89 protein-coding genes and 2 tRNA genes are annotated in these 96,787 nt (G+C 61.1%); 15 read left to right on the top strand and 76 right to left on the bottom strand.

Annotated elements, in window-relative coordinates:
• Nucleotides 1-128: 128 nt before the first annotated feature.
• From DWV20_RS04845 to pyrR, 27 genes are all read right to left on the bottom strand, one after another.
• Nucleotides 129-2,375, bottom strand: coding sequence for a polyribonucleotide nucleotidyltransferase (locus DWV20_RS04845; protein WP_118256498.1), 2,247 nt, complete (start codon nucleotides 2,373-2,375; stop codon nucleotides 129-131).
• Nucleotides 2,376-2,525: 150 nt separating this feature from the next.
• On the bottom strand, nucleotides 2,526-2,804 hold the full coding sequence (gene rpsO, locus DWV20_RS04850; RefSeq protein ID WP_099431792.1) for a 30S ribosomal protein S15: 279 nt from the start codon (nucleotides 2,802-2,804) through the stop codon (nucleotides 2,526-2,528).
• A 138-nt stretch (nucleotides 2,805-2,942) separates the two neighbouring features.
• Complete coding sequence (gene recO, locus DWV20_RS04855) at nucleotides 2,943-3,692, bottom strand: DNA repair protein RecO (protein WP_118064916.1); 750 nt, start codon at nucleotides 3,690-3,692, stop codon at nucleotides 2,943-2,945.
• Nucleotides 3,693-3,707: 15 nt separating this feature from the next.
• Nucleotides 3,708-4,778 carry a GTPase Era gene (gene era / locus DWV20_RS04860; RefSeq protein ID WP_199581791.1) on the bottom strand — a complete coding sequence of 357 codons (1,071 nt, stop codon included), beginning with the start codon at nucleotides 4,776-4,778 and terminating at the stop codon, nucleotides 3,708-3,710.
• Nucleotides 4,779-4,790: 12 nt separating this feature from the next.
• On the bottom strand, nucleotides 4,791-5,168 hold the full coding sequence (locus DWV20_RS04865; RefSeq protein WP_118256499.1) for a diacylglycerol kinase family protein: 378 nt from the start codon (nucleotides 5,166-5,168) through the stop codon (nucleotides 4,791-4,793).
• 9 nt (nucleotides 5,169-5,177) lie between these two features.
• Nucleotides 5,178-5,687: an rRNA maturation RNase YbeY gene (gene ybeY, locus DWV20_RS04870; protein WP_117564282.1), complete on the bottom strand. Its 510-nt coding sequence runs from the start codon at nucleotides 5,685-5,687 to the stop codon at nucleotides 5,178-5,180.
• Nucleotides 5,684-6,670, bottom strand: coding sequence for a PhoH family protein (locus DWV20_RS04875; protein WP_118256500.1), 987 nt, complete (start codon nucleotides 6,668-6,670; stop codon nucleotides 5,684-5,686). Before DWV20_RS04875 ends, ybeY begins: the two co-directional genes overlap by 4 nt.
• Nucleotides 6,651-7,943: a MiaB/RimO family radical SAM methylthiotransferase gene (locus DWV20_RS04880; protein WP_118256501.1), complete on the bottom strand. Its 1,293-nt coding sequence runs from the start codon at nucleotides 7,941-7,943 to the stop codon at nucleotides 6,651-6,653. The genes DWV20_RS04875 and DWV20_RS04880 overlap by 20 nt, the downstream gene beginning before the upstream one ends.
• A gap of 9 nt (nucleotides 7,944-7,952) precedes the next feature.
• Nucleotides 7,953-9,101, bottom strand: a complete 1,149-nt coding sequence (gene dnaJ, locus DWV20_RS04885) for a molecular chaperone DnaJ (protein ID WP_118256502.1) — start codon at nucleotides 9,099-9,101, stop codon at nucleotides 7,953-7,955.
• An 81-nt stretch (nucleotides 9,102-9,182) separates the two neighbouring features.
• Nucleotides 9,183-10,286, bottom strand: a complete 1,104-nt coding sequence (locus tag DWV20_RS04890; protein ID WP_199408033.1) for a DnaJ domain-containing protein — start codon at nucleotides 10,284-10,286, stop codon at nucleotides 9,183-9,185.
• Nucleotides 10,287-10,344: 58 nt separating this feature from the next.
• A complete protein-coding gene (gene hemW / locus DWV20_RS04895) occupies nucleotides 10,345-11,577 on the bottom strand; it encodes a radical SAM family heme chaperone HemW (protein ID WP_118256503.1) in 1,233 nt (410 codons plus the stop codon).
• Nucleotides 11,578-11,579: 2 nt separating this feature from the next.
• Entirely contained in the window at nucleotides 11,580-12,623 is a 1,044-nt protein-coding gene (gene dusB, locus DWV20_RS04900; protein ID WP_118256504.1) for a tRNA dihydrouridine synthase DusB, read from the bottom strand.
• A gap of 4 nt (nucleotides 12,624-12,627) precedes the next feature.
• Nucleotides 12,628-14,439, bottom strand: coding sequence for a translation elongation factor 4 (gene lepA / locus DWV20_RS04905; RefSeq protein WP_117776228.1), 1,812 nt, complete (start codon nucleotides 14,437-14,439; stop codon nucleotides 12,628-12,630).
• Nucleotides 14,440-14,535: 96 nt separating this feature from the next.
• Nucleotides 14,536-14,802 (bottom strand): 30S ribosomal protein S20, encoded by a 267-nt coding sequence (gene rpsT, locus DWV20_RS04910; RefSeq protein WP_022094714.1) that lies wholly within the window; start codon nucleotides 14,800-14,802, stop codon nucleotides 14,536-14,538.
• Between the two features lie 134 nt (nucleotides 14,803-14,936).
• Nucleotides 14,937-15,899 carry a DNA polymerase III subunit delta gene (gene holA, locus DWV20_RS04915; protein WP_118256505.1) on the bottom strand — a complete coding sequence of 321 codons (963 nt, stop codon included), beginning with the start codon at nucleotides 15,897-15,899 and terminating at the stop codon, nucleotides 14,937-14,939.
• Between the two features lie 78 nt (nucleotides 15,900-15,977).
• On the bottom strand, nucleotides 15,978-18,281 hold the full coding sequence (locus DWV20_RS04920) for a DNA internalization-related competence protein ComEC/Rec2 (RefSeq protein WP_118256506.1): 2,304 nt from the start codon (nucleotides 18,279-18,281) through the stop codon (nucleotides 15,978-15,980).
• Entirely contained in the window at nucleotides 18,278-18,991 is a 714-nt protein-coding gene (locus DWV20_RS04925; RefSeq protein WP_118256507.1) for a helix-hairpin-helix domain-containing protein, read from the bottom strand. The genes DWV20_RS04920 and DWV20_RS04925 overlap by 4 nt, the downstream gene beginning before the upstream one ends.
• Before the next feature lie 213 nt (nucleotides 18,992-19,204).
• Nucleotides 19,205-20,449, bottom strand: coding sequence for a tRNA uracil 4-sulfurtransferase ThiI (gene thiI, locus DWV20_RS04930; RefSeq protein ID WP_118256508.1), 1,245 nt, complete (start codon nucleotides 20,447-20,449; stop codon nucleotides 19,205-19,207).
• Complete coding sequence (locus DWV20_RS04935) at nucleotides 20,450-20,731, bottom strand: DNA-directed RNA polymerase subunit omega (RefSeq protein WP_035138532.1); 282 nt, start codon at nucleotides 20,729-20,731, stop codon at nucleotides 20,450-20,452.
• A gap of 5 nt (nucleotides 20,732-20,736) precedes the next feature.
• On the bottom strand, nucleotides 20,737-21,306 hold the full coding sequence (gene gmk, locus DWV20_RS04940; protein ID WP_099431806.1) for a guanylate kinase: 570 nt from the start codon (nucleotides 21,304-21,306) through the stop codon (nucleotides 20,737-20,739).
• Nucleotides 21,307-21,615 carry an integration host factor, actinobacterial type gene (mihF, locus tag DWV20_RS04945; RefSeq protein ID WP_006236130.1) on the bottom strand — a complete coding sequence of 103 codons (309 nt, stop codon included), beginning with the start codon at nucleotides 21,613-21,615 and terminating at the stop codon, nucleotides 21,307-21,309. It lies immediately after the preceding gene.
• Nucleotides 21,616-21,854: 239 nt separating this feature from the next.
• The gene (gene pyrF, locus DWV20_RS04950) at nucleotides 21,855-22,571 is read right to left on the bottom strand and encodes an orotidine-5'-phosphate decarboxylase (RefSeq protein WP_118256509.1); all 717 of its coding nucleotides are present in this window, start codon (nucleotides 22,569-22,571) and stop codon (nucleotides 21,855-21,857) included.
• A complete protein-coding gene (locus DWV20_RS04955) occupies nucleotides 22,565-23,473 on the bottom strand; it encodes a dihydroorotate dehydrogenase (RefSeq protein WP_006236128.1) in 909 nt (302 codons plus the stop codon). The genes pyrF and DWV20_RS04955 overlap by 7 nt, the downstream gene beginning before the upstream one ends.
• Before the next feature lie 14 nt (nucleotides 23,474-23,487).
• Nucleotides 23,488-24,255: a dihydroorotate dehydrogenase electron transfer subunit gene (locus DWV20_RS04960; protein ID WP_117800177.1), complete on the bottom strand. Its 768-nt coding sequence runs from the start codon at nucleotides 24,253-24,255 to the stop codon at nucleotides 23,488-23,490.
• 116 nt (nucleotides 24,256-24,371) lie between these two features.
• Nucleotides 24,372-25,661, bottom strand: coding sequence for a dihydroorotase (locus tag DWV20_RS04965; protein WP_117637247.1), 1,290 nt, complete (start codon nucleotides 25,659-25,661; stop codon nucleotides 24,372-24,374).
• Nucleotides 25,645-26,589 (bottom strand): aspartate carbamoyltransferase catalytic subunit, encoded by a 945-nt coding sequence (locus DWV20_RS04970; RefSeq protein ID WP_035138537.1) that lies wholly within the window; start codon nucleotides 26,587-26,589, stop codon nucleotides 25,645-25,647. Before DWV20_RS04970 ends, DWV20_RS04965 begins: the two co-directional genes overlap by 17 nt.
• 4 nt (nucleotides 26,590-26,593) lie before the next feature.
• Complete coding sequence (pyrR, locus tag DWV20_RS04975) at nucleotides 26,594-27,178, bottom strand: bifunctional pyr operon transcriptional regulator/uracil phosphoribosyltransferase PyrR (RefSeq protein WP_117800135.1); 585 nt, start codon at nucleotides 27,176-27,178, stop codon at nucleotides 26,594-26,596.
• A 451-nt stretch (nucleotides 27,179-27,629) separates the two neighbouring features.
• Here pyrR and rpmB point away from each other — a divergent pair, with 451 nt between their 5' ends.
• The 3 genes from rpmB to DWV20_RS04990 all read left to right on the top strand — a co-directional run bounded on the left by rpmB (nucleotide 27,630) and on the right by DWV20_RS04990 (nucleotide 31,843).
• A complete protein-coding gene (rpmB, locus tag DWV20_RS04980; protein WP_022094725.1) occupies nucleotides 27,630-27,818 on the top strand; it encodes a 50S ribosomal protein L28 in 189 nt (62 codons plus the stop codon).
• A 523-nt stretch (nucleotides 27,819-28,341) separates the two neighbouring features.
• The gene (gene adhE / locus DWV20_RS04985) at nucleotides 28,342-30,990 is read left to right on the top strand and encodes a bifunctional acetaldehyde-CoA/alcohol dehydrogenase (RefSeq protein WP_055250041.1); all 2,649 of its coding nucleotides are present in this window, start codon (nucleotides 28,342-28,344) and stop codon (nucleotides 30,988-30,990) included.
• A gap of 88 nt (nucleotides 30,991-31,078) precedes the next feature.
• Nucleotides 31,079-31,843 (top strand): aminoglycoside phosphotransferase family protein, encoded by a 765-nt coding sequence (locus DWV20_RS04990; RefSeq protein ID WP_006236119.1) that lies wholly within the window; start codon nucleotides 31,079-31,081, stop codon nucleotides 31,841-31,843.
• 177 nt (nucleotides 31,844-32,020) lie between these two features.
• On the opposite strand, the gene DWV20_RS04995 is transcribed toward DWV20_RS04990, so the two are convergent.
• The 26 genes from DWV20_RS04995 to rpsP form a co-directional block, all read right to left on the bottom strand.
• On the bottom strand, nucleotides 32,021-33,742 hold the full coding sequence (locus tag DWV20_RS04995) for a proline--tRNA ligase (protein WP_233539778.1): 1,722 nt from the start codon (nucleotides 33,740-33,742) through the stop codon (nucleotides 32,021-32,023).
• Complete coding sequence (ispG, locus tag DWV20_RS05000; protein ID WP_117564267.1) at nucleotides 33,743-34,825, bottom strand: flavodoxin-dependent (E)-4-hydroxy-3-methylbut-2-enyl-diphosphate synthase; 1,083 nt, start codon at nucleotides 34,823-34,825, stop codon at nucleotides 33,743-33,745.
• Between the two features lie 13 nt (nucleotides 34,826-34,838).
• On the bottom strand, nucleotides 34,839-36,200 hold the full coding sequence (locus DWV20_RS05005) for an RIP metalloprotease (protein ID WP_118256510.1): 1,362 nt from the start codon (nucleotides 36,198-36,200) through the stop codon (nucleotides 34,839-34,841).
• A gap of 25 nt (nucleotides 36,201-36,225) precedes the next feature.
• A complete protein-coding gene (gene dxr / locus DWV20_RS05010; protein ID WP_118256511.1) occupies nucleotides 36,226-37,413 on the bottom strand; it encodes a 1-deoxy-D-xylulose-5-phosphate reductoisomerase in 1,188 nt (395 codons plus the stop codon).
• On the bottom strand, nucleotides 37,413-38,327 hold the full coding sequence (locus tag DWV20_RS05015) for a phosphatidate cytidylyltransferase (protein ID WP_233502344.1): 915 nt from the start codon (nucleotides 38,325-38,327) through the stop codon (nucleotides 37,413-37,415). Before DWV20_RS05015 ends, dxr begins: the two co-directional genes overlap by 1 nt.
• Nucleotides 38,328-38,329: 2 nt before the next feature.
• Entirely contained in the window at nucleotides 38,330-39,124 is a 795-nt protein-coding gene (locus DWV20_RS05020) for an isoprenyl transferase (RefSeq protein WP_118256512.1), read from the bottom strand.
• A gap of 1 nt (nucleotide 39,125) precedes the next feature.
• Complete coding sequence (frr, locus tag DWV20_RS05025; protein ID WP_006236112.1) at nucleotides 39,126-39,662, bottom strand: ribosome recycling factor; 537 nt, start codon at nucleotides 39,660-39,662, stop codon at nucleotides 39,126-39,128.
• A gap of 2 nt (nucleotides 39,663-39,664) precedes the next feature.
• On the bottom strand, nucleotides 39,665-40,387 hold the full coding sequence (gene pyrH / locus DWV20_RS05030) for a UMP kinase (protein ID WP_118256513.1): 723 nt from the start codon (nucleotides 40,385-40,387) through the stop codon (nucleotides 39,665-39,667).
• Nucleotides 40,388-40,504: 117 nt separating this feature from the next.
• Nucleotides 40,505-41,374: a translation elongation factor Ts gene (gene tsf, locus DWV20_RS05035; protein ID WP_118256514.1), complete on the bottom strand. Its 870-nt coding sequence runs from the start codon at nucleotides 41,372-41,374 to the stop codon at nucleotides 40,505-40,507.
• 45 nt (nucleotides 41,375-41,419) lie between these two features.
• Nucleotides 41,420-42,148 carry a 30S ribosomal protein S2 gene (gene rpsB / locus DWV20_RS05040; protein ID WP_006236109.1) on the bottom strand — a complete coding sequence of 243 codons (729 nt, stop codon included), beginning with the start codon at nucleotides 42,146-42,148 and terminating at the stop codon, nucleotides 41,420-41,422.
• Nucleotides 42,149-42,367: 219 nt separating this feature from the next.
• Entirely contained in the window at nucleotides 42,368-43,288 is a 921-nt protein-coding gene (locus DWV20_RS05045) for a tyrosine recombinase XerC (protein ID WP_118256515.1), read from the bottom strand.
• Nucleotides 43,285-44,622: a methylenetetrahydrofolate--tRNA-(uracil(54)-C(5))-methyltransferase (FADH(2)-oxidizing) TrmFO gene (gene trmFO / locus DWV20_RS05050; protein WP_117766657.1), complete on the bottom strand. Its 1,338-nt coding sequence runs from the start codon at nucleotides 44,620-44,622 to the stop codon at nucleotides 43,285-43,287. The genes DWV20_RS05045 and trmFO overlap by 4 nt, the downstream gene beginning before the upstream one ends.
• Nucleotides 44,623-44,636: 14 nt before the next feature.
• Nucleotides 44,637-45,569, bottom strand: a complete 933-nt coding sequence (locus DWV20_RS05055; RefSeq protein WP_118256539.1) for a DNA-processing protein DprA — start codon at nucleotides 45,567-45,569, stop codon at nucleotides 44,637-44,639.
• Nucleotides 45,569-47,092, bottom strand: coding sequence for a YifB family Mg chelatase-like AAA ATPase (locus DWV20_RS05060; RefSeq protein ID WP_117766659.1), 1,524 nt, complete (start codon nucleotides 47,090-47,092; stop codon nucleotides 45,569-45,571). Before DWV20_RS05060 ends, DWV20_RS05055 begins: the two co-directional genes overlap by 1 nt.
• The gene (locus DWV20_RS05065; protein WP_118256516.1) at nucleotides 47,092-47,577 is read right to left on the bottom strand and encodes a YraN family protein; all 486 of its coding nucleotides are present in this window, start codon (nucleotides 47,575-47,577) and stop codon (nucleotides 47,092-47,094) included. Before DWV20_RS05065 ends, DWV20_RS05060 begins: the two co-directional genes overlap by 1 nt.
• A 189-nt stretch (nucleotides 47,578-47,766) precedes the next feature.
• On the bottom strand, nucleotides 47,767-48,555 hold the full coding sequence (locus DWV20_RS05070; protein ID WP_055250018.1) for a ribonuclease HII: 789 nt from the start codon (nucleotides 48,553-48,555) through the stop codon (nucleotides 47,767-47,769).
• Nucleotides 48,556-48,648: 93 nt separating this feature from the next.
• Nucleotides 48,649-48,990 (bottom strand): 50S ribosomal protein L19, encoded by a 342-nt coding sequence (gene rplS, locus DWV20_RS05075; protein ID WP_006236098.1) that lies wholly within the window; start codon nucleotides 48,988-48,990, stop codon nucleotides 48,649-48,651.
• A gap of 210 nt (nucleotides 48,991-49,200) precedes the next feature.
• Nucleotides 49,201-51,951 carry a pyruvate, phosphate dikinase gene (ppdK, locus tag DWV20_RS05080; protein WP_118256517.1) on the bottom strand — a complete coding sequence of 917 codons (2,751 nt, stop codon included), beginning with the start codon at nucleotides 51,949-51,951 and terminating at the stop codon, nucleotides 49,201-49,203.
• Between the two features lie 326 nt (nucleotides 51,952-52,277).
• A complete protein-coding gene (locus DWV20_RS05085) occupies nucleotides 52,278-53,153 on the bottom strand; it encodes a pyruvate, water dikinase regulatory protein (protein WP_118256518.1) in 876 nt (291 codons plus the stop codon).
• A gap of 34 nt (nucleotides 53,154-53,187) precedes the next feature.
• On the bottom strand, nucleotides 53,188-55,284 hold the full coding sequence (gene glyS / locus DWV20_RS05090) for a glycine--tRNA ligase subunit beta (protein ID WP_118256519.1): 2,097 nt from the start codon (nucleotides 55,282-55,284) through the stop codon (nucleotides 53,188-53,190).
• A 3-nt stretch (nucleotides 55,285-55,287) separates the two neighbouring features.
• Nucleotides 55,288-56,199, bottom strand: coding sequence for a glycine--tRNA ligase subunit alpha (locus DWV20_RS05095; protein WP_006236091.1), 912 nt, complete (start codon nucleotides 56,197-56,199; stop codon nucleotides 55,288-55,290).
• 59 nt (nucleotides 56,200-56,258) lie between these two features.
• A complete protein-coding gene (gene lepB / locus DWV20_RS05100) occupies nucleotides 56,259-56,822 on the bottom strand; it encodes a signal peptidase I (protein ID WP_118256520.1) in 564 nt (187 codons plus the stop codon).
• Nucleotides 56,823-56,824: 2 nt separating this feature from the next.
• Nucleotides 56,825-57,583: a tRNA (guanosine(37)-N1)-methyltransferase TrmD gene (trmD, locus tag DWV20_RS05105; protein WP_055250008.1), complete on the bottom strand. Its 759-nt coding sequence runs from the start codon at nucleotides 57,581-57,583 to the stop codon at nucleotides 56,825-56,827.
• Between the two features lie 10 nt (nucleotides 57,584-57,593).
• Nucleotides 57,594-58,115: a ribosome maturation factor RimM gene (rimM, locus tag DWV20_RS05110; RefSeq protein WP_118256521.1), complete on the bottom strand. Its 522-nt coding sequence runs from the start codon at nucleotides 58,113-58,115 to the stop codon at nucleotides 57,594-57,596.
• 4 nt (nucleotides 58,116-58,119) lie between these two features.
• Nucleotides 58,120-58,365: a KH domain-containing protein gene (locus DWV20_RS05115; protein ID WP_171021534.1), complete on the bottom strand. Its 246-nt coding sequence runs from the start codon at nucleotides 58,363-58,365 to the stop codon at nucleotides 58,120-58,122.
• Nucleotides 58,366-58,407: 42 nt separating this feature from the next.
• Nucleotides 58,408-58,749 carry a 30S ribosomal protein S16 gene (gene rpsP, locus DWV20_RS05120; RefSeq protein ID WP_118256522.1) on the bottom strand — a complete coding sequence of 114 codons (342 nt, stop codon included), beginning with the start codon at nucleotides 58,747-58,749 and terminating at the stop codon, nucleotides 58,408-58,410.
• A gap of 201 nt (nucleotides 58,750-58,950) precedes the next feature.
• Between rpsP and dinB the strand changes: the two genes are divergently transcribed.
• Nucleotides 58,951-60,204: a DNA polymerase IV gene (dinB, locus tag DWV20_RS05125; protein WP_199581792.1), complete on the top strand. Its 1,254-nt coding sequence runs from the start codon at nucleotides 58,951-58,953 to the stop codon at nucleotides 60,202-60,204.
• Nucleotides 60,205-60,303: 99 nt separating this feature from the next.
• Here dinB and rsfS read toward each other — a convergent pair whose 3' ends face one another.
• The 19 genes from rsfS to DWV20_RS05220 form a co-directional block, all read right to left on the bottom strand.
• Nucleotides 60,304-60,759, bottom strand: coding sequence for a ribosome silencing factor (gene rsfS, locus DWV20_RS05130; RefSeq protein ID WP_118256524.1), 456 nt, complete (start codon nucleotides 60,757-60,759; stop codon nucleotides 60,304-60,306).
• Nucleotides 60,760-60,787: 28 nt separating this feature from the next.
• Nucleotides 60,788-61,321 carry a bis(5'-nucleosyl)-tetraphosphatase (symmetrical) YqeK gene (gene yqeK, locus DWV20_RS05135; RefSeq protein ID WP_370448152.1) on the bottom strand — a complete coding sequence of 178 codons (534 nt, stop codon included), beginning with the start codon at nucleotides 61,319-61,321 and terminating at the stop codon, nucleotides 60,788-60,790.
• Nucleotides 61,322-61,407: 86 nt separating this feature from the next.
• Entirely contained in the window at nucleotides 61,408-62,085 is a 678-nt protein-coding gene (gene nadD / locus DWV20_RS05140) for a nicotinate-nucleotide adenylyltransferase (protein WP_118256526.1), read from the bottom strand.
• Nucleotides 62,086-62,088: 3 nt separating this feature from the next.
• Nucleotides 62,089-63,555, bottom strand: a complete 1,467-nt coding sequence (gene obgE, locus DWV20_RS05145; protein WP_199581793.1) for a GTPase ObgE — start codon at nucleotides 63,553-63,555, stop codon at nucleotides 62,089-62,091.
• A gap of 84 nt (nucleotides 63,556-63,639) precedes the next feature.
• Entirely contained in the window at nucleotides 63,640-63,897 is a 258-nt protein-coding gene (gene rpmA / locus DWV20_RS05150) for a 50S ribosomal protein L27 (protein WP_006236075.1), read from the bottom strand.
• 33 nt (nucleotides 63,898-63,930) lie between these two features.
• The gene (rplU, locus tag DWV20_RS05155; protein ID WP_035138585.1) at nucleotides 63,931-64,305 is read right to left on the bottom strand and encodes a 50S ribosomal protein L21; all 375 of its coding nucleotides are present in this window, start codon (nucleotides 64,303-64,305) and stop codon (nucleotides 63,931-63,933) included.
• Nucleotides 64,306-64,372: 67 nt separating this feature from the next.
• A complete protein-coding gene (locus tag DWV20_RS05160; protein ID WP_055249994.1) occupies nucleotides 64,373-65,185 on the bottom strand; it encodes a TIGR03936 family radical SAM-associated protein in 813 nt (270 codons plus the stop codon).
• Complete coding sequence (locus DWV20_RS05165; RefSeq protein WP_118256528.1) at nucleotides 65,182-67,059, bottom strand: TIGR03960 family B12-binding radical SAM protein; 1,878 nt, start codon at nucleotides 67,057-67,059, stop codon at nucleotides 65,182-65,184. Before DWV20_RS05165 ends, DWV20_RS05160 begins: the two co-directional genes overlap by 4 nt.
• A 10-nt stretch (nucleotides 67,060-67,069) precedes the next feature.
• Complete coding sequence (locus DWV20_RS05170; RefSeq protein ID WP_117637228.1) at nucleotides 67,070-67,999, bottom strand: YcjF family protein; 930 nt, start codon at nucleotides 67,997-67,999, stop codon at nucleotides 67,070-67,072.
• 18 nt (nucleotides 68,000-68,017) lie between these two features.
• On the bottom strand, nucleotides 68,018-69,244 hold the full coding sequence (locus DWV20_RS05175; RefSeq protein ID WP_099431830.1) for an FtsW/RodA/SpoVE family cell cycle protein: 1,227 nt from the start codon (nucleotides 69,242-69,244) through the stop codon (nucleotides 68,018-68,020).
• Between the two features lie 9 nt (nucleotides 69,245-69,253).
• Entirely contained in the window at nucleotides 69,254-71,323 is a 2,070-nt protein-coding gene (gene mrdA, locus DWV20_RS05180) for a penicillin-binding protein 2 (RefSeq protein ID WP_117736660.1), read from the bottom strand.
• A gap of 13 nt (nucleotides 71,324-71,336) precedes the next feature.
• The gene (locus DWV20_RS05185) at nucleotides 71,337-71,903 is read right to left on the bottom strand and encodes a hypothetical protein (RefSeq protein WP_117583249.1); all 567 of its coding nucleotides are present in this window, start codon (nucleotides 71,901-71,903) and stop codon (nucleotides 71,337-71,339) included.
• An 11-nt stretch (nucleotides 71,904-71,914) separates the two neighbouring features.
• Nucleotides 71,915-72,856, bottom strand: coding sequence for a rod shape-determining protein MreC (mreC, locus tag DWV20_RS05190; RefSeq protein WP_117564242.1), 942 nt, complete (start codon nucleotides 72,854-72,856; stop codon nucleotides 71,915-71,917).
• A gap of 78 nt (nucleotides 72,857-72,934) precedes the next feature.
• Nucleotides 72,935-73,966, bottom strand: coding sequence for a rod shape-determining protein (locus tag DWV20_RS05195; RefSeq protein WP_006236061.1), 1,032 nt, complete (start codon nucleotides 73,964-73,966; stop codon nucleotides 72,935-72,937).
• A 127-nt stretch (nucleotides 73,967-74,093) separates the two neighbouring features.
• A complete protein-coding gene (locus tag DWV20_RS05200) occupies nucleotides 74,094-75,398 on the bottom strand; it encodes a tetratricopeptide repeat protein (protein WP_233539780.1) in 1,305 nt (434 codons plus the stop codon).
• 11 nt (nucleotides 75,399-75,409) lie between these two features.
• A complete protein-coding gene (locus DWV20_RS05205; RefSeq protein ID WP_055249980.1) occupies nucleotides 75,410-75,952 on the bottom strand; it encodes a peptidylprolyl isomerase in 543 nt (180 codons plus the stop codon).
• Nucleotides 75,953-76,059: 107 nt separating this feature from the next.
• The gene (locus DWV20_RS05210) at nucleotides 76,060-77,202 is read right to left on the bottom strand and encodes a zinc ribbon domain-containing protein (protein WP_158566318.1); all 1,143 of its coding nucleotides are present in this window, start codon (nucleotides 77,200-77,202) and stop codon (nucleotides 76,060-76,062) included.
• Between the two features lie 158 nt (nucleotides 77,203-77,360).
• A complete protein-coding gene (locus DWV20_RS05215; protein ID WP_118256530.1) occupies nucleotides 77,361-80,081 on the bottom strand; it encodes an HAD-IC family P-type ATPase in 2,721 nt (906 codons plus the stop codon).
• 76 nt (nucleotides 80,082-80,157) lie between these two features.
• Nucleotides 80,158-80,234, bottom strand: a tRNA-Arg gene (locus DWV20_RS05220).
• Between the two features lie 204 nt (nucleotides 80,235-80,438).
• Here DWV20_RS05220 and aroF point away from each other — a divergent pair.
• The 8 genes from aroF (at nucleotide 80,439) to aroQ (ending at nucleotide 88,876) form a co-directional block, all read left to right on the top strand.
• The gene (gene aroF / locus DWV20_RS05225) at nucleotides 80,439-81,461 is read left to right on the top strand and encodes a 3-deoxy-7-phosphoheptulonate synthase (RefSeq protein ID WP_117583252.1); all 1,023 of its coding nucleotides are present in this window, start codon (nucleotides 80,439-80,441) and stop codon (nucleotides 81,459-81,461) included.
• Between the two features lie 3 nt (nucleotides 81,462-81,464).
• The gene (locus DWV20_RS05230) at nucleotides 81,465-82,379 is read left to right on the top strand and encodes a prephenate dehydrogenase/arogenate dehydrogenase family protein (protein WP_117564237.1); all 915 of its coding nucleotides are present in this window, start codon (nucleotides 81,465-81,467) and stop codon (nucleotides 82,377-82,379) included.
• A gap of 36 nt (nucleotides 82,380-82,415) precedes the next feature.
• Nucleotides 82,416-83,522, top strand: coding sequence for a 3-dehydroquinate synthase (gene aroB / locus DWV20_RS05235; protein WP_118256531.1), 1,107 nt, complete (start codon nucleotides 82,416-82,418; stop codon nucleotides 83,520-83,522).
• Nucleotides 83,516-84,835 (top strand): 3-phosphoshikimate 1-carboxyvinyltransferase, encoded by a 1,320-nt coding sequence (gene aroA, locus DWV20_RS05240; RefSeq protein WP_118256532.1) that lies wholly within the window; start codon nucleotides 83,516-83,518, stop codon nucleotides 84,833-84,835. The genes aroB and aroA overlap by 7 nt, the downstream gene beginning before the upstream one ends.
• A 1-nt stretch (nucleotide 84,836) precedes the next feature.
• Entirely contained in the window at nucleotides 84,837-85,934 is a 1,098-nt protein-coding gene (gene aroC / locus DWV20_RS05245; protein ID WP_117654844.1) for a chorismate synthase, read from the top strand.
• A 43-nt stretch (nucleotides 85,935-85,977) separates the two neighbouring features.
• On the top strand, nucleotides 85,978-87,123 hold the full coding sequence (pheA, locus tag DWV20_RS05250; RefSeq protein WP_118256533.1) for a prephenate dehydratase: 1,146 nt from the start codon (nucleotides 85,978-85,980) through the stop codon (nucleotides 87,121-87,123).
• A complete protein-coding gene (locus DWV20_RS05255) occupies nucleotides 87,124-88,374 on the top strand; it encodes a shikimate kinase (protein ID WP_118256534.1) in 1,251 nt (416 codons plus the stop codon). It begins immediately after the preceding gene.
• 64 nt (nucleotides 88,375-88,438) lie between these two features.
• Nucleotides 88,439-88,876 carry a type II 3-dehydroquinate dehydratase gene (gene aroQ, locus DWV20_RS05260; RefSeq protein ID WP_022094776.1) on the top strand — a complete coding sequence of 146 codons (438 nt, stop codon included), beginning with the start codon at nucleotides 88,439-88,441 and terminating at the stop codon, nucleotides 88,874-88,876.
• 104 nt (nucleotides 88,877-88,980) lie between these two features.
• Here aroQ and DWV20_RS05265 read toward each other — a convergent pair.
• The 3 genes from DWV20_RS05265 to DWV20_RS05275 all read right to left on the bottom strand — a co-directional run bounded on the left by DWV20_RS05265 (nucleotide 88,981) and on the right by DWV20_RS05275 (nucleotide 90,736).
• Nucleotides 88,981-89,057 (bottom strand) — tRNA-Arg (locus tag DWV20_RS05265).
• 54 nt (nucleotides 89,058-89,111) lie between these two features.
• Nucleotides 89,112-89,879, bottom strand: coding sequence for an ABC transporter ATP-binding protein (locus tag DWV20_RS05270; protein WP_006236046.1), 768 nt, complete (start codon nucleotides 89,877-89,879; stop codon nucleotides 89,112-89,114).
• Between the two features lie 11 nt (nucleotides 89,880-89,890).
• Nucleotides 89,891-90,736, bottom strand: a complete 846-nt coding sequence (locus tag DWV20_RS05275) for an ABC transporter permease (RefSeq protein ID WP_231501564.1) — start codon at nucleotides 90,734-90,736, stop codon at nucleotides 89,891-89,893.
• 160 nt (nucleotides 90,737-90,896) lie between these two features.
• On the opposite strand from DWV20_RS05275, the gene DWV20_RS05280 reads away from it, so the two are divergent.
• From DWV20_RS05280 to DWV20_RS05290, 3 genes are read left to right on the top strand one after another with little or no spacing between them, the layout of a single operon-like run.
• Nucleotides 90,897-91,868 (top strand): glycosyltransferase family 2 protein, encoded by a 972-nt coding sequence (locus DWV20_RS05280; RefSeq protein WP_117759319.1) that lies wholly within the window; start codon nucleotides 90,897-90,899, stop codon nucleotides 91,866-91,868.
• Between the two features lie 6 nt (nucleotides 91,869-91,874).
• Nucleotides 91,875-92,843 carry a glycosyltransferase family 2 protein gene (locus DWV20_RS05285; protein ID WP_117759321.1) on the top strand — a complete coding sequence of 323 codons (969 nt, stop codon included), beginning with the start codon at nucleotides 91,875-91,877 and terminating at the stop codon, nucleotides 92,841-92,843.
• Nucleotides 92,827-95,235 carry a YfhO family protein gene (locus DWV20_RS05290; protein ID WP_118256535.1) on the top strand — a complete coding sequence of 803 codons (2,409 nt, stop codon included), beginning with the start codon at nucleotides 92,827-92,829 and terminating at the stop codon, nucleotides 95,233-95,235. Before DWV20_RS05285 ends, DWV20_RS05290 begins: the two co-directional genes overlap by 17 nt.
• 37 nt (nucleotides 95,236-95,272) lie before the next feature.
• Here DWV20_RS05290 and DWV20_RS05295 read toward each other — a convergent pair whose 3' ends face one another.
• Nucleotides 95,273-96,727: a sugar nucleotide-binding protein gene (locus DWV20_RS05295; RefSeq protein WP_118256536.1), complete on the bottom strand. Its 1,455-nt coding sequence runs from the start codon at nucleotides 96,725-96,727 to the stop codon at nucleotides 95,273-95,275.
• Between the last annotated feature and the right edge of the window lie 60 nt (nucleotides 96,728-96,787).

Consider the following 96,787-nt stretch of genomic DNA (forward strand, 5'->3'; position numbering starts at 1 on the left):
CACTTAATGTGCTTTCCGTCTTGCGCAGGACTGTAGAGCAGGAAACTTCATATGCGGCCCTCCCGGGCGCAAGCAAAAGGGCGACCCCTGTCCGGAGTCGCCCTTGCGGTGCTGGTTATGTACGGCTGTTACTCGGCGTCGTGGTGACGGCGGGGCTTGCGGCCTCCGTTGTCGCCGGGACGGCGCGGACGGTCGCTGCGCTCGGAGCGCTCGCGACGCGGACGCTCACGGCGCTGGAAGTGCTCGCCGTCGCCCTCGGAGGAACCCTCGGCGCGAGCCGGAGCCTCAGGCTTGTCAAGACGATCGAGCGAAATCTTGCCGCGATCGTCGACCTCGATGACGAAGACCTTGACCTCGTCGCCCACGTTGAGGACGTCCTCGACCTTCTCCACACGACCCTTGGCGACGCGGGAGATGTGCAGCAGGCCGTCCTTACCGGGCAGCAGATTCACGAAGGCACCGAATGGCTGGATGGAGACCACACGACCGGTGTACTCCTCGCCCGGCTCGGGAACCTTGATGATGAGCTTGATGCGCTCGACGGCCTGATCGACGGACTCGCCAGTGCCGCCGACAAAGACGGTGCCGTCCTCCTGAATGTCGACCGAAGCGCCGGTCTCGTCCTGGATGCCACGGATGACCTTACCACCAGAACCGATGACGTCGCGAATCTTGTCAGTCGGAACCTGGATGGAGACGATACGCGGAGCGGTGCTGCGTGTGGTGTGGCGCGGCTCGGGGATCACATCGAGCATCTTCTGCAGGATGAAAGCACGACCCTCCTTGGCCTGCTGCAGGGCGCGGGCCAGGATGTCGAAGGTAAGGCCGGTGGCCTTGTTGTCCATCTGCAGGGCGGTGATGCCCTCGGTGGTGCCGGTGACCTTAAAGTCCATGTCGCCCAGGAAGTCCTCGAGACCCTGGATGTCGGACAGGACCACGGTCTTGCCCTCCTCCTGGATCAGGCCCATGGCGATACCGGAGACCGGGCGCTTAATGGGCACGCCGCCGTCCATAAGGGCGAGCGTGGAGCCGCAGGTCGAAGCCATCGAAGAGGAGCCGTTGGACTCCATGACCTCGGAGACGACGCGGATGGCGTAGGGGAACTCGTTCTCGTCGGGGAGCACCGGAAGCAGAGCGCGCTCGGCCAGGTTGCCGTGGCCGATCTCGCGGCGCTTGGGGCTGCCCATGCGGCCGGTCTCGCCGGTGCAGAACGGCGGGAAGTTGTAGTGGTGCATATAGCGCTTGCCCTCGGTGGGCTCGATGGTATCCAGGCGCTGGCCCTCGTTGAGCATACCGAGCGACAGGACGGAAAGCACCTGGGTCTGGCCACGCTGGAACAGACCGGAGCCGTGAACGAGCGGCAGGTAGTTATCCTTCACCATGATGGGGCGAATCTCATCGGCGGCACGGCCGTCGACGCGCTCGCCGGTCTCGACGACCATGGTGCGCATAGCCTTCTTCTCGAGCTTCTTGAGCGCCACGGGGATCTCGCGCTCCCAAGCGGCCTGCTCCTCCTCGGTGAACTCGGCACGGATGGACTCCTTCAGAGCCTCGACCTTACCGATACGGGAGAGCTTGTCGGCATCGCGAAGGGCGGCGGCCATCTCGTCGTAGTGGGCGAAGATGCGCTCCTGGACCTCCTCGACGGGCTGGTCGAGCGGGTACTCCTTCTTGACGATGGCGCCATTGACCTGCTCCCACTCGGCAACGAACTCGTCCTGGGCCTGGCAGAAGGCGGCAAGGGCCTCCTGGCCAAACTTCATGGCGGCGAGCATGTCGTCCTCGGAGATCTCCTCGGCGCCGGCCTCGACCATCGAGATGAAGTCGGCAGAGCCGCCCAGCTCCAGGTCCAGGTCGGAGTTCTCGCGCTCCTCGTAGGTGGGGTTGACGATAAACTCGCCGGTCTCCACGTTACGGCCGATGCGCACGCAGGCAAGCGGGCCCTCGAAGGGCACGCCGCCGAGCGTCATGGCCAGGGAGGCACCCATGACGTTGATGACGTCAAAGGGGTTGACCTGGTCGGCGACGAGCGAGGTAGCGACGATGTGTACCTCGTTGCGGAAGCCGTCCGGGAAGCTCGGGCGAATCGGACGGTCGATCATGCGCGCGGTGAGCGTGGCCTTCTCACTGGGACGGCCCTCACGCTTGAGGTAGCCACCCGGGATGCGGCCGGCGGCGTACATCTTCTCGTTGAAGTCGACGGTCAGCGGGAAGAAGTCGTAGTTCTTGCGCTCCTTGGAGACGACCACGGTGTCGAGCATCGTGGTGTCGCCCTGCTTGACCAGGCAGGCGCCGGTGGCCTGCTTGGCAAGCTCGCCCGACTCAAAGGTGTAGGTCTTGCCGTACAGCTCAAAGGTCTTGGATACGAGTGTCATTGTTCTCCTTTACCCCGCAGGCCCCTTGCCTGCAGGCTCCTCATGTGACGCGGGCCCCCTGCCCCCGCCACGCTTCAGAGCGTGATTGTTCACGCCCTTACACAAAAAGAGCGCCCCGCTGCGCAGGACGCTCCTTGCATGTACAAATCCTTACTGGATGTTGTCGCGGATGCCCAGAGCCTTGATGAGCTCACGATACTCGACGATGTCGTTCTTCTTGATGTAGGAGAGAAGACGACGACGACGGCCGACGAGCATGAGCAGACCACGACGGGTGTGGAAGTCCTTCTGGTGGGACTTCATGTGCTCGGTCAGCTCCTTGATGCGCTCGGTCAGGATGGCGACCTGAACCTTGGGGTTGCCGGTGTCGACCGGGGTGTTACCGAACTGGGCAGTCAGCTCCGCCTTGCGCTCTTTGGAAACAGTCATTGTTTCACCTTTCGTTTCTTGTCGCCCGCGGGCGACGCTATTCGCCTCGGACTGGGAAGCCGCCGGTGGAGCGAGCATCCAAGGTCGAGGTACCAACAGGTCGGTATGTTACCACAAGCAGCCCGCGCCTGCGCATCATCACCGACCCAACATGAATTCCATCGCACGGAGACGTTGATCAGTGTGCGTCGCAGCCCACACGTGCGAAAGCCCCAGCAAAAAGGCAGCGGTATGGGGGTCGACCCTTTCGGCCATAAGCGCATCGAAGGTCATGGACATAAGGGCGCGCAGCCATGCGACCTCACCGGTCGACACCAGCTCGGCACCGGGCACGCTCGACGCGCACGACCCGCACATGAGGCCGCCCGCCTGGGGCGAAAAATACGACAGCATCGGGTCTCCGCACAGCACGCATGCCGAAAAATCGGGTCGGTAGCCAACGTGCGACAGCAATTTAAAGACAAAGGCCGCCACGAGCAGGTCCATATGCGCCGCGTCGAGCCCGCTGCCCACCAGGGCAAGCGCTCGCTGCGTGATGGCAAAGGTGAACGGGTCCTCGGCGTCCTCGAATGAGCACACGCGCGCGACCTCGGCAATCGCGCTTGCGGCGCAGGTCGTCTCGTAATCGGGCGCGGCGCCAACCGGCGCTTCCAAAAGCTCGGCCTGAGAAACAACGTCGAGCGAGCGTCCATGCGCGAGCAACATATCGACGGTACAGAACAGCTCGCAGCGCGCAGCCAGGCGTCCACCGGGTTTGCGCGCGCCCTTTGCCACGGCACGAACCTGCCGACCCCGCTCGTCAAGCATCGTCAGGATCAGGTCCGTCTCTTTGAGCTTGGTCTTATCGAGGACGAGCACCTTCGTGCGATATGTACGAGAACCTGCCATTCGCGCCGCGTGTCCCTAATCCTCGGCGTTATAGCCAAAGCGGCGAATCTGGGCCTCGTCGTCACGCCAGCCGGCCTTGACCTTCACGTCCAGCTCCAAAAAGACCTGGGTGCCAAAGATGCGCTCAAGGTCGCGACGGGCGTCGATGCCGATATGTTTGATCATCTCGCCGCCCTTGCCGATGATGATGCCCTTTTGGCCCTCGCGCTCGACGTAAATGGTGGCGTGCACGCGCAGCACCTTCTTGGTCTGCTCAAGCGCATCGCAAATCACGCCCACGGAGTGCGGGATCTCATCGCGGGTGCGGCGCAAAACCTTCTCGCGCACAAACTCGGCAACGAGCGTCTCATCGGAAGCGTCGGTACCCATGTCCTCGGGGAACCAACGCGGACCCTCGGGCAAAAAGTGCGCAACGGTCTCGATGAAGGCATCGACGTTAAAGTTCTTGACCGACGACGTCACGATCTCGTCGTCATATTCCATGAGCTCGTGGGCGGCCTTAAGCTGCTCCATGACCTGTGCGGGGTCGGCTTCATCGGCCTTGGTGAGCACCAGGACCTTCTTGGAACGGGCATTCTTGACACGCTCGGCAACCCAGGCGTCTCCCCTGCCAATCGGTTTAGTGGCATCAATCAAAAACGCGACAACATCGACATCGTTCAGCTCGAACAACGCACTCTTGTTGAGCTCGGATCCCAGACCGTCCTTGGGCTTATGAATACCCGGGGTATCGACAAAGACCAGCTGGTAGCCGGGACGGTTGACGACGGCGCGCATGCGACGGCGGGTCGTCTGTGCCACCGGCGAGGTGATGGCGACCTTTTTGCCATAGCAGGCATTAAGCAGCGTGGACTTGCCGGCGTTGGGGCGTCCGACCAGGGCCACAAAGCCGCTGCGGAAACCGGGCTCCACGTCACCAAAGCCCGCGAGGCCGTCGCCCTCGTCGCACAGGGCGTCGAGCTCCTCATCGCTCATGCCCTCAAACGGGTCGAACTCCTCGGCCTCGTCAAACGAATCGGCACCTTCAGCCTCGTCCAGGGACTCGTCGTCCAAAATCTCATCGGTAGGCTGCATATTGTCGGACATGGGAATCCCTTTCTAAATAAAGCCGAGCGCGTGGGCAAATACCAGCACGCCCACAATCGCGGCGGTGATGGAAAGAACGTATACAGAGGCGGCGGCGATGTCCTTCGCACGCTTGGCCAGCGGATGAAGCTCCTGGGTCGCCAGGTCGACGATCGCCTCCATAGCGGTATTGCACAGCTCGCCGTGAATCACCAGGCCGCAGCAGATGATAACCGTGGCCCACTCGGCAATGTCGAGGCCGACGATGCAGCCGGCAATGACGGTACACACGCCAGCCGCGAGCATGACCTTGATATTACGCTCGGTCTTGACGGCGGTGACGAAGCCCTCCATGGCGTAAGAAAACGACTTTAAGAAGGACGGATGGTCCTTGTTCGATCCGGGAATCATAAACGGCTCCTAGTCGTGGGCATGATTGGTGATGGGACCGACGTGGACCAGCTTGGGGTCCTCGCCGCGCTCGAGCGCCAGATCGCGCAGGATGGCGTCCTCGCGGGCCTCCATGACCTCGGCCTCGTCGTCCTCGATGTGGTCATAGCCCAGCAGGTGCAGCATTCCGTGTACGAGCATCAGACGGCACTCGTCAGCAGGGCTATTGCCAAAACCGGGGGCCTGACGGGCAATAACCTGCGGGGCCAAGATGATATCGCCGAGCTCGAGCGTCTCGTCGGCGGGAATATCCTCGTCAAAGGCCGAGTCGCATTCAAACGAGAGCACATCGGTGGTGCGGTCGATGCCACGCCACTCGTGGTTGAGCTCGTGCATCTCGTCCTCGTCGACATACGAAAGGGAAATCTCGACTTCACGTTCAACGCCCTCGGCGGCAAGCACAACCTCGCAGATGTGCTCCACCTCCTGCGCGTCGAGCAGCGTATCGAGCTCGGCATCGTTGCTGATCAATACACTCAACGGGACTCCTTTCGGTCGCGCGAGCGCTGCTCGCGCACATCATCATAAGCATCGTATGCCTCGACAATACGCCCCACCAAGGCATGGCGCACCACATCGGCGCGCTCCAGGTGTGCAAACGCCACATCGTCGACACGGCCCAAAATCTTCTCGACATCCGCCAAGCCACCACGACGACCCACCAGGTCGCGCTGGCTGAGGTCGCCGGTAATCACGAACTTGGAGTTGAATCCAAGGCGTGTCAGGAACATCTTCATCTGCTCGGGCGTGGTATTTTGCGCCTCGTCGAGCACCACGAAAGCATCGCTCAGTGTACGACCGCGCATATAGGCAAGCGGGGCGATCTCGATCACGCCGCGCTCCATAAGCTCATCGGTGCGCTCGCGATCCATCATGTCAAAAAGGGCGTCGTAGAGCGGACGCATGTACGGATCGATCTTTTCCTCGAGGGTGCCGGGCAAAAAGCCCAGGTTCTCCCCCGCCTCGACAACCGGACGCGTCAAGATCAGACGGCCCACCTCGTGGCGCTTGAGCGCGGCAACGGCGAGCGCCATGGCCAGATAAGTCTTACCGGTACCGGCTGGACCCAGGCCAAACGTGATGGTATGCGAGCGGATGGCATCCACATAGCGCTTTTGCCCAAGCGTCTTGGGACGAATGACACGACCGCGGTATGAAAGCAGCACGTCATCGCGAAGCGATGTGGCCTCATGCTCGCCGTCGCGCAAGACGGCCAGGCAACGCGAGACGTCGTCAGCAGACAGGGTACGACCGGCCGCCGCCTCGCGAAAAGCATGTTCGAAAAAGCGAGCCACGAGTTCGACCTCGTCCGGGTCACCGCTCACGGCGATGCTATCGCCACGGGCGACCACATGGGCGCGAACCAAGCTCTCGAGTGCACGAAGGACGCCGTCGCCTGCGCCCAAAACGCACGAGGGATCAATTCCCTCGGGAACGGTAAGTCTAATCTTCGAGGCTTCCATGGACCTCCCTGCGCGCATGGACCAAGCCGGAATCATCGACTCCGATGATAGCAACATCGAGCAGGCACGGGGCTGTAAGTCCACAGGTATCGTCAAGACGGGCATGATGGAACGAACCGAGCGTCAGGCTGTCACCATACTCGAGCACGGCACGCTCGACAGTGCCCACGCGACGACGAGCATCGGCAATAGCGAGCTCCTGCGCCGTGTCTCGCATACGACGGCTGCGCTCGGCCATAACCTCGGGCGGCACCTGGTCGGGCATGTCGGCAGCAAGGGTACCGGGACGCTTGCTATAGCGGAACACGTGCATACGCGAGAAACCCACACGGCGGCACAGCGCCAGCGACTCCTCGAACTCCTCGTCCGTCTCACCAGGAAAACCGACGATGACATCGCACGAAAGAGACGCCTGGGGCAAGTTGGCGCGAATCATACGCACCGTGTCCTCAAAGGCCTCCGCACCATAGGGACGACCCATGCGATGCAAGGTCGCCGTACAGCCGGACTGCACGGGCAGGTGCAAAAACGGGGCGATACGCTGCGGATAGCGCGCCATAACCTTAAGCAGGCGCTCAGAGATATCCATGGGCTCGACCGAGGAAATGCGCACATGCGCAATAGTCGTGCGCTCCATGATGGCCTCGAGCAGCTCATCGATTTCGACATGCTCGTCGGTCGCGCTCTTGCCATCGTAGGCACCCAGGTTCACACCGGTCAGCACCACCTCGGGCACGCCGGCCTCCTGGGCCTCGCGAACTTGCTCAAGCACGGACTCGACGGGCACGGAGCGCTCGGGACCGCGCGCCTTCCACACAATGCAATAGGTACAGCGATGGTTGCAGCCGTCCTGGATCTTCACGCCCAGGCGAGAGCGACCGAGCGCATCGACCACCTCGCCATCGCTGCAGGCGGGAACGCTATCGGACTCAACGCCCAGCACCTCGCAGACACGTTCGGCGACATCGATCTTGGACGGCTCGGCGATCACGCGATCCGAAAGCTCCAACAGCTCCTCGGGATGCAAATTGACCACGCAACCGGTCACGAGCACATAGGGCTCATTTGGATGGGCCAGCGCATGACGGACGGCCTTACGGGTCTTGGCCTCAGCCTCGCCCGTAACGGCACAGGTGTTAATGACGATCAAATCGGCATCCTGGGGCTCCACAATAGCAAAGCCCAGGCGCATAAGATCGGCAGTGATACGGTCAGACTCAACCCGGTTGACACGGCAGCCGAGGTTGACGACGGAAATATGGGGTGCGAGCACGCGGGCTCCTTAATCGAGGATATCGTCGAGGGCACTCTTGATACGGTCGGTCACCGACTTCTTACCGGAAGCGACGTCATCGCCCATCTCATCGGCAAAAGCACGGAGCAGCTCGCGTTGCTTATTGGAAAGATTGGTGGGAACGACCACGCGCAGTTGCACGATCAGGCGGCCACGCGAACCGCCACCGCCAATGCGCGGCATGCCGTAATTATTGACGCTCACGGTGTCGCCGTACTGGGCGCCGGCGGGAACCGTCACCTTAACGACCTCGTCGGGCATAATGCCCTCGACCTCGATCTCGCAGCCGAGCGCAGCCTGCGCAATCGAGATATCGCTCACCAGGTACAGGTCGTCACCGTTGCGCTTAAAGCGCTCATGGTCGGCAACGCGCACGTTGACAATCAGGTCGCCAGAAGGCTCGCCGCGAAGGCCGGCCTCGCCAAAGCCGCTCACACGCAGCTGGCGACCGGTCGAAACGCCGGCGGGAATATCGATGTCGATCTTTTCGTGCGAAGGCGTGCGGCCCTGACCGTCGCAGGTCTCGCAGGGATGGTCGATAACCGTGCCCTCGCCATGGCAGTCGGGGCAAGGCGAGGAAGACTGAACCTGGCCCAAAAACGATCGCTGAACCGTCGTGACGTAGCCCGTACCGTGGCAGCGACTGCACTGCTTTTCCTGTGCACCCTCGGCCCTACCGGTACCGTTGCAGTCCTCGCAAGGAGCAAGGCGATCATAGCTGATAGTCTTTTTGCAGCCGAGTGCCGCCTCCTCGAGCGTCACCGAAAGCGAGATGGCCATGTCACGTCCGCGACGACGCTCACGACGGCTGCGGGCGCCACCACCGGCGCCACCGCCAAAGAACGACGAGAACAGGTCGTCCATGCCCATGCCACCAAAGATATCGTTGATGTCGACATAGCCCGAACCACCAGGACCGTCGGCAGTGCCGTAACGGTCGTAGTTAGCACGCTTCTGATCATCGGAAAGAACGGAATAGGCCTCGTTGAGCTCCTTGAACTTGGCCTCGGCCTCGGGGTCGTCCGAAACATCCGGATGTACGGTACGGGCCTTCTTTAAAAACGCACGCTTAATCGTCCGCGCGTCGGCATCCCTGTCGACGCCAAGCACCTCGTAGTAATCCCTTTTTTCCGACACGACCGAATCCTTCCGACTTTCATTATTGTCACAGTGCGTCCTATACCCAAGCTGGGCCGACCGCAAACAAAGGGTTTGATGTTATTGCATTTGATACGGCGAAAGCATGGCCCGTTGCGAGCAACTCGCGAACCAAACCGACACGAGCGCGAACATGAAGCCGTTGGCAAAACCGTTGGCAAACTGCATCGCACCGCGCTTCCACCACAGCAGGCTGCGATGAAGCACACCGTCCGAAAGCACCATGAACAGGCCCATGGTAAACGGAATAAAGCACATCACGGCAAAGGCCGAGAACACTCCCGAGATGGCCGACAGCACCAAAAACGGCGCCACAATGCCCATCAGGTAAAAGCCAGTACGAGCTTTGCCTTCCAAGCGCTCGGCCTCAACATGGGCGCGGCCGACCAGGTCGCCGCCCGCGGCACCGTTAGTGCCAGCATGGCCCATGCCGCTAATGCGGACCTCGTCGCCATCGTGCGTGCCGGCAGGAAACTCAATCGTCTGCTCGGAGGTCACACGGGTTCGCCCGCTGCCACCGCAATCGGGGCAGGGGTCGGCCACGACCTTACCGGAACCGCCGCACTCGGGGCAGACCGACTGGAACGTGCCCGCACCAAACAGGAAGGACAGGTCAACGTCGATGTGGCCGCGGCCACCGCAGCTCGGGCAGGTATGGGCATGCTCAGACGAAACGGAGCCCGAGCCGCCGCAGTTGCTACAGGTATCGAAACGCGTGTAGCGGACGGTCTTGCGGGCACCGCCCTTGGCCTCCTTGGCGTCGAGTTTGATATCGACGACCACGTTGGCGCCGTTCTCGGGATTGTAGGCAGCCTGGCCGCGACGCTGCTGGCCCCAGGCGCCACCAAAGGGAAAGCCCCCCTCAAAGGGATTGCCATAGCCCGTGCTGCCGGCGTAGCCGCCACCATAGGGCGAAGCCGTAGGAGCACCGGCAAAGGGATTGCCAGAACGCATGGCGTCGTAGCGCGCACGTTTTTGCTCATCCGAAAGCACGGCGTAGGCCTCGGAAACCTCTTTAAACTTTTCCTCGGCATCCGGCTCTTTATTGACGTCCGGATGGAGCTTACGGGCCTTTTGCTGGAAGGCCTTTTGAATATCACGCGAGGTGGCGTCCTTGGAGACACCCAGAATCTCGTAGTAATCTTTTTCGTTCATCGTCGCCATGCGCGGCAACCTCCTGCTCACAGCAGCGTATATATTCCGGTAATTCTACCCGAGCGGCCTAAGCTAGATCCCAAAACAGCTCGAACAGAACATTTCCATCGAGCCAGCCCAGATGGGTCGGCGCCAGACGAGCTCGAACATGGCCCGCGACGACATCTGCCGTAGTGAAGGGTCCCTCATGACCCCAGAGCGTCTCGGGCACCCAAGTGGCAAGACCCAATTCGAGCGCGCGATCGCAGGCAGCTGCCAGCTCGCCCGTTGGGATGACGCAAGCTGCACGAGCCAACAGGTCGGACGCAACACCGCGCGTCATGCGACAAGCGAGCATCAAGTCTTCGGCGACAGCCTCACGCTGCGACAGATATTCGGCCTCGAACGCCGTCGCGTCATCGTCACGTTGCACCAGACGCACGCGGTACGCATCGCCCCGAGAAGACACGCCGGGGAACAAGCCTGCAAGACGGTCGAAATCCTCGTCGTCGAGCATGCCCGCGGCAGAACGACCCAGGCCCAGGTAGCCCCGTCCGGTCCAGTAGGCAATGTTATGGGCGCACTCATGGCCATCGAGCGCGTAGCTTGCCACCTCATACGGATGATAGCCGGCCGCACCCAGGCGCTCACGCGCCGCGTCCATGCACGAAGCCTGAAAATCCTCGTCGGGCTCGAGCGACTCGTCACGGCACGCCATGCGATAGAGTGGCGTGCCCTCCTCGAGCGTGAGCGGGTAGACCGACACATGATGAGGCGCCGCCGCCAACACGACATCGAGCGTGCTCCGCCAGCTTGCGGCCGTCTGCCCGGGAAGGCCGCACATCAGGTCGCACGACACATCGAGGCCAGCATCCTTCACCGTCGCGATAGCCGCAAGTGCCCGATTGGCATCGTGAATGCGGCCAATAGCAGCCAGCTCGGTATTGTCGAGGGTTTGCACGCCCAGAGAGATGCGCGTGACACCCGCCTCGGCAAGCGCTGAGGCGAGCTCAGCGGTCAGGGACTCAGGATTGGCTTCGCAAGTAAATTCAACGGGTTTGCACCACATGGAGATACGCCGGGCAAGTTCCACCAGGCGCTCCCCTGCCAGCGATGGCGTGCCGCCGCCAGTATAGACCGTGCGGACCTGCGCAAGCGCCCCGGCGTCGCCAAAGGAATCGAGGCGCGCATACAACTGCTCAAAATAGGAATCAAGCGCGGCATCCAAATCACACGCAGCAAAGCTGCGCGAGTCAAAGTCGCAGTACCGGCACTTTTGAGCGCAAAACGGCACGTGCACGTACAGCGCGGTAACGGCCACCGTTAGGCCTCCAGCGGATGAGCAGGCACCGACTCGCCGGCGGCAAGCGCGGCCTCGCAGGCCACCACGTCGCGCTCGATATCATCGACCAGCGACATGAACTCCTCGTACGTAGAGCAACGCACCACCTGAGCGCGCCAGGCGGCGGCATGGGGCATGCCCTTTAAGTACCAGCTTGCGTACGTGCGAGCACGCGACATGAGCGGCAGAAGCTCGTGCGTCAGCGTTAGGTGCTCGCGCAGAGCCTCCAGGTGCTCGACCGAGGAGCGAGAAGGAACCGGCGTGCCATCGAGTGCAAGGGCTCGGGCATCGCCGAACACCCACGGATTGCCGTAGATGCCGCGCGCGATAAACACCGCGCTGGCACCCGAGTTTCGCAGATGCTCCGCAGCGTCCTCGGCCGAGAACACATCGCCCGAACCAATCACGGGAATCTCGACAGCGTCGGCAACCTCATCGACGACCGACCAGTCGGCCTGGCCCGTGTAGAGCTGCGTGGCGCAACGACCATGCACGGCGACTGCGGCAGCCCCTGCGCCCTCAAGCATCTGGGCAAACGTCGCGGCATTACGGTCCTCGGTATAAAAGCCCTTGCGGATCTTGACGGTCACGGGCACGTGCGCCGCGCCCACCGTGGCCTCGACGATCTTCTCCGCCAGGTCGGGCGTGCGCATGAGCGCCGAACCCTCGCCCTTGGTAACGACCTTGCGGGCGGGGCATGCCATATTGATATCGATGAGCGACAGGCGATCGCCAACGCGCTCCTCGACGGCGGCAACGGCGCTCGCAAACTGATCGGGCTTGGAGCCAAAGAGCTGCACGCAGATCTGTTGCTCCTCGTCGGCCGGTAGCACCAGGCGCCAGGTCTTGTTGCTGGCATAGGCAAGGCCCGCCACGCTCACCATCTCGCTGTAGGCAAGGTTGGCACCGCGGCGGCGACACATGATGCGATAGGCAGGGTCGGTTACGCCCGCCATGGGAGCCATAAGGAACGGCTGCTCGGCATAGGCACCCAGCAGCCGCTTGCTGTAATCAGAAAGCGCCATGGACCTACTCGTCCACCTTGAGGATCGCCATAAAGGCCTCCTGCGGAACCTCGACCGATCCGATGGCTTTCATGCGCTTCTTGCCCTCTTTCTGCTTCTCGAGCAGCTTGCGCTTACGCGAGATATCGCCGCCGTAGCACTTGGCAAGAACGTCCTTGCGACGCGCCTTGACGGTGGAACGGGCGATGATCTTGTTGCCGATAGCACCCTGGATAGGCACCTCGAACAGCTGACGCGGGATGATCTCCTTGAGCTTGTCGCACAGGCCACGGGCCAGGCCATATGCCTTGTCCTTATGGACGATAAACGAAAGCGCGTCCACCTCGTCGCCCGAAAGCAAAATATCGAGCTTCACGAGCTCGGAGGGACGGTACTCGTTGAACTCGTAGTCGAGCGAGGCATAGCCCTTGGTGCGGCTCTTGAGCTGATCGAAGAAATCCAAGATGAGCTCGGCGAGCGGCATATCGAAGCGCATCTCGACCGATTTGCTCGTCAGGTGGATCATGTCGGTTGTGACGCCGCGGTGCTCGATGGCGAGCTGCATGACGGCACCCGTGTACTCAGGCGGGCAGATGATCTTTGCCTTGAGGTAGGGTTCCTCGATACGATCGATGCGTGTGGCCTCGGGAAGGTCCTGCGGACTGCGGACATCGATCATTTCGCCGTCGGTCTTGTAGACGTGATAATCAACCGAGGGACTCGTGGCAATGAGGTCCAGGTTGAACTCGCGCTCCAGGCGTTCCTTGACGACTTCCATGTGCAGCAGGCCCAGGAAGCCCACGCGGAAGCCGAAGCCGAGCGCCACCGAGGTCTCGGGCTCCCACACCAACGACGGGTCGTTGACGTGCAGTTTATCGAGCGCGTCACGCAGGTTCTCGTAGTCCTTGTTGTCGATCGGGAACAGGCCCGTATAGACCATGGGCTTGGCCTCGCGATAACCGGGGAGCGGCTCGGGGCAGGGGTTCGACGCCCACGTAAGGGTATCGCCCACGCGAACGGCCTCGGGATCCTTCAAGCCCGTGACCACATATCCGACCTCGCCGACCGTCAGCGCGTCGACCGGGGTCTCGGCAGGACGCTTGACGCCCACGCCGTCGACCAAAAAGTCGCCCTTGGCTTGCATCATAAGCAGGGTATCGCCCTTTTTGATGGAACCATCGAAGACGCGCACCGTAGCCACCACACCGCGATACTCGTCAAAGTACGAATCCAAAATGAGCGCTTTGAGCGGAGCGTTTGCATCGCCCTTAGGCGGCGAAATCAAAAAGACAATGGACTCCAGCAGATCGTGAATGCCCTCGCCGGTCTTGCCCGAGACGCACACGGCATCATCGGCAGGGATCGCCAGGTCATCCTCGATCTCGGTCTTAACCTCATCGGGATGGGCCGAGGGCAGGTCGATCTTGTTGATGGCCGGCACAATGTCCAGATTGGCGTTCATGGCGAGCGTCGCGTTGGAAACGGTCTGCGCCTCGACGCCCTGCGTGGCGTCGACAACGAGTACCGCGCCCTCACAGGCTGCCAGCGAGCGCGAGACCTCATAGGTAAAGTCCACGTGGCCCGGCGTATCGATCAGATTGAACTGATACGTCTCACCATCGTCGGCGTCATAGGAAACGCGGACGGCATTGGACTTGATCGTAATGCCGCGCTCGCGCTCGATATCCATGGTGTCGAGCAGCTGCGACTCCATGTCGCGTTCGTCGACGGTATGGGTGAGCTCGAGGATGCGGTCACTGATCGTGGACTTGCCATGGTCGATGTGCGCAACGATCGAGAAGTTGCGGATGTGGGAAATGTCAATTGAAGTATTCATGCGGACTATCTTACCCGAGCGGTACAAAAAATGGAGCCTGTTCCATAAAACAGGCTCCATTTATGCGCGTAATCTGTGTGGTGTGAAATTTACAACTTAGGCGTTGATGCTGTTCACGAGCTTGGCAAGACCGGACTTGCGGTTGGAAGCCTGGTTCTTGTGGATAACATGCTTGGCGGCAGCCATGTCGAGACGCTTGGTGACGGTCTTGAGGGCAGCCTGGGCCTTCTCGGCGTCGCCCTCGGCGACGGCGGACTGGACGTGCTTGGTCAGCGTCTTGAGCTCGGACTTGACAGCCTTGTTACGCATGCGAGCTGCCTCATTGGTGCGGATACGCTTCTTCTGAGACTTGATGTTTGCCACTTCTGGAGTTCCTTTCGAGTTCCTTGCAAAAAAATGTATGACACCTCTGAGACACGGTGAGGTCATGCAAGCGCCTACTATAGCACGCTCCTCCTCAAAGGGATAGAACGAATTTGTCAAATAGGCAGGTATCATCACGATTTTCTCAAGATGTTCGTAATCCAGAGCAAAAGCGCCGTCTGAGAATCGGCCGAACCCTTGAGCGCGAGCTCCACATCAACGGCACCCTCGAGCGCTGCGACCAGCTCTGCCATCGAATAGCGGCGTGCCCAGGTCAGGTGATTTTTGACCTGCCAGGACTGGAGCTTGAGCGTTGCGGCCAGCTCGCGACCCTGCCCACGCGCGTCGAGCGCCTTGGCGACGATCAGCTCACGGATGCGACCGCACAGCAATGTGTAAGTCCACACGTAGCTCTTGGAGGGCAGGAGCTTAAAGAGCTCGAGCGAACGCCGCATATCGCGAGCCGAGACGGCGTTGAGGAAGTCCCAGGGTTGGACCTCGGCCGTACGTACAATCCAGCGCTCAACATCGGCAAGTTCAATCTGGGGCGCCTCGACCATCTGGGCAAGCTTAGCCAAGTCGTTATCGAGCATGCGCGTGTTTTCGCCCGAACGCGAGACGAGCTCCTCGGCGGCCGCCGTCGAAATCGACTTACCGCGCTGCGTCGCCATCTGCTGAACACGGCGCGGCAGTTCCCAGCGCTTGGTACCCGAGCAATCGACGATAGCCTTCTTGTCGATCTTGGCGATTGCCTTATACAGGCGCGTATTCTTGGCAAGTGAGTCGGCGATGATGAGGCAGACCGTTGTTGGGCTGGGACTCGCCAGATACTCGACGAGCGGCTCCGAGACCGCCTTGGCGAGCTTTGAGCAGCCATCGAGGATTACCAGACGAAACTCGCTGCCCATCGGAAAGGTGTTAAGCGATCCGATAATGGACTTGATATCGGGGTCCTTGGTCATGTCTCGCTCGTCGAGGTTGAACTCGACCATACCCGACTTTTCCAGACGCGCTTTCATACGCGAGACGGCGTGGTCGCGCTTAACGCCGTCGGTACCGACGATCAGATATGCCGGCAGCAAACCGGTTTCGGACATTGCGCTCCCCTCCCGCAGGCCTTCGTATTCGTTCCGTGCCATTCTAGCCCAGGGGCCCACCACACGCCAACGACGTCGTCACGGTCGCTGGCATCGCATCGCAAAGCCATTCGCAGTCGGTGTGACGGTAATGTCGCCGTGTTCGATGGTACACGCGAACACACCACCCGCTTCCTTAACGGCATCGATGCAGGCATCGGACGGATGGCCGTATCGATTCCCCTCGCCCGCGCTCGCGAGGGAAAGCTCGGGCTTCAGGACGCCCAGCAACTCTCCATCGACTGAAACCTTGGAGCCGTGATGCCCAAGTTTAAGGACATCGATATCCCCCACCTCCTGCACGAATTCCCGTTCTTGATCGAGTTCGGCATCACCGGTGAGGAGCATGCGCAGGCCCTTGCCTTCCTGAACATAAGAGAGCAGCAGGACAAGCGAGTCCTCATTTCCCTCGCCATCCACGGACTCGAATGGCCACATCACGCGAGCGCAAAATGAGCCGATATCGACCGTATCCCCACGGCGCACCTGCCGATACTCCACGCCAGGTCGGTTCAATACCTCGGCAGGAGCATCCTCCAGCGCATCCGCCGCCACGGCAATCGTTCCGACCGAAAACTGTTCGAGCACGGCAGGCAAACCACCCCAGTGGTCCTCATCCCAATGCGTCACAAAAACGGCATCGATATGGTGCACGTAATTGCGAACCAACGCCGCAACCACACGCTCGTCGAGCCCGCAGTCGACAAGTGCAACTGCGCCGCCTTGGCGGATAAGAATCGCATCGGCCTGGCCCACATCGAGCACCGTCACCGAAGGCGGAGCGAATCGATCCCAATAGACGTACGGAATCGCAGCCAAGAGCATCAGGCAAGCAAGCCCCACCGCCATAGGACGTGCACGGGGACGCGGCCACCAGACCAGCAGAACCGCCAGAAAACACGGCACTAGGTAAATCCACATGCTATCGGGCGGCACGCTCACGGATGCACCCGGCATGGCGGCAAACAGCTGCTCGAAGAACAGCGCGCAACGGGCGGCAATCATGGGCACAACGAGCGCCCAAGTCCGCAACGGTCCCACGAGCGAAAAGGGAGCCAGCACGATCGACACAGCGAGCAGTACGCTCACCACCGGACCGATGACCGCATTTGCCAACGGAGCAATGAGCGAGAATGTACCGAAGGCAGGAATGGTGATGGGAAGTGTCGCCAGTTGCGAGCATAGCGTGACGGAAAGCATGCTGGCAAAGCCCGATGGCACGCCCAGCTCACCCAAAGCGTAGGTCGCATAGGGGCAAAAGCACAGAATGGCTAAGACGCTGGCACATGATAGCTGAAAGCCCATCTCGAACAGCACCGTCGGCCGCAGTAGCACAAAGATGGACATGGTTACGAAGAGTGCCGAAAGGCCGTGCCGACGACGCCCCGCGTCGTTTACGACAAGCGTCACGAACACCATGCAGCACGCGCGCGCGGCCGAGGGAGACGCGCCCGTAAATGCAGCGTAGCCCACAAGCGTTATCGCCAATATCGCCCGCTGAAGACCACGTGAGCACCGAGTCTTTTGCAATACGCCCTCGATTACAAACCCCACGATAGCCAAATGGCTGCCCGAGACGGCGATAAGATGTGCCGTTCCCGTCACAGAAAACCAGTCGCCCGCCGGCTGGGCGCGCAGCTCGGCCGAACGACCGCAGACGACACCGGCTATGAGCGCACGCGCCGGGTCGGTCGCAGGCGCGATGGACGCAAGCAGCCCATTTCGCAGCCGAAGCAGCGGCCCCGGAGAACCCTCATCGACCGACACAATCCGAACGGCTTTAACCTTACGCACCTCGCCTCGGAGCACGCGCGATCGTCCATATGCCTCGTTCTCAAAACGCGAAACGCGACCGATAACACGCACGTGCGCCCCGACCTTGAGCTCACGATCACACGATAGGCGAACCGTTGCCAAGTTCTTACCGTCCGCGCGTGCCTCGCAGGTATAGGAATACACGTCGTCGTTTATGGATGGATCACCCTGCACGACAAACTCGAGGCCGCTTGCCGCTCGACCGTCGAGCGCCTTCGAGGCGCTGAGCACACCCACAGCCCACCACGCCGAGACGACCGCTCCCGCCACGAGACCGGCGGACGCGGCATACAGCCACCGCTTCAAAGGGGCAAGCCGCGCACAAGAGTGAGCCAGCACAACGAAAACCGCTGCCGCAACGGGAATGGCCCATAGCGGCCCGACCGCCGTCGCCCGCTCCCTCAGCAGCGCATCAGCGGCTATGCTGAGCACCAAGGCGCAGCTCACGCACATGCCGGCACACAGGGCCATCGTCCACGGAATCAGGGGTCGCGGAGGCATCACGTGCTCGCGCTCGGTCGCGCTCATACGCAGATGCAATCTTTGATTTTGGCAAGCTTCTTCTCGCCGATTCCCGACACACGCATCAGATCGTCAACCGAGGCGAAAGCACCGTTCTTTGTCCGCTCATCGATAATCGACTGGGCCATGGAGGGGCCGATGCCCGAAAGCGTCTGCAGCTCTGCCGAGCTTGCCGTATTAATGTTTACTAGGCCTGTTGCGCCACCGACGCCTGATGATGCGGAAGTCCCACCATCAACACCGGCTTCCGCAATGGACACCTGCTGCTCCCCTACCGTTGGAACGTGAATTTTTTGTCCATCAGTGACCTTGGATGCACGATTAAGCCCCGTAACGTCTGCTTCGGGCGCCAGCCCGCCGGCGGCATCAATCGCCTGAGCCACCCGCGCCCCGTCTTTGAGGCGATATACACCGGGTGACACCACGGCGCCATCAACATCGACATAGACCTCTGCCGCGGCAGACGCCTTAGGCGAAGAGCCTTCAGATGTCTTTCCACTCGAAGCATCGCCGGATCCCGGCTCCACTAACGTGCCCGAACCATCAGTGCGCTCAAACGACACACCGCCGGCACCGCCGCCAAGGTTCGCCATTGCCAGTCCACTCGCCATCGCAATGACGACCAGTATCGCCATCACCACTGTCTTATGACCGAGCAGTTTGCCCGCCCAACGGTCCATCTTTTTGACTCGTTCGTGTTGTTCGCGCTGCGCCATAGCAAAACCTCCCAACACCATCGTGTCAGGAAAGGAGCTCCGCAACAGCCACGCCCGAAAACCGGTTTTCGAGGTCAAACCAAAAGCTGACCAAAACCTTGCACAAATCTGTCCATTTATTCAGGCACACGTCAGCAAATGAACACTTAGCCGCAAAATGCCCAGATGGCAAAAGACCGACGATGCAGGCGCATCGTCGGTCTATGCACAAATTTACTCGTAATCTTGGTAAATCTCACGCGGAGCAAGCTCCGAATGTTTGCGTTTTAAGGTCTTAGGGGCCTTATATGTGTTGCTCTCGAAGTCGATGTACTCTGTCTGCTTGAGCAGGCGCTCAATCATCTCCTCATGATCAAACAGTTCCCAGGCCTCATGCACGGCATCGAGTTTAGCGTGCGTCTCGGGACGACGCGGCATAAACAGCGTGCAGCAGTCGGGAGCGGCCTCAGTCGAGATATCGAAGGTACCGATCTCCTCGGCGCGCACGATGATCTCCTGCTTGTCCGAACCGATGAGAGGACGGAACACGGGAATCTTCACGGCTTCGTTGACGGCCATGATGTTCTCAAGCGTTTGGGAGGCAACCTGCCCAAGCGATTCGCCCGTAACGATGGCCCTGGCACCCTCGATGTGTGCAATGCGCTCAGCAACCGAATACATAATGCGGCGATACATGATCACGCGCAGGTTGCTGGGACAGGTGACCGAAATCTCACGCTGGCAGTCGCCAAACGGCACCACGTACAGGCGGCCGATCTGGACACCCGGCTCAAGCGCACGGATGATGTCCTGCACCAGGTATTCACTCGTGTCGGGCGTCTGCGGACGACCGGAGAAATGCACCGGCACGCACACCGCGCCGCGACGCGCGAGCATCCAGGTCGCCACCGGAGAATCGATACCCGACGACAGCAGCGTCACGACCTTGCCGGCAGAACCCACCGGAAGGCCGCCAACGCCGCGCTGGGAGCGCGCATACACGTAGACACTACCCTGAACCACCAGAACGTGCACCATCGCGTCGGGGTCGTGCATCTGGACCTTTTTATCGGGAAACGCCTCACACAGCACCTCGCCAACCTGTCGATTGATATCGATCGAGGTGAGCTCATAGTCAGTATTGGAGCGCTTGGCGTGCACCTTAAACGAATCGAAGGAACCAAACTCGCGCAGCGCCTTCACAGCGGCGGCGCAGTACTCCTGCGGGTCGCGGTTGGTGTGATACGCCAAAGACACACGGGCAACGCCGGGGACGGTGCGGATGACACGCGCCGCCTCGTCGGCCTGATGCTCGTTAAAGGTCACGAGGATATAACCGGAAATTCGAGACACGGCGTTCACGGAAAAGGCGGCCAAGGCCGCCTTGATGTTATCCATGAGGATATGCTCAAAATGTGCGCGGTTCTTGCCCTTCAGCCCAACCTCGTGATAGTGGACTAGGCAGACGCGAGCCGCCATTTAGGCTTCAGCAACCTTGTGGCCGAGCGCCTTCTCGTAACGGGCCTCGTCGTAAGAGATGTCGCCGTCGACAATCTCGTCCATAGCCATCGAGATGGTATCGGCACCGGAAAGCCCGATGGTGATGTCATCAACATCCTGGACGGCAAGCACGCGGTTGTGCTGGCCACGCAGCATGCTATTGATGTCGCAGGCGCGCTTGGAGGCAAGCGAAGCGAGCAGGAAGCGGTTGTGATCGGTCTTCTCCAGAAGATCGTCAATGCAAGGCTTTACAACGGACACGGACCTCAGATCCTTTCATGCATATCGAGAACGCGAACGAGCTCATCGGTCGCGCGGTCGAGATCGTCATTCACCACGACGTCGTCGTAGCGGTCGGCAAGGGCAAGCTCATCGGCAGCGTTTGCCATACGCAGCTCAATCGTCTCGGGCGTCTCGGTACCGCGACCGACTAGACGCTCGCGGAGCACCTCAAGCGAAGGCGGCTTGATAAAGATCAGCACGGCCTCGGGGAAACGCTCCTTCACCTGCAGGGCGCCCTGGACATCGATCTCCAAAATCAGAGACGAGCCCGAGGCGAGCTTGGATGTGACCTCGCTCACCAACGTGCCGTAGCAGTTACCGTGGACCTCGGCCCACTCAACAAACTCACCGTTTGCCACGCGGCGGTCGAACTCCTCGCGCGTCAGAAAAAAGTAGTTGACGCCGTCGACCTCACCTTTGCGTGGTGCTCGCGTGGTAGCCGAAACCGTCAGACCCAGGTTCGAGCGGCGCTCGCGCACACGAGTGACGAGCGTACCCTTGCCTGCGCCTGACGGTCCAGAAATCACAAAGAGCTTGGAATCCTGAGCGCTCACTTATTTGGTCAGCTGCTCGAGGAGCTGCTCGCGCTGACGGACACCGAGGCCCTGGACGCGACGAGTAGCGGAGATACCGAGCTCCTCCATGATCTTGGCGGCCTTGGCCTTGCCATAACCGGGGAGAGACTCGATGAGGGTGGAAACCTTCATGCGGGAAGCGATGGGGTCATCGGAGTTGAGCACGGACTCGAGGGACTTCTCGCCCTTCTTGATCTGCTCGCGAAGCTCAGCGCGGGCGTGACGTGCGGCAGCAGCCTTCTCAAGAGCCTGCTTGCGCTGCTCGTCGGTAAGCTGAGGGAGTGCCATTCGTACCTCCAAATAGTTGGGTTATATCTGATTCAATAATTGGCATTTTAGCACGTAGAACGTACAAAATGCCTAATCGCGGCTCCATAGGTTAGACGATACCCGCAAAAAGTGCAATATACTGCGCCCAAAGTTAAGCCCCTGACCTGCGATTCCACACAAAGGATGGGAAAGTTTACGCAGGCACAGGGGCTATTTTGTGCTAATGAGACCCAAAAGTGGTGACTTAGGGGAATCTTTTACGCAACGTTTTCGACCAGCTCGGCGACGATGGCGTCAAAGGCGGCAACCGGATCGTCGGCACCGGTGATGGGACGGCCCACCACAATGTGGCTTGCGCCACGCTCGATAGCCTGGGAAGGCGTCGCCACGCGGGACTGGTCACCAAGGGCGGCACCCACCGGACGCACACCCGGAGTCACGATCAGGGCATCAGGACCCAGCAGCTCACGCATGTCGTGAGCCTCCATCGGTGAGCACACGATGCCATCGATGCCGTTGGTCTGGGCAAGCTTTGCCAGACGGGCGGCTTCCTCGGCAACGGGAGACTCGACGCCGATCTCGCTCAAGGCATCCTGATTCATGCTCGTGAGCACGGTGATGGCGACGAGCTTGGCGCGGTCCTCACGCGCCTCCTCGGCACCCTCGCGGCAGGCAGCGAGCATAGCACCCGAGCCCAGGCCGTGGACCGAAAGCAGGTCGGCACCGGCAAGCGAGGCCGAGCGGGCAGCGCCGCGCACCTGATGCGGAATGTCATGGAACTTAAGGTCGAGGAAGACCTTAAAGCCAAGGTCCTTAAAGGTCTTGACGATCTGGGGACCCTCAGCGTAATAGAGCGTCATGCCGACCTTGAGCCAGGCGGCATGGCCCGAAAGCTCGTGGGCGAGCTCGAGCGCGCGCTCACGGTCGCAGTCGAGGGCGACGATAACACGGTCGCGGGCATCATTCTCTAGCATTCGAAAGCACCCACCAGCTCGTTGATGTCCTTTACGCCCTGGGACTCGGCCCAGGCCTCGAGCTCATGCGCGATCTTAAGCGAAGCGCACGGATCGACGAAGTTGGCCATGCCGACCGACACGCAGGTGGCGCCGGCCAGGATAAACTCAGCCGCATCCTCGCCAGTCATGACACCGCCGACACCGTTGATGGGGATATCGACGGCCTGGGCAACCTCCCAGACCATGCGCACGGCGATGTGGTGGCACAGCGGGCCCGAAAGGCCGCCCTTGGGCTTGGCCACGCGGGACTTGCGGGTATGGACGTCGATGGCCATGCCCTGGATGGAGTTGATGACCGAAAGGCCGTCGGCGCCGGCAGCCTCGAGGGCCTTGGCGATCTCGGCGACGTTGACCGGCGCCATCTTCACGAACAGCGGCTTATCGGTCACCTTGCGGCAAGCAGCCATAACGGAAGAGGCGCCCTCGGGCGTGGAGCCCATGGCGGCACCGCCGGCGGCGATATTAGGGCAGCTCACGTTGATCTCGTAGCCGGCAGCCCAGGGGCACAGCTCGACATACATCTCGAGTGCGCGGACAAACTCGTCAACGGAGTGCCCGGCAACCTGGCAAATGACCTGGCAACCGTCCTTGGACAGCTGCTCGAGCCACGGGCCGGACTCACGGGCAAAGGCGGCGACACCGGGGTTCTGCAGTCCCACGGAGTTGATCATACCGCCAGGAATCTCGGCCATGCGAGGCGCAGGGTTGCCCGGCCAGGGCTCGGCGGCACAGCCCTTGGTGGTAATGGCGCCCAGCTGGGAAACATCGAAGAAATTCTGGAACTGCCAACCGTAGCCGAAGGTACCGGCTGCGGTGTTGATGGGGTTCTGCATCTTGACGCCGCCGAAATCGACGGCCATGTTCACGGTACCCACTAGAAGACCACCACCTTGGAAGCATCGAACACGGGGCCGCACATGCAGGCGCCCTTCATACCGTCGACCGTCTCGACATTGCAGGTGTTGCAGGCGCCAAAGCCGCAGCTCATCATGCGCTCGAGCGACACCTCGCAGTACGCACCGGCCTCAGCGGCAGCGGCGGCGACTTTCTTCATCATGACGGCGGGGCCGCAGCTGGCCACGTAGTCGTAGCCGCCCTCGCCAAGCAGTTCTGCGGCAGGATCGGTGCAAAAACCGTGCGTGCCGAGCGAACCGTCGTCGGTGCACACGTTAACCGTGGCGCCCAGCGCGCGGAACTCATCGACACCCACGACTTTGGAAGCGGTGCCAAAGCCCAGGCACACGTCCACATCAACACCCTGCTCGGCAAGCATGCCGGCAAGACACAGCACAGGCGGAACGCCGATGCCACCGGCGACGAGCAGTGCCTTCCTGGTGCCCTCGGGTACCATCCAGCCACGGCCACCGGGGCCCAACAGGTTAGAGGTGGAGCCAGGGCCCATCTGGGACAAACGGCGGGTATCGTCGCCCACGACGGCGTACCACAGCTCGACGGTGCCAGCCTCGGCGTCGGCGCGGTAGAAACTCAAGGGCACACGAAGCAGAGAAGACGCATCGCCGGGGACGGCGATGTTCACAAACTGACCGGGCTTGAGCGCACTTGCAAGCTTGGGGGCCGAGATGACGAGCGAGAAGATGCCGTCGGCGATCTCCCGGTTCGAGACGACCTCGAAGTCGTGCATGCGTGCAGTGGAAGGTGTGGGCATAGACGCTCCAATCCCCCATGCGGTTGCATGGTCTAAACGAACAGAAAGCGCGGCACCGCAAGGGCGCCGCGCACAAAAGCGATAAGGCTATGCTAGCAGATGCAGCCGTCGGCGAGCGTCTGCTTGCCACCGACAAATACATCGGTGGCACGACCGGTGAGCGTGCGGCCGGCAAAACCGGAGTTCTCGGCGCGCGACTCGTAACCGTCCTCGCCAACCGTCCAGGTTGCGGAGGGGTCGAACACGGTCAGGTCGGCGACAGAGCCCGCCTTGACCTGAACCTGATCGAGGCCCAGAATCTCACGCGGCTTGATGGCCATGAGCTCGACCATGCGGCTCACGCTCATCTTGCCCGTGTTGACCAGCTCAGTGAGCACGAGCGACAGCGAAGTCTCGAGGCCAATCATTCCAAAGGGCGCGAGCTCGAACTCGCGGGCCTTCTCCCACGGGGTGTGGGGAGCGTGGTCGGTAACGATAGCGTCGACGGTACCGTCGATGACACCCTGACGGATGGCCTCGGCATCCTCGTCGGTGCGCAGCGGCGGATTGACCTTGAGCGAGGTGTTGTAGGTCTCGTCCAGGTCGTTCTCGGTCAGGAACATGTGGTGCGGGGTAGCCTCGCAGGTCACCTGGACACCGGCAGCCTTACCGGCACGCACGAGCTCCAGGCCATGAGCGGTGGAGATGTGCTGGATGTGCAGCTTGGCACCGGTCAGCTTGGCAATCTCGATGTCGCGGGCGATCTGGAGCTCCTCGCCGGCAGCCGGCCAGCCCTCGAGGGCCAGACGGGTCGAGACCTTGCCCTCGTTGATCTGGCCGTGGCCGACCAGGTCCTCGTCCTGGCAGTGGCTCATAAAGACCTTGCCGAACATCTTGCCGTAGTCCATGCAGCGACGGAGCATGCCCGCGCCCTGCACGCCACGACCGTCGTCGGTGAAGGCGACGGCGCCGTGGGCGACCATATCGCCCATCTCGGACATAGCCTCGCCCTTAAGACCGCGGGTCATGGCGCCCGACGGATAGACGCGGCAGTGACCGACCTCGGCAGCGCGGGACTTGACGAACTCCACGACGGTGCCGTTATCGGTGACGGGATCGGTGTTGGGCATGGCGCACACGCCGGTGAAGCCGCCCTTGGCAGCAGCGCGAGTGCCACTCTCGATGTCCTCTTTGACCTCGTAGCCAGGCTCGCGCAGATGCACGTGCATATCCACCAGGCCGGGGACGAGATACTTGCCGGAAAGGTCGCGGACCTCGGCTCCCTCGACGGCGAGATTCTCGCCGACCTCGGCGATCTTATCGCCGTCAATCAGGACGTCAACGACACCGTCAAGCTCGACGGACGGGTCGACGACGTGGGCATTCTTAAGAAGCAAGGCCATTATCGGCACCTCCAAGCAGCAGATACAGGATAGCCATACGCACGCAGATACCGGCGTAGACCTGCTCCAGGATGACGGAGCGTTGCGGGTGGTCGGCCATATAGGAGTCGAACTCGACGCCGCGGTTGATGGGGCCCGGGTGACAGATGATCGCGTCGGGCTTCATGAGCTTCTCGCGGTCCTTGGTCAGGCCGAAGAGCTTGTGGTACTCACGAATGGTCGGGAACGGGGCACCCTCGAGGCGCTCCTGCTGCACGCGCAGCATGTAGACGACGTCCAGCTCGGGCAGGACGGAATCGAGGTCGCTCGTCACGTGGTCGCAGCCCAGGACCTCGGGCGCCGGCGGCAGCAGCGTGCCGGGGGCGACGGCGTAGGTCTCGCAGCCCATGATCTTAAGGGCGGGGATCAGCGAGCCGCAGACACGGGAGTGCGCGATATCGCCGACGACGGCGACCTTCAGACCGTGGAAGTCGCCCTTGTGCTCCCAGATGGTGTACAGGTCGAGCAGGGCCTGCGTGGGGTGGTTGTGCTTGCCGTCGCCGGCGCAGATGACGCTCGCGGGCGAGTTCTGCGTGACGATGTAGGGCGCGCCGGCGTGCTTGTCGCGCACGACGATGCAGTCGATCTTATAGGCGTTGAGGGTCTCGACGGTATCGACGAGGCTCTCGCCCTTGACCGTGGAGGTCGAAGAGCCGCCAAAGTTGAGGCTGTCGGCCGAAAGACGCTTCTCGGCGAGCTCGAAGGAGCTGCGCGTGCGCGTCGAGGGCTCGTTAAACATGTTGACGATGGTCTTGCCCTTGAGCGTGGGGACCTTCTTGATCGCACGCTCGTTGACCTCGGAGAACGCCTTGGCGGTCTCGAGGATGAGCTTGATGTCCTCTTCGGAGTACTCGGTAATGTCGATCAGGTGCTTATGGTTGAACGCCACGGTACTACTCACCTCCCAGCGGCGCGGAGCCCACGTGGGAACCCGGCGCGACGTCGTTAATCTCGACGGCGGTGTGGCCGTCGACTTCCTTCATATATAGGTGCACGTTCTCCTCATGCGACGAGGGAACGTTCTTGCCGACAAAGTCCGGCGAGATGGGGAGCTCACGGTGGCCACGGTCAACGAGAACTGCCAGCTCAACACGGCTCGGACGGCCCAGGTCCATAACGGCGTCCAGAGCGGCGCGGATGGTACGGCCCGTATACAGGATGTCGTCCACCAGCACGACGCGCTTGCCGTCGACGCTGAAGGGAATGTTGGTAGCGTGGATCGCGGGAGCGAAATTGGTCGCATAGTCATCGCGGTAGAAGCTGATATCGAGGCTGCCGAGCGGAACGTCGACGCCCTCGATCTCCTTGATCTCCTCGGCGAGCTTCTTTGCCAGAAGGTCGCCGCGCGTGACGATGCCGACCAGAGCGAGGTCTTCACAGCCCTCGTTGCGCTCGAGAATCTCGTGCGCGATGCGGGTCATCGCTCGATTGACGGCGGTCTCGTCCATGATGACCGCCTTGGGGGAAGTCGTGCCCATCGATCTCCTTCCTCACATGTCTTGACTGCTGACACAGTCAAAAAAATAGATGCCCGACCGCTCAAAGCGGACCAGACACCCACAGGAAGGGCTGCTCTTTGGCAGCTATGTAATTCCATGTGGGTATCTCGTACCCCTTTAATGGTCAAGGGATAGTGTAGCCAACCTTGAGCTTAATTGCGAGCATAAATACAGAGCAATCCGTAAACGGAGCCCTACGCTCAATAAACCTATATATATTTGTGGGACGAGCTTGAAAACCTTGTTGCGAGCTGGCATAATCCCCCCTGCTGCACGCAAATCGGATCTACGTCCAGGGCCGTAGCGTGGGCACTATCGCCAAAAGAGGAATATCTCTGTGTAGATTGCGCACAGGGAGTGACTTCTGTGCTATAGTTCAGGCTTGTTTGTTAACGCGACATGTTCGTTTGTCGCCCAAGGAGGGTCAGTTATGTCCAAAGTTTGCGAAGTTTGCGGTAAGCACCCCGTTGCCGGTCGCTCCATCAGCCACTCTCACCGCGTCACCAACCGTAAGTTCCGCCCCAACATCCAGCGCGTCTACGTCGTCGTCGATGGTCACCGTCGCAAGATGAACGTTTGCTCCACCTGCCTCAAGTCCGGCAAGGTTGCGCGCTCCTAAATAAGGTCTTAACAACCAGTACCTCGGACTCTCCGGGTCAAAGACCTCGCGTTCATATAGAACTTACCAAAGGCGTCCTCCCCCACGGAGGGCGCCTTTTTGCACTCATTGGGGACAGACTTACATGAGTGTTTGCAGATGTCAAAGGAATCATAGCCCAGCTGATATGCCTTGAAGCTTGACCAGCGGTACGCATCGAGCGAGTCGAGCGCGCCTTTCACAGGATTGAGATGGATATAATCGAGCAACTGGACCGCCTGCGTGTCCGACTCGACCGCGACCCGCGAATAGCGATTGTCAAACAGGTGCCCCGTTCTCCCCGTTTTCCCATTGAAATACTCATATAAGTCTGTCCCCAATGAGTGGGGCGATGCGGCAAACGGAAAGTTAAAAGTTATAGTTGAAACGTTTCAGTTTATTGAAGCGTTTTAGTGTGCCTTTTACGGGAATCTTACCGTTTACCGAATTATTTCTTGCTATCATGCAAGACGTAGGGTAAATCTCCGATCGCAAGGAGACACAAATGGTGAAAAAGTCACCGGAAAACACTACTCCCGCAATTGTGGACAACGTAGAGGCGCTTGAGGCTAAGCTCGCTCAGATGCGAGAGGCCCAGGCGCTTTTTGCTACGTACACGCAGGAGCAGGTCGACAAGATCTTCTATGAGGCCGCCATGGCCGCCAACAAGGCTCGTATCCCGTTGGCGAAGATGGCCATCGAGGAGACCGGCCGCGGCGTTCTTGAGGACAAGGTCATCAAGAACCACTACGCCGCAGAGTACATCTACAACGCTTACAAGAACACCAAGACCTGTGGTGTCCTGGAGCGCGACGAGGCCTACGGCATCACCAAGATCGCCGAGCCCATCGGCATCGTGGGCGCCGTCATCCCGACGACCAACCCCACCTCCACTGCGATCTTCAAGACGCTGATCAGCCTGAAGACCCGCAACGCCATCATCATCTCCCCGCACCCGGCTGCCGCCAAGTGCACCATCGCCGCCGCTAAGCTCGTGCTTGACGCCGCCGTCAAGGCCGGTGCCCCCGAGGGCATCATCGGCTGGGTCGATGTCCCCTCCATCGAGCTGACCAACATGGTCATGCGCGACGTCGACATCATCCTCGCCACCGGTGGCCCGGGCATGGTCAAGGCCGCCTACTCCTCGGGCAAGCCCGCCCTGGGCGTTGGCGCCGGTAACACCCCGGTCGTCATCGACGACACCGCCGACGTGCTGCTCGCCGTCAACTCCATCATCCACTCCAAGACCTTCGACAACGGCATGATCTGCGCTTCCGAGCAGTCCGTGACCGTCATCGACACCATCTATGACCAGGTTAAGGCCGAGTTCCAGAAGCGCGGCTGCTACTTCGTCAAGCAGGGTGCCGAGATGGAGGCTCTGCGTGCCGCCATGTTCAAGAACGGCGCTCTCGACCACCGCATCCCCGGCATGGCTGCCGCCAAGATCGCCGAGCTCGCAGGCATCGAGGTTCCCGCCAAGACCAAGATCCTGATCGCCGAGGTCACCTCCACCGACCCCGCCAAGGAGGAGTTCTCCCACGAGAAGCTCTCCCCGGTCCTGGCCATGTACCACGCCAAGGACTTCCAGGAGGCAGTCGACAAGGCCGAGCACCTGGTGCTCGCCGGTGGCCCGGGCCACACCGCCTCTCTGTACGTGCACCCCGCCCAGGCCGAGAAGATCAGCCTGTTCGAGCACGTCATGAAGGCCTGCCGTATCGTCATCAACACCCCGTCCTCGCACGGCGGCATCGGTGACCTGTACAACTTTGGCATGAAGCCGTCTCTGACCCTGGGCTGCGGCTCCTGGGGCGGCAACTCCGTCTCCGAGAACGTTGGGGTGAAGCACTTGATCAACGTTAAGACTGTGGCCGAGCGCCGTGAGAACATGCTGTGGTTCCGCGCTCCCGAGAAGGTCTACTTCAAGAAGGGTTCCACGCCCGTCGCCCTCGACGAGCTCGGTACCGTCATGGGCAAGAAGCGCGCCTTCATCGTCACCGACCAGTTCCTCTTCAAGAATGGCAACACCCGCGCCATCGAGGCCAAGCTCGACGAGATGGGCATCGCCCACGACTGCTTCTACGACGTCGAGCCCGATCCGTCGCTGCAGTGCGCACGTCGCGGCGCCAAGCAGATGGCTCTCTTTGAGCCTGACGTGATCATCGCCGTCGGCGGTGGCTCCGCTATGGACGCCGGCAAGATCATGTGGATGATGTACGAGCACCCCGAGTGCAAGTTTGAGGACATGGCCATGGACTTCATGGACATCCGCAAGCGTATCTTCACTTTCCCCGAGATGGGCAAGAAGGCCTACTTCGTCGCCGTCCCGACCTCTTCGGGTACCGGCTCCGAGTGCACGCCGTTCGCCATCATCACCGACAAGGAGACCGGCATCAAGTGGCCGCTCGCCGACTACGCGCTGCTCCCCAACATGGCTATCGTCGACGCCGACAACTGCATGACCGCCCCGCGCGGCCTGACCGCTGCCTCCGGCATCGACGTCATGACCCACGCCATCGAGTCCTATGTCTCCATCATGGCTTCCGACTACACCAAGGGCCTCTCCGAGCGCGCTGCTAAGCTCGTCTTCGAGAACCTGCCCTCCAGCTTCACGAACGGCGCCAAGGACCCGCATGCCCGCGAGGAGATGCACAACGCCTCCTGCATGGCCGGTATGGCCTTCGCCAACGCCTTCCTGGGCCTCAACCACTCCATGGCTCACAAGCTCGGCGCCTTCCATCACCTGCCCCACGGCCTCGCCAACGCTGTCATCCTGACTCGCGTCATGCGCTACAACGCCGCCGAGGCTCCCGTCAAGATGGGTACCTTCTCCCAGTATCCTTACCCCAACGCGCTGCACAACTACGCCGAGATGGCCAAGTACTGCGGCATCGAGGGCAAGGACGACAAGGAGGTCTTCGAGAACTTCATCACGAAGCTCGAGGAGCTCAAGGACTTCATCGGCGTCAAGAAGACCATCGCCGACTACGGTGTTGACGAGCAGTACTTCCTCGACACCCTCGACGAGATGACCGAGCAGGCATTCAACGACCAGTGCACCGGCGCCAACCCGCGCTACCCGCTCATGAGCGAGATCAAGGAGCTCTACCTGGACGCCTACTACGGCCGAGAGCCTCAGGACTACGCCGTCTGCTAGTTTTAGCACGGTTTTTAACGGCGGGGGTGCACGGGTGTTTCACACACCCCCGCCGTCGCTTCTATCGCATCGTTGAAAGGATGCAACCATGCTGCTACCCGATTCCAAGACCGAGCTCGTCCGCCGTGGCAACAAGGTCGTTTACGACCTGGGCGACAAGATCGTCAAGGTCTTTAACGAGACCAAGCCCGTCTCCGACGTGTTCAACGAGGCTTTGAATCTTGCCCGCATCAATGAGTGCGGCATCCGCAGCCCCAAGGCTCTCGAGGTTTCCCAGCTCGAGAACGCCAACGGCTGGGCGCTCGTGACCGAGAAGGTTCCGGGCACCACCCTTGCCGAGAAGATGACTGCCGAGCCTCAGCGCTTTGGTGAGTATCTCGAGATGTTCGTCGACCTCCAGATCGAGATCCACGGCTACACCTCCCCGCTGCTCAACCGTCAGCGCGACAAGTTCGCCCGCATGATCGACAGCCTTGATCAGCTCAATGCCACCACGCGCTACAACCTTCAGGAGCGTCTGGACGGCATGACCAAGGAGTTCAAGGTCTGCCACGGCGACTTCAACCCCTCCAACGTCATCGTCGGCGACGACGGCCAGCTCTATGTGTGCGACTGGGCACACGCCACCCAGGGCTCCCCTGCTGCCGACGTTGCCACCACCTACCTGCTCTTCGCCCTCAACAGCAAGGACCAGGCTGAGGCCTACCTGGAGCTCTACTGCGACCGCGCCGACATGCCCATGCAGGTCGTGCGTCAGTGGACGAGCATCGTCGCCGCTTCCGAGCTCGCTCGTAAGCGCAACGTGAACGATGAGTTCCTGAAGAACTGGATCGACGTCGTCGATTATCAGTAATATCTGAGCGATTTATTTCGCATCGGAGGCACAAGAAAACCCCGCAACTCATATGGGCTGTGGGGTTTTTCTTTCAGATATCGAGGATGCCACAAGATAAAAGGACGGCCCCACATCTCCCCGATCTGGAGAAATGCGGGGCCGTCCCGTATATCGAACTACAAGCGAAATCGTCGATTAACGGCGGGCCGCCTTAACAAGCTCAGCAACCTTGGCGACGACCTCGTCGATCGCCACGTCCTCACGCTCGCCCGTGGCACGGTCCTTGAGCTCCACAGTACCATTCTTGAGGCCACGCTTACCCAGAACGACCTGATACGGGAAGCCCATGAGGTCGTTATCGGCAAACTTAAAGCCGGGACGCTCGTCACGGTCATCGACGACAACCTCGATACCCTCGGCGCACAGGCCCTCGACGATTTGGTCGCAGACGGTAGCGCACTCCTCCTTCTTGGGGTCGAGCGGAATCACTGCAACCTCATACGGGGCAACGGAGACCGGCCAGACGATACCGTGCTCGTCGTTGTGCTGCTCCACGACGGCAGCGAGCGAGCGGGACACGCCCACGCCGTAGCAACCCATGATAAGCGGCTTCTCCTTGCCGTCCTCATCCATAAAGGTGGCACCCATGGCCTCGGAGTACTTGGTGCCCAGCTGGAAGACCTGAGAGACCTCGATGCCGCGGGCAGCAGAGAGCGGCTTGCCGCAGTGCGGGCAGGGATCGCCGGCAACGACGGTAACCAGGTCGGCCCACTCATCGACGGTAAAGTCGCGCTCGGGGCAGGCACCGGTAAAGTGATAATCAACCTCGTTGGCACCGCAGGCCCACTGCTTGGACTCACGCAGGCTCTCATCGCAAACCAGACGGATGCCTTCGGGCAGGTTGACCGGACCGATAAAGCCCTTGTGCAGACCGTTCGCCTGAAGCTCCTCGTCGGTCATCATACGATAGCCCTTGCCAAAGACATGCTCGGCCTTGCAGTCATTGAGCTCGTGGTCGCCCGGGACAATGGCCACGACCGGCTTGCCCTCGGCGTCGATCAACGCCAGCGACTTGCGCGTACCGTTCTCGGGGAAACCGAAAAACTTGGCGACGGCCTCGATGGTGCCCATACCCGGAGTCTCGACCTTGGTAAGCGTGCCGTCGCCGGGCCCCTCGGTCACAACGACCTTGGTGCTTGCAGCCTCGTCATCGGCAGCAAAGCCACAATCGTCGCAGTAGACGAGCGAGGCCTCACCGGCGTCGGCCAGAGCCATGTACTCGACGGAGGTGTCGCCGCCGATCTCGCCGGAGTCGGCGACAACGGGCAGAGCCTTGATGTAGCAGCGCTCGCAGATGTTGGCGTAGGCCTGCTTCATCTTGTCGTACTCCTCCTGCAGGCTCTCCTGCGTGGCAGAGAAGCTATAGGCGTCCTTCATGATGAACTCGCGGCCGCGCATCAGGCCAAAGCGGGGACGGAACTCATCGCGGAACTTATCCTGAATGTGGTACAGGTTGACGGGCAGCTGCTTATAGGAGCGCAGCTCGTTGCGCACCAGGGCCGTGACGGTCTCCTCGTGCGTGGGGCCCAGCACAAACTCGCGACCATGACGGTCGTCAAAGCGCACGAGCTCCTTGCCATAGGCATCGATGCGGCCGGACTCACGCCACAGCTCGGCGTCGACCATAATGGGCATCATAAGCTCCTGGGCACCGGCGGCATCCATTTCGTCGCGCACGATGTTCTCGATCTTGCGGATCGAGCGCCATGCGAGCGGCAGGTAGGAATACAGACCGGCGGCCTCCTTACGGATCATGCCGGCACGGAGCAGCAGGCGGTGGCTGGCGAGCTCAGCGTCAGCCGGATCCTCTTTAAGCGTCGGCGCATAGAGCTTAGACATATACATTGCTCGGGTCATTTATTTCTCCTCAATAAGTTTGTCGACCTCGGCCATAAGCGCGTCGACAATTTGATCCTCAGCTACTTTACCAATGATCTGGCCATGCGAAAAGAGCAGGCCCTGACCACGTCCGCAGGCAACACCCAGGTCGGCGTCAGATGCCTCTCCGGGGCCGTTGACCGCACATCCCATCACGGCGATCGAAAGCGGCGCGGAATAGTTCTTAAGCCGCTCGGTGACCTCCTCGGCGATGGGAATCAGGTTAACCTGGCAGCGGGCGCACGTGGGGCACGAGACAATCTCGGGACCACGGCGACGCAGGCCCAGCGACTGTAGAATTCCCCAGGCGACCGGCGGCTCCTCAACCGGATCGGCCGTGAGCGACACACGCATGGTGTCACCGATGCCTTCGGAAAGCAAGATACCCAAGCCTACAGAGCTCTTGATGGTGCCCTGAAGCTTGGTCCCCGCCTCCGTCACGCCCAGGTGGAGCGGAACATGCGGTATCTCGCGCGACAGGGCGCGATAGGTATCAAGTGTCGTCTGTACGCTATGGGCCTTGGCGGATAGCACGATGTTGGTAAACCCACGGTCCTCAAAGTGCCGCACAAAGCGTTCGCTCGACATCACGAGCTTTTCGGGCTGCGTGAGGTCGTCGCGCTCGGCAATATCTTGCTCAAGCGAGCCCGCGTTCACGCCAATGCGAATCGCGCAGCCCGCGGCACCCGCGGCATCGATGACGGCATCGACCTTAGCCCAATCGCCGATATTGCCGGGGTTGATGCGCAGCTTAGAGGCACCAGCCTCGACAGCGCCAATGGCAAGCTTATGGTTAAAATGGATATCGGCGACGATTGGCACCGGAGACTCGGCACAAATCGTGCGAAAGCCCTCGAGCGCAGCCTCGGTAGGCACGCTCACGCGCACGATATCGCAGCCAGCCTGCGCCAACGCGCACACTTGCGCAAGCGTTGCCTGGGCATCAGCAGTATCGGTGCAGGTCATAGACTGAACCACGACCGGAGCGCCACCACCGATCTGCACGCCGCCCACATGCACGGGGCGCGTCAACTCGCGAGGCAAAGGATGGGATAAAGACAATCCAAACACTCCCCTACAGAATAAATCGAAGGATGTCGGAACGAAGCATATAGACAAACAGCAATGCGAAGAGCGCGACGCCCACATAGCTCACGATCGTCTGGACCTTGAGCGGCAGCTCGCGGCCAGCAATCTTTTGAATGATCTCAATAAGCAGCTTGCCGCCATCGAGTGGTGGGATGGGCAGCAGGTTCATAAAGCCAAGCGAGAACGAAATGAGCGCGGCAAACGACAAGAACGTGACGGGACCGGCAGCAGCTGCCTGCGAGGACATGACGCTAATACCCACGATCGAAGAGGACTGATCGAGGATCTCCATCGTATGCTGCGGCTGGAGCAGGCGCATCACGCCCTCCGCTGTCTGCGCAACATACGAGAAGGAGAGGCGCGCCGAGGTGATGGGGTCCAAACGGACCACCTGCGTAGAGGCATAAACGCCCAGACGTTCGTCCTCTTTGAGTGCGACCGAGGTCGAACACTGCTTGCCATCGCGCTCATACTCAATAGCAATATCGTCCTTACCGGCAGCCTTGCCGATGGCATCGTAGACATCCATCCAAGTGGAACATGAGACACCGTCAACCGAAAGGATCGCGTCACCGCCCTCGATACCCGCCTTGGCGGCAATAGACCCCTCGTCAACCTGACCGATCACGTTGGTATCCATCGGCACGGTGACACCCGCAATGGAATAGATACTCATAAGGAGCAAAAAGCCTGTCAAGATATTGACAATAATGCCCGCGAGCAGCATAAAGACGCGCTTGAGAAAGCCCTGGCCAAGATAGGTGTGCGAACGCTCTTGTGCAAGGAACTCGGCCTCGCCGCACGGCAGCTCCCACACATCGCCCTCGGCAGTTGAATGTTCGCGATCGAAACGGCGGCCGTCAAAGGTGGTGTAACCCGCCGCGTCTCGCGGCAGCGTCTGATACTTGGTGGGATAGTAGCTCGGCGAGGGCTTCTCCCCTTCCTCATACCAGGGTGCGATGGAGCCCCAGCCCAGCAACAGGGCACAAGCCTCGAGCACATCCTCCTCGGAAAGCTCGAGCTCGACAGCAAGGTCGGCCACGGTCACGCGACCATGACGATAGATAGCCGCGAGCACGCGATCGGCGCACGAGACATCGGTCGGATCCATACCGCAGATGGCAGCGTAGCCACCCAGCAGCAGCGGGGTCACGCCAAACTTGGTTCCAATGCGACGCGACGTGTAATGGATGTCAAAGCGGCACGGCAGACCCAAAAAGAACTCGGTCACACGGACGCCGCAGGCACGCGCCGCCAAAAAATGGCCGCCCTCGTGCAAAAACACGAGGACGGAAAGCATCAGCAGGCCCCAAAAGACCGATGAGAGAACGCTCAGAACAGTATCCATAAAACGAAAAAGCAATCCTTATGGGTTAGGAACGGGTTGCGGCGAGCACCTGCGCAGCCTTTTCACGCGCCCACGCATCGATGTCGCAAAGCTGCTCAAACGAATCGACCACCTGCATATCGTGGGCGTCCATGCAGGATTCCACAATGCGATCGATATCGGTAAAGCTGCAGCCATCGTGCAGGAAGGCATCGACGGCTACCTCGTTGGCGGCATTGAGCACGCACGGCATGGTGCCACCCGTCTTGCCGGCACGCTCGGCCAGTGCCAGACAGCGGAAGGTATCCATGTCGGCAGCATCAAACGTGAGCTGCCCCAGCTCGCGGAAATCGATACGAGGCGCCGGAGTATCCCAACGCTCGGGATACGAGAACGCGAACTGGATGGGAATACGCATGTCGGATGCACCGAGATGCGCCATCACGGAGCCGTCGGCGAACTCGACCATAGAGTGAATCTTGGACTGACGCTGCACGACCACGTTAATGAAATCGAGGTCGCAGTTAAACAGATGCATGGCCTCAATGCGCTCCAGGCCCTTGTTCATGAGGGTGGCGGAGTCAATGGTGATCTTGGCACCCATGGCCCACGTGGGATGCGCGAGGGCATCGGCACGCGTCACGCGATCGAGCTCGTCGCGCGTGCGGCCAAAGAACGGACCGCCCGAGCAGGTGAGCCAAATGCAGTGGGCCTCGCGCGGGTTCTCCCCCAGATAGCACTGGTAGATGGCGGAATGCTCAGAGTCGACCGGAATAAGCTGGCCCGGTTGTGCCAACGGCATAAGCAAGTCGCCACCGACGACGAGGGACTCCTTGTTGGCAAGGGCAAGGCGCTTATTCGAGGTCAAGGCCGCATGGCTCGCCTCGAGACCGGCTGCGCCCACAATAGCGACAAGCACGCAGTCGACATCGTCGCGACGCGCGAGCTCGCAAACCGCCTGCGCGCCAACGCCGAGCTGTGTGCCCTCGGGCAACTCCTGCAGCACGGCGTCATCGCCATGAGCGACATCGGCAACGGCAACCGCCGGAACCGAGAACTCGCGGGCGGCGGCAACGAGCTCCGAGGTGCTGGAATTAACGGACAGCGCCGTCACCTGCAGGCGATCGGCATGCTGGCGGCACACATCGAGCGCCTGGGTGCCGATAGAGCCCGTACAACCCAGGATGGCAACGCGAAGGTGTCCATCGGGGCCATACGTCGTCTGGAAGGACATTACAGCACGCCTCCAATCATCAGCAACAGCTGTGCGGTGATGCAACCGAAGATAAGCGAATCGCTACGATCGAGCATTCCGCCGTGGCCCGGGATAAGGTTGCCGGAATCCTTGACGCCCACACCGCGCTTGATGCGCGACTCGATAAGGTCGCCGATAACGCCCAGAATGGACACGACCACGCCGCACAGCAGCGCATAGGGCAGGCTGAGCTTGTAGAAGTGCGTCGCCCACAGGATGAGCCAAATCAAAACCGAGCCCAAGATGCCGCCGGCAAACCCCTCCCAGCTCTTTTTGGGGGAGATCTTGGGAACCATCTTGTGCTTGCCGATACGGCTGCCCACGATGTAGGCAAACGAATCGGAGACCCAAAGGGACGCGCAAACGCCCACTGAAAGCAGGGCGCCGGCAAAACCGGGCACGGCATCGCGCAGCAGCACGATAGCCGACAGCATAAAGCCAGTGTAGATGGGACCCATGAGCGTCACGGCCACATCAGAGATGCGGGTACGCGGCGACCAGACATACCAAATGCCCACAGCGAGCATCAAGGCAAAAAGCAGGGCATTCAGCAACATCGAATCGCCCAACGCCGACAGCGGAAAGAGTACGGCGGCAGCGATACCCATGCGCTCGTTAGCCATCTTGCCATCGAGCCTTGTCATACGGAAAAACTCATAGCAGCACAGACCGCTCATGACAGAAACAAAGATGGCCGTGGGCACGATACCCAAAACCAGGCACAGGATAAAGACAACGGCGTAGACGATACCGGCGGCGGCACGGGTAATAAAGCCCGCCAGCCACGAACCGGTGCCGCTCTTCGCTGCAGGCGCTCCCGCAGTGGCAGCCTTGCGCGCAGGCGCCGCGGAAACTGGCGTCTTGGGAGCAGATGCCTTGGGACGATCGGACACGATTAAGCCTCCTCGGTCTTGCTCAGTCCACCAAACCTACGGTCACGGCCCTGATAGGCCAAAATGGCGTCGACAAGGCCCCAACGATCAAAGTCGGGCCAATAGGTATCGGTGACGTAGAATTCGGAATAAGCCACCTGCCACAGCAGATAGTTCGAAAGGCGCAGCTCACCAGAGGTGCGAATCACAAGTTCGGGATCGGGAAGACCGGCGGTATAGAGGTGGGAAGCCACCATGTCGTCATCAATTGCGGCAGGATCGATCTTACCGACGGCAGCGTCGAGTGCAATCTGACGGACAGCGCGGGTAATCTCGGCACGCGCGCCGTAGTTGACGGCAAGCGCCAGCGTCATACCGGTGTGATCGGCGCACTCGGCAAGGCCGCGCTCAAAAACGTCGCGGGTCTTCTTGGGCAGCGCGGAAATGTCACCCAAAAAGACAACGCGCACGTTTTCGCGCTTAAGCAGCGGCAGCTCATCGATAAACGTCTTGGCAAACAGATGCATCAAGACGTTGACCTCATGCTGCGGGCGGTTCCAGTTTTCGGTAGAAAACGCATAGGCAGAAAGCACGTCGACGCCTAGACGCACGCACGCGGTAATGATCTCGCGAAGGGAGACGATACCCGCCTTGTGGCCCTCAGTGCGTGCAAGACCGCGCGACGTGGCCCAACGACCGTTGCCGTCCATGATGCACGAGATATGGTGCGGAATGTTATTGAGGTCAAGGTCGGAAAAACCGACGCCCGCAGGGGCGTCGGCAAAGTACTCGACCAGTTTATGCTCGTCGTATTGCACCTTAGATCTCCATGACCTCGGCTTCTTTTTCCTTCAGAAGCTCCTCGACCTTGGCGACATACTCATCGGTGTGCTTCTGGACCTTGGCCTGCTCGCGACGGACATCGTCCTCGGTGAGCTCCTCATCGCGCTCGAGCTTGTTGTTGAAGTCGCGACGGATGTTACGGATAGACACCTTGGCCTGCTCGGCGTACTCGCGGCACTCCTTGACGAGCTCGCGACGGCGCTCCTCGGTGGGAGCCGGGAACGGCAGACGAACGACGGTGCCATCGGAGTTGGGGGTAATACCCAGATCGGAAGCGCCGATGGCCTTGACGATAGCGTTGATGAGTGCCTTGTCCCACGGCTCGATGAGCAGCATGTGGGCCTCGGGGGTCTTTACGGCGGCAACCTGCGTGACCGGCGTGGGAACACCGTAATAATCGACGGTGATGTCGGACAGAATGTTGGCGTTGGCGCGGCCGGTACGAACCTTGGAGAAGTTATGCTTGAGGGACTCGAGCGACTTGTCCATGTGGGCGGTGATGTTCTCTGCCATGCTTAATCCTCCTGATAGACGAGCGTGCCGACGGGCTCACCCGAAAGCGCGCGCTTGACGGTGTCCTCGCCATCGATGTTGAGGACCAAAATAGGCATGCGGTTATCCTGGCACAGTGCCGTAGCAGTGGAATCCATAACCTGCAGACCGCGGACGAGCACCTCATGATAGGTAATCTTGTCAAAGCGGACGGCATCGGCGCACTTGACGGGATCCTTATCGTAGATACCGTCAACCTTGGTGGCCTTAATCAGAATCTCGGCACCGATCTCGCAGGCACGAAGGGCCGCGGCGGTGTCAGTCGTAAAGTACGGATTACCCGAACCGGCGGCAAAAATGACGACGCTGCCCTTGGAAAGGTGATTGATGGCGCGACGGCGAATATAGGGCTCGCAGATCTCGTTCATCTGGATAGCACTCATCACGCGGCAGGGGACATCGTTGTGCTCAAAGGCATCCTGCAGGGCGAGCGCATTCATAACGGTCGCGAGCATACCCATGTAGTCGGCCTGAGCGCGCTCCATGCCACCGGCAGCGCCGGCCATGCCGCGGAAAATGTTGCCGCCGCCGACAACAACGCCGACCTCATGACCAACGGCGAGCAGCTCCTTGACCTGCTTGGCAAGATGGTCGGTAATCTTGGGGTCGATGCCATACTGGCCATCGCCCATAAGCGCTTCGCCGGAAAGCTTCAGAAGCACGCGTTTATATCGGATGTCGGACAAAGCGATCCTCCTTTAATTAGACTCTCAATATGATAGCAAAGGCTCTGAAAAGAGCCATGAAAAAGCAGGCTGCGAGTAAAACCCACAGCCTGCTCATTACCAGCTACAAGAGCTTATTTACTCGCCACGGACCAGACGGTCGAACGCAACGACGGTAATGGTGTCGCCCAGCTCCTTGGAGACCTGCTCGGCGTACTTCTTGATGGTGAGGGAGCTGTCCTTGATGAACTCCTGCTCGGTGAGCACGGACTGCTTGTAGAACTTCTCCAGACGGCCAACAGCCATCTTCTCCTGGATAGCCTCGGGCTTGCCGGACTCGGCAGCCTGAGCCATATAGATCTCCTTCTCGTGCTCGACGGTCTCGGCCGGAACCTGATCGCGGGTAGCGCAAATCGGGGCAACGGCGGCAACCTGAAGGGCAACGTCGTGAGCGAAGGTCTTGAAGGAGTCGGCCTGAGCGGTCTCGGCCTTCTCGAAAGCGAACTCGACGAGGACGCCGATCTTACCACCCATGTGGATGTAAGAAGCGAGAGCGCCGTTCTCGGCCTTGCGGGCAGCGAAACGAGCGATCTTCATGTTCTCGCCCATGATGTGAATCATCTCGGTGAGCTCGGAGGAAACGGTCTCCTCGCCCATCGGCTTCTCGAGCAGAGCGTCGACGTCAGCCGGCTCGGTGGTGGCGACAACCTCAGCGACCTTGGAAGCAAAGCCGGTGAACTTGGCGTTGGAGCCGACGAAGTCGGTCTCGCAGGAGAGCTCGAGCAGAGCGCCGGACTTGCCGTCCTCGGAGACGAACGCGGCGACAGCGCCCTCGTTGGTCTCACGGCCAGCCTTCTTGGCAGCCTTGGCGAGGCCGTTCTTGCGCAGAACGTCGACAGCGGCGTCCATGTCGCCGTCAGCCTCGACGAGAGCCTTCTTGCACTCCATCATCGGGGAGTCGGTCATCTCGCGGAGCTGCTTGACCATAGCGGCGGTAATCTGGGCCATTGTGGTTCCTTTCAAAGAGATGAAAAAGAATTAACTAAGACTGATTTACTCGGCCTTGGGCTCAGCGGCCATCTCGGCCTCGGAGACCTGCTCCTTGCCGGAGCCAGCGAGGCAGGCGTCGGCCATGAGCTCGCACATAAGGGTGACAGCGGAGATAGCGTCATCGTTGCAGGGGATGCCGTACTCGACCTCGTCGGGATCGGAGTTGGTGTCGATCAGAGCGACGACGGGGATGTTCAGGCGCTGGGCCTCCTTGATGGCGTTCTCCTCGCGCTTGGTGTCGATGACGAAGAGAGCCTGGGGCAGACCCTTCATGTCGCGGGCGCCACCGAGGTTGGTCTGGAGCTTGGTGAGCTCCTTGCCGAGCACAGCCTGCTCCTTCTTGGGCAGAACAGCCATGCGGCCGTCCTCGACCATGGCCTCGAGCTCCTCCATGCGGTTGATGCGGGAGCGGATGGTGACGAAGTTGGTCAGCATGCCGCCGAGCCAACGCTGGTTGATGTAAGGCATATTAGCGCGCTCAGCGGCGTTCTTGACGGCCTCCTGAGCCTGCTTCTTGGTGCCGACGAACAGCACATTGCCGCCCTTGGCGACGTTCTTGACGAAGGTGTAAGCCTGGTCGGCGTCAAGGATGGTCTGCTTGAGGTCGAGGATGTAGATGCCGTTGCGCTCACCGAAGATGAACGGCTTCATCTTGGGGTTCCAGCGACGGGTCTGGTGACCGAAGTGGCAGCCGGCCTCGAGCAGGGTGCGGATATTAATCTTGGTAGCCATGTTAAACCTCCTGTGGTTTGCCTCCGCGCGGGGTCATCCTCCAAAACCAACCCGGACATGTGCTACCAAAGCCCGGGCACCACGGTATGAAGTAGCCGCGCGTGCGTGATAAAAACCTGTTGCCGTGAAGCAACCCGATGAATGATAGCAGGAATGCATCTTCCTGCCAACCCGCAATCAAAACCACACACCTGAGTGCGGCGCGGGACGTCCCAGCCACTATTCGCCTCGGGGATGGGCTTGAGCCACGGCACGTTTGAGCCGATCGGGCGTGAGGTGCGTGTAGATCTGCGTCGTGGACAGGCTCGCATGACCCAGCAGCTCTTGAACCGAGCGCAGGTCCGCACCGCCCTCGAGCAAGTCGGTCGCAAAGGTATGGCGCATCGCATGCGGGGCGATGTCGGCCGGAATGCCGGCGAGTGTCGCCAGAGTATGGAACCGCCGCCTGAGCATGGCGGCACTCATGCGATTACCGCGCGCCGATATAAGCAGCGGATGCGGCCCGGTAGTGGGGTCACGGCGCTTTGCCTGAGCGAACAACTCCGGCCGCCCCTCCTCAATATAGAGACGCGTCGCCTCGAGCGCGCGACGATACAGAGGGACGATACGTTCTTTGCTCCCCTTGCCCCACAGGCGCAGCGTGCGTTCGGACCACACAATGGACTCCACATTGAGTGCTGCGAGCTCAGAGATACGGGCGCCCGAGGCATAGAGCAGCTCGAGCATCGCCGCATCGCGCAGTCCCGCGGGTGTTGAGGTATCAGGCGTCTTGAGCAGCGCCTCCACCTGTTGGGTCGTCAGCACACCGGGTAGATCGCGCGGGAGCTTGGGCGAGGAAATTGCCGAGACCACATCGCCCTCCACGACCCCCTCGGCAGCCATCCACCGATAGAGCGAGCGAACGGCAGACAGGTGTGCCGCAAGCGTTCGGGGAGCCACCTGCTCACGCGAAAGCTCGGCAAGATAGCGACGAATGGTGCGCACGTCGGCGGCGAAAGCATCTATATCCTCGCGCTCGCACCAGGCAGCAAAGCGCTCCAGCCTCGAGCCATAGGCCGTCACCGTGTTGGGAGAAAGTCCCTCGACACGTGAGATATAGGCGATAAACGAGTCGACGGTGTCGTACAGGTCAAAGGCTATGACCGGTCGCCTCCAAACAGATCGGGGCGAGTGGCCAGATAGGCATCAAGGGCCTCGAGCGCACGGTCCGCATAGGCCTGGTAGCGGTCGCGCTTGCTGCGGCGCTTACCATCCTCGAGTGGCGGCACCAGGCCAAAGTTGACATGCATAGGCTGATAGCCCACGGTGGCAGGATCGGTCGCATAACCCACGAGCGCACCCAGGGCGCCCACACGCGGCAACTCGACGCCCGCGGCACCGATTGCCTCGGCATAGGTGTTGAGCGCCGCGAGCAGACCGGTCGCCACGGCTTCCATGTACCCCTCGGTGCCGGTGATCTGACCGGCCAGGCGCACGCCGGTACCGGGCACGGCAAAGGTGCCATCGAGCACGTGCGGGGCGTCGACAAAGGTATTGCGGTGCATGACACCGTAGCGGAAGAACTCAGCGTTCTCCAGGCCCGGCACCATATGGAAGACGCGCTTCTGCTCGCCAAAGGTCAAGTTGGTCTGGAAGCCCACCAGGTTATAGGCGGTCTTCTCCTTATTCTCGGCACGCAGCTGAATCGCCGCCCAGGGACGACGACCGGTTCGCGGATCGGTGAGGCCGACAGGCTTCATGGCGCCAAAGCGAATGGCGTCCTTGCCGGTGCGCGCAACTTCCTCGGCAGGCTGACAGGCCTGGAACAGATCGCCGCCCTCAAAGTCCTTGAGCACCACGCGGTCGGCCGTGGTAAGCGCCTCGATAAAGGCCTCGTACTCCTCCTTATTGAGCGGAGCGTTGAGATAGTCGCCGCTCCCCTGCTCCTCGTAGCGCGACTGCGAGAACAGCACGTCCATATCGAGCGTGGAGGCATCGACGATCGGCGCCGCGGCATCGAAGAACGCAAGGGCGTCGCCACCGACGAGCTTCATGACCTCTTCGCTCAGCGCCGGCGAGCACAAGGGGCCGGCGGCAATGACCACGTGACCTTCGGGAATCTGCGTGACCTCGCCGTGAATGATCTCGATATTGGGACGGGCGGCAACCTCGGCCTCGACAAACTCGGAAAACTTGACGCGGTCGACCGCCAAGGCGCCACCGGCGGGAACAGCCGCGCGATGGGCGCAATCGAGCAGGACTGAACCCATGCGCTCAAGCTCGGCCTTCAGCAATCCAGCCGCGGAATCCGGACGGGTCGACTTAAACGAATTGGAACAGACGAGCTCTGCCAGGTGATCGGTATGGTGGGCCGGGGAGCTAACCTGGGGGCGCATCTCGCACAGCCTTACGGCGAACCCGCGATCTGCCAGCTGAATCGCGCACTCCGAACCCGCCAGACCGCCACCGATAACCGTCACCTGATCAAACAGCATCTGCAAACACCTTTCTAATTGACATGTTTTCCATTGTGACCGAAGGGTGTCTGAGCGTGAAGGGCAAACTTGGAGGGCGCATACCTTCCATCCATCATGCGCTCGATAAGACCCTCGAGCTCAAGCGAACCCAGGAGTTTGAGTACGCCGACGGCATCGAGCGAGACGAGCGCCGCGATGTCGTCGACCTTGAGCGGAGAGGCGATGAGCGCATGCATCACGGTCTGCTGTGTTGGATCCAGGTCGGCAATGCCGGGAGCATCGGGGCGCGAGTAGCGCAGGGTGCCGTAGATGCGTGAAATAGCCATCTCGATAGATTCCTCGTCGATGATGCAGCAGGCACCGTTCGCAATGAGGTAATTCGTGCCACGCGACTCGGGCGATAGGATCGACCCTGGCACGGCAAGAAGTTCTCGCCCCAAATCCATAGCAGCCTCGGCTGTAGAAAACGTCCCGGAAGGCATACCCGCCTCGGATACAAAGAGGGCTTGCGACAGGGCCGCGATTACGCGATTGCGGCGCGGAAAGGCAAACTTGCGCGGACCCATGCCCCACGGAGAGATCGACACGACCGCGCCACCCGTATCGAGCGTGCGCGTAATAAGCCCCGCGCTCGAACGCGGGTAGACCACGTCGGCGCCCGTCCCCAGCACCACGACGTGTTTGCCGCCGGCATTGACCGCAGCCCAACCCGAGGCCTGGTCACAACCGACCGCGCCGCCCGAAACTACCGTCACGCCCGCCTCGACCGCAACCTTTGCCGCAAGCTCTGCCACGGCAAGACCATACGGAGAGGCCTTGCGCGCGCCGATGATGGAGAGCGCGGGCGTCGAAAGCACCTCGGGGTTGCCGCGCACATAGAGTGTCTGGGGTACATCAGAAAGCTCCAAAACGGTCTCGGGATACAACGCGTCACCTGGATGCAGCTCGAAGGTCCCCTCGGCCATCATTGGTCCCTCCTTCCCTGGTACATCGCCGCCTCGAGCACGTGGTCCTGCGTCACTTGCTCGCTCTCGGCGACGTCGGCGATGGTACGCGCGATACGCACCAGGCGCACGATGCCGCGGCCCGTGAGATGCGTGCGCTTCGACAGGCCGAGCACACACTTCTCCGCCGCATCATCGAGCTCAAAGGTCGAAACGACGCCGTCAATGGACCGTGTCTCGTCATCCTCGGCCTCGGCATCAGCATCGTCCATACGGGATTCGCGCCAAGCGCGAAAAGCGCGACCGCGCACAACGTAGTCACGTAACTCAGCTGACGACATACCCTCCGCGCCCTCGATAATCACCTGAGGGTCGGGACGGGTCACATCGATCATCATGTCGATACGGTCGGCCAAAGGACCGCGCAGTTTAGACCGATAGCGCTCGACCATCGCCGCCGAGCAGCGACACGGTACCTCACGATCGCCCAAAAAGCCGCAGGGGCAGGGATTGCTCGCAGCCAGCAGCTGAAAGCGCGACGGGAAGGTAAAAGCCCCGTCGACGCGTACGATCCTGACGTAGCCGCGTTCGATGGGCTGACGCAGCGTCTGCAGCACACCCGTGGGAAACTCAGCAAGCTCGTCCAAAAAGAGCACGCCGCCATGAGCAAGGCTGATCTCACCCGGGTGCACCGGGCGCCCACCGCCGATAAGACCTGCGGTCGAAATACTGTGATGGGGACTGCGGAAGGGCCGGTGCCCTGCCAACAAGCCATCAATGTTCTCACCCAAAACCGAATGGATGCACAGCGCCTCCTGTTGATCCTCAACGGAAAGCTCGGGCAGGATGCCGGTCATACGACGCGCGAGCATCGTCTTGCCCGATCCCGGGGACCCGATCATGAGCAAGCCGAGTTCTCCTGCCGCCGCAAGCGCCATGCCGCGCTTGGCGACCTCCTGCCCCAGTACGTCGGCATAGTCGAGCTCGGGCTCAAAGGTCGCCTCGAGCACTTCAGAATCCAAGTAGTGCCGCGCGGCATCGCCCATGCCATGGGCAAGCTGAGACAAATGATCGATGAATCCACAATCCACGCCCGCAAGCGGCACATGCTGATCGGACCTGCCGGCGATAAAGGACAGCCCCATATCACGCGCCAATAGCTGAAACGCCACCTCGCCCTTGACAGGAAGCACCGTACCGTCCAAGCCAAGCTCACCAGCGATAAGACAACGATCGAGGTTGTCGCGGGGAATCTGACCATCGGCCGCCAATACCGCGATGGCGATGGGCAGATCAAAGCCGCTACCGGTCTTGCGAATATCGCCAGGCGCCAGATTGACCGTAATGCCCGAGCGCGGGATTTCAAACCCGGCGGAGCGCATCGCGCAGCGAATACGACCGCGTGACTCCATCACCTCCATACTCGGAATGCCGAGCATCTGAATGCCCGGAACGCCGCCGGCAAGCGAGACCTCGACCGTGACGTGAATCGCCTCGACGCCACGGATGCATGCCGCGTGAACGGCAAACGTCTCGAACGCCATCACGACACCTGCCAATCGAACGCGTTGTACTGATGCTCGATCTCGGCGATATGCCCGCCGCGAATGGTGACACCCACGGCATCGAAGCGAATCGCCTTGAGCGGATAATGTTCCATGAGATAGCAACTTGCGATGCGGCGATAGCGGCGTTGCTTTTGGGCGTCCACAGCCTCCTCGGGAAAGACCCGCGTGCTGCAATCCAGCGCAACGCGTCTGGTCTTGACCTCGGCCATCACCACGACATCGTCGAGCTCATCGAGCAGCACCAGATCGGCCTCGCCCTCGGAGCAACGATAACCCTGCTCCAGCAAGGTGTAGCCGCGCTCGTTAAAGTAGTCGATGGTGATCAGCTCGCCCAGCATGCCCATCTCGCGGGGACTGAGCCCCTTGATAAACTCAGGCGTCATCGCCCCGCAGTCGAGCTCGCCGTTTTCCCAACGCTCCTTGAGCTGCTGCGTCTTGCTCTTTTTGCTTGCGGCACTCATGGGGTCTCCTTTCCCGCACGCTGCATTGCCCCGATGATGAGGGCACCTTTCGTGCGGGTAAGTACCGGAAGCAAACCAAAAGCTGACCAAATGCCGTCAAAAAACGGGCCGTACGCAGCAATGGTGTTGCATACGGCCCGTTACCAGCAAGTTTATAAAACCCCAGAGGTCCCTGTCTCCACAATTGACCTAGAAAAGGCGCTCAGTCTGCAGAAAGTTTCCGCAAAAGCTCACGCGGTGCAGTGGACAAAGTCCATGTTTGCGAATGGCCTCGATATGCTCGGGGCTTGCATAGCCCTTCGACTCGGCCAGATGGTACTCGGGATACTCGGCGTCGTACTCGACCATCATCTCGTCACGCGTGACCTTGGCCATGATGGACGCCGCGGCGATGCAGGCGATTTTGGCATCGCCCTTCACCACATCGCGCTCGTTAGGAACGGCGCCCAAGGGGTTACCATCCATGAGGACGCAGTCGGGCTCAAGTCCCGTATCGGCCACGGCGCCCGCAACGGCAGTACGGATAGCACGGGCCATGCCCATTTCATCGATATCCTTCGGCGCGATATGGCAAAAACCGATCGCCGTCGCCACCTCGGCAATCTTCACTGAGAGCAACTCGCGGCGCGCGGGCGTGAGCTTTTTGGAATCGTTGATACCCCAGACGCGCGGCTCCATAGGAAGACAGACGGCGCATACCGTCAAAGGGCCGGCCACCGATCCGCGACCCACCTCGTCGACACCAACGACCACCCCATCGCCACCAAGCTCATGCATAAGCTCGTACATGTCATTGACGCGCTCGCGCTCGGCAAGCTCTTTGGCATGGCGTTTGAGGGCGCGTTCACAAGCCTTGATCACCTGCTGGCGTGGGTCCTCGCGATAATGCTCCACGAGGGCGGGAATCTCCTCAAACGTAGCGCTCGCCAACTCACCGGCAACCTGCGATGCCGAAACCGAGCTCGTCATGTTGGCCATACCAGGCCCTCCTTGCATGCAAATCAGATAAAAAGAAGGGCCACCCGAAGGTGACCCTTGTGTCCAAACGAGTGGACAGACGCTGCGATCTTCTTAGCGCTTCTCGGGGATGCGAGCAGCCTTGCCCACCTTGTCGCGGAGGTAGTACAGCTTGGCGCGACGGACGCGACCATGACGAACGACCTCGAGCTTGGCGATCTTGGGGCTGTGAAGCGGGAAGGTACGCTCAACACCGACACCGAAGGACATCTTGCGGACGGTGAAGGTCTCGCGGGCACCGGCGCCGGCCATGCGGATGACGTCGCCCTGGAAGACCTGGATGCGCTCGCGGTCGCCTTCCTTAATGCGGTAGTGAACCTTGACGTTGTCGGCGACGCGAACCTGAGGAATGTCCTCGCGGATCTGCTGACGCTCAATTGCGCGGATGTAATCCATGTGCAATTCCTTACTCTTCTAGAGGTGCCGTACCACCTTGGCCGGCACGTAGTTGAACAAACGTATTCGAGTATACACGCGCGGGTTTCTGCTGCAAGAACAATTTTTTACGCAGACAAAAAGACAAAACCCGCACATGATAACCGCCCGCCTCACGAATGAGACGGGCGGTATGAAGGGGCGCTACGCTAGGCGTCGATGCGCAGGGGGCTAGGCGTTGCGCTTGGCCTCGAGCTTGGCCTGAGCGGCAGCCAGGCGCGCGAGGGGCACGCGATAGGGCGAGCAGGACACGTAGTCCACGTCGGCCACGTTAAACAGGCCCTTGATGGACTTGGGGTCGCCGCCGTGCTCGCCGCACACGCCAAAGTGCATGTCGGGATTGGTGGCGCGGCCCTTCTCGACGGCCAAGCGCACGAGCTCCAGCACTGCCGCGTCGATGGTCTCGAAGGGGTTGTCTTTCAGGATCTTTTTATGCATGTACAGCGGGATGAACTTGGCCTCGGCGTCATCGCGCGAGAAGCCAAAGGTCGTCTGGGTGAGGTCGTTGGTGCCAAAGCAGAAGAAGTCGGCATGATGGGCGATCTCGTCAGCGACCATGCAGGCACGCGGCAGCTCGAGCATCGTGCCCACGGGAATATTGAGCTCGACGCCTTCCTCGGCGGAAACCTCGGCGATCACGCGCTCGATAACCTCGCGGGTCTGGACATGCTCGGCCGTGATGGAAACGAGCGGAACCATGATCTCGGGGCGCGGGTCGACACCCTCCTTGATAAGGCGGGCAGCGGCCGTGGCGACGGCGCGAACCTGCATGAGCGGCAGATCGCCAAAGACGACGGACAGGCGCACGCCGCGCAAGCCCAGCATGGGGTTGGACTCGACCATGCCATCAATGCGACGCAGGCGGGCGCGCAGGGCAGTGAGCTCCTCCTCGGGAGCGCCGGCGGCCTCCTTCTTGGTGATGGCGACCTCGAGCTCGCGAGGATTATCCAGGAACTCATGAAGCGGCGGATCGAGCAGGCGGACGACCACATCGCGACCGGACATGGTCTTGAACATCGCCAGGAAGTCCTCGGTCTGAACCTTGAGCAAGTCGGCCAGGGCCTGCTGCTTCACGGCCTCATCGTCAGACAGGATAAAGCTCTGGATGATGTTCTTGCGATCGCCCAGGAACATGTGCTCGGTGCGGCACAGACCGATGGCCTCGGCGCCAAACTCGAGCGCGAGCTCGGCATCCTCGGGGTTGTCGGCGTTGACGCGCACGTGGTTGGCGTGACCGTCGGTCTCGTCCAAACGGATCTCATCGGCCCAAGACAGGATGGTGTCCAGGTCGCCGGTGAGCTCTGCAGAGACCAGGTCGACCGCGCCGTCGACGACGATGCCCAGGGTACCGTCGATGGAGATGACATCACCCTCGCGCAGCACGCGGTCGCTGCCCTCGATGTGCACGACCTTCTCGGCGGCGTCGATATGGAAGCGCTCGACACCGCAGACGCAGGGCGTACCCATGCCGCGGGCGATAACGGCGGCATGGCTCGTCTTGCCGCCATGGCTGGTCAGGATGCCCTCGGCGGCGACCATGCCCTTCAGGTCATCGGGGTTGGTCTCCCAGCGGACCAGAATGACCTTGTGGCCCTCGTTGGCGCGCGCGACGGCGTCATCACTCGAGAACACGACCTCGCCCACGGCGGCACCAGGGCTGGCGTTAAGGCCGCTGGCCAGGGCCTCGTACTTCTTGGTGGCGTCGAACTGCGGGTGCAGGAGCTGGTCGAGCTGCGCGGGATCGATGCGGCTCACAGCCTCCTCGCGGGTGATCAGGCCCTCCTCGACCATTTCGATAGCAATGCGCAGGGCGGCAGTGGCGGTGCGCTTGCCCACGCGGGTCTGGAGCATCCAGAGCTTGCCCTGCTCGATGGTGAACTCGATATCGCACATATCACGGTAATGATCCTCGAGCGTCAGGAACACGCGCTCGAGCTCCTCGCCTGCGGACTCGAGGCCCGAGGTGGTCTTGAGGTCGGCGATGGGCTCGGTGTTTCGGATGCCGGCGACGACGTCCTCGCCCTGGGCATTCACCAAAAAGTCGCCATAGAACTCCTTGGTTCCGTCGGCCGGGTTGCGCGTAAAGGCGACGCCGGTCGCCGAGGTCTCGCCCTTGTTGCCAAAGGCCATGGCCTGGACGTTGACGGCGGTGCCGAGCTCATCGGAAATGCCATGCTGCTTGCGGTAGATGCAGGCGCGCTCGTTCATCCAGCTGCCAAAGACGGCCTGGATGGCAAGGCGCAGCTGAAGCTCCGGGTCGTGCGGGAAGACGGGCTTGCCGTCAGCGACCTCGAGCTCGGGATACAGGGCAGCCTCGACGTTCTCGGAGAAGATGCCCTTGAAGGTCTCGACGAGTTCCTGCAGGTCCTCGGCCGAAAGCTCGGAATCGACGCGAACGCCGGCGACCAGGCGGGCCTGGGTCAGGGCATTCTCGAACAAGTCGGCATCGACACCCATGACGACGTTGGAGAACATCTGGATAAAGCGACGATAGCTGTCCCAGGCAAAGCGCGGGTTTTGCGTCTGGGCGATAAGGCCCTGAACGGAGTCGTCGTTGAGGCCCAGGTTGAGAACCGTGTCCATCATGCCGGGCATGGAGAACGGAGCGCCCGAGCGAACCGACACGAGCAGCGGATCGGAGGCGTCGCCGAGCTTCTTGCCGCAACGGGCCTCGAGGTCCGCCTCGGCGGCAACGATCTCATCGAGTGCGCCTTCGGGCCAGACGTTGCCGGCACCGGAGTACTCGACACAGGTCTGGCAGGTAATGGTAAAGCCACCGGGAACCGGCAGACCGATGCGGCTCATCTCGGCAAGGTTTGCGCCTTTGCCGCCAAGCACGAAGTTCATGGATTTGTCGCCCTCAGTGACACAGGTGCCCTGGGCGTCGGTTCCAAAACGGTAAACCCTCTTGCAATCGCTCACGATACTTCCCCTTCCATGCGCTTACGCGCACGACCGTGGTAACGAATCGACCCGCCGGATGCGGGCCGTGAGGGAACTATACGGCGGGTTTTGGACAGGCTTGAGCAGAGGGTGCGCGGTTTGGTAAACGTGCTAAAACCGGCGGTAAACGGTAGGTAAAGGTGGTTACCTTATGAAGATACCACTACAAGGAAAGTGCAGGTCGGATGCGATGTTTTTGCTAAATCGCTTTACCATTTATCAGCATTATTTCCAAGTATTCTCTTTGGTTAGCTAAAAGAGCCCCGTCCCAAATTAGCTACCCAAACAACCTTGTCCCAAGTGAGCTACTTTTGTTGAGCGCGGCGGACGGCACGGCGGGCTCTTGCCTCTTGAATCTCTTCAAGGTGAGCAATGATCTCGGCAGCGCTTTCCTCGATGGCTTTGCCGTCGGTACGCACAACAAAGCAGCCTAAGCGCTTCATGAGAGCACGAGCTTCCTCAAGCTCGCCGCGCACGCTCTCGGGCTCGGCATAGGAGCCTGCGACGGCGCGGGCGTAGTCGTCGCCCAAGCGGCTATCGCGAATCTCGGAAATCACATCGACGGTCGAAATCAAGCCGAACAGGCGCATCGGGTCAACCTCGTAAATCGACTTGGGCGGCTCCATGCCATGCGCCAGTGGGACATTGGCGACCTTGTAGCCCTGATAGGCTAAATACATCGACAGCGGCGTCTTGGATGTACGCGACACACCCAGCAGCACGATATCGGCACCCGACAGATCGTCGCAACCACGACCGTCATCGTGCTCAACGAAATACTCCATGGCCTCGATACGATGGAAATAGCGGTCATCGGTCTTGTGAATCACGCCCGCAACGCACTTGGGCGGCACACCGATGAGCGACGACAGCACGGCAAGCGTCGGGCCGATCAGGTCGACCGAACGGATATGCAGCATACCCAGGTAATCGAGCACGCGGGCGCGAAGCGCCGGATCGACAATGGTATGGAACACGGCGACATCGCGATGGTCGGCATCGACGCGCGGCCCCACAAATGACTTGACCTGCTCCACCGAGGTCACCTTGGGCAGGCGCAAGAGACGAAAAGCCCCTTCATCAAATTGCCCGGACGCCGCAAGCACCACCTCACAAGCGGTATCGCCGAGCGAATCGGAGATAACGATAACGGTGGGACGAGCGGTGACCGGGCAATCCATGCGGGGCTCCTTTTGCGCTTATGCGCAGGCTGGCTTACTTTTTGCGGGCAAGCTCACCGATGTTGGCGATGCCGGAGAAAACGGCCTCGAAGCGGTTGAGCAGCTTAAGGCGATTATCGCGAAGCTGCTCGTCCTTGTCCATGACCATGACCTCGTCGAAGAAGCGGTCGATGGGGGCACGCAGGGCGGCGAGGGCAGCAAATGCGGCCGGGTAGTCCTCGGCAGCAAGGGCGGCATCGACAGCGGTCTGAGCAGCCTCGGAGGCGTCGGCGAGCGCGAGTTCGGCCTCGCCCATCAGGGCGCGGTCGTACTCCGCACCCAGCTCGGGCTTCGAGATATGCGCGGCACGGGCATAGGCGGTAGCCAGGTTGTCGAACGTCTCAGCGTCGTTTTTGCGGGCCTCGTCGAGGGCGGCGCAGCGGGCGAAGAAGACGGACGGGGCGATAATGTGCACCGCGGAGACAGCGGCAACGGTATCGGCCGGGATCTTTTCGTCGCGGGCCATGCTCACCAGGCGGCCATGGAAGAAGTCACGAACCTGCTGGGCGACCTCGGCGGCGTCGAACTCAATGCCCTGCTCACTGTAGAGTTCGAGGGCAAAGTCGATGAGCGACGTGGGGTCGATCGGCAGACGGTCGCGCAGGATGTTGATAATGCCGATAGCGGCACGACGCAGCGCGTAGGGGTCGGAGGAGCCGGTCGGGGGCTCGCCGATGGCAAAGATACCGGCGATGGTATCGAGCTTGTCGGCGCAGGCCACGATGCAGCCAGCGGTGCCCTCGGGCAGCTCGTCACCGGCAAAACGGGGACGATAGTGATCGCGAATAGCATGGGCGACCTCGTCGTTCTCCCCCATCGCGGTCGCGTAATAACCGCCCATCACGCCCTGCTGGCTCGTGAACTCGACGACGGCGTTGGACACCAGGTCTGCCTTGCACAGGTGTGCGGCGCGAGCAGCGTCGGCGGCAAGATGGGCGCCCAGGTGAGCCTCGCGGGCGATAGCGAGCGCGAGCTGCTCGATGCGCTCGGACTTGGCGAGCACGCTACCGAGCTTCTCCTGGAAGGCAACCTTGGACAGACGCTCACGGAACTCGTCGAGGGAGATCTTCAGGTCCTCCTCGTAGAAGAACTTAGCGTCGTCCAGACGGGCGCGCACGACGCGCTCGTTACCGTCGATCACGCGCTCGGCGTTCTCGGGCTTGCTGTTGGAGACGACCACGAACTCACGCGTCAGCTTGCCCTCCCCGTCATAGATCGGGAAGTAGCGCTGGTTGGTGAGCATGGACTCGCAGATAATCTCGTGCGGGACCTTGAGGAACTCCTCGTCGAAAGTACCGACGAGCACCGTCGGCCACTCGCAGAGGTTAATGACCTCCTCAAAGACCTTCTTGGGCGTATCGACATGGCAGCCGGGGCGAGCGGCCTCGACCTCGGAGATACCGGCAAGGATGGCCTCGCGACGGCGCTCGGCAGAAAGCACGCCGGCGTCCTCGAGTACCTGCTCGTAGGCGGCGGGGCTGGCGACAACGTGGTCACCGGGGCCGAGCACGCGATGGCCGCGCGTGGTGTTGCCGCTCGTCACGTCGGCAAACGACACGGGCACAACATCCTCGCCCAGAAGGCAGCAAATCCAGCGGACCGGACGCACGAACGTCGCGTGCTCGTGGCCCCAGCGCTGGGAGCGGTAGTTGGGCCACTGCAGGCCGGCAATGGTCTTCTCGCACAGGGCCGTCAGGATCGGGGTTGCCGGTGCGGAGGGAATGTTCTTCTCGGCAAAGACATACTCGCGACCATCGGTATCCTCACGACGGACCAGGTCCTCGGCAGCCACACCGCACTTGCGGGCGAAGCCCTGGGCGGCCTTGGTGGCGTTACCGTCAGCGTCGAAGGCGATGTTTGCCGCGGGGCCACGCTTGACCTCGTGAACCTCATCGGTCGCGGTGGCAACGTCGGCAACGAGCGCAGCCAGGCGACGCGGGCTCGAGATCACGCGGACCTCGCCGTGGGCCAGACCGGCCTCGTCGAGACCCTTGGCGATCATGGTACCAAGCTGCTTGACGGCATTGTTCAGCGGTGCAGAGGGCATTTCCTCCGTACCGATCTCAAACAGGAAATCCTTAGCGTCTGCCATGGCTTACGCCACCTCGCCTTCCTGGTCGGCATTCTCGTTGACTCCGGCGACCTCGGCCATGTAGGCCTCGCAGCACGCCTTGGCGACGGCGCGGACGCGCAGGATGTAGTTGGCACGCTCGACCGCGGACAGGGCGCCGCGGGCATCGAGCAGGTTGAAGGCGTGGCTGCACTTCATGACACAGTCGTACGCCGGCAACGGCAGCTTGCGCTCCAGGCAGGAATGGCACTCGGCCTCGTAGTCGTCAAACTTCTGACGCATCATCTCGACGTTGGCGACCTCAAAGTTATAGGCACTGAACTCGCGCTCGTTCTCGAGGAACACGTCGCCGTAGGTCATGGGCGTGCCGTCGGGCAGATAGCTCCACACCAGATCGTAGACCGAGTTGACGCCCTGAGCGTACATGGCGATACGCTCCAGGCCATAGGTGATCTCGACGGGCACGGGGTCGACCTCGATACCGCCCACCTGCTGGAAGTACGTGAACTGCGTGACCTCCATGCCGTTGAGCCAGACCTCCCAGCCAAGGCCCCAGGCGCCCAGGGTCGGGCTCTCCCAGTCGTCCTCGACAAAACGGACGTCATGGTCGTTGGGGTCCAGGCCAATGGCAGCAAGAGACCCCAGGTAAAGCTCCTGAGCATTAACCGGAGAGGGCTTAATGAGCACCTGGAACTGATAGTAGTGCTGCATGCGGTTAGGGTTCTCGCCGTAGCGGCCGTCGGCGGGACGGCGGCAGGGCTGCGCATAGCAGGTGCGCCATTCGGCGGGACCGAGCGAGCGCAGCGTGGTCGCGGTATGGAAGGTACCGGCACCGACCTCGGAGTCATACGGCTGCATAATGACGCAGCCCTGCTCGCCCCAGTACTGCTGGAGGCGCAGGATGATGTCTTGGAAGGAAAGCGATGAAGCGTTCATGCCTCTAATATCCCCTCGTCGAAACGATTACACGGTTAGGTACTGTACTATAGCGGTTTTTAGTCGATAGCGCCGATGCGGTTGAGCGGCCAGTAGCGCACAAGCGCCACAGCGATCAAATCAGAGCGATCGACGGGACCAAAGTAGCGCGAGTCGGCAGAGTTTTCGCGGTTGTCGCCCATCACCCACACGCACCCGTCGGGAACGGTGTAGGGATAACTCACCTGGGCGCCAGGCGCTTGGACCGAAAGCGGCCAGCTCATGCCCGTCGTATAGTCCTCATCGAGCGCTTGGCCGTCAACGACCACCTTGCCGTCCTGCAGGTCGACCGTCTGGCCGGCCGTGGCAATAACACGCTTGACAAGAACATCATGCTCGGAAGTGACATCGGGGTTGTGGAACACCACGATATCACCCTGTTTGACGGGCTGACCGAGCTCGAGGCTCACCTTTTGTGCCAGGATCTGGTCGCCAATCTCGATCGTGTCCTCCATGGAGCCGGTGGGTACCACAAAGGGCTCGACCACAAAGGTGCGGATCAGGAAGGTGGCCACGAGCGCGATCGCGATGACCGCGACCCACTCAAAAGCGCCCCTCAACGCGGAATGCTGCGATGGAGCCATTCTCACTCCTCGCTCTGCGAATACGAAGCGTCCAGAATCTCCTGCGCGTATGCGCGCTCCTGGGGCGTAAGCCGTGCCGTCTCGATCAGGTCGGGACGCCAGCGGCAGGTGCGCTCGATGGCATTCTTACGGCGCCAGGCGTCAACCTTGGCATGGTCACCGCTCACGAGCACCGGCGGCACGCCCTCGCCGTTGAATTCAGCAGGGCGAGTGTACTGCGCATACTCGAGCAGGCCTCCGTCCTCGGCGGTCGAGAACGACTCGTCGACGTTGCTCATCTCGTCACCAAGGGCGCCGGGAATCAGGCGTACGACGGCATCGGCAACGACCATAGCGGGAAGCTCGCCGCCCGTGAGCACGTAATCGCCGATCGACAGGCGCTCATCGGCATACGCATACGCACGCTCGTCGACGCCCTCGTAGCGGCTGCACACAAACAGCAGGCGCTCGCTTTTGAGCAGGCGCTCGGCCACATGCTGCGTAAAGGGCTCGCCACAGGGCGTAAAGAACACCACGGTGGGCTTGGGACCCTCGGAGCTAATAGCCTCGATGGCCTCGGCAATAGGCTCGACCTTCATGAGCATGCCCTGCCCGCCGCCGTACGGCTCGTCATCGACGGTACGATGGCGGTCGTGCGTCCAGTCGCGCAGGTTATACGCCTTAAAATCAAAAAGGCCGGCCTTGCGGGCGCGGCCCAAAATCGATGTGGACATGACGGGCTCAAACATCTCGGGAAAGACCGAAAGGGTCTCAATCAGCATGTTGTCCTCCCTACTTGTCCATATCGATCAGGCCGTCCATAACGTGGACGGAAATTGTTCCTGTGTCGGGAAGATCGAGCACAACCTGCTCGATCACGGGAATCAGCACCTCGCCGTACCGATCACCCTCGACAACCCAAACATCGTTAGCGGGCGTCGACATGATCTCGACGATCGTGCCGAGCGAACCGAAGCGCTCGTCGACCACCTCGCGACCCATCAGGTCGGTATAGGCGGCGTCGAGCGAATCGAGCTCAAAGTCGTCACGATTTGCCAGCACATAGCATCCCGTGATGCCCTCGGCGGCCGTCAAGTCGTCAATGCCCTCAAACGAGACCAGATCGCCATCGCCCGTATCGGTGACGGACACGACCGTGCAAAAGCGGTCGCGCTTGAGCGCCGGCGGCGTCAGGGCGACGCGCATACCCGGCGTCAATACAGAAGGAAGCCCCCGCAGCGGCTGCGCGAGGACCTCCCCCTTCCTTCCGTGCGGCTTGACCACACGGGCGATGTTTTTGTACTGGGACCTCAAGGTCCTAGCCCAGAACCTCTACCTCGACAGCAGTGTCGAGGCGAGCGGCCAGCGCACGGGCGAGCGTGCGAATGGCCTTGATGGTACGGCCACGACGGCCGATGACCTTAGCGACGTCATCCTCGGCGACAGAAACCTCAATCGTAGAGGCGTCGTCACCATCGATGACCTCAAGGCTCACGGAATCCGGGTCGTCGACGATCTGAACAACGAGATATTCGACGAGATCGGCGATGCGATCTGAGAGCATTGCCTCACCCTCGAGCTGTGCAGCGTCAACCTCAGGCACGATTTACTCCTCGGCGCCCTCAGCGGCCTCAGCGGCAGCCTTAGCGGCCTCGGCCTCTTTGGCGAGCTGCTTCTTGGACTTCTTGACGGCGGTCTCGGTCTTCTCGCCCTCGTTGGCGGCCTTGACCAGAGCGGCGACAGCGTCGGTGAGCTGAGCACCCTTGGACTGCCAGTCGGCGATCTTCTCGAGGTCGAGGTTGATGGTCTTGGGGGCGGTCATCGGGTTGTAGCGGCCAACCTCCTCGATGATACGACCGTCACGCGGGGCGCGGGAATCGGCGACGACGACACGGTAGTACGGACGCTTCTTAGCGCCGTGACGAGCAAGGCGAATCTTGACTGCCAAAGGAAACTCCTCCAACCAAGCAGCTTTAGGCTGCAACTACAAACAAACAGTTGAACATAATACGCCATCGACGCGGGCAGGTGAAGTCCGTGAGACCAACTTCTTCGGTGTAGTCGAGGGCAAATCCATATCTTAGACAAGAATTCGGGATTTGCAAGCACATACACGCACCCCACATGAGCTGCGCGGTATACTCATGACATGGAAAGACGCGAACATACATACGGTTATGAGGATGCCATGGGCGTCACGCCGCCTCCCTGGACGGGTCCGGCGGTGGGCCTCATGGACCTCGATGCGTTTTTTGCGAGCGTGGAGATGCTCGATCATCCCGAATGGCGCGGAAAGCCGCTCATCGTGGGCGGAGACGCCGATTCGCGTGGCGTCGTGTCCACATGTTCGTATGAGGCACGTCGCTTTGGCGTGCACTCTGCCATGGCCTCGGCCGAGGCGCGGCGCTTGTGCCCGCAAGCCATTTGGACGCACGGGCACTTTGATCGCTACCGCGAGGTGAGCGCGCAGGTCATGGCGATTCTTGCCGAGGAGACGCCGCGCGTTGAGCGCGTATCCATCGACGAAGCCTTTATCGATATCACGCCGGGTCGCTTTGCGCCCGAAGACCCGCTACTGGTTGCGCGGCGTATAAGCGACCGCGTGGCAGCGCTGGGAGTGACCTGTTCCATTGGCGTGGGCTGCAACAAGACGGTCGCAAAGATCGCAAGCGAGCGTGACAAGCCGTTTGGATTGACGATTGTGCGCCCCGGAACCGAGCAGCGCTTTTTGGCCGCGCTGCCGGTATCTGCCATGAGCGGCATCGGGCGCTCGGCCGAGGAGCGACTGCGCCGTATGCGCATCTACACGCTCGGCGAGCTGTCACGCGCGCCGGAATCCACGCTAGCTGCAATTTTTGGCGTCAACGGCGAACGCATGCGCCAGCGTGCGCTGGGACTCGAAATCTCCGAAGTCACGAGTCTCGATGAAGAGCGTGAGGTCAAGTCGGTCAGCAATGAACGCACCTTTGCGAAAGATTTGACTGAGCGCGGGGACATCGAAGCGGCGATTGCGCTGCTGGGCGAGTCAGTGGGACGCCGCCTGCGCCGTCAGGGACTGACGGGCGGCACGGTAACGCTCAAGCTTAAGTATTCGTATGGAAGCGGTCGCTCGGCACAGCGCCGGCTGCCTCATCCGACCGACGATGAGAACATCTTTGTGGCGGTTGCGCTCGAACTGCTCGACAACATCTGGCAGGAAGGCATGCATGTTCGCTTAGCAGGCATCGGCATGAGCGACTTTGACCATCAGGGCGGCATCCAGACCGACCTGTTCTGCGAAGTCGACGACCGCGGAGCCCAATCCAGCGACCGCCGCGAGCTCTCCGTCGCGATCGACGCCGTCCGAGACAAGTTCGGCGACACCGCCCTATCCTTCGGCCGCCAATCCCGCTTCAACGATTAACCGCCTTTGGGCAAAAAGAAAGCCGGGCAGGTACGGAAAACCGCAACTGCCCGGCGAAATGCACGAGGCTAGCTAAAAAGCCCCGTATCAAATGTGCTGTTAGAGGAGGTTGAGGGGGAGCTGGGGGGCGTCACCCCAGAGCTTTTCTAGGCGGTAGAAGTCGCGGGCTTCGGGAGTGAAGACGTGGACGACGACCGAACCGTAGTCCATGAGCATCCAGGTCATCTGCTCGCGGCCCTCGATGGAGAACGGATGCTCGCCGCAAGCCTCGGCGACCTTCTCCTCGATCTCGTCGACGATAGAATCGACCTGGCGGTTGTTGGTACCGGTGGCAAGCACAAAGTAGTCGCACACGTCGGAAAGCTCGGTCAGGTTGAGCACCTGCACGTCCTCGCCCTTCTTGTCGTAGGCGGCCTGCGCGGCGGCGCGGGCGACATCCTCAGCGGCGACACCGCTCGCAGACAGCGAGGCGGCGGTGCGGTCGGACGTGGCAACGAAACTCTTGTGCTCCACACCTTCAAGAATCTGCTCGTCAGTCATGGTCTCGTCGGCCATGGAATACCTCTTTCTAGACACACCCGAGCTAGCGCAGCTGGGCGTAATGGTTGTAAATCGTAATAGCCGTGGGATAAAGATAGCGCCCGGACTGGATCACATAGACCAGACCCTGCGCAAAACAGGAGAAGAACAACTCGTCAAGCGTCGACTCCCCCACCATCTTGCGCAGCGCATGGGCATAGTCGCCGTGGCGGTTGGGCTCAATGGCATCGGCCACAAAGACCACCATATCGAGCGGCGTCATGTCGCAGGCGCCTACGGTGTGACGGTCGATAGCCTGGAAAACGGCCGGCGATAACTCGGGAAATAGCTGCGGAAGCTCATAGGCGGCAACCGGGCCATGCAGCAGCGGCGTCGCGGCGGAAGGAGAGCCGGCAACCTTGATGCCATAGTGAAGCGCGCGGGCCACGAGCTCGTCATCGGAAAGCACCTTGTCCCAGTCGTGAATTAAGCCGGCGGCAGCGGCATCAAAGCGGTCAACGCCGTAGACCTCGGCCAGATGAAGTGCGGTCTCGGCAACACCCAACGAATGCACATAGCGCTTGCGCTTATCTTTCATGCGAACATCGAGCAGCTCTTGAATGCGCTTGAGCAGCGCGCGCTCATCGCCCTCAAACTGATCCTCTACCGGCAACGTAGCCCCCATCACTCAAAATCTTCTTGACCCAGATCGACATACAAACTGCGCTTGCGAATGTAGCCGAGCACAGACTCGCTCGTAAGATAGCGCACGCTCATGCCGCGGGCAACTCGCTTACGAATGTTCGTCGAGCTGATCGCCAGCGCCGGAATCTGAATATAGCGCACATCGAACGGCAGCCCCGACTCTTTGATTCGGGCACGAGCCGTATCGATATCAAAACCCGGTCGCGTCGCCGCAATAAAGGTAGCAAGCTCAGCGATTCGCTCGGCATCATGCCAGGTCACAATATCGATAATCGCGTCGGCGCCCGTAATAAAGTAGAGCTTTACCTGCGGCGGGTAAAAGTCGCGAAGGGCATGAAGCGTATCGGCCGTATAGGTTACGCCCGGACGGTCAATCTCGAACCGGCTCGCCAAAAAGGCCGGGTTCGCGGCGGTGGCGAGGACAGTCATGGCATAACGGTCCTCGGCAGGCGTCACCGGCTTGTCAAGCTTAAAGGCGGGAGAGCCCGCCGGCATAAAGAGCACAGCGTCCAAGTCGAGCGACTCGCGTGCCTGCTCGGCAGTCACCAGGTGCCCGTAATGAATCGGGTCGAAGGTGCCGCCCATAATGCCAAGCCGAAACTCTTTGCCCACTTTTATGGGCAGCTCGGGCAAACCGATTCCACCGCGCAGCGACATGGCCTACTCGCCCTCCGAGGTCACGGCATCGTCCGCGGCATCCGCCGCATCGACAACCTCGACGCCCTCATCCGCAGCATCGGCCACGTCAATGGCCTCAACGGCAACGTCCTCGCCAGCGTCTTCGAGCTCCTCGTACTCCGAGAAGTCCTCAGCGCCCTCAAAGTCAAAGGCACGCTGGCAAATGCGGACCTCGTCGCCCGCACGGCAACCGGCCTTCTCGAGCGCGTCGTCAACACCCATACGCGCAAACTTATGCTGCAGGTAAATGACGGCTTCCTCGTTTTCCCAGTCGGTCTGGATGACCATGCGCTCGATGGCACGACCAACCACACGGAAGGCACCGGGCTCCTCCTGGACAATGCGGAACCGCTTCTCGCGCTGCAGACGGCGGCGCTCCCACTCCTCGTCGCGAAGATCGACCGGCTCATCGGAAACCGCCAGCTCGGCGCGAAGCTTAGCCACCTGCTCGCCCACGGCAAGCATCAGCGTATTGAGACCGGCGCCCGTCACAGCAGATACGGCAAAGAACATATGTCCATCGTCGAGCGCAGCGCGCTTGAGGTCGGCAATCTTGTCGGCCGTACCCGGCGCATCGCACTTGTTGGCGACGACGATCTGCGGACGCTCCGAAAGCTCGGCGCCATACTGCTCGAGCTCGCGATTGATGATGTGGTAATCCTCGACCGGATCGCGATCCTCAAAACCACCCGTCATGTCGACGACGTGCATGATCAGGGCCGTACGCTCGATGTGGCGTAAGAACTGGTGACCCAGGCCCTTACCCTCGCTCGCGCCTTCGATAAGACCGGGGACGTCGGCAACGACGTAAGAATATTCGCCGGCACGCACCATACCCAGATTGGGCACGAGCGTGGTAAACGGGTAGTCAGCAATCTTGGGGCGGGCGGCACTCATACGCGCGATAAGCGAGGACTTGCCCACCGAGGGAAAGCCCACGAGTGCGGCATCGGCCATAAGCTTCATCTCGAGCTCAATCCAGTGCTCCTCGGCCGGTTCGCCCAGCTGAGCGAACGCGGGCGCGCGGCGCACCGACGTCACAAAGTGCGTGTTGCCCAGGCCGCCGGCGCCACCGGGCGCCACGACAACGCGCTCGCCGTCGTGCACAAGATCGGCAATCTCGAACATCGGGGTCTGCGTCTCGGGATCGAGCTCGCGTACCACGGTGCCCATGGGAACCTTCAGGATCAGGTCCTCGCCGCTCTTGCCATTGCGACGAGCGCCCTGGCCGTGCGTGCCGCGCTCGGCGCGGAAGTGATGCTTAAAGCGGTAATCGATCAGCGAAGACAGCTGAGCATCGGCCTGGATGACGACATTGCCGCCACGACCGCCGTCGCCGCCATCGGGGCCGCCCTTGGGGACAAATGCCTCGCGCCTAAACGACATGCATCCGGCTCCGCCGTCGCCGCCGCACACGTTAATGCGGCTGATATCGGTGAACTGTGACAACAGAATCGCCTCCTACAAAAAGAGGGAGACCCTTGAATCCTAAAACTCAAGTGCCTCCCACATATGTGCTCTATGAAGGGTGAATTACGCGTTCGCGAGCGGGCGTACGCTGACCCTGTGCTTGATACCCTTGTGGAACTCAACGGTACCGTCGACCAGCGCGAACAGCGTGTCGTCCTTGCCACGGCCAACGTTCTCACCCGGGTGGATGTGAGTGCCGTGCTGACGGACGAGAATCGTGCCCGTGGTTACCGTCTGGCCGGCATAGCGCTTCGTGCCAAGGCGCTGACCGCGGGAGTCACGGCCATTACGGGAGGAACCGAGTCCTTTTTTGTGTGCCATTGTGTATACCTACTCTTTCGTTACGAGTGTAATCTACTCGGCGACGGGAGCCTCGGCAACAGCCTCGGCCTCTGCCTTGACAGCCTTCTTGGCGCGGGACGTAGCCTGGACCTTCACGATCTTCAGCTTGGTGAGCTGCTGACGGTGACCCTTCAGACGACGATAGCGCTTACGCTTGTGGAACTTGAAGACCAGCTGCTTCTCGCCCTTGAACTGCTCAACGATCTGAGCGGTAACCTTGGCCTTGGCCAGCTTGTCGGGATCGGTGACGATCTTCTTACCATCGTTGAGGAAGATGACCGGCAGGGTGACCTTGTCGCCCTCATTGCCCTCGATCTTCTCGACGGTGATGACATCGTCGGTGGCGACCTTGTACTGCTTGCCGCCCGTGTTAACGATTGCGTACATGTTTACTTGCCCTTCATGCATCAGTTAGTGCAACAGCCGAATATAGTAGCAGGCGAAAATACCCCCGTCAACGAGTATGTGGAGCAAATCCACAAGTTCGCACAGGTATGGGGCTGACGAGTCGGCCCTCGTCGTCCTCGCATGCTTGATTCTGACGCTCGACATCGTAGGAGCAGATGGTCACGAGGTCTTGCATACCGGTGGAAACAATAGGTGCATCCACGCCCGGGGTCAAGCCCTGCAACAAAACATCAGCTGCAGAAAGCAAAATTTCCGGACGCATGGAGCCCTCGTTATCGGCATGGGTGTCGAGCATGAGCACCAAATGGTCCGGGCGCTCCCCCGCCGTGAGCTCATAGCCCACGAGCGTGTGATCCAAATCCAAGCGCTTGCTTTTTTTGCCGCGCGCGTAGTCGATGCCATGGTCCGCGCGCAGCGTGTCGATCGCACGACGCACCTCGTCGGTGCTTACGGGCGCCTCGGGATCCAAGTGCAGGTCGATGCGATACGACAGACGCGTGAGTTGCGCCGTCAACGCCGGCGTGCGCACGTCGATATACGCCGCCTCGATGGGCGCCAGATCGGCCGGAGACGCCGCAGCCAGGCGCCCAAACGCCTCGTCGAGCGCCACGAACTCGGTCATAAACAGGTCATACCACTCGCAGATCGACGACGTACCCACCGGTAGCGCCGAAGAGAAGCCCACTCGCATGTGCGGAGAGAAGCCCTGCGTGACGGCATAGGGAAGTCCCGCACGGCGCACGATGCGCTCAATGGTATGGATTACTTCGAGATGGCCCAGGTACTTAAGGCGATCGCGCTTGCCATAGCGAACACGAAGCCTAAAGAGCGTGGGGTTGTCGGTCAGGCGCTCACTCATGCGCGATCACCCATCAATACATTCTTGGCGTGGAGCGTGGGGCAGATTCCGCAGCCGGTGCACGACGTGCGGGTGCAGTCGGGAGTCGTGACGCCCTCGAGCGAGCGACGGTACTCGCGCTCGAGGAAGCCGCGCGTGCAGCCGGGGCTCACGTGCTCCCACGGCAGGCGCCAGTCCAACTCGTAGGGCAGGTGCACGAGCTCATTGAGGTCGATGCCGTTTTTGGCAGCAGCCTCCTTCCAGTTATCGAGCGAGAAATGCTCTACCCAGGCGTCAAAGCGAGAGCCAGCGCGCCAAGCATCGATGATGACGGGCGTCATGTCACGACCGGCGCGGGAGAGCGCGGCCTCGATGAGCGAGGTCTCGGCATCGTGGTAATGCACGCGGACGGCACGGTTGCGAACGCTCGTGATAAGCAGCTTCTGGCGACGCTTGACGTCGTCGTAGTCGAGCTGCGGGCACCACTGGAACGGCGTGGCAGCCTTGGGAATAAAGACCGAGACCGAGATCGACACCGAGATCGAGCCGCGACGAGCCTTGGGCACCACGGAACGACCGAGCTCCAGCACGTGATCGGCCAGATTGGCGATGGCCACGATGTCCTCGTCGCGCTCGCCGGGAAGGCCCATCATAAAGTAGAGCTTCATGCGGTTCCAGCCGGCCTCGAAGGCCGCCGTGGCCGCACGGTCCAGGTCCTCCTCGGTCACGTTCTTGTTAATGATGTCGCGCATGCGCTGGCTGCCGGCCTCGGGTGCGAACGTCAGGCCGCCCTTCTTTTCGCCGGCGACCGACTCGGCCATATCCACGCCAAACGAATCCAGGCGCTGCGACGGAATAGACACGCGAATACCCGTATCCTCCAGGCGACGGTTGAGCCTGCCGAGCACGTCGCGAATGCAGGAGTGGTCGGTCGTGGAGAGCGAGGTCAGCGACACCTCGTCATAGCCGGTCTTTTCCAGACCCTGAATCACCGACGAGACGATCTGGTCGGCCGAGCGCTCGCGCACCGGGCGATACGTCATGCCGGCCTGGCAAAAACGACAGCCGCGAGCGCAGCCACGCAGGATCTCGATAGACAGGCGGTCGTGGACCAGCTGCGCATAGGGTACACACGACTGCGACAGCGGATTCGTGGCGCCGAAATCCTCGACGACGCGCTTGTAGACCACGACCGGAGCATCCTTGCCCTCACGCGGCACGGTGTAGCCATGCGGCGAGCAGGGCTCATCGTGACGAACCTCATAGAGCGACGGCACGTAGTTGCCGGCAATGGATGCAAGCTGCTCAACAATCTGCGCGCGCGGGACTCCTTCGTCGCGCAGGCGGCGATGCAGCTGGCAGGTCTCGAGCAGCGATTCCTCGCCCTCGCCGATGAGGATGGCATCGAAGAAGGCCGCGTACGGCTCGGGGTTGTACACCGAGGGGCCGCCGGCGATGATGATGGGGTCGTCTTCACCTCGGTCGGCCGCTAACAGCGGAATGCCAGCGAGGTCGAGTGCCTCAAGGAAGTTCGTCACCGCCATCTCGTGCGGCACATGCAGGCCGACGATATCAAACGAAGCGACCGGCGCTGCACCCTCGAGCGAGAGCAGCGGAATGCCTGCCTCGCGCATAGCGTCACCCATATCGGGCCACGGCACATAGCCACGCTCGCAGGAGATGCCCTCGGCCTGGTTAAGGATGTTGTAGAGGATGGCGATACCCTGGTTGGGCAGACCAACCTCGTACACATCCGGGTAGATCAGGCAGCAACGGTAGTCGGCATCGGCCTTGGAAAGCGTGCCCCACTCGTGATCGATATAGCGACTCGGCTTTTCGACCTTGGCGAGCAACGGCTCAATTAAATGAAAACAATCTTGGTACGGAACGCGCAACGGAAAACCCCTAAGCAGCGAGATCTGATGCGTCCTGATAGGACGCCATAGGACGGGTAGCGCCCGCGACCGTGGTCACCAGATCGCGAACGCGGGAGAACGTGGCAGTAACCACCTCGTTGGCACGGCTGTAGTCGACATCGCGTTCGTAGAGCGAAACGAGCGCACGGCCCATGCCATAGGTGCCCGCGGCAGCAGTGAGCGCCTTGACGGCAAACCCAATATGCGGCGTCTGCTTGACGAGCGCGCGGGTGACCGCGCGGATCACAAGACCGCCGACAAGCACGCCCGCGACCTCGTAGCCGCGCTCAGGCTTAATGCCGCGTCCAAAGACGGCAGCGAGCTCAAAGAGCATGCCCACCTGCGCCAGCGCCATAACGGGATAATCGGCGCCCGGCAAAAACACCAGCGCACCGGTCGCCATATTAGTGAGCGCGCACGAGGTGATGATACGATTGGCCGCCGCGATGCGCATGAAGGCAAAGTTCGCCGCAAAAGCCGTTTCCTTTTCGGTGCGATCGAGAATCCAGCGGGCAAGCGTCTCGAGCAGATACGTCTTATCGGTTGCCGCCACCACGCCGAGCATGGGCGTGGACTCCTCGATAAACGGCACCTCCACAGCTGACTCGGCAAGCACGCACACGGGTGCGCCGGCGATCACGAGCTCCTGCACGGCACTCTCCAAGCGGTCGGAACCGCACGAGAGCACCAGTACCACATCGGTATCGGTCTTTGGAGCAATTCGCTCCTCCCCCAGACGCTCGACGCGCACAATGCCCGAGGTCGTCTGCGGCACAAAGGCGTCACGCACCGTCTCGGCCAGAAAGCGCGAGGCGGACGAATCCAAATAGACCGAGACGCGCACCGGCGTATCGGAATCCTTCTTAACGGACGCGCCCATCTTAAAAGCGCGGGTCAGCTTATCTACGGGAATTTTCATAGCAAACCCCTCCAGCGGTTACGCGGCGCCCGAACGATGCCGCCATATGGATTGTACGATACCCACCGTCAGCAGCTGAATCATCATCGAAGACGAACCGAAGCTAATAAACGGTAGCGGAATACCGGTAATCGGCATCATGCCAATGCACATGCCGATGTTTTCGAAGGTCTGGAACGCCCACATGCCAACGATGCCCACACACGATAGGCGCAAGAACAGCGACTCACACTTAAAGGCGACGCGAATCGTCGAAAAGATCAGCAGCACGTAGAGGCATAGGAGCAAAAAGGAACCGCAAAAGCCAAAGGTCTCGGACAGGAAGGCGAAGACGAAGTCAGTGTGGAACTCGGGCAGAAAGCCGCCGGCCGACTGCGTCGCATGGCCCAAACCCTTACCAAAGAAGCCACCCGAGCCAACGGCGATAAGCGACTGCTGCAGGTTGTAGGCATCGTCCGAATCGGCATTATCGGGGTCGATAAAGACCGTCAGGCGGTTCATCTGATACTGCTTGATGAGCACATCGTGGCCGAGCAACGAATCAAAGACCGAATCGAGCGCCAGGACGAGGGCTACCAGGCCCACGAGCAGGGCCAGGGTCGACAGCACCCATTCGCGGCGCGCACCGCTCATGCAGATGACGATGGCGCCCGAGACCAGCACGACCAGGCCCGAGCCCAGGTCGCCCATGGCGACGACGGCCAAAAACGGGATGGACAGCATGCCGCAGAGCTTGACGTAGTCGCGAACGGTATCGATGCGGCCGTTATACTGCGAGCCAAGCGTGGCAATAAAGAAGATGGTGATGAGCTTGGCAAGCTCGACCGGCTGGAATGTCAAGCCGATACCGGGAATCTTGATCCAGCCCGTCATGCCCAGACCGCCCGTATAGGACAGACCCGGAATCTTGGGCGAGAAGATCACGATCAGGTCGATGACGAGCAACGCCGTCGAGAAATTGGAAATACCGCGCAGGTCGGTACGCCAGACCAGCACCGCCAGCAACGCCCCGATACCAATTCCCAGCAGATGGCGTGAGAACGAAGCATCGGCCTTAAACTGCGAAGCCGACCAGATAATGATGGCACCGTAGGCGACGAGCGCCACTGTGGCCACGAGCACACCGATATGCACCTTTTGGCGAAACGTGCCGCGCGAGGCCGAAAGTTGCTTGTTGACACGGTCCAGGCTGCTGCGAGAGCCGGTCTTGGTTGAACGGAACAGATCCGCCGGAGAAAAATCCATCGCAACCTCCTATCGAACCGAAGAATCGCCCGAGGCCGAAGAGGTATCGGGCTCGTCATAAATCACGCCGAGCACATCGCGCACGACATGCATCGCGGTATCTGAGCCACCGCCGCCCTGCTCCAGGACAGTAGCGATGACATACTTGGGATCATCGGCCGGCGCATAGGCGCAAAACCACGCGTATTCGTCCTCGCCGCTTTTCTCGCCCGTGCCCGACTTGCCGTACACCTGCGGCGTCAGGGTGCCAAAGTGAGCCGCCAAGGACGTCGATGCCGTGTAAATCACGTCGTGCATGCCGTTGCGAACAAGAGCCAAATCCGAATCGCTGTTGATCTTGGCCTCCAGGCGCTTCTTCTTGCCCTTGCCGTTGTACTTATAGGCATCGCCGTCGCCATCGCGCGACACGGCAGACAAAAACACGTGAGGCACGTACTGTTTGCCGCCGTTGGCAAGGCCCATGTAGGCGCATGCCATCTGCAGAGGCGTCACCAAAATGTCGCCCTGGCCGATGGCGATGTTGGTCATATCGCCGGCATTCCACTTGCGGTCTTCGGCAGAGGCGTCGGTAAAGTACGACTCTTTCCACTCGGCATCGGGAATACGGCCCGCGCCCTCACTCGGCAGATCGATACCGCAGGTCTTGCCTAGGCCCCAGCGACGAAAGACCTCCTGCAGCCCCTCGGAATGTTGCTCGTCATAAAAGAACGCCTTGCCCATGTCGTAGAAGACGGGGTCGCACGAGTTGGCGATACCCGACTGCAGCGTCATGGTGCCGTGGCCAGACGTCAACCAGCAGCGCTTGCCCCAAGCCTTGCCCAAGCCCGTCCAATAGCCCGTGCAGTTGGTTGTCTGTGTTGAAGTGTAGGTTCCAAACTCAAGACCGGCCAGTGCCGAGAGCGGCTTGATGGTCGAGGCCGACATGTACTGTCCGCTAATGGCGCGGTTGAGCAGCGGGTGCGAACCCTTGTCATCATTGAGCTCGGTCCACACGTCATTTGAGACGCCGCCGATAAAGACGGACGGATCGAACTTGGGCTCGCTCGCCATGCCCAGGATCTCGCCATTGTTGGGATCGAGACACACCACAGCGCCGTTGCCGGCATTGCTGTAGCCAGTGGTCTTGGCAAGCTCGATGGCGCTCGCCAGCGCCGTCTCACAGGCCTGTTGGATCTTAAGATCGAGCGTGAGCTTAATGTCGGAGCCGGCCTTGGCGGGCACGGCGCCGGCCTGACCGGTCACATTGCCCGAGGCATCGACCTTGACGGTCTGCTCGCCACGAATACCCTGCAGCAGGTTTTCGTAGTAGCTCTCAACACCCGCCTGGCCCACGATATCGCCCGACTGGTACGTAATCCGGCCAGCAGAAGCATCATCATCACCAGAGGTTTTCTTATTCTGGGCCTCGAGCTGCTCGGAGGTAATGGTGCCGGTATAGCCCAAGATATGGCATGCCGTCTCGCCATATGGATACTGGCGCTCGGTACGCTCGGCAATCTTGACGCCCGGGAACTCGCCGGCGTGCTCCTGAATATAGGCAACCGTGGAGCGACGGACGTCCGTCGCGATGGTATGCAGGCTCTGAGCGCCCTCGGAATTGTCCTGAATATTGCGCAGCACCGCCACGTAGGGCATACCGAGCACGTTGGCAAGATGGCGAACCAGAACCTCATCCTCGGCAAGGTCGCGGTAGGCCACGACAGCAAGTGAGGGACGGTTCTGGACAAGCGCCACGCCATTGCGGTCGAGGATGCGGCCGCGCACAGCGGGTGTGGTAACGGTGCGCGTCTGATTGCTATTAGCCTGCTTTTCGTAATAGTCCGACGAGACCATCTGCATGCCCCACAGCTTGACGGCAAGCGCCGCGAACATCGCGCCCACACCCGTGGTGAGGATGGAGAAGCGGCCCTTAAAGGCGGTCGCCGCGGTATTGCCCTCGCCCTCGGTGGCGCGCGGGGCCGTCCCATGCTGCGTATCGTAGGTAAAACGAGAATCGCCGCGACGCATAATGACCAGTGCGACCACGATGGCCACAACCAGCACGATACCGGCGATAATAACCGTCATCTGGGAAGACATCTACGAGCCTCCCCTATTTGAGCTTACGGGTCTTGGGCTTAAAGCGCATGCCCGTCTGGCGTCCGCCACGTGCGGAGAATCCATAACCGGACTGCGGCACGACGCCGGACATCAAAAACGGAATGGCAACCAGACCCGTCAGGATCGAAGACGGCAGCGCATGGCCGAAGATCGCCACGACAAAGCTCGTCTCCAAACCCATAAACAGCAAGATGATGCTGTAGATCACATTAATGACGAACGCGAAGGCGCCCACCGTGATGCCGCGCGCACTCGGGGCACCGCCCGTCTGACCGGCAGCGCTATGCACCAGGGCAAAAGAACCCACGGTCAGCAGGAGCGACATAACGCCCACCGGCACGGCAGCGGAAAGGTCATAGAACAAGCCGCTGCAAAAACCGCACACGACGGCACGGGTCGGGTCGCCCGAGAACACGCTTAGGCACACCAGGATAATCATAAAGTTGACGCGACCGCCCGCAATGGAGATCTGCGGTGCCAGGCCTGCCTGCAGCAGCACGCACACAATGGCGGCGATTACAAACGTGCGGGAGCTCATCCCCTGCTCGTGTAGATCCATGGACATGCCCCCTATTCGCTCGAGCCGGAATCGGTCGTCTCGGACGTGTCGGAACTGTCATCCGGGCTCTCGTCCTTCGTCTTGGTCGCAGCATCGCGCGACGTTCCCTGCGGCGTGCTGTTGGCCGTGTTCACGTCCTCATCCGAGGCCGACTGTTCGTCGGTCAGCGAGGTAATGACCAGCACTTCCTCGTTGTTCTCGGCCGTCGTCTGGGCGCGCACCACAATGGTGTAGTACACGTCGTTAGCCGATTTCTCAACAGACGAGACGGTGCCGAGCGGTAGACCCTTGGGGAACACACCGCCAATGCCCGAGGTCACGATGATGTCGCCAACCTTAACGTCGGAATCGACGCTCACGTACTCAAGACGCAGCGTGCCGTCAGCCTGACCCTGCAGCATGCCCTGGGCGCGCGTGTCCTGCACCATAGCGGACACGCCCGAGTTCTCATCGCCAATCAGGCGCACGGTGGACGTCTTGGCCGAGACCTCAATAATCTGGCCTATGACACCGGCAGAACTCGTCACAGGCATGTTGATGGTAAGACCGTCGGCAGAACCCTTATCGATGGTGACGGTCGAGGTCCAGGCATCGCCCGAAGCGCCGACGATACGAGCTGCGGTTGATTTGAGGTTGTAGGTCGACTGCAGGCCGACCAGCCCCTCCAGTCGCTCGGCGGTCTTTTGAGCCTCGGAGAGCTCGGCAACCTTAGAGGTCAGTTCCTCGTTTTGCTTCTTAAGCTCGTCAAGCGTGTCCTGCGACGCCGTAAGGTTAGAGAACACGTTACCGATCGCATTGAAGGGAGCCGCCACAGCCGAGCCCACAAAGCGCACCGGCGAGGTAATCGTCGTCACGCCCGAGCGCACGGCATGAATCGGTCCTGCCTCGCCCTCGCGGATGTAAAACGTGAGCAGCAACACCGAAATCAGGCTGAAAACAATCAACGGGCGCATACCCGTTGATTGTCGCTTGGTATTCAGATTTGTGGAGAAACCCGAAGATCGTGCCAAATGGAATCCACCTTTTGGAAATTAAGCATTGGTCTGGACGAAGCCGCCATCAAACGCATTGGCCTCGAGCACGCGGGCACAGCCGTTAACGACGTTATCGAGCGCCGTGGGGCTAACGTTGACCGAAACACCGGTCTCATCGCGCAGGCGCACGTCGAGACCGCGCAGCAGCGCGCCGCCACCGGTCAGCAAAATGCCGTAGTACATAAGGTCCGAGGCAAGATCGGGAGGCGTAGCGTCGAGTGCGTCCTTGACGGCCTTGGCCATCTCGTCGAGCGGCTTGTTGAGCGCGCGACGAATCTCCTCGCTCTCGATGCGCACGGTCTTGGGCAGACCGGTGATCACGTCGCGGCCGTTGACCTCAACGTCGAGCTCGTCCTTGAGCGGCACGGCGGAACCGACCTTGATCTTGATGTCCTCTGCCGTACGCTCGCCGATGGCCAGGTTGTAGGCATCACGAACGTGCGTGAGGATGGCCTGATCGAACTCGTCGCCGGCAATACGAATGGACTGCGAGACGACGATGCCGCCCATAGCGATAACGGCGACCTCGGTGGTACCGCCGCCGATGTCGATGACCATGGAGCCGGTGGGTTCCTCGACGGGCAGGTCGGCGCCGATAGCGGCTGCCATAGGCTCTTCGATCAGATAGGCCTGGCGGGCACCGGCCTGGATCGTGGCCTCAAAGACAGCGCGCTTCTCAACCGACGTGACACCGGAGGGAACGCAGACGACAACACGCGGACGCGGAGTCCACGGATAGCGCTTCTCGGACGCCTTATCGATAAAGTAGCGAAGCATGGCCTCGGTAACATCGAAGTCGGCGATGACGCCGTCCTTCAGGGGACGAACGGCCACGATGTTGCCGGGCGTACGGCCGAGCATGCGCTTTGCCTCGATACCGACCGCCAAGATGCGCTCGTCGTTCTTGTCGATGGCGACAACAGAGGGCTCGCGAATGACGATGCCCTTGCCGCGCACGGAGACAAGCGTATTTGCGGTGCCGAGGTCGATGGCAAGATCGCCCGCATAGCTACCGAAGAACATATCCATCAAAGAAAACAACGCAACTCCTGATGTGTTGGATGATTGCTGGAAAACTACTAGCTCATCATACTAGCGCAAGCCCGGCACCTCACTTGCGGTGAAGCGCCGGGCAAAGCTAAATCCCATAAGGTCACTACTGGTTGTCAGCAGCCGAGAAATCCATATCGAGCGAAGAAACGGCCCAGCCGATATGGTTGTCGGAGCGCACGAATTTGACGGTGTACTCCTGCTCGCCGCCCTTGGACAGCGATGCCTTCACCTTGGCGGTCGTCTCGGTCATGGACTGATCCATGCCCTCGACGGACACGGTGGCACCCTGCGGAATCGAGGAGATGATCATCGACTTAGCGTCCTCGGACAGGCTCGAGGCCAGGCAAGACTCGGCCTTTGCGGCGTCACCGTCGCCGGCAGCCTGGAACAGATCGGTAACGACAGACTCCTGAGACGGGAAGCCAAAGCCGCGCGTGTAGGCAAAGCCCAGACCGCCGGCAGCGATCACGATGAGCAGAAGCAGCACGATGAAGACTTTGAGACCCGTATGGCGATGGCGACGACGGACCTTGGCCTGCTTACGATCCTGACGGTCCTGCTGGACCATCTCGGACTCGGACAGCGTAAAGAAGCCGGTGTCCGAGGGATCAGGCATAAACTGACCGGTCGCGCCCGTAGGATCGAGCGGATCGACGGCAGGAGCGTCCATCGCGGGCGCCGGAGCCGTGGCCATAGCCGTCTGGGCAGACAGCGCGGCAAGCGAATCCTGCACGCGGGCAAGCTCATCGGCCTGCTCGGAGGTGAGCTGGTAGATGCCATCGGCAGTAGCGGCATTAAAGGCGTCGAGTGCGTCGGAGGGACGGCCGGCGGCAGAAAGCGCCTGACCCATGCCGGCGTTGAGCGCACGCGTGTCGTCGCGGGGGCCGGCAAAGTCGATAGCCGTGCGGTAAGTCTCCACGGCATCCGCCGGACGGCCGAGCTTAATGAAGCAACGACCGAGCTCGCCGAGTGCGGCGGCAGGAGCCGGATTGGCGCCGTCGATGGCAGCCTGACGGAAGGCGGTTCCCGCGTTGGCATAGTCGCCCGACTGGAACAGCGCATTGCCCAGGCCCAGATAGGCCTTGAACGGCGTGGCATAGGAAGCATCCTGCGTAGCGGCAGAGAAAGCCTGAGCGGCCGTCGTGTAGTCGCCCACGGCGGCGAGCGCCTTGCCGCGGTTGGTGAGCAGCGCGCCGCGCTTGCCGTAGGTACCGTCGTTGAGGGCGGCGGCATAGGCCTCGGCGGCCTCGGCATACATGCCCAGGTGCATCAAGGCGTTGCCACGAAGGTGATCGGCCTCGCCCATAATCTCATCGGGAGTCTTTGCCGCCCCAAGCATCTGGGCTGCAGCGGAAAAATCACCCGCGCGGTAAGCGGCGCGGCCCTGTTGGATCAGCTGGCTATTCAAGGAAGTCCCCTTTACTCGTGAACGATCTCGACATGGACGATCTCGTCGCCGGCACGCAGCTGCGAAATCACATCGAGACCCTCGACCGTGGTACCAAAGACGGTGTAACCGGAATCGAGGTTATGCTGGGCACCCAGGCAGAAGTAGAACTGCGAACCCGCGGAATCGGGGTCCATGGAGCGTGCCATGGCAAGGGCGCCATCGACATGGCTGTTGCGCGGATTGGTGGCAAACTCGCCCTTGATGCAGTAGCCGGGGCCACCGGTACCGGGCATACCGTCGGGGCCTTCAAGACCGGCAGCGACGTCGGCGCCGGACATGTCGCGGGTATTGGGGTCGCCGCCCTGGATAACAAAACCGGGCACATAGCGATGGAACTTAAGGCCATCATAGAAGCCCATCGTGGAAAGCTCGCAGAAGTTCGCGACATGAATGGGAGCGCCCTCGCCGTCAAACTTGACCTTGATGGTACCCTTCGACGTCTCGATTACGGCGCACTCGTCGCCGACAAGCTGATACTCGGGCGTGTAGAGCTCTTTCTTAAAACCAAACATGTGGTTCCTTCCTCGTGCGTTTAAAGCATATTTGTACGAATTGTAGCAATAAGCACGGGTTTACATCAATTGCGCACGTAGGTTATGCCGACTATGGCGAACTAATTTTAGGAACGCTGCTGCGGCTTCCAGGAACCCACATTGGCATCGTACTGGTTCAGCGCGCTGTTGCCGCCCTGCGCGATGGGCGCCAGGATCTCGCTTTGGTGGGAACTCATCGACTCGCCATCGGGAATGGCCAGCGAGATATCCCAGCTCTGGCAGATCACGTCGACGCGCTCATACATCCACTCGGCAAGCTGCTTTAAGTGGGCGATGTCGTCCGCATAGACCGTATCGTCCTGTACTTTCAGGTTGTTGAGCTCATCTTGCGTCTTTTTGATCTGGTCGCGCAGGGCGTAGGCACTCTGCGACAGCTCCTGACGGGTGGACAGCGGCGTTCGGAGATAACCGTTGTTAAAGGAATCGATGACCTCGCCGATCTGGTCCTCGTCAGCGTAGGACACGATGGTCTGATACAGACCGTCGAGCCTGGTATAGAGTTGATCATCGGTGAGCACGGTTTCTTCCTGGACCACCTCGGCAGAATCGTCCTGCTTGGTATCGTCCTCAGTGGCCTCGCCCTTTTGGCGCGTGGGGAAGGTCGTCTGCGCGGCCTGGCCAAACTGGTCGTAGAAGCCAGGCATGACACCCATGGGATCGGTCGTCACGAACCAATAGGCACCGCCGCACACGACGGCAAGGACCGCGATGACGATAAGCGGCTTGGGAATATGACGCTTGTGCTTGTGATAGGCATCCTCGTCGGGGTGCACTTTGCGCTTGGGTTTTTGAGCATCGTCATGCAGGGAAACGGGCGTGGGAATATCGACCTTGGGGATACCGAAATCCTTATCGAAAGCCGGCAGCACGCAGGTCTCATTGGGGTCGGCGGCGTCCGAAAGCACCGCAGCGGCAGAGGCCGGCGCATGCGGCACCTCGGTATCGATCTGCTCTTGCGTTAGGCGCGGAAAGCCCGCCGTGCGGCCCGCTGCCAGGTCGGATGCGGCCGCGTCCTCGGAGAGGATACCCGGAGCGGGGCGTCCGCATTTGGGGCACGTACGATCATGCGGAGAAAGACGGGCACCGCAGCCCTCACAGAACACGAACTCGGTGTGCTCCGGACCATCGCCCGGACCCACATAGGCGTTGCAGTAGGGGCAGAACGAGGCGCCGTCCTCGATAGTCTTAAGGCAATGCGGGCAGATCACGGCATCCTCTTTTCGAAGAAATTCAAACAATCGAGGTTAGAGCATAACATCGCCACGGCTCCACTGGAGCAAGGCACCAATTCAACATCGCAGGACAGTCTTTTGGGGGATGATCTTTTAATCCCCGTCCCAGAAGAATCATCCCTGAAGGCCGCGGACTACTTCTTTTTCTTGGGCATCGAGACTTTGATGCCTTGGGCGGACTTGGTTACGCGAGAGCGCTTGGCTCCGCTACCCTTCTTTTTCTTGGGCTGGGCCTGGGCCACGCCCTCGAGTGCGCGGGCCTCGGCCTCGCGAGCGGTGCGATCTTCGCGGCGCTGCGCCATGTCGGCGGCGACGCGCTTGGCAAAACGCTCGGCCGTCGAACCCGTCGAGCTCACCTTGCCGCCACCGCGACCCAGGTGGACGCGCACACCGCGGCCAAAACCAGTTGCGGCATGACGACGACGCGGCTTGAGCGAATCCATCATCGTGGCGAGCTTAAAGAACACCGAGCAGGTAAAGACCACGATGACAGCCAAGATTACCATCTGGCCCATCGACAGGTTGGCAATAGACAGCAGCTCCGGAAATCCGATAACGCCCACCAGGATGCCGGCGACTACAAACACAAAGAGCACCACACGTAAGGGCGTGAGAGGCTGCGAGATGCGCCAGATCAGGCTGACGCTCGCCGCGCACGACGTAAGCAGACACATCGTAGACAGCGTGAGCTGGCTAAAGCCAAACACGCGCGCCACAAAGATATCGAGCGCCGCAGCCAAAATGACCGCAATCGACGCCGGCAGTGCCCGCTTGAGCACGTTCGTCAAAAACGACCCCTTCACGCGAGCATTGTTGGGCTCCAGGCCCAACACAAAGCCCGGCGCGCCAATACAGAAGAAGTTAATGAGCGTCATCTGGATGGGCTCGAAGGGGTACGGCGGCAGCGCGATGCACAGCGCCGCCAGGCCCATCGAGAACAGCGTCTTGGTCAGGAACAGCGAGGCCGACCGCTGCAGGTTGTTGATGGAGCGACGGCCCTCGGCCACCACGGCGGGCATCGAGGCAAAGTCGTTGTCGACGAGTACGATCTCGGCCACGTTACGCGCGGCATCGGAGCCAGCCGCCATGGCGACGGAGCAGTCGGCCTCCTTGAGCGCCAGCACGTCGTTGACGCCGTCGCCCGTCATGGCCACGGTGTGCTGGCGGCGCTTGAGCGCCTGCACGAGCTCGCGCTTCTGCTGCGGGGTCACACGACCAAAGACATGGTAGCGGTCCACTGCGGCATCGAGCTTTGCCGGCGTATCGAGCGTCGTGGCGTCCACATAAGCGTCCGCCCCCGGCACGCCCACCACGCGCGCGATCGACGACACCGTACGCGGGTCGTCACCACTGATCACGTTGAGGGTCACGCCCTGCTCGTTAAAGTAGCCGATGGTCTCGGCCGCCGAGGTACGAATCTCGTCGCGGATGGTCACAAAGCCCACGGGCTCGGCCTCGCCCACCATATCGCCATCGGGCGTAAAGCCGTCCACGCGCGCCACCACGAGCACGCGGCAGGTATCGGCAAGCTCGGCGACACGGTTCTCGACCTGCGAAAACACACGCTCCGAAAGCACAAACTGCGCCGCACCCATCACATAGGAGCCCTGCGCAAAAGAAGCGCCGCTCCATTTTTTAGACGACGAGAACGGAATGACCGACAGCGGCTCAGACACCTCGACCGGGCGATCAGCGTAATAGTTGAGCAGCGCCTGGCAGGTCTCGTTGGCATCGGCCGAAGTCGCACGCGCCACGTTAGCCAGCGCAAAATCGAGCACTGTGGTATCGACGGGAACAGCCGCCTCCTCCGAGTCCACGCCAAAGCCAACACCCTCAACAGGCAGCGGGTAGGTGCCCTCGACCTCCATGCGGCCCGACGTGATGGTGCCCGTCTTGTCCAGGCACAGCACGTCGACGCGCGCGAGCGTCTCGATGCAGTAGAGCTGCTGCGCCAGCACCTTGCGGCGGGCCAGACGCACCGTGGCGATGGCGAGCACCGACGAGGTCAGCAGCACCAGGCCTTGCGGGATCATGCCCAACAGGGCGCCCACCGTGGACAGCAGCGCCGACGAAGGCACATGACCAGCCAACAGCTCGGAGAAGCACCACGAAAGCGCGCTATCGCCCGGGGTTCCCGCGGCATCCCACAGCTCACTCACACTCGAGGCAAACAACGCCAAACCGAGCGGGATCATGATGATGCTCGCAAAGCGCACGATGGCATTAAGCGCGTTCATGATCTCGGAATTGACCTTTTTGACGTACTTGGCCTCGTTATTAATTTTGGCCACGTAGTTGTCGGCGCCGACATGGATCACGCGGGCGCGCAGCAGGCCCGAGTCGATAAAGCTGCCGCTCATGAGCTCGGAACCGGGCTGTTTCTTAATAAGGTCGCTCTCGCCCGTCAGCAGGCTCTCGTTCACGAGTGCCTCGCCCGAAACCACCACGGCGTCAGCGGGAATCTGATCGCCGCGCCCCAGGCGGATGATGTCATCGAGCACGATCTGGTCCAAGTCGAGCTCCACCTCGGAGCCGTCGCGCACCGCGATGGCCTTCTTGGAGGTCAGCAGCGTAAGCTTATCGACCATCTTCTTGGAACGCATGGACTGAATGACGCCAATGGCGGTATTGAGGAACACCACGAACAGGAACGTCAGATTCTTAAACGAACCGGTCAAAATGACCAGGAACGCCAAGATCACGTTGATCAAATTGAACAGCGTGCAGAGGTTCTCGATGATGAGCTCTTTGACCGACTTGGTCTTGAGCTCCATGTTGCGGTTGATCTTACCGGCGGCGATGCGCTCCTCGACCTCGGCGGTCGAGAGTCCGCGCTCGATATCCGTTGCTGCCATACCACGTCCCATCACGTCGCGTCGGTATAAGAAAAACCGCCCGGACCATGCGAGGTTCGGACGGTCTTACGTTCGATGGTGCCCCATGTTGGATTCGAACCAACGGCCTTCTGCTCCGGAGGCAGACGCTCTAATCCCCTGAGCTAATAGGGCCAACGTTTGGCATTATACCCAAGTGCACCACGGGCTATCAAAATAAAAGAAAAAGCTTTGCAATTCCGAGGAAGACGCGGTGCAACGGCCCACTTTAGAAGGCAAAAGCAAGTCAGATAGTATAAACTCTCATGCACCATATATACACGGCTCGCAATGCGGGCCGTTTTTGCAAGGACTATCCATCGAGGTGAGAGGCACACCATGATTGCAATTTTAAAGCAGAGCGCCAGCGACGAGGCCGTCAGCCACATCGTCAGCTGGATCGAGAAAAAGGGACTCAAGACCGACGTCTCGCGCGGCGAGAACGAGACCATCATCGGCCTGGTGGGCGACACGACCAAGATCGACCCGTTCCTGCTCGAGTCCATGGACGTCGTCGAGCGTGTGCAGCGCGTCTCCGAGCCGTTCAAGCGCGCCAACCGCAAGTTCCACCCCGAGGACTCCGTCATCGACTGCGGCTACGGCGTACATGTAGGCGGCGACCAGTTCCAGGTCATCGCCGGCCCGTGCTCCGTCGAGGGCGAGAACCTCATCCGCATCGCCCGCCGCGTGAAGGCCGCCGGCGCCACGATGCTGCGCGGCGGCGCCTACAAGCCCCGCACGTCCCCGTACGCCTACCAGGGCATGGGCCCCGCCGGCCTGGACCTGCTGTGCGAGGCATCCGCCGAGCTCGGCATGCCGATCGTCACCGAGATCATGGACCCGCGCGACGTGCAGGTCTTCCTGGACAAGAAGATCGACGTCATGCAGATTGGCGCCCGCAACGCCCAGAACTTCCCTCTGCTCAAAGAGGTCGGCAAGACCAAGACCCCGGTCCTGCTCAAGCGCGGCATGTCCGGCACGATCGATGAGCTGCTCATGGCCGCCGAGTACATCATGAGCGAGGGCAACGACAACGTCATCCTGTGCGAGCGCGGCATCCGCACCTTCGAGACCCGCACTCGCAACACATTCGACCTCAACGCCGTGCCGGTGCTGCACCACCTGTCGCACCTGCCCGTCGTCGCCGACCCCAGCCACGCCACCGGCTACACCCGCTACGTTGAGCCCATGGCGCTTGCCGCGACCGCCTGCGGCGCCAACGGCCTGGAGATCGAGGTCCACGACGAGCCGAGCCGCGCCTGGTCCGACGGCGCTCAGGCCCTCACCCCCGACCAGTTCGACGACACCATGCGCCGCATCCGCGCCATCCGCGAGGTCGTCTGCCAAGAGACCATGGAGTAGCCCATGGGTACAGTGAGAAACGCGCGCGTTAACCAGGGCGGCCCCAAGTGCGCCGGCATCGTCGGCCTGGGCCTCATCGGCGGCAGCTTTGCCCGCGGCTATGCGCAGGCGGGCGTCCGCGTGCTGGCCTGGGACCCCGATGACGATGTCATGACGGCCGCCAGCATGGGCACTGTCGCCGGAGAGCTTAACGACAAGACGCTCGGCGAATGCGACATCATCGTCCTTGCCTGCTATCCCGAGGCATGCATCGAGTGGCTCGAGGCGCACGCCCAGGCGCTCGCCGACGCCACCGACACCGAGGCCATCATGGGCCCCGTGGTGATCGACACGGTGGGCGTCAAGGGCATCGTGTGCGAGCGCGCCTTTGAGCTTGCCCGCGAGCACGGCTTTTACTTTGTGGGCGCGCACCCCATGGCGGGCACGCAGTACTCGGGCTATGCGCACTCCCGCGCCGACCTGTTCCAGGGCGCCCCGCTCGTGCTCGTACCGCCCGCGGTGGACGATGCGCTCAAACTGGAGCTTTTGGGCCAGGTGCGCGAGATGGTACGCCCCTTGGGCTTTGGCAAGTTCAGCGTGACCAGCGCCGCCGAGCACGACCGCGTCATCGCCTTTACGAGCCAGCTCGCGCACGTCGTCTCCAACGCCTATGTTAAGAGCCCGACCGCTCAGGTCCACCACGGCTTTTCGGCCGGCAGCTACCGCGACCTCACCCGCGTGGCGCACCTCAATCCGCAAATGTGGTCCGAGCTCATGATCGACGACGCCGACGCGCTCGCCTTCGAGATCGACCATCTGATCGAATCGCTTGGCGCCTACAGCCGCGCGCTCAAGGACCGCGACCAGCGCTATCTGGAGAATCTCCTTGCCGAGGGCGACCGCATTAAGCGCGCACTCGACGACGAGGCCTCCCACTAGACAACCCATCACGCCAGGTCGAAAGGACCGAAGCTTATGGCGATTACCATCGATATCGACACTGCACGCCCCTACCAGGTGCATGTTGGCACGTTTTTGCTGGAGCAGGCGGGGCCGCTCGTGCGCGCCACCGCCGGCGGCACCAAGGCCGTCATCGTGACGGACACCAACGTGGGCCCGCTCTACCAGATGCCCGTTAAGCAGAGCCTGGAGGCGTCAGGCTACGAGGTGAGCATCTGCACCTTCGAGGCCGGCGAGGCCCATAAGCGCGCTGAGACCTACGTTGCCATTTTGGAGTTTGTGGCCGAGCACGAGCTTTCGCGCTCCGACGTGATCGTGGCACTCGGCGGCGGCGTCGTGGGCGACGTGGCGGGCTTTGTGGCCGCCACCTACATGCGCGGCTGCAAGTTTGTGCAGATCCCCACGAGCCTGCTCGCCATGGTGGATTCGTCGGTGGGCGGCAAGACCGCCATAGACCTGGCTGCCGGCAAGAACCTGGCCGGCGCCTTTTGGCAGCCGAGCGTGGTTATTGCCGACGTGGGGTGCCTGGCCACCCTCACGCCCGAGCAGTTCGCCGACGGCTGCGGCGAGGTCGTCAAGCACGCCGTGATCGCCGACCCGGAGCTTTTCGCCGAGCTGGAGAAGACCCCGCTCACGCTGGAGCTGCTCAACCGCGATGTGGCCCGCGTAGCGCTCATCATCGCCCGCAATATCGACATCAAGCGCGCCGTGGTCGTCGCCGACGAGCGCGAAACCAACCAGCGTAAGCTCCTCAACTTTGGACACAGCGCCGGACACGCCGTCGAGGCCTGCGAGCACTTTGAGCTGGGACACGGCAACTGCGTGTCGATCGGCATGGGCATCATCACGCGCGCCGCGGCCCTGCACGGCGCTTGCGATGCTGCACTGCCCGGTCGTATTGAGGAGCTCTGCGCCCGCCATGGCCTCAAGACCCGCTGCGACCTAGATGCCGATACCGTCTTTGCCGAGGCGCTCCACGACAAGAAGCGCGCGGGCGACACCATCGACCTGGTGATTCCGCACGGCATTGGCCGCTGCAGCATCGACCGCACACCGCTTTCCACTTTCCACGAACTCATTGCCGAGGGCCTCGGCCAGAAGGGAGACGCATCCGCATGCTAGCCCGCATCACCCCGTCCCCGCTCAAGGGCACCGTTCCCGCCATCGCGTCCAAGTCGATGGCGCATCGCCTGATCATCTGCGCTGCGCTTGCCAACGGCGAGACACACGTCACCTGCAATACCACCTGCGCCGACATCGAGGCCACGGTGCGTTGCCTTACGGCCCTGGGTGCTCGCATCGAGACCGTCGAGGACGGCTTCCAGGTCCACCCCACCATGAAGAGTGTTGAGTTTGGCCTGCTCAAGGCCCTTGCCGGCGGCACGCTTGACTGCGGTGAAAGCGGCTCCACGCTCCGCTTTATGCTGCCTGTCGCCTGCGCGCTGGGTGCAGAAGCAACTTTTGTGGGTCAGGGGCGCTTGGGCGCCCGCCCGCTCTCCCCGCTCTCGGACGAGATCATCGCCGCCGGCTGCGACCTACAGGGTCTGGGCGGTTTTCCGCTCAAGACGAGCGGCCGCATGCGCCCGGGCACCTTTGTGCTTCCGGGCAACGTGAGCTCGCAGTATATCTCCGGCCTTCTGCTGGCAGCCCCGCTGCTGGCCCAGCCCTCCTGCGTGCAGGTAACCGGCCTCATTGAGAGCCGTCCCTACATCAACCTGACGATCCAGGCCATGAAGGCCTTTGGCGTCGAGGTCAACGTCGAGCGTATTCCGGCCAAGGACGGCCAGCCCGAGGTCACGAACTTCCGCGTGAGCAGCGGCTCGTACCGCACGCCCGGCAGCGTAGCCGTCGAGGGCGACTGGTCCAACGCTGCCTTTTGGCTGTGCGCCGGTGCCATCGGCACCGACCCAATCACCGTCGAGGGCGTGTCGCTAAGCTCCGCACAGGGCGACCGTAACGTGCTTGCCGCGCTTTCGCGCTTTGGCGCCCGCATCGTGCGCTCCACCAACGCCGCCACCGTGCAGTCCGACAAGCTCGCCGGCTTTGAGATGAGTGCCCACGACATTCCGGACCTGGTGCCCGTCATCTCGGCCGTGGCCTCACTGGCACAGGGCCGCACCTTTATCCGCGATTGCGCCCGTCTGCGCATCAAGGAATCCGACCGCCTGGTCACCACCACCCGCGAGCTCACCGCGCTGGGCGCGCAGGTGCGCATTGCCGGCGATGACCTCATCATCAAGGGTGTCGATGCCTTCACCGGCGGCGAAGTCGATTCGCACAACGACCATCGCATCGCCATGATGGCCGCGATCGCCGCGAGCCGCGCCACCGGCGAGGTCGTGATCCACGGCGCCGAGGCCGTCAACAAGTCCTATCCCGATTTCTTCGACCACTACCGCCTGCTGGGCGGCAAGGTCACACTCGAGGAGGAATAGCATGTCCTCGACCTTTGGCAACGTCTTGCACTTAAGCATCTTCGGCCAGTCGCACTCCCCCGCCATCGGCTGCTCCCTCGATGGCATTCCGGCGGGCATCGCTGTTGACCAGGGGCGGCTGCAGGCCTTCCTTGACCGTCGTGCCCCCGGTCGCGACGAGACCGCGACCAAACGCCGCGAGGCCGACGCCGCCCACATCATCGCCGGTGTGGTCGATGGACATACCACCGGCGCGCCCATCGCCGCGATTATCGAGAACACCAACACGCGCTCCAAGGATTACTCCGAGCTGCGCCGCAAGCCCCGCCCCGGACATGCGGACTTCCCTGCGCGCGTGAAGTATCACAACATGCACGATGTCGCCGGTGGCGGGCACTTCTCCGGCCGCCTAACGGCACCCCTGTGCATCGCCGGCGGCATTGCGCTGCAGGCACTCGAGGCCCGCGGCATTAAAGTAATGGCGCACGTCGCGCAGATCGGCGGTATCTCCGACCTGCCGATGGACGATATGGTCTATCGCGAGGCCGACCGCAAAGCGATCCAAACGAACGATCTTCCTTGCATTGACGCCGCCGCAGCCGGCCGCATGCGCGAGGAGATCCTAGCCGCACGCGACGAACTCGACAGCATCGGCGGCATCGTGGAGTGCGGCATTTATGGGCTTCCCGCGGGCATCGGCGACCCCATGTTCGACGGCATCGAGAACCGCATCGCGCAGATCGCGTTTGGCATTCCCGCCGTAAAGGGCGTGGAGTTTGGCATGGGCTTTGCCGTGGCCGCCATGCGCGGCAGCGAGAACAATGATCCGTATCGCATCGATGCCGAGACCGGCGAGATCGAGGTCGAGTCCAACAACGCCGGCGGCATCCTGGGCGGTATTTCGACCGGCGCGCCCGTCATGTGGCGCATGGCCGTAAAGCCGACGCCCTCCATTGGCCGCGAGCAGCAGACGGTGGACATGGACGCTATGGAAAATGCCGAGCTCTCGGTCCACGGCCGCCACGATCCCTGCATCGTCCCCCGAGCTGTCCCCGTAGCCGAGGCAGCCGCCGCCCTTGCCATCTGGGACGCCCTCCTCGAAGACGCCGCCCAGCGCTAACTACCCACCCCTCAACATCCCCCGACACGTGAAAGGGGTCTCCATGGACCTTGCTGACATCCGCCAGGCCATCGATGCCATCGACACCACGCTCCTCAACAGCTTTGTCGAGCGCATGGACATTGCCACCGAGGTCGCCAAGTCAAAAATCGAGATGGGCAAGGCCGTCTTCGACCCCGCCCGTGAGCGCTCCAAGCTCAACAACCTCGCCAGCCGCGCGCCCGAGCGCTACGAGGCGCAGACCATCACCCTGTTCCGTCTCCTCATGAGCATGAGCAAGGCCGAGCAGCAGCGCTATATCAACGAGCTCAAGGGCATCACGGTCTCGCAAAGGGCACACGCCACGGCCGAGGCCTTCGATACGCCCTTCCCCCAGACGGCCACCGTCGCCTGCCAGGGTGTTGAGGGCGCTTACAGTCAAATCGCCGCGTGCAAACTCTTCGACGTGCCCGACATCGCGTTCTTCGAGACCTTCGAGGGCGTCATGCGCGCCGTGCGCGACGGCTTCTGCGAGTTTGGCGTGCTGCCCATCGAGAACTCCACCGCCGGCTCGGTTAACGCCGTCTACGACCTGCTCGCCCAGTTCGACTTCCATATCGTGCGCTCACTGCGCCTCAAAATCGACCACAACTTGCTCGTCAAGCCCGGCGCCAAGCTTGCGGACGTGCACGAGGTCTACAGCCACGGCCAGGCCATTGCCCAATGCGCCGGCTTTATCGAGGCGCACGACCTGCACGCCACCAAGTACCCCAACACGGCCATGTCGGCCGAGATGGTCGCCAGCTCCGAACGCACCGATGTTGCCGCGATCGCATCGCGCAGCTGCGCCGCACTCTACGGCCTGGAGGTACTGGAGCCCAACATCCAGGACTCGGACAACAACTACACGCGCTTTGTCGTCATCAGCCGCGAGCCACGCGTCTACCCCGGCGCCAACCGCACCTCGCTCATGATTACCACGGCCAACGAGCCGGGCGCACTCTATCGCGTACTCGAGCGCTTCTACGCGCTCAATATCAACCTCATCAAGCTCGAGAGCCGCCCCATCCCCGGGCACGACTTTGAGTTTATGTTCTACTTTGACCTGGACTGCCCCTTTGGCAGCAAGACCCTCGATGACCTGCTCGATTCCATCGACGACGTGTGCGAGAGCTTCACCTACTTTGGCAGTTACACGGAGGTGCTCTAGATGACCGATGTCGCCGCAACCCGCCCCTACGGAGTGCTGGGCCTCGTGCTGGGCCACAGCTACACCCCGACCATCTACAAGGAGCTCGCGGGGCTCGAGTACGTACGATTTGAGCGCGAGCCCGAGGACCTCCAGGCTTTTATGACGGGTGACGAATGGGAGGGCACCAACGTGACCATCCCCTACAAGCGCGCCGTCATGGAATACCTGGACGAGCTGAGTCCACTCGCCGAGCGTATGGGAAACGTCAACACCATCACGCGCCTGCCCGACGGCCGCCTGCGCGGCGACAACACCGACTACTTTGGCTTCCAATGCCTGGTCGAGGAGCTGGGCGTCGAGGTTGCCGGCAAGAAGGCCCTCGTGCTCGGTGCCACCGGTGGCGCCGGCACCACTGCCAGCATGGTGCTCGGCGACCTGGGCGCCATCGTCGTGCCGGTCGGCCGCACGAGCGAAGTCAACTACGACAACATCGCGCAGCAGTCCGACGCCGCACTGCTCGTCAACTGCACGCCCGCCGGCATGTTCCCCCACTGTCCCGATGCCCCCTGCACGCTCGAGGGGCTCGATGCGCTCGAGGGCGTCATCGACATTGTCTACAACCCTGCACGCACGGGCCTGATGCTCGAGGCCGAGCGCCGCGGCATCCCCTGCATCGGCGGCCTGCTCATGCTCGTGGCCCAGGCGGCGCAAGCCGTTGAGCGCTACACCGGCCAGGTCACTCCGCGTGAGCGCATTCTGGACGTAACGGAGCGCCTGTCACGCCGCGAACAGAACATCGCGCTGATCGGTATGCCGGGCTCGGGCAAGACCCGCGTGGGCGAGCAGATTGCCCTGCTCACGGGGCGAGAGCACATCGACCTGGACCGCGCCCTCGAGGAGCGCCTGGGCATGCCCTGCGCCGACTTTATCGTCGAGCGCGGCGAGGCGGCCTTCCGCGAGCAGGAGACGGCGGCGCTGACCGGCATCTCCAAGCGCAGCGGCCTGGTGCTTTCCACGGGCGGCGGCGTGGTCACGCGCGACGAGAACTACCCGCTACTGCACCAGAACAGCCAGATCGTGATGCTCAACCGTAAGCTCGACGAACTCGCCCACAAGGGTCGCCCCATCACCGCCCGCGATGGCATCGACAAGCTGGCCGAGCAGCGCATGCCGCGCTACCGCGCCTGGGCCGACTACCTCATCGACTCGCGCGATTGCGCCGCCAACACCGCCCAAGCCCTCCTCGACACCCTCCCACCCGCTCTCTAGCCAAAACCACCACAAAGGGGACAGGCACCTATGTGGCGGTTTCTCGACTGCAAAGGAAGCAAACATGAAAGCACTCGTCATCAACGGCCCCAACCTCAACATGCTCGGCATTCGCGAGCCGGGTATCTACGGCAGCGACAACTACGACCGCCTGGTCCAGATCTGCCAGGAGGCGGGCGCCGCGCAGGGCTTTGACGAGGTCGAGGTCTTCCAGTCCAACCACGAGGGCAGCATCGTCGACAAGATCCAGGAGGCCTACGGCAAGGTCGACGGCATCGTCATCAACCCGGCGGCATACACGCATACGAGCGTGGCGATCCTCGACGCCCTCAAGGCCGTCGCCATCCCTGCCGTCGAGGTACACATCAGCGCCGTAGAGACACGCGAGGACTTCCGCCAGGTGAGCTATGCACGCCTGGCCTGCTTCGCCACCATCACCGGCGAAGGCCTGCAGGGCTACGCACATGCGCTAGAGCTGTTGAAAGAGCATCTGGAAAAGTAAAATGCCAACCCCAACAAACAGCAGCGGCTTGCTCGCGCTCGGCTTCAGCAGCATACAAGATGAAAAAAGCCCAGACCACCAAGCGGTCCGGGCTTAATAAACGATGGTGCTCCATGGCGGATTCGAACCGTCGACCTTGGGATTAGAAGTCCCCTGCTCTATCCAACTGAGCTAATGGAGCAAATAACCGCACGCCCAAGCAAGCGCAAGCCTGTCAGGCGCAGATAATTATAACCTAGTTGAACTGCTCGCGGTACGCCTTGCAGACCTCATCGACCGGGCCATCCATGCGAAGGTCACCCTTCTCAATCCAAACGGCACGCTGGCAGATGCGCTCAACCTGCTCCATGGAGTGCGAAACGAACAGAACCGTCACGTCGCCGCTCTGGATAAAGTGCTGGATGCGGGCCTCGCACTTCTGCTGGAAGAACACATCACCGACGGACAGCGTCTCGTCAACGATCAGAATATCGGGCTCGGTAATCGTCGCGATTGCAAAGGCAATACGCGCAACCATGCCCGAGGAGAAGTTCTTAAGCGGCATGTCGACAAAGTTCTGAAGCTCAGCGAACTCGATAATGCCGTCAAAGTTGGCGTCGATGAACTCCTTGGTATAGCCGAGCAGGGCGCCGTTCAGATAGATGTTCTCGCGGGCGGTCAGCTCGGGATCAAAGCCGGCACCAAGCTCAATCAGCGGCGCGATGTTACCGTGCACCTTAACGCTGCCCTCGCTTGGCTCAAGCACGCCAGCGATAATCTTGAGCATCGTAGACTTGCCGGAGCCATTGGTGCCAACCAGACCCACGACCTCGCCACGATGAATATCAAACGAAATATGCTTAAGCGCCCTAAACTCCTCAAAGAACAACTCGTGCTTGGCGAGCTTGATGAAGTACTCCTTGAGGTTGGTCAGCGACTCAGACGCCATGTTAAAGATCATGGTGACGTCGTCGACCTCGACAGCCAGAGGCTGCTCGCTGTAATCAACAACAGATTCAGTCATCACAGCACTCCTTAGATGTAGAGGATGAACTTGCGCTCGGACTTATGGAACACGGTATAGCCAATAACAAGCGCAAGGACCGCCCAAGCAGCGCACATACCAAACGTCATAAGCGAGGGCGTAGTTTGGAACAGAAAGATATCGCGCATAAACTGCAGGTAGTTGTACATGGGGTTCGCATACATCAAGATACGCACGAGATGCGGCATTTGCGCAATATAGTCAGTCGTCCAGAAGATGGGCGTAATATAAGTCCACGCCGTAATGACTACGCTCCACAGATGCATAACGTCGCGGAAAAAGACCGTAAGGGCAGAGAGCATCATGCCCAGGCCCATGCAGAAGCACATAAGCAGCAGCAGGCAAACCGGCAGCAGAATCAGGTGCCAAGAAGGCATAACGCGGAACCACAGCATGACGATGGCGACGGCGACCAGCGAGAAGGCAAAGTTCACCAGCGAGAAAAGCACTTTCTGCACCGGGAAGACCCAGCGGTGCACCTTAACCTTCTTGAGCAGAGGGGCAGCACCCACGATCGACGTTAGGGCCTGGTTCGTGGACTCGGACATGACGGCAAAGGTAACGTTACCCACGATCAAGTACAGCGGGTACATCTCGGGCGTCATTGATCCATTGCGGCCCTGGCCAAAAATCGTCGAGAACACGATGGCCATGACGATCATCATCAGCAGCGGGTTGAGAACCGACCATGCGACGCCCAGAACGCTACGGCGATACTTGATCTTAAAATCCTTGGTAACCAGCTGACGAAGGATAAACGCGTCCTTCTCAAATTCGTTCTTAGCAAACGTCGCAGGCAGACTGCGAGTTTCTTGTTGCTTTGTCTGATCCGACACGGATGCAACTCCTTTACTCGTAATCGTTGACAAACGAACAGTATAGACCCGACGGCCATGCAAACGATTCGCGCAACAAAACTGGAGAACTAACCCACATCTTAGGATGCCAAGCCCAAACGGCTATACTTTCAAGGATTGAAAGTATAAGGAGCATTGAGTGAATTCTGAATCCATCGCCGTCATCATCCCTTGCTACAACGAAGCCCTCACGATCGGCAAAGTCATCGACGACTTTCACCGCGAGCTTCCGCAAGCGACGGTCTATGTCTATGACAACAACTCGTCGGACGATACTTCACGCATCGCCACCGAGCACGGCGCCACGGTCCGCTTTGAGCCCCGTCAGGGAAAGGGCAACGTGTGCCGCCAGATGTTTCGCGATATCGACGCCGATTGCTACCTGATGGTCGACGGCGACGACACCTATCCCGCCGAGGCTGCCAAAGCCCTCTGCGAGCCCATCCTTAACGGCACGGCCGACATGACCGTAGGCGACCGCCTTTCCAACGGCACCTACGCCGAGGAGAACAAGCGTGCCTTCCACGGCTTTGGCAACAATCTGGTCCGCGCCATGATCAAGTGGATCTATGGCTACAGCTTCGATGACGTCATGACCGGCTACCGCGCCATGAGCCGCCCGTTCGTCAAAACCTTCCCCGTGCTTTCCGAGGGCTTCCAGATCGAAACCGAGCTCTCGATCCACGCCGTCGACCACCGCTGGCGCATCAAAGATGTGCCCATCGAGTACCGCGACCGTCCGGAAGGCTCCGAGTCCAAGCTCAATACCGTGAGCGACGGCATTAAAGTCGTCGCGATGATCGGCACGCTGTTCAAGGACTACCGCCCGCTGAAGTTCTTCAGCCTCGTCGCGCTTCTGTTTGCGGTGATCGGCCTCGCCCTGGGCATGCCCATCGTTGTCGAGTATTTCCAGACCGGCCTCGTTCCGCGCTTCCCCACCGCCATGCTCGCCGCGTCGTTTATGTTCCTGTGCGGCCTGAGCCTTGCAACCGGATTCATCCTGGATTCTGTAGCAAAGGTCGAAAAAAAGCAGTGGGAGGTCAACGTATATAGCAAGTACGCCTACGACGACCAGCCCGGCCACCCTACTTCCAAGCCAAGCGAGAGGTAAACCACCATGCCGCTCATCTCCATCGTCGTACCGAGTTACAACGAGCAGGAATCACTTCCGATCTTTCTCAAAGAGCTCGATGGCGTCGTTCGCATCATGACCCGGCAAGACCCCGGCATCTCCTTTGAAGCCGTCCTCATCGACGATGGCTCGGCAGACAAAACGCTCGCCGTCATGAAGGCGGAAGCCGCGGCGGCGCATCCATACGCCATCCGCTGGCACTCTTTCTCGCGCAACTTTGGCAAGGAGGCGGCACTACTCGCCGGACTCCAGCACGCAAAAGGCGACTATGTCGCCACCATGGATGCCGACATGCAGGACCCGCCCTCGCTCCTGCCGCAGATGTACGAGATCTTGCAGACCGAAGACTACGACAACGTCGCAACGCGCAGGACCACCCGCAAAGGCGAACCTCCCATCAGGTCGTTCTGTGCCCGTATGTTCTACAAGATCATCAACCGCATTTCCAAGGCCGACATCGTCGACGGAGCACGCGATTTTAGGCTCATGAAGCGGCCTATGGTCAACGCCATCATCTCCATGGGCGAATACAACCGATTCTCCAAGGGCATTTACGGCTGGGTCGGCTTCAAGACCAAATGGCTCCCCTACGTAAACGTCAACCGCGTGGCCGGCGAGACCAAATGGAGCTTTTGGTCGCTGCTCCTTTATTCCATCGACGGTATCGTCGCGTTTTCCACGGCACCGCTCTCCCTCGCCGCCCTCACGGGTATCGTCTTCTGCCTCATCGCTATTCTGGGATTCGTCGTCATCCTAGTAAAGACGCTTGTCTGGGGCGACCCCGTCGGCGGATGGCCGTCGCTCGCCTGCCTCATAACGCTGTTTGGCGGCATGCAGCTTCTGTGCCTGGGAATCATAGGTGAATACTTGGCAAAAGCCTACTTGGAAACCAAGCGACGTCCCATCTATATCATTCGAGAATCCAACGAGGAATCTGATGACACGGCCCAATAACAGCACGCTCAAGAATGTGGCGTTCTACGCCGCCTGCTTCGCATTTTCCGTCGCACTCTTTGTCGCACTTGCAGTGGCAGGGCATGTCTACCCCTTTGGCGACAACTCGTTTCTCACCAACGATCTCAAATACCAATACATCGACTTCTTTGCTTGGTTCCGGCGCGTCCTTTTAGGCGAGGCAAGCCTTCGCTATTCCTTCTCGCAAGGACTCGGCATGAACACATGGGGGCTCTATAGCTACTACCTCGCCAGCCCCTTCAACCTGCTCTGCGCGCTGTTTCCCGCAGACAAGCTAACGCTCTTCGTGTTTGTTATCTCCGCGCTCAAACTGGGCTGCATCCACATCAGCAGCGCTTGGTATGTGCAAAAGCGCTTTGACCTACCCAAGCCCGCAGCATTCCTGCTTTCCCTCTCGTTCACGTTTTGCAGCTGGACCATCAGCAACCTACGCAACCCGCTCTGGATCGATTGCCTCATCCTGCTGCCCATCTGCGCCTACGGATGCTACGAGCTCATCCGCAAGCAGCGCATGATCCGCCTCGTCATCGCAACGGCGCTCAATGTCATGTTCTGCTGGTATACGGCCTACATCAGCATCCTGTTCCTCTGCATCTTCGTATTGGTCGAATTTGTCGATTATGTTGCAGAAGAAGGTTTTAGCTGGAAGCTCATGCTCGATCGGGCCCTGCGATTCGCCGGGGCTATCGCGCTCGGACTGCTTCTGTCCGCCTGGACCTTTTTGCCGACCATCCTTGCCATGTCCAAGGGCGGTCCCGTTCTAGCACTCGGCCCCCTACTTAAAACCAGCCTCAAGTCGCTCATCAGGGGCTTTCTTCCCTGCATGTGGGTAAGCAACGAAAGCACACCGCAGTTCTATTGCGGCATCGTCATGATGCTGCTTGCGGTGAGCCTGCTGGTTAACCGCACGGTTTCGATCAAGACGCGCATCGCAACACTCGTCGTCACGATAATCCTGGTCGCAAGCTCCGTTTTGAGCCCGCTCGAGTACATCTGGTGCGGCATGCGCGTTCCCAACGGCTTCTACTCGCGCACGGCTTTTTTGCTGAGCTTCTTTGCGCTGTGGGCCGCAGGACACGCGCTGCATGCGCTCAAAAACCAGCCTAAATTGCGTCAAGCCTATCGCCCCGTCGTCATCATGCCCCTCCTGGCACTAACCGCCATTGAGTTGTTTGCCAACGCCCATGTTATGTGGAACCAGCTGTACACAGGCTATTCCGAAAAAGCCAACAGCGCCTATGTCGCCACCGCAACCGACACTATCACGACCATTCAAGACCAGACTTCGGCGTCGTTCTATCGCATTGACCGCACGACCACACGCGTCGACAGCGCCGCCCTCAACGAAGGCCTGGCGCTTGGGTACAACCAGTTGTCTTCGTATTCGTCTGCCAACAACCCGCAGGCCATCGCACTGCTCAACTCCCTTGGATACAGCAGCGTCGGCGAATTCTCGACCCGTTATGCCGAGCCCATTCTTGCCGTTGATGCCCTGTTGGGAGTCAAGTACGCCATCGCCGAGCACGCGCCTTCGGGATACGCGGCAATGACTGAAATAGCCGATACAGCAAGTGCGGTGTACGAGAACCCCTATGCGCTCAGCGTTGGTGTCATGACATCCAATGACATTCAAAACTGCACGTTGAAGGGCGAGAACCCCTTCGAAAAGCAAAACGACCTCTACAGCAAAATCCTGGGCCGCGAGGTAATGCTCTATACCAAAATCGAGGCCAAAAACACGGAGGATGACGAGAACTTAAGGCAGTGGAACGCCACCGTGCCGTCGGGTTCCATCGGGTATCTCTACATCAACAAAGATGCGACCGCCGGCAGTTATTGGCCCGTCACCCTTACCATCGACCAGCGAACGATCGGAAACGAGGCCTGGAGATTCGACAATAATATCCGCCAGATTGCGGATGCATCGGACTCCCCGAGCCAGCATACGGTGTCAATCGGAGTCGCAGAGGGCTATACAGACATGCCCCAAGACAATGAGCCGGTCTTTTACGCCCTCAATCTGGACGTTTTCGAGCAGATTATTAACGAGCTTAAGATGAGCGAATTTGTTCCGACGGTTTTTGAGGACGGAAGGATCGAAGGCGAGTATACCGCCAAGGATGACGGCAACCTGCTGCTGAGCGTTCCGTACGATGAGGGCTGGAACGTAACGGTAAACGGAGCCGCCGCAGAACTAACGCCCGCCGCCGATAAGGGCTTGTCATCCCTGAACATGCAGAAAGGCGCGAATAAGATCGTGATGACCTACAAGACTCCGGGCGCCCTTGCGGGGCTTGCAGTGAGTCTGGCGACCGCCGCCGCCCTTGTTGCAGCGGGGCTATTCACCAGGCATAAGAAAAGCCGCCGTTAACAAGCGGCGGCTTTTACGCTCGAAAAGTTAATAGTGGCTAGAGCGTCTTGAGGTACTCCCTCAGCTCTTCTTCCCAGTCGGGCATGTGGAAGCCGGCGGCCTCAAGCTTGGACAGGTCGAGCGCGGAGTGGACCGGGCGCGGGGCGATGGGGCCCTCGGCCTTGGCGTAGTAGTCGGCGGTCGGTACCGGCACGACCTTCTCCCCGTTGCCGTTGGCTGCCTCGAAGACGGCGCGGGCGATGTCCGCCCAGGACTTGACCGCGCCGGAGCCGGTGCAGTTATAGGTCCCGTAGGGGGCGTGCGCCCCCAGCACGTGGAAGATGGCCTCCGCCATGTCGCGCGTGAAGGTCAGGCGTCCCAACTGGTCGTCAACGACCGTGACATGCGTGAGCTTATCCTCGGGGTCGGCCACGCGGTCGGACAGCGCCTTCATGGTCTTGACGAAGTTGTGTCCCTCGCCGATGACCCAGGAGCTGCGCATGATGTAGTGGCGCGGGCAGCCGGCCACGGCGATGTCGCCGGCGGCCTTGGTCTGGCCGTAGACGGACAGCGGGCTGAGGGGCTCCTCCTCCGTGTGGACCTCGGCCGTGCCGTCGAAGACGTAGTCGGAGGACACGTGGACGAGCGTGATGCCGTGCCCGGCGCAGGTGCGGGCGAGAAGGGCGGGGCCGGTCGCGTTGGCCTTCCAGGCGACAACGCGGCCCTCGGGGGTCTCCGCCTTATCCACGGCCGTGTAGGCGCCGCAGTTGATGACGGTGCCGTAGAGCGACCAGTCGTACTGCGAATAGGCCTCCGGGTCGGACATGTCGAAGGTGTCGATGTCGCAGAAGTCGAAGTCCTTGGCGACGCCGCGCTCCTCGGCGAGCTTGCGGACCGCGCGGCCCAGCTGGCCGTTGCAGCCGGTGACGAGGGTCCTCTTGGGCGCCATGGGGACGACGTCCTTGAGCATCGGGTGGTTGAGGTCGGCCTCGGAGACGGTGGCCTGGTCCAGCGGGATCGGCCACTCGATGGCGAGCTCGGGGTCGGCGAGGTTCACGAAGGTGTAGGTCCTCTTGAGCTCCAGCGACCAGTGGGCGTCCACCAGGTAGGTGTAGGCGGTGCCGTCCTCGAGCGCCTGGAAGGAGTTGCCCACGCCGCGCGGGACGTAGATGGCCTTCGACGGGTCCAGGGTGCAGGTGAACACCTTGCCGAATGTCTCGCTGCCCTCGCGCAGGTCGACCCATGCGCCGAAGACCGAGCCGCGGGCCACGGAGATGAACTTGTCCCAGGGCTCCGCGTGGATGCCGCGGGTGACGCCGCGGCTGTCGTTGTAGGAGATGTTGTTCTGGACGACCTTGAGATCGGGGATGCCGAGCGCGCACATCTTGGCGCGCTGCCAGTTCTCCTTGAACCAGCCGCGCGAGTCGCCGTGGACGGCCAGGTCGACGACCTTGAGGCCCTCGATGCCGGTCTCCGCGACCTTCAGGTCCTTCTCGAATTCGATGTCAGCCATGTGGTTAATTCCAATCGTGTTGCGGGCGCCCCTCGCGGTGCCGCAGGATCATCCCCATGC

Source organism: Collinsella sp. AF02-46-1 (assembly GCF_003465825.1).
GTDB lineage: Bacteria > Actinomycetota > Coriobacteriia > Coriobacteriales > Coriobacteriaceae > Collinsella.

What these genes read in the sequence shown, in the direction of transcription:
- DWV20_RS04845 (WP_118256498.1), bottom strand. Translation starts at nt 2,375, where the DNA reads ATGACACTCGTATCCAAGACCTTTGAGCTGTACGGCAAGACCTACACC.
- rpsO (WP_099431792.1), bottom strand. Translation starts at nt 2,804, where the DNA reads ATGACTGTTTCCAAAGAGCGCAAGGCGGAGCTGACTGCCCAGTTCGGT.
- recO (WP_118064916.1), bottom strand. Translation starts at nt 3,692, where the DNA reads ATGGCAGGTTCTCGTACATATCGCACGAAGGTGCTCGTCCTCGATAAG.
- era (WP_199581791.1), bottom strand. Translation starts at nt 4,778, where the DNA reads ATGTCCGACAATATGCAGCCTACCGATGAGATTTTGGACGACGAGTCC.
- DWV20_RS04865 (WP_118256499.1), bottom strand. Translation starts at nt 5,168, where the DNA reads ATGATTCCCGGATCGAACAAGGACCATCCGTCCTTCTTAAAGTCGTTT.
- DWV20_RS04875 (WP_118256500.1), bottom strand. Translation starts at nt 6,670, where the DNA reads ATGGAAGCCTCGAAGATTAGACTTACCGTTCCCGAGGGAATTGATCCC.
- DWV20_RS04890 (WP_199408033.1), bottom strand. Translation starts at nt 10,286, where the DNA reads ATGGCGACGATGAACGAAAAAGATTACTACGAGATTCTGGGTGTCTCC.
- dusB (WP_118256504.1), bottom strand. Translation starts at nt 12,623, where the DNA reads ATGGCGCTTTCTGATTACAGCAAGCGGCTGCTGGGTGCCTATGCCGAG.
- lepA (WP_117776228.1), bottom strand. Translation starts at nt 14,439, where the DNA reads ATGAATACTTCAATTGACATTTCCCACATCCGCAACTTCTCGATCGTT.
- holA (WP_118256505.1), bottom strand. Translation starts at nt 15,899, where the DNA reads ATGTCCGAAACCGGTTTGCTGCCGGCATATCTGATCGTCGGTACCGAC.
- DWV20_RS04920 (WP_118256506.1), bottom strand. Translation starts at nt 18,281, where the DNA reads ATGAGCGCGACCGAGCGCGAGCACGTGATGCCTCCGCGACCCCTGATT.
- DWV20_RS04925 (WP_118256507.1), bottom strand. Translation starts at nt 18,991, where the DNA reads ATGGCGCAGCGCGAACAACACGAACGAGTCAAAAAGATGGACCGTTGG.
- thiI (WP_118256508.1), bottom strand. Translation starts at nt 20,449, where the DNA reads ATGGCGGCTCGCGTCTGCCTAGTCCACTATCACGAGGTTGGGCTGAAG.
- mihF (WP_006236130.1), bottom strand. Translation starts at nt 21,615, where the DNA reads ATGGCACTCCCTCAGCTTACCGACGAGCAGCGCAAGCAGGCTCTTGAG.
- pyrF (WP_118256509.1), bottom strand. Translation starts at nt 22,571, where the DNA reads ATGCTAGAGAATGATGCCCGCGACCGTGTTATCGTCGCCCTCGACTGC.
- DWV20_RS04955 (WP_006236128.1), bottom strand. Translation starts at nt 23,473, where the DNA reads ATGGCCGTCGATTTCGGCGGCGTCAAGATGCAGAACCCCATCAACACC.
- DWV20_RS04960 (WP_117800177.1), bottom strand. Translation starts at nt 24,255, where the DNA reads ATGCACGACTTCGAGGTCGTCTCGAACCGGGAGATCGCCGACGGCATC.
- DWV20_RS04965 (WP_117637247.1), bottom strand. Translation starts at nt 25,661, where the DNA reads ATGGCCTTGCTTCTTAAGAATGCCCACGTCGTCGACCCGTCCGTCGAG.
- pyrR (WP_117800135.1), bottom strand. Translation starts at nt 27,178, where the DNA reads ATGGGCACGACTTCCCCCAAGGCGGTCATCATGGACGAGACCGCCGTC.
- rpmB (WP_022094725.1), top strand. Translation starts at nt 27,630, where the DNA reads ATGTCCAAAGTTTGCGAAGTTTGCGGTAAGCACCCCGTTGCCGGTCGC.
- adhE (WP_055250041.1), top strand. Translation starts at nt 28,342, where the DNA reads ATGGTGAAAAAGTCACCGGAAAACACTACTCCCGCAATTGTGGACAAC.
- DWV20_RS04990 (WP_006236119.1), top strand. Translation starts at nt 31,079, where the DNA reads ATGCTGCTACCCGATTCCAAGACCGAGCTCGTCCGCCGTGGCAACAAG.
- DWV20_RS04995 (WP_233539778.1), bottom strand. Translation starts at nt 33,742, where the DNA reads ATGACCCGAGCAATGTATATGTCTAAGCTCTATGCGCCGACGCTTAAA.
- DWV20_RS05005 (WP_118256510.1), bottom strand. Translation starts at nt 36,200, where the DNA reads ATGGATACTGTTCTGAGCGTTCTCTCATCGGTCTTTTGGGGCCTGCTG.
- dxr (WP_118256511.1), bottom strand. Translation starts at nt 37,413, where the DNA reads ATGTCCTTCCAGACGACGTATGGCCCCGATGGACACCTTCGCGTTGCC.
- frr (WP_006236112.1), bottom strand. Translation starts at nt 39,662, where the DNA reads ATGGCAGAGAACATCACCGCCCACATGGACAAGTCGCTCGAGTCCCTC.
- tsf (WP_118256514.1), bottom strand. Translation starts at nt 41,374, where the DNA reads ATGGCCCAGATTACCGCCGCTATGGTCAAGCAGCTCCGCGAGATGACC.
- rpsB (WP_006236109.1), bottom strand. Translation starts at nt 42,148, where the DNA reads ATGGCTACCAAGATTAATATCCGCACCCTGCTCGAGGCCGGCTGCCAC.
- trmFO (WP_117766657.1), bottom strand. Translation starts at nt 44,622, where the DNA reads ATGCTGTTTGATCAGGTGACGGTTATCGGTGGCGGTCTGGCGGGTTCG.
- DWV20_RS05055 (WP_118256539.1), bottom strand. Translation starts at nt 45,569, where the DNA reads ATGGCCGAGGGGACCTTCGAGCTGCATCCAGGTGACGCGTTGTATCCC.
- DWV20_RS05060 (WP_117766659.1), bottom strand. Translation starts at nt 47,092, where the DNA reads ATGGCGTTCGAGACGTTTGCCGTTCACGCGGCATGCATCCGTGGCGTC.
- DWV20_RS05065 (WP_118256516.1), bottom strand. Translation starts at nt 47,577, where the DNA reads ATGAGTGCCGCAAGCAAAAAGAGCAAGACGCAGCAGCTCAAGGAGCGT.
- DWV20_RS05070 (WP_055250018.1), bottom strand. Translation starts at nt 48,555, where the DNA reads ATGGCCAACATGACGAGCTCGGTTTCGGCATCGCAGGTTGCCGGTGAG.
- rplS (WP_006236098.1), bottom strand. Translation starts at nt 48,990, where the DNA reads ATGGATTACATCCGCGCAATTGAGCGTCAGCAGATCCGCGAGGACATT.
- DWV20_RS05085 (WP_118256518.1), bottom strand. Translation starts at nt 53,153, where the DNA reads ATGGATTGCCCGGTCACCGCTCGTCCCACCGTTATCGTTATCTCCGAT.
- glyS (WP_118256519.1), bottom strand. Translation starts at nt 55,284, where the DNA reads ATGGCAGACGCTAAGGATTTCCTGTTTGAGATCGGTACGGAGGAAATG.
- DWV20_RS05095 (WP_006236091.1), bottom strand. Translation starts at nt 56,199, where the DNA reads ATGAACGCTTCATCGCTTTCCTTCCAAGACATCATCCTGCGCCTCCAG.
- lepB (WP_118256520.1), bottom strand. Translation starts at nt 56,822, where the DNA reads ATGGCTCCATCGCAGCATTCCGCGTTGAGGGGCGCTTTTGAGTGGGTC.
- trmD (WP_055250008.1), bottom strand. Translation starts at nt 57,583, where the DNA reads ATGCTGATTGAGACCCTTTCGGTCTTTCCCGAGATGTTTGAGCCCGTC.
- DWV20_RS05115 (WP_171021534.1), bottom strand. Translation starts at nt 58,365, where the DNA reads ATGCTCTCAGATCGCATCGCCGATCTCGTCGAATATCTCGTTGTTCAG.
- dinB (WP_199581792.1), top strand. Translation starts at nt 58,951, where the DNA reads ATGGAAAGACGCGAACATACATACGGTTATGAGGATGCCATGGGCGTC.
- rsfS (WP_118256524.1), bottom strand. Translation starts at nt 60,759, where the DNA reads ATGGCCGACGAGACCATGACTGACGAGCAGATTCTTGAAGGTGTGGAG.
- yqeK (WP_370448152.1), bottom strand. Translation starts at nt 61,321, where the DNA reads ATGAAAGATAAGCGCAAGCGCTATGTGCATTCGTTGGGTGTTGCCGAG.
- nadD (WP_118256526.1), bottom strand. Translation starts at nt 62,085, where the DNA reads ATGTCGCTGCGCGGTGGAATCGGTTTGCCCGAGCTGCCCATAAAAGTG.
- rpmA (WP_006236075.1), bottom strand. Translation starts at nt 63,897, where the DNA reads ATGGCACACAAAAAAGGACTCGGTTCCTCCCGTAATGGCCGTGACTCC.
- rplU (WP_035138585.1), bottom strand. Translation starts at nt 64,305, where the DNA reads ATGTACGCAATCGTTAACACGGGCGGCAAGCAGTACAAGGTCGCCACC.
- DWV20_RS05160 (WP_055249994.1), bottom strand. Translation starts at nt 65,185, where the DNA reads ATGAGTGAGCGCCTGACCGACAACCCCACGCTCTTTAGGCTTCGTGTT.
- DWV20_RS05170 (WP_117637228.1), bottom strand. Translation starts at nt 67,999, where the DNA reads ATGAAAATTCCCGTAGATAAGCTGACCCGCGCTTTTAAGATGGGCGCG.
- DWV20_RS05175 (WP_099431830.1), bottom strand. Translation starts at nt 69,244, where the DNA reads ATGGATTTTTCTCCGGCGGATCTGTTCCGTTCAACCAAGACCGGCTCT.
- mrdA (WP_117736660.1), bottom strand. Translation starts at nt 71,323, where the DNA reads ATGTCTTCCCAGATGACGGTTATTATCGCCGGTATCGTGCTGGTTGTG.
- DWV20_RS05185 (WP_117583249.1), bottom strand. Translation starts at nt 71,903, where the DNA reads ATGGATCTACACGAGCAGGGGATGAGCTCCCGCACGTTTGTAATCGCC.
- mreC (WP_117564242.1), bottom strand. Translation starts at nt 72,856, where the DNA reads ATGCGCCCGTTGATTGTTTTCAGCCTGATTTCGGTGTTGCTGCTCACG.
- DWV20_RS05195 (WP_006236061.1), bottom strand. Translation starts at nt 73,966, where the DNA reads ATGGATATGTTCTTCGGTAGCTATGCGGGCGATCTTGCCATCGACCTC.
- DWV20_RS05205 (WP_055249980.1), bottom strand. Translation starts at nt 75,952, where the DNA reads ATGTTTGGTTTTAAGAAAGAGCTCTACACGCCCGAGTATCAGCTTGTC.
- DWV20_RS05215 (WP_118256530.1), bottom strand. Translation starts at nt 80,081, where the DNA reads ATGGCAGCAACGGATATCGAGCGCGGACTCTCGACCGCCGAGGTCGAG.
- aroF (WP_117583252.1), top strand. Translation starts at nt 80,439, where the DNA reads ATGATTGCAATTTTAAAGCAGAGCGCCAGCGACGAGGCCGTCAGCCAC.
- DWV20_RS05230 (WP_117564237.1), top strand. Translation starts at nt 81,465, where the DNA reads ATGGGTACAGTGAGAAACGCGCGCGTTAACCAGGGCGGCCCCAAGTGC.
- aroB (WP_118256531.1), top strand. Translation starts at nt 82,416, where the DNA reads ATGGCGATTACCATCGATATCGACACTGCACGCCCCTACCAGGTGCAT.
- aroA (WP_118256532.1), top strand. Translation starts at nt 83,516, where the DNA reads ATGCTAGCCCGCATCACCCCGTCCCCGCTCAAGGGCACCGTTCCCGCC.
- aroC (WP_117654844.1), top strand. Translation starts at nt 84,837, where the DNA reads ATGTCCTCGACCTTTGGCAACGTCTTGCACTTAAGCATCTTCGGCCAG.
- pheA (WP_118256533.1), top strand. Translation starts at nt 85,978, where the DNA reads ATGGACCTTGCTGACATCCGCCAGGCCATCGATGCCATCGACACCACG.
- DWV20_RS05255 (WP_118256534.1), top strand. Translation starts at nt 87,124, where the DNA reads ATGACCGATGTCGCCGCAACCCGCCCCTACGGAGTGCTGGGCCTCGTG.
- aroQ (WP_022094776.1), top strand. Translation starts at nt 88,439, where the DNA reads ATGAAAGCACTCGTCATCAACGGCCCCAACCTCAACATGCTCGGCATT.
- DWV20_RS05270 (WP_006236046.1), bottom strand. Translation starts at nt 89,879, where the DNA reads ATGACTGAATCTGTTGTTGATTACAGCGAGCAGCCTCTGGCTGTCGAG.
- DWV20_RS05285 (WP_117759321.1), top strand. Translation starts at nt 91,875, where the DNA reads ATGCCGCTCATCTCCATCGTCGTACCGAGTTACAACGAGCAGGAATCA.
- DWV20_RS05290 (WP_118256535.1), top strand. Translation starts at nt 92,827, where the DNA reads ATGACACGGCCCAATAACAGCACGCTCAAGAATGTGGCGTTCTACGCC.
- DWV20_RS05295 (WP_118256536.1), bottom strand. Translation starts at nt 96,727, where the DNA reads ATGGCTGACATCGAATTCGAGAAGGACCTGAAGGTCGCGGAGACCGGC.